We start from the raw sequence: 109011 nt of genomic DNA, 5'->3' as shown, positions 1-109011 counted from the left end.
ATCGGCCGCGGCGTCTTCGTCGCACCGCGCGAGAACGGGCCGAGGGCGCCGTCGTGGCGTTTCGGGGAAAGCTTCACGCTCGCCGAGGTCTTCGAGATGCGCCTCGCCGTGGAGGGCCTCGCCGCCCTGCTCGCGGCGCCGCGCATGCCCCAGCCGGCACGCGAGGCACTGGCTGCCTCTGCCCAGGCCATGGGCAATGCCGCCCGGCGGGGCGATGTCGTCGGCGCCGCGGAGGCGGACACCGTCTTCCACGACCTCGTCGTCGCCCATTGCGGCAACCGCCTCCTGCAGGAGGTGCACGGCCGCACGCACGCGCTGACCACCGAGAGCCAGCGCGTGCCCATGGTCGCGCGCGACAGCCTGTTCGACACGACCGACGAGCATTTCGCGATCCTCGCCGCCTTCGTCGAGCGGAACGGCGAGCGCGCCCGCGCCGCGATGGAGGCGCACATCCGCGCCGCCGCCGGGCGCGCGGGGATCCACCTCGGCGCCGGCCCTGCGGTGCCGATGCTTCAGGCGGTGCCGTAGCAGCGCCGGTCGTGGTCGAGCACGGCCGCGAGCAGCACCTGCGCTCCCGCCCGGCATTCCTCATAGGACGTCGCCTCGGCCTCGTTGTGGCTGAGCCCGCCGGCGCAGGGCACGAAGACCATCGTCGTCGGTGCGATGCGCGCCACATAGGCCGCGTCGTGGCCGGCGCCGGAGACGATCTCCCGCCAGGAGAGCCCGAGCCCGTCCGCGGCCCGGCGCACGGCATCGACGAGGGCCGGGTCGAAGGCGACGGCAGGCGAATTCCACACCTGCCGCAGGGCGTGCTCCAGACCGCTCGCGCGGCCCGCCTCCTCCACCGTCGCGAAGAGCGCCTTCTCCATGACATCGAGCGCCGCATCGTCGGGATGACGGAAATCGACGGTCAGGAAGACATGGCCGGGAATGACGTTGCGCGAATTGGGGCCGACCTCCACGAGGCCCACCGTGCCGACGCCGGGCGGATGCGCCCGCGCGATGGCCTCGACCGCGCCGATGATGCGGGCCGCGCCGACGAGCGCGTCGCGCCGCAGGGACATCGGCGTCGAGCCCGTATGCGCCTCCCGTCCCGTCAGCGCGATCTCGTACCAGCGCATACCCTGCACGCCGGTGACCACGCCGATCGCCTTCTCCTCCGCCTCGAGGATCGGCCCCTGCTCGATGTGCAGTTCGAACATGGCGCCGAAGGCCGTGGACCCCACCTTGGCCGGCCCGCGATAGCCGATCTCATCCAGTGCCTCGCCGAAGGTCACGCCCTGCCTGTCGGTGCGGCTGTCGGCATAGGCGCGATCGAAGACGCCGGCATGGACGCCCGAGCCGAGCATGGCGGGCGAGAAGCGCGAGCCCTCCTCGTTGGTCCAGTTGACGAGCATGAGGGGCGCGTTCGTCTCGTAGCCGGCCTCGTCCAGCGTGCGCAGCAATTCGAGCCCGGCGAGGACGCCGAGGATGCCGTCGAACTTGCCGCCGGTCGGCTGCGTGTCGAGGTGGCTGCCGACGGCGATCGGCGGCACATCCAGCCTGCCCGGCCGCACGGCGAACATGTTGCCGACCTCGTCGACCGTGACCGTGCAGCCGAGGTCCTCGCAGGCGCTCTTCAGCCAGTCCCGTACCTGCCGGTCGTGGTCCGTCAGCGCCAGCCGGTTGATGCCGCCTTTCGGCGTGCCGCCGATGGCCGCCGTCTCCATGATCGACCGCCACAGGCGGTCGGGATCGATCGTCAGGTTGTGCATCTGCTCCTCATTGCCGGTTCGACTTTCCGGCAACGGGAGCAAAAGCCGTACCGCTTTCCCTAAGCCTTTCCGATGCAATTGAACCGGAAAGGCGTCCATCTTTTCAAATAGAGCATTTTCTTCGCGCCGAACCGGCATCCACTTCGGCGGAAAATGCTCTAGAGAGGCTTCAGATTGGCCTCGATCGCCGCCCGCTGCGGCTCGAGGAAGGGCGGTAGCGTGAGCTTCTCGCCGAGGCTGTCGAGCGGCTCGTCGACCGCGAAGCCGGGGCCGTCGGTCGCGATCTCGAAGAGGATGCCGTTCGGCTCGCGGAAGTAGAGCGAGCGGAAGTAGTAGCGTTCCACCTCGCCGCTGTTGGGCAGTCGGACGGAGCCGAGCCGCGCCGCCCAGGCCGTGAGGCCCTCCCTGTCCGGCGTGCGGAAGGCGACATGGTGAACGCCGCCCGCCCCCTGCATCGCCGGCCCGAGGCCGGACTCGACGAGGACGTGCAATTCGGCCGCCGGGCCGCCCTCGCCCATGGCGAAGACATGCAGCGTGGTGCCGCCGTCGACGGGATGAACGCGCTCCGGCCGCATGCCGAGCACCTCGGTGAGAACGAACTGCGTCGGCGCGAGATCGGGCACCGAAAGCGTGATCGGCCCGAGGCCGCGGATCTGGTGGTGCGCCGGCACTGGGCTGTCCTGCCACGGATGGCCCTCGCCAGAACCGCCGTCGTCGACGAGGTGGAGGCGCTGGCCCTCCGGGTCCTCGAAGACGAGCGCGGCGCGCCCCGCCCGCTCGCCGATCTCGCCGACCGTGCAGCCTGCCTCGGCAAGATGCTCGCGCCACCAGGCGAGGCTCTCCTCGCCCGCGACCCTGAGGCCGGTGTTGACGATGGCATGGGTGCCGCGCCGCTCGCGCGCCACCGGCCAGTCGAAGAAGGTCACGTCCGAGCCGGGCGAGGCGGCGCCGTCGCCGTAGAAGAGGTGGTAGGCGGAGGTATCGTCCTGGTTCACCGTCTTCTTGACGAGGCGCATGCCGAGCACGCCGGTGTAGAAGCGGTGGTTCTCGCTCGCCCGCGCCGTGATCGCCGTCAGGTGGTGAATGCCCGTCAGCATGTCGTCCATGGCCATTCTCCTCGCCGAAGCCTCAACGACATATCGGCCGGGAGGCGGGCATTGCAATGTCAGCGCCGGGAATTGCCCGCCGCAAGGAGATGATCGAGCGACAGGCGGCCCGGTCCGAAGGCCATGAGGGCAAGCGCCATGGCCGCCCAGGTGACGTGCACCGGCCAGCCGTCGGGCACGGTGAGCTGGATGATGAACGTCATGACGAGGAGGCCGAGGGCCGCCAGCCGTGTGCCCAAACCGAGGACGAGAAGGATGGGCAGGACGATCTCGGCGGTGCCGGCCGCAAACGCCGTGACGTGCGGGAAGGGATAGGCGTAGGGCCCGCCCGGCAGATGCAGCTGGAACTCCGAGGAGAAGAGCAGCACGGCGACCTCGTTGAGCGTGCCGAAGCCATCCCACTTGTTGATGCCGGAGCGCCAGAAGGGCACGGCAAGCGCGAGGCGCAGCAGCGCCTGCGCCACGGAAGGCGGCGCCAGTGCCGCGATCGCGGCCTCCACGCGTCGCATCGCCGTGGCGAGCAGGCGCCCGCCGTCGGCAGCGAGGTTCCAGCGCTCGGATATGCTCATCGTCCGTCTCCCGCAATGATGGAGGTGAAGGCGCCCGCCGCGAGAAGGCCGGCGAGATTGGCGGCGAGGTCGAAGCCGGGCGCCTCGGCGAGGGCCTCGCTCGCCGCGGTCGCGAACGGCGCCCCGGCGAGAAGGCGGGCGGCGAAGACGGCGCCGCCCGCGGGCAGGTGGCGGACCGCCACCGTGAGGCCGGGCCGCGTGACGAGCGCATCCTCAGGCGTGCCGGCGTCGATCGTCTGCGCCTGCCCCTCCTGCCGGTGGGCGGCGAAGATCGTGACGGCCGCGAAGGGCGAGCGCACGACCCGCGCGGCGGGATGGGCCACGAAGACGATATCCGCCAGCCGTTCGGCCGGGACGGCGGCAAGAGCCTGCGCCTCGAGCGGCGCGGCGTCCGCCGCGTGATAGGCGTCGAGCCACGCCCGCTCGAGGCGCGCGACATCCGCGAGCCACGGCGCCGGGGCGGCATGGTCCCAGGCGGCGATGAAATCGGGGAAGTCACGGCCGTATTCGAACAGCAGCGGCGAGGACGGCGGCCTTGCCCGCACATAGGCGCGGGCCACGGCGCGGAAGAAATCCTCCCCGGTGATGCGCCGCACGGCCGGAAACACGGCCCCGAGCGCCTCGATGAGGCTCACCGTGACATTGTTGCGATAGACGTTGTAGCGCTTGTCCGCCCGCTTGCCGCCGGGCCCCGAAACGAAGGCCGGCGTCGGCTGCAGGGGATCGAGCAGGCCGGGAGAGAACCGGGCCGCATAGGTGAGGCCGCCGCCGGCTTCCCCTCTCGCGTGTTCAGGCCGCTGCATGGGCGCCTCCGGCGGCATCGCGGCCGGCGTGCCGGTTGAGGATGACCTGGGCCGCGGCCGCCTCGCGCCTGAGCACCGGCCAGTCGGGAATGTTGCTGTCCCATTCGATCAGGGTCGGCACCGGGCCCCACCGGGCGATCACAGTGGCGAACAGGGTCCACACCGCATCGGCAACGGGCCTGTCGTGGCTGTCGATGATGAGCGGCTCGCCCTCGTCGTCCGCCTGTTCGGTATGGCCGGCGAGGTGGATCTCCCCGACGGCCGCGAGCGGGAAATCGGCGAGGTAATCGAGGGCCGAGAAACGATGGTTCGTGGCCGAGACGAAGACGTTGTTGACGTCGAGCAGCAGGCCGCAGCCCGTGCGCGCGACGAGCGCGCCGAGGAAATCCGTCTCGCTCATCGTCGATTCGCGGAAGAGGAGGTAGGTCGCCGGGTTCTCGATGAGGATCGGCCGGCCGATGGCCTCCTGCACCTCCTCCACGTGCGCGGCGACGCGCGCCAGCGTCTCGGGGGTATAGGGCAGCGGCAGGAGATCGTTGAAGAAGGCGGTCTCGTGCGTCGACCAGGCGAGATGCTCGGAGACGAGCGCCGGCTCGTAGCGCGCGACGAGCTCCCTGAAGCGGGCGAGATGCGCCTTGTCGAGCGGCTGCGGCCCGCCGATCGACATGCACACCCCGTGCAGCGACACGGGATGCTCGCGGCGGATGCGGGTGAGCGCATCATGCGGCGGCCCGCCGGCACCCATGTAGTTCTCGGCGTGGACCTCGAAGAAGCCGCGCCGCCCGTCGTCGGCTATGATGGCGGCGAGGTGCTCGTGCTTGAAGCTCGTGCCGGCGAGGCCGGCGACGGCGTGGTCTGGAAAGCGGGGGGCGCCGGCGCCCCCGGCCTTGTCGGCAGCTTTGCTGGCAGTGGCGAAATCGCGCATCGGCGCCCTCCCTGTCCGGTGGTGTCGCCGATCAGGCCGGCACGTCGCGCGTCAGCGGCGTCGGCGAGCCCGTGCGCCCGCCGGGAAGCTCGACCTTGGCGCAGGTGCCGCCCATCACGAATTTCCAGGCATTGCCCTGGAAGTCGACGGTCGAGGTGCCCTGGCAGGTGGTGCCGGGCCCGGCGGCACAATCATTCTGGCCCCTGAGCGCCACGCCGTAGCATTTCTCCTTGCCGGCGGCGACGGCGGCCTTGGCCTCGGCTTCCGTCAGCGGTGCGGAATAGGCGAAGGAGGACAGGGCCGTGGCGACGGCGCCGGCGAGGATCGCGGTGCTGACGGTGGTCTTGGTGGACATGGTGTCGTCTCCCGTTCAATGACTGCGCAAGCTGTCCCTGCGCGCACAAACCCATTCGGGCGGGAGCGCCGGGGTGTTACATCCTCCCGGCTACACGAAGTCGTGAACCGTCAGCGCGATTGACCTCGATGAAACTTTGCCGCTCCCCGTAACAGCGGGCCGCCGGCGGACGAAGGGGAGGAAGAGGCGCTTGGACGAAACCGGCGACAGCGAACTCGCCCGGCTCATGCGGGCCGCGCTCGCGGGCGACGAGAAGGCCTACCGCGCCTTCCTGGGGCGGGCCGGTGATCTGGTGCGCCGCTTCGCCCGCCGCAGGATCGTCGACGGCGCCATCGACCCGGAGGACATCGTGCAGGAGACGCTGCTCGCCATCCATCTCAAGCGCCATACCTGGCGGGCCGACATGCCGATCGAGCCCTGGATCGCCGCGATCGCGCGGCACAAGCTGGTCGATGCCTTCCGGCGCCGTGGCCGGCACGTGGACGTCGATATCGACGCCATGGCCGAGACCTTCGCGGCACCGGTGGCCGAGACGTTGGCGCAGCGCGAGGTCGACCGGGCGCTCGATACGCTGTCACCGGGACAGCGCACGGTCGTCGCCGCCGTGTCGCTCGACGGCCGCTCCATCCGCGAGACGGCCGAACAGCTCGGCATGAGCGAGGGGGCGGTGAGGGTGGCGCTGCATCGGGGCCTCGCGGCCATCGCGAAACATTTCGGCAGGCGGCACGGACGTGACTGACATGGATACCGAGGATCTCATCAAGGCGCTTGCCGCGGACACGCGCCGCCCGCGCCTCTCACTGCCGGCCACCTGGTGGGCCGCCGCCGGTCTCGCCGCCCTCGTCGCCGCCGTCGTCTTCATGCTGACGCTCGGGCCGCGGCCCGATTTCGCGGCGGCGGCCGAGACCCCGCGCTTCCTCCTGAAGTTCGTCGTCGCCGCCGCCCTCGCCGCCGCCGCCTTCGGCGCGGTGCGCTCGCTGTCGCGGCCCGGCGCCGACTGGCGACCGGCAGCGGCCTGCCTCGCCGCCGTCGCGGCGCTCCTCGTGACGGCTGTCGTTGCAGAGCTCGCCGTCCTGCCGCGGGCCCTATGGGCGACGCGGCTCGTCGGCACCAACAGCCTCGTCTGCCTCACTTACATCCCGCTCATCGGCCTCGGCCCGCTCGCCGTCTTCCTCGCGGCCCTGCATCACGGCGCACCGACGCGGCCGCGGCTCGCCGGCGCCATGGCGGGTCTGCTCGCCGGCGGCCTCGCCGCCGTCTTCTATGCGGCACACTGCCCCGACGATTCCCCGCTCTTCGTGGCGACCTGGTACACGATGGCCATTGCCGGGCTCGCGGCGCTCGGCGCCCTCGCCGCCCGGCGCCTGGCGCGCTGGTGAGCAGGAGGCGTGGCCGTCAGGCGCGGATGCCCGCCAGGATGAGGTCGACGACGTGGGCGCGGCGCTCGGCGATCTGCTTCTTCGACATCAGGTCGCGGTCGAGGATCACCGACAAGGTGAAGATGTTGGAGAAATAGAAGAAGGACACGCCGGCAATCGAGATCCACAGCTGCGCCGGGTCGATGCCGCTGCGGAAGACGCCGGCCGCCACGCCCTTGTCGAGGATGTCCTGGAGCATGCCGATGAGCGGCGAGTGCATCGTCTTGATGCGCGTCGAGCCCTTGAGATGGCGCGCCTGGTGCAGGTTCTCGCTGTTGAGCAGGTTGATGAAGGTGCGCTCGCCGATGAAGGAATCAAAGGTGAAGGCGACGAGCGCCCGCATCGCCTTCTCCGGCGCGAGCTGCTCGAGATGCAGGCGCAGCTCGGCCGTGCGCACGCGCTCGTAGGCCGCCTCGAGCACGGCGAGCCACAGCCCGCGCTTCGAGCCGAAATAGTGATAGATCATGCGCCGGTTGGCGCCCGAGCGCTTGGCGATGGCGTCGATGCTCGCACCGGCGAAGCCGCGCGAGGAGAATTCCACTGTTGCCGCCGACAGGATGTTGCCGCGCGTGCGCTCGGGATCGCGCGTGCGCACCTCGCGCTTGACCGCGGCGCCCTCGGGCGCCGCTGCGGTCTCGGCGGCCGACGCCGGGCCGGCCTTCGTCTTCGTCATGCCCTCGTTACGCTCCACTGCCCCTGAAGTCTATTCCGATCCGATCGGGTCGGAACAGGCCTCTCAACTCGTGATAGTGGGCGCATGTCGCTGGCGCGGCCTTCGGTTCTACGCCGAGCCGCCGGCCGCTTCGGCCGGAAAAAGCTCTCGCGCGACGAAAGACGTTCCGCCCTCTTCAGACCGTGGACCGGTGGCGGGCGATACAGGTCGCCAGCACCTCGTCCATCGGCCTTGCCCACCAGTCCTCGGAAAAGATCTCGACTTCCGCATAACCCGCGTAGCCCACCGCTTCAACTGCGGCGCGGATGGGTTTGAGGTCGATGACGCCATCGCCCATCATGCCGCGGTCGAGAAGTAAGTCACGCGTCGGCACCAGCCAGTCGCAGACGTGATAGGCGAGCATGCGCTCGCGCCCGGCCCGCGCGATGCCGGCGAAGAGGTCCGGATCCCACCACAGGTGATAGACGTCGCAGGCGACACCGAGGAAACCGCTGCGGCCGGGGTCGAGCCGGTCGCAGATGTCGAGCGCCTGGCCGAGCGTGTTCACGCAGGCGCGGTCGGCGGCGTACATCGGGTGCAGCGGCTCGATGGCGAGCGGCATGCCGACGGAGCGGGCATAGTCCAGCAGTTCGCCGATGCCGTCCTCCACCATGGCGCGCGCCGCGCCGAGGTCCTTCGACGGGGCCGAGCCCGGCCGCGAATATTGCGGCAGGCCGCCGACGACCAGGACGAGGCAGGGCGCGCCAAGGGCTTTCGCCTCGTCGACGGCGCGGCGGTTGTCGTCGCGCATATCCTTGAGATGCGCCGCATCGCTCGGAAACATGCCGCCGCGGCAATAGCCGGAGAGTTCGAGCCCGGCCGCCTTGACGGCAGCGACCGCCCGGTCGAGCCCGAGCGCCGCGACCTGGTCGCGCCACGGCGAGATGGCGCGGATCTCCGCCCGCGCGCAGGCGTCGATGATGGCGAGAAGATCACCCTGCTTGCGCACGGTCGCCGTGTTGATCGACAGGAAGCGGTGGTCCCGCGAAAAGTCGCGCATGGCGGAGGCCGCCGCCGCGGCGGGAGAGGCAGTGCGGTTCATGCGCTCATCCTTCCACGCCGTGCGTCGCGAGCACGTGGCGCATGCGCCTGACCGCGAGGGCCGGCTCGCGCAGCAGGCCCGCCGCATCGGCGAGCCGGAAGAGCTCGGCGAGATGCAGCGTCGAGCGCGCGCTCTCCTGGCCACCGACCATGGTGAAATGGTCCTGCCAGCCGTTGAGATAGGCCATGAACACGACGCCCGTCTTGTAGAAGCGCGTCGGCGCCCGGAAGATGTGGCGTGACAGCGGCACCGTCGGCGACAGGATGTCGTGGAAGGTCGCTTCGTCCCCCTCGGCGAGGCTGACGAGCGCGGCCGAGGCTGCCGGCGCGATGGCATCGAAGATGCCGAGCAGCGCGTCGGAATAGCCCTTGTCGTCACCCGCGATCAGCTCGGCATAGTTGAAGTCGTCGCCCGTATACATGCGCACGCCCGGCGCAAGGCGCCGGCGCATGTCGATCTCGCGGTCCTTGTCGAGCAGCGAGATCTTCACGCCGTCGACCTTGGCCGCATGGGCGTTGATGATGGACACCGCCGTGTCCATCGCCGCTGCGAGATCGCGCGTGCCCCAGTAGCCGGCGAGCGCGGGATCGAACATGTCGCCGAGCCAGTGGATGATGACGGGCTCGCGCGCCCCCGTCAGCAGCCGGTCGTAGACGCGCACGTAGTCGTCGGGCCCCGCCGCCACGCGGGCGAGCGCCCGCGAGCACATGAGGATGATGCGCCCGCCGACCTTCTCGATGGCCTCGAACTGCGTCTCGTAGGCCGCGATCACCTCGTCGACGCTCTTTACCGCGGCAAGGTCGAGATGGTCCGTGCCGGCGCCGGAGAAGACGAGCGCCCCGCCGCGGGCCTTCGCCGCCGCGACCGAGCGCGTGATGAGATCGAGCGAGGCCGGCCAGTCGAGGCCCATGCCGCGCTGGGCCGTGTCCATGGCCTCGGCGACGCCGAGGCCGAGGTTCCACAGGTGCTCCCGGTAGGCGATGGTGCGGTCCCAGTCGATGGCGCAGTCGAGCCACGGGTCCGCCTCGCGCAGGGGATCGGCGACGATATGCGCCGCCGAGAAGGCGACGCGGTTCATGGGGCCGGCCGCGCGCTCGGGGAAGTCGCGCGGCGCGCGCGGCCGGAAGGTCTCGAGCGACCGGTCGGCGCGCGGCAGGCGGATGGTGAGGCTCTGGTCGACGACGTTCATGGCCTGTTTCCCTGCCCTCACTCGGCTGCCTGAGCCCGCGCCGCCTTCAGCGGCAGCGGCGGCACGTCGACCCAGCGGCGCTCGCGCCAGCTCTCGAGCGCGCATTCGACGAGCTGCACGCCCTTGGCGCCCTCGTGCAGCGTGTACTTGTAGGGCGCGCCCTCGACGACGTGGCGGACGAACATCTCCCACTGGGTCTTGAAGCCGTTGTCGTAGATCGCCGTATCGGGCACGGGCTGCCAGTCGGCATAGAAGTCGTGCGTCTGCTTCTGGTCCGGGTTCCACACCGGCCGGGGCGTGCCCTGGCGGGCCTGCATGACGCAATCGGTGAGGCCGGCCACCGCCGAGCCGTGCGTGCCGTCGACCTGGAAGGTGACGAGGTCGTCGCGGTAGACCCGCACGCACCAGGACATGTTGATGTGGGCGATGACGCCGCCCTCGAGCTCGAAGGTGGCATAGGCGGAATCGTCGGCGGTCGCCGGATAGGACTTGCCGCGCTCGTCGACGCGCGCCGGAATGTGCGTCGCGCCGAGGCAGGAGACGGCCTTCACCTCGCCGAAGAGGTTGTCGAGCACGTAGCGCCAGTGGCAGACCATGTCGAGGATCATGCCGCCGCCGTCCTCGTTGCGGTAGTTCCAGGACGGGCGCTGCGGCGCCTGGCCCCAGTCGCCCTCGAAGACCCAGTAGCCGAACTCGCCGCGCACCGAGAGCATCCGGCCGAAGAAGCCGGAATCGCGCAGAAACTTCAGCTTCTGCAGGCCGGGCAGGAAGAGCTTGTCCTGCACCACGCCGTGCTTGACGCCCTTGGCGTCGGCGAGCTCGCAGATCCTGAGCGCCTTGGCGAAATCGGTGGCGATCGGCTTCTCGCAATAGATGTGCTTGCCGGTGGCGATCGCCTTCTCCAGCAGTTCCGGCCGCATCTGCGTCGTCGCCGCGTCGAAGAAAATGGTGTCGTCGGGATTGGCGATGGCGGCGTCGAGGTCCGTCGTCCAGCGGGCGATGCCGTGGGTCTTGGCGAGCGCCTCGACCTTCTCGGCATTGCGGCCGACGAGGATGGGGTCGAGCTGCACGCGCGAGCCGTCCGACAGCGGCACGCCGCCCTGCGCCCGGATGGCGGCGACCGAGCGGATGAGATGCTGGTTGAGCCCCATGCGGCCGGTGATGCCGTGCATGACGATGCCGAGAGTACGCTGGCTCATGATGTCTGCCCTTCGAGGATGGATTGGGAAGTGAGGCGCGCGAGGCTGCCCCAGATGGGTTCGGCGCCGCCGGCGAGGCCGGGAACGCGGAAGAGGGAACGGGTGGCAAGCGCGCCGCTTCCGGTCGCAAGCCGCAGGCGGCCGTCACGCTCCTCGTAGAGGTCGGGATGGGCGGCGGCGAAGGCCTCCGCCTCTTCCGCCGGCGCCGGCCCGAAGCCGTCGACATAGTGATGGCCGTTGCGCTCGACATGGCCGAGGCCGAGGAGCGCGACGAGCGCCGTGTCCTGCTGCACGCCGAGGCCGGCCTGGCAGGTGAGGTCCTCGCCGCTGAGGAAATGGTGGCCGGGGCGCCCTGCGGCCTCGTTCAGCGCCCGGGCCCGCACGGCGTTGAGGAGCGACTTGTAGAGGCCCTTGCAGGCCTTGGACGAGACACCCCGATAGCCGCGCGCCACCGCCTCAGGGAAGGCATCATAGGTGCCGTCCGCCTCGTCGATGATGAAGGCCATATCCGCGGCGACGTCGCCGAGGTCGTTGGCGAGGGTCGTGGCACGGTCGAGCGGCTGCTCGACATACATTAGCCGCTCGCGCAGGGGAGCAAGGGCGGCATCGGACGAGAGCGCACCGACGAGCGCCGCGAGGCCGGGAAGGTCGTATTGCTCGTTGGCGTCGAGCGTCACGCCCGTGATGGTGCCCGCCCGCGCCACGATGCCAGCGATCTCGGCAAGGCGCATGCGGTCCTGCGAAACGTCGCCGCCGAGCTTGAGCTTGAGATAGCGCAGCGATGAGCGCGCGATCTCGCCGGGCAGCGCCGCAAGATCGTCGCCGAGGCCGACCGTCCAGCGCAGGGCGACCTCCGCCCGCGGCGCGAGGCCGGCGAGGAAGTCGTCGATCCGCCCGGCCTCGACATCCGGCGTCAGCTGCGTGTCGAGCCCGGGCAGGTTGCGCCTGAGGCCCGTCGCGGCGTCGACGCCGAGCGCCTTGAACAGGGCATCGAGGATCGCCTTGTCGATGACGGCCGGGCCGTAGCCGCGCACCAGCGCCGGCGCCGCGTCCTGCGCCGTCTCGCCGACCGTGCGGGCATGGTGCCCGAAGGCCGTGTCGAAGCCGCGGGCATCGAGATAGACCGCCGCGGCCCGCGTGAGCCCGGCGCGCAGGTCGTCGATGGTGTCGGCCGGGCTCTTCGCCGGGTTCTTGTCGAACCACTTCGGCATCATCATCTCGGCCGCGGCACCCGTCGCGATGCCGTGGCCCTCGACCTCGACGAGCACCCGCACGAAGGCCTGCGGCGCCGCCGTCACGCTCACCGCGCCGAAGCGGAAGGCGTGCGTGAACGGCATGAGCCGCTCGAAACAGGCGATGTCGAGGAGGCGAAGCCGCGGGGCCATGGCGTCAGTCCAGCGCGCCGCGGGCATAGAAGTGCCCGCGGATTTCCTTGGTGATCTCGGCGAAGGACCGCTCGCCCATCATCTCCAGCGAGCGCGGCCGCGGCAGGTCGACCTGGTAGATCGCCTCGACCGTGCCGGGACGCGACGACATCACCACCACCCGGTCGGCCAGGAACACCGCCTCCGGGATCGAGTGGGTGATGAAGATGATGGTCTTGTTGGTCTCGCCGTGGATGCGCTGCAGCTCGAGGTTCATGTGCTCGCGCGTCATGGCGTCGAGCGCCCCGAAGGGTTCGTCCATCAGGAGCAGCGCCGGGTCGTGCACTAGGGCCCGGCAGATGGCGGCGCGCTGCTGCATGCCGCCCGAGAGCTGCCAGGGATACTTGTCCTCGAAGCCCTTGAGGCCCGCCGTCTCGAGCAGCTGGTGCGCCCGGGCGAGATGCGTGGCGCGGTCGAGGCCGCGCACCTCGACGGGCATCATGACGTTGCGCAGGAGCGTGCGCCAGGCGAGCAGCACCGGGCTCTGGAAGACGATGCCGACATTGTCCGGCGGCTCGCGCACCGCCTCCCCGTCGATGCGCACCTCGCCCTCGGTCGGCGCGATGAGGCCGGCGAGGAGCTTCAGGAGCGTGGACTTGCCGCAGCCCGAGGGGCCGACGACGGCGATGAACTCGCCCTCGTCGACATCGAGGTCGACCGGGGACAGGGACGGCACGTCCCCGGCCCGCGTGCGGTAGGTCTTGCTCAGGCCGCGGATCTCGATGAGACGGCGCGTCCTGGCCGGCTCGTCCCGGCTGACCACGGTGAAGCGGTGCGCGGCGGCAGGCATCGCGGCACCCCTCACTGGCTCGTCGCCGGCAGGAAGTCGTTCGTGTAGAACGCCTTCGCATCCCCGGCCGACGCCGCCTCGACGCCGCCGTACTGCACCAGGAGATCGACCGTGTCGGCCATGATCTTGTCGCTCACGCGCCACGGCCGCTGCCCCTTGGTCTCGTCCGTGTGATAGAGCGGGATCGTCAGCTCGAAGCCTTCCTGCAGGGTCTCCTTCTTGCCCGCCTTGGGCAGGGCCTCGAGCACGGCCTCGGCCGCCTCGGCAGGGTGCTTCTCGGCATATTCGATCGACTTCGTCGCGGCCGCCATGAAGCGGCGCACGAGGTCGGGGTTCTCGCCGAGCATGTCCTTGTGCACGAAGATGCCGGACGAGACCATGTTGATCCCGTAGTCGGCAAACATCACCGGGAAGACGTCCTTGCCGGTGGCGTCCTTGATCTTCATGCTCTGGTCCATGGCATAGCCGAGGAGCACGTCGGCGCGCCCGTTGATGACGGCGTTGAGCTTCGTCTGGGCGTCGCCGGAGACGACCTGGAAATCGCCCTCCTTGAGGCCCGTACGCTTGAGGAACAGGGGCCAGATCTGCGACATGGAATCGCCGGGCGTCATGGCGACGGTCTTGCCCTTGATGTCGTCGGGCGTGCGGATGTTCTTCTCGGAGAAGCCCATGACGGACATGGGGCTCTTCTGCAGGGCGATGCCCGTGGCGACGACCGGCGCGCCCTTCACGGCGGCGCGGATCATGGTCGGCACGTCGGCATAGCCGAAGGGCACCGTCTTGGCCGCCACCGCCTGCACGGTCAGCGCCGAGCCCCTGCCCTCCTGGATGTCGAGGTCGATGCCCTCCTCCGCGAAGAAGCCTTTCTTCTTGCCGAGATAGAAGGGCGCGTGCTCGCCGTAGACATACCAGTTGAGCAGCAGCACCGCCTTGTCGGCGGCCTCGGCCTGCGCGCCTGCGAGAAACGCCGCGATACCCGCCAGGGACAAGATCTTCACAAACCGGGCCTTCAACATGATGTCCTCCCCATGAGCTCTGTCAGAGCGTTGCTTTGGTGCTCCCGTCTTGGCGCGGGATGAGGATCAGGCTGTCGCGATGACGTCGGCGCGCTGGCTCGCGTGCCAGGGCACGGCGAGGCGCTCGACGAGGTCGATGGTCCAGAACAGGACGACGCCGATGAGGGCGAGGATGGTGAGCGCCGCGAACATCGTCGGCAGCTCGAAATTGCCGATGGAGCGCTGCAGCACGAAGCCGATGCCGGAATTGGCGCCGACGAACTCGCCGACGACGGCCCCGACCACGGCGAGCGTCACCGACACCTTGAGGCCGGAGAAGATCGACGGCAGCGCGTGCGGCAGGCTGACGATCATGAAGGTCTGCAGCCAGGAGGCCTTCACCGAGCGGGCGAGGTCGCGCATGTCGGGCTCGACCGACTTGAAGCCCTGCACGCCGGCGACGACGACGGGGAAGACGCCGAGTAGGAAGGCGGAGATGACCTTCGGCGCCATGCCGAAGCCGAACCAGACGACGAGCAGCGGCGCCACCGCCACCTTCGGGATCGACTGCGAGAAGACGAGCAGCGGATAGAGATAGGCCTCCACCGTGCGCGAGCCGGCGATGAGCATGGCGAGCGGGATGCCGACGGCGACCGACAGGGCAAAGCCGCCGATGGTGGCGATCGTCGTCGGCACGGATTCGGCGAGCAGCATGTCGCGCTCGTGGACGAGGACGAGGATGACGTCCCACGGCTTGGGCACGAGATAGGGCGGGATGGCGAAGAGCCTGACCGCCAGCTCCCACAGCACGACGATGACGACGATGAGACCGACCGGCCGCACCCAGGCCGAATCAAGCCATTGCACAAGGGTGCGTCCGCTCCCACGAGAACCCGCGGCACGGGCCATGGCGCCTTCCTCCCCAGACGAAGCGCGAGAATCGCGCACGGCGTGTGATCACGCTCTTAAGTAACTCATCAGGTAGTTACTATTGGACGAGAGCGGCGGACTGTCAAGCACCGCCCGGGCAAGGGGCGTGACGCTGCGGCGCGCGCCCGGCGTGGTCTATGGCCGGTCCGGCGCAAGGGATGAGACCGCCAGCGGCAATGGGATCGCCGATCCAGGCACGACGGACGATCGTCAGATCGCCTGGCGGAAAAGCTCCCATACCCGCCGGACGACAGGCGGCTGCGCCCCGCGCCGCGCGATCATCGAGAGCGAGAAGGCCGGCACGGCCGCGTCCGCGATCGCAGCATAGCGGACCCCGTCAAAAGCGACCCGCCGGATCGATTCCGGCAAGAGCGCTGCGCCGAGGCCCGCCGAGACGAGCGACAGCATCGTCAGCGCCCGTGTCGCTTCCTGCACGACCTGCACTTCGATCCCGGCATTGGTGAAGCTGTCCATGATGCAGGCGTGCAGCACCGGGCCCTGGGCCGGCGGAAAGAGGATCAGCCCGCAGGCGGCGATCTGTTCCAGACTGACAGGTCCCGTTCCTCCATCGTCGGGCAGGGCCGCCACGCTCGTCTCGGCGGGCAATTCGAGGACGGCCAGGCGCTCGCCCGTTCCGAGGGGAGGATGGGCAAAGCCGATGTCGATCGCGCCTGCGGCAAGGGCATCGAGTTGCTCGTTGGTCGACATTTCGACCAGCCTCGGCTTCACGCCCGGAAGCGCCTGCCGCAGCCGGCCGAGGCGCCTCGGCAGGTGGTGATAGAGGGCTGCCGAGACGAAGCCGATCCTGACCTCGCCGGCGGCGCCGTGCTCGGCGGCCCTTGCGAGAGCGAAGGCTGCATCGGCATGCTGGAGGGAGGCGCGGGCCTCATCGAGAATGGCGATTCCGGCCCGCGTGAGGGTCAGCCGCCTGTTCGCCCGATCGAAAAGACGGACGCCGAGCTCCCTTTCCAGCCTGGCGATCGACTGGCTGAGCGGCGGCTGCGCCATGCCGAGGCGCGCTGCCGCTTGTCCCATGTGCAGTTCCTCGGCGACGGCCAGGAAGTGGCGAAGATGGCGAAGCTCCATATCGCCACGATATCAAAACCCATCAGATGCATCATCGATCGAGGCGCTTCGGCCCGTCATCTTCCCCGGATCACAGTCGAGGGAAGACGCGATGACCCGATTAGCTACGCTCATCCTGGCAGGTGCACTCATGGGACCGGTCGCGACAGCTGCCTCCCAGCCCCCGGTCGAAAGGACCGACCAGTACGTTGATCTGCCGTCCGGCGAGCGCCTTTTCGTCCGGGAAGTGCGCAGCCCCGGCGGGCCCGCCGAGATCGCTTCGGCCGTCCTTCTCATCCATGGGGCGCGGGTGCCCGGCGTGGCGTCCTTCGATCTTCCGGTGCCCGGAGGCTCCCTGGCAGCCGACCTCGCCGAAGCAGGCCACGCCGTCTACATCCTCGACCTGCGCGGCTACGGTGGATCGAGCAGGCCGGCGGCGATGGAGCGGCCGCGAGCCGAAGCTGAGCCCTTGATGCGGACCGAGGATGCGGTGACGGACATCGCCGCCGCGATCGACGCCATCATCGGCTGGAGCGGAGACCCGCAGGTCGGCATCATCGGCTGGGCGACCGGAGGGCATTGGGCCGGCGCCTATGCGGCGAGATATCCGCAAAAGGTCGAGCGGCTCGTCCTCTACAACACGCTCTATGGTGGCTCGCGCGAACACAAGTCGCTCGGCCACGGCTCGCCGCTCGAGGATCCCGCGAGGCCGGGGCACTTCAATGCGGCAGCCTACGGCGCCTATCGCCTCAATACCGGGGCAAGCCTGTTGCCGGCATGGGACAACAGCATTCCGGTGCCCGATAAGGCCTCCTGGCGGGACGAACGCGTCAAGCAGGCCTATGTCGAGGCCGCGCTGGCATCCGACCCGACGTCGCAGAGCCGCGAGCCGCCAAGCTTCCGCTCTCCGAGCGGGGCCATGGCCGACAGCTTCGAACTGGCGACCGGCAAGCGGCAGTGGTCCGCATCCGCGCTCAGCATGCCCGTGCTCGTGCTGCGCTCGGAGGCCGACTTCTGGAGCCGGCCGGAGGATGCGCTGGCGATCGCCGGCGAAGCGCCGCAAGCGGAACGCGTCACGATCCCCAACGCGACGCATTTCGTGCATCTCGACAGGAGCGAAAGTGGCCGCGCCGCCTTCCTCAGCGCCGTGACACGCTTCCTCGCACCATCTGCGGCTTCGCAGCAGGACTGATCGAGGCAAGCCCGGGGCGTCGGCCCGTCGCGGCCTCGCGCCCGACGCTCTGCAACGGCCGTCCCCTGACAGGGCCGGCGCGGTGCGAAACGGCGTCAGACGAGCCCGGCAGCGCGCGGGTCGCGGGTGGCGAGGCGCTTGAGGAGATAGTCGATCTCGGCCACGGCCGCCTCGGAAAGGCGGCCCGCCGGCTTGCGCTGCGCATCGGAGGCGAGGATGCCGCGGCGCATCATGACATATTTGCGCACGGCGAGGCCGACGCCCGGCTGCTGCTCGTAGCGGAGCAGCGGCAGATGCGCGTCGAAGACGTCGTGGGCCGCATCGCGCTCGCCGCGCGCCTGCAACCGGACGACGTCGATCAGCATCTCGGGGAAGGCATAGCCGGTGTTGGCGCCGTCGGCGCCGCGCTCCACCTCGAAATCGAGGAAGAGGCCGCCGTTGCCGCACAGGATCGCAATCGGCCGCATGGACCCGTCCTGCTGGAAGCGGCGCAGCGCGGAGATCTTCTCGAGGCCCGGCCAGTCCTCGTGCTTCAGCATCACGCAGGAGGGATTGTCCGTGACGATGCGGCGGATGACGCCGGGCGTCATGACGACCGAGAGCGTCAGCGGATAATCCTGGATGACGAAGGGGATGTCGGCGCCGATCGCCTCCACCGCCTGGGCGTAATAGGTGACGATCTGGTCGTCGGTGCGCAGCGACGAGGGCGGCGCGATCATCACGCCGGCGGCACCAAGGTCCATGGCCGAGCGCGCCATGGCGCGCATGGCGGCGAAGCCTGGCGCCGAGACGCCGACGATGACGGGAAGATCGCCGACGCGCGCGATGCAGCGCTTGACGAGGGCGACCGATTCCTCGGCCTTCAGCTTGGGCGCCTCGCCCATGATGCCGAGCACGGTGAGGCCGTCGGCGCCGATCTCGCGATAGAAGTCGAACAGCCGGTCGACGCTCGTCCAGTCGATCTCGCCCGACGGGGAAAAGGGCGTCGGCGCGATGGGGAACACGCCGCGGGCTTCGTTGGTGAGGGGCATCGTCGTCTCCATGGCCAGCGTTCGGGCAGCTTCCAGGATAGCGCCCTTCCTGCCCACTCATCGCCGTTGGCCGTTCGAAATAAAATCTCTATTGTTGTTTCTTCAAACGATAGATTTCCTGTTCGATGGACACGCGCTTCCTCGAGAGTTTCGTCGCCGTGGCGGACCACGGCTCCATGGCCGAGGCCGCACGGCGCCTCGCCATCACGCCCGCCGCCGTGGCCCAGCGCATCAGGGCGCTCGAGGCCGAGCTCGGCACCTCCCTCCTTGCCCGCGCCGGGCGCACGATGCAGCCGACGGAAGCCGGTGCCGCCGTCATCGAGCGGGCGCGCCTCCTCCTCAACGACGAGCGCGAACTCAAGGCGCTCGCCCTCGCCGACACGCCGGCGGGCGAATTGCGCATCGGCGCCATCGCCACCGGCGTCACCGGCCTTCTGCCGGGCGTGCTGGCGCGCCTCGCGGCCAACCATCCGCAGGTCGAGATCTATGTGCAGCCGGGCAACTCGATCGAGCTCTACGATCGGGTAATCGGCGGCGAGCTCGATGCGGCGCTCATCGTCGAGCCGCCCTTCGCGCCGCCCAAGACCCACGCCTTCGCCCTGCTGCGGGAGGAGCCAATCGTCCTCGTCGCGCCGCACGGGCGGGCGGGAGAGGACCCGCTGCGGCTCCTCGCGCGCGAGCCCTTCATCCGCTACGACCGCAACCACTGGGGCGGTCGGCTGGTCGATGGCGCGCTGCGCCGGCTCGGCATCCGCCCGCGCGAGCGCTTCGAGCTCGACGCGCTCGATGCCATCGCGGTGCTGGTCGATCGCGGGCTCGGCGTCGCTCTGCTGCCCGACTGGCCGCCGCCCTGGCCCGAGGGGCTCGCCATCGCCAAGCTGCCGGTGCCGCGTCTCGCCGTCACCCGGCGCATCGGGCTGATCTGGCCGCGCAACTCGCGGCGCCGGCGGCTGATCGAGGCGCTCATCGGCGAGGCGCGCGGGCGCTAGCGGGATAACGGCCGGCCGAGCGGGCGCAGCGGCGGCGCCGGCGGCAGCAGGCCGCGAATGTCGCTGAAGGGAAAGCGCGGCGAGAAGGAGAAGGCCTCCGCATAGGCGCAGCCGTCATAGCCGCACTGCAGCGCCCGAAAGCGGTTCCAGCCCGTCACCGCCTCGACGAAGCGCTGCGGCCGCTGCGAGGCATGCGCCGCGATGGCCGCGCATTTGGCGGCGAAATGGGCCGAGATGTCGACATAGATCGTCGGCGCGGCATCGACCCCGAGGAGGGTGTCGGCGAAGAGCACCGGCACGCGGAAGCGCGCGGCGTCGCTCACCAGATGGCTGAGCGCCCGATGGTCCGGGTGATAATCGTTCGGCGCGTGTGTCACGATGAGGTCGGGCGCCGTCTCCTCGATCAGGGCGGCGATGCGGCCGGGCACCGCCCGGTCGTCGGCGAGGGCGCCGTCCGGCGCGTCGAGGAAGACCGGCGTGACGCCGAGGACGGCCGCGCCGGCCAGCGCCTCGGCCCGGCGGGTGCGGCGCAGAGCCTCCTTCTCCCCCTCCCCTCCGGCGGCGCCGTCCGTCGCGATCGCCCAGCCGATGTCGTGGCCGCCGGCACGGTAGGTGGCGAGGAGGCCGAAGAAGAAGATCTCGACGTCGTCCGGATGGGCGCCGAAGCCGATGATGCGCATCGTTTTCCCTCGCGCCTCAGGCGGCGGCGCTCGTCGCCAGCGTCTCGATGAGGATCGCCGCCGTCCAGGTGAAGTTGCCGCCGCCGAGGCCCTCGCCGGTCAGCGGATCGTAATATTCGGCGAAGCCGTTTTCGACGAGCGCCAGGCTGTCGGCCCGCACGGCAGCCGCATCCGCGGCGAAGCCGCAGCGGTCGAGCCCGTCGGCGAGGAGATAGTTGATGATCAGCCAGCACGGCCCGCGCCAGTAGCGCTTGGGCTCGAAGCGCGGATCGGTGGGATCATGCGTCGGCACACCGTGGCGCACGCGCGTGCGCAGGGTGCGGATGCGATCGCGCATCGCGGCGCGCTTCTCCGCATCGCCCAGCCCGGCGAGGAGGGGCAGGAGGCCGCCCACCGACGGGCTCGCGATGAGCTGTCCGGCGACGCGGTCGAACGGCAGGTACTGGCCGAGATCGCGGCTCCAGAGGCCGTCGAAGGCCGCGCGCGCCCGCGCCGCGCGCGCCCGCGCCTCCTCCGCCAGCGCCTTGTCGCCGAAGCGCTCGGCGAGGTGGGCGATGTCCTCGTCGGAGCGGACGAGGATGGCGTTGATGGCCGGATCCACGACCTGGAAGGGCGAGGCATCGTGCAGCAGGCGGTTGTCCCAGCCGAGGTCGCGGAAGCGCTGCACCAGCCAGAGATAGCGGTCGTACTCGGCCTTGTGCGGCCGTTCGGCGGCGTCGACATGCTGGGTGTCGCGGCGAACGTAGGGCTCCACCCCCGCCGTCGGCACCCGCGCCAGGGCCTCGTCCCAGTCGATGCTGTTGTCGCGCCCCGATTCCCAGGGATGCAGGATGGCGACGAGGCCGGAGCCGGCGGGATCGCGCATGGCATGGAACCAGCGGTGCCAGGCGGCGATCTTCGGCAGGAGGGCTCGCGCCTTCTCCTCCGCGAAGGCCTGGTCGGCCGCCGTCTCGACGAGGCGGCGCAGCACGAGGCCGGCGACCGGCGGCTGGGTGATGCCGGAGGTCGGCGTCGGCCGGCCGGTGCGCCAGACGTCGGGGCCGGGAAAATAGCTGTCGTCGGGCGTGTGGAAGACGATGTGCGGCACCATGCCGTCCGGCCACTGGTGGGCGAAGAGCGTCTCGATCTCGAGGAAGGCGCGGCGCTCGTCGCTGTGGCGCTGGCCGAGGGCGGTCAGGCAGGAATCCCAGTTCCACTGGAAGGGATAGAGCCCCTTGGTCGGCACGGTATAGGCGCCGCGGTCATTGTCGCGCACGATCGCGGCGGCGCGCGTCCGCAGGGCCTCGAGGGAATGGGTCGTCATCTCATGCTCCGGTGACGGGTTCAGGCTGTGTGATCTCGGCCAGGCTCGCGCCGCTGTCGGCGTCGAACCAGCGCGCCCGGCCGGGACGCGGCGCGAGCACCAGGGTTTCGCCGGGACGAACGGCAAGGTCGTTGTCGAGCACGGCGCGGAAGAGGTGGCCGGCGAGGTCCATGGTCACGAGCTGGTGCGGACCGAGCGGCTCCACCACCTTGACGCGGCCGGCAAAGCCCTCGCCGGCCGGCGCGAGGTCTTCCGGCCGGATGCCGAAGGCGAGCGCTCCGCCGCTGGCCGGCGCATCGCGGAAGAGATGGCCGGCGACGCGCGCGCCCTCTCCTTCCCGGCTGGCGGGCAGGAAGTTCATGGGCGGGTTGCCGATGAAGCCGCCGACGAAGCGCGTCGCGGGGTGGTGATAGACCTCGGGCGCCGGCGCCGCCTGGACGATGCGGCCCTCGTGCATGACGGCGATGCGGTCGGCGAGGCTCATCGCCTCCACCTGGTCGTGCGTGACGTAGATGGTCGTGGTGCGGCTCTCCTGCAGCACGCCCTTGAGCTCGGCGCGCATCTCGAGCCTGAGGAGGGCGTCGAGGTTGGAGAGCGGCTCGTCCATCAGGAGGACGGCGGGTTCCACCGCGAGCGCGCGGGCGACGGCGACGCGCTGGCGCTGGCCGCCGGAGAGCTGGCCGGAATAGCGCTTCAGCAATTCCTCGATGTGCAGCATGCCGGCGACGCGGCGCACCTTCCGCTCGATCTCGGCCGCCGGCATCTTCTGCATGGCGAGGCCGAAGCCGATGTTGTCGAACACCGTCATGTGCGGAAAGACGGCGTAGTTCTGGAACACCATGGCGATGCCGCGCCGGCGCGGCGGCAGGTCGTCCACCCGCCGGCCGCCGATGCTCACCGTGCCCTCGCTCGCCGTCTCGAGCCCCGCGATGATGCGCAGGAGCGTCGTCTTGCCCGAACCGGAGGCGCCGAGAAGGACGACGAATTCCCCGTCCGCCACCGTGAGGTCCACGGCGTGCAGGGCCTGGTGGCTGCCGAAGCGCTTGGCGACCTGCCTGATGTCGATATCGGCCATCCGGTGACCCTTTGCTCATCGCCTAGCGGTTGGCGATGCCCCAGAGGGAGAAGAGATATTTGCGCACGGCGAAGAGGAAGAGGAGCGCCGGCACGATGAGGACGGCCCCGCCGGCGAACTTGAGCGGCAGGGGCGAGACATCGAGGCTCTGCAGCAGGAAGGCCGTCAGCGTCTTGTTCTCGATGGTGAGCACCGCCGCGGCGAAGACCTCGTTCCACGAGATGACGAAGGCGAAGATGCCCGCCGCCGCGATGCCCGGCAGCGCCAGCGGCAGCACCACCTTGCGGAAGGCGGAGAGCCGCGAGCAGCCGAGCGTCCAAGCCGCCTCCTCGAGCTCCTCGGGAATGCTCATGAAGAGCGAGGCCATGATCAGCACGGCAAAGGGCATGGCAAGCGTCGTGTGGACGAGCGCCAGGCCGATGATGGTGTCGTCGAGGCCGACGCGGATGAAGAGCACCGTCAGCGGCAGGGCGAGCAGCGGCAGTGGGAAGGCGCGCGTCATCAGCACCGCGAGGCGGAAGAGGTTCGCCCCGGGGAAGCGGAAGCGCGCCAGCGCGTAGCCGGCCGGCGCGCCGAGGCCGATGGACAGCACCATCGTCAGCCCGGCGACGAGGAAGGAGTTGAGCAGCGCCCGCGGCACGCCGGCGTAATTGGCGAAGAAGGCGAGGCTCGCGAGGTCGAACTCCGGCACCAGCGACTTCGGCCAGGCCGTCACCGCCGCGACGGAGCCGAGCGCGTTGACGACGAGGAGGTAGATCGGCACCAACACCCAGGCGACGAGCACGATGACAGCGCTCGCCATGACGAGCCGGCCGCTGCTGCGCGGCTCGGCCCGCGCCGGGGCTTCGGCTTCGGTGGTCGCGAAATCGGTCATGCCGCGGCCTCCCGCGTGCGGTCGCGCAGCGCCCACAGGAAGAAGACCGTGAAGGCGAGCGAGATGGCGAGGATGACGATGGCATAGGCCGAGGCCACCTTGTGGTCCTGCAGGTCGAACTGCCAGGAATAGGTCTCGCCCATCAGCACCGGCAGGTTGTTGCCAGCGAGGACGGCGACGACGGCGAAGACCTCGAAGGCGAGGATGGTGCGCAGGATCAGCGCCGTCTGCAGGCTGGGCCTCAGCAGCGGCAGCATGATGAGGAAGAAGCGCTTCAGCGGCCCCGCGCCGAAGACCTCGGCCGCCTCGTCGTATTCCTTCGGGATGAGGCCGAGGCCGGCGACGACGATGACGAGCACGATGGCCGTGGCGCGCCACACCTCCGCGACGACGACCGCGACGAACAGGCCCGCCGTGTTGCGGTAGTCGAGCAGGTTCTGCGGGCCCGGGATGACGCCGAGGCCGTAGAGGATGCTGTTGAGGAAGCCGTTCTGCTCGAGCAGCGCGAACCAGATGAGCCCGGCCGCGAGGTCCGAGATGCCGAGCGGGATGGTGAAGACATAGAGGACCACGTCGCGCCCGCGCCTGAGGCGCGTGACGAGGCTCGCCATGACGAGCGCAAGCGTGATCTGGATCGGCACGACGACGAGGGCGAGGCCCAGCGTGTTGCTGAGCGCGGGCATGAACTTCCAGTCGTCGGCCATCGTCCTGAAATGCGCGAGGGTGAAGCCCTCGTCGCTCGTGAAGGCCTCGAGGACGACCTGCACGAAGGGCACGAAGAAGAAGGCCGCGAGGAACAGGCTCGCCGGCAGGATGAGCAGGTAGGGCAGCACCTTCTGGCTGCTCAGCAGTCTTTGCATCGCACGCCTCCGCAGGGACGGCCGGCGCGGAACGCCACTGGCGTCCGCGCCCGTCCACGCCGTACCGGTCATTCCACCGGGCAGGGCCCTTCGCTCGCCTTGTCCGGCGCCCAGCACGGGGCCTTGCTCTCACTCATGATGTCCTTGAGCGTCGCCCCCTGTTCATCGAGCACCTGGCGCACGTCCTGGCCGCGCAGCACGACGCGCTGGAACGTGTCGATGAACACCTTGTTGAACTTGCCGTCGAGGCCGCCGAGACCGATGGGCAGCAGGCTCGGCTTGGCGTCCGGCGCCGCGGACTGGGCGGCGACCGCGGCTCCCGACATCTTCACCGCGGCAGGCATGTCGTCCGGCAGCGTGACCTCGACGACGGGGAAGAAGCTCGTCGCCCGGAGGGTCGCGATCTGCGTCTCGGGCTTCAGCATGTAGGCGGCGAGCGCCTTGGCCTCCTCGACATTCGGTGAGGTCTTCGGGATGGCGATGCCGGCGACGACCGGCATGAAGCCGCGCCCGGCGGGGCCGGCCGGCGCCGGGAAGGTGACGAACTGATCCGGCTTCTGGTTGAGCGCGTCCTGCAGGCGCGCCGTATGCTCCCAGGCGACCCAGACCTCGCCGGTGAGCAGCGGCTCCTGCATGAAGCCGTAGTTGGTCGAGGCGGGGTTGACCTCCTCCCACAGCGTCTTGAAGGCGTTCCACATCGCCTCCGCCTCGGGCGAGCGGAACTTCGTCACGACCGAGCCGGTGTAGGAGGGATAGAGATAGCCCTGGAAGAAGCGGTGCAGCAGGCCCTTGGGGCCGGCCGGCAGGCCGATCTTGGGCGATCCCGTCGCCTCGCGCATCGCCTTGCCCCAGGCGATGAGCTCGTCATAGGTGAGCTTCTGGACGTCGGCACCGGCCGGCAGGTACTGCAGGGCCTCCTTGTTGGCGGCCATGACGTAGCTCGCCTGCATCCAGGGCAGGTATTTCTGCTCGGCCGTGCCGTAGGTGCCGAGCGAGACGAGGGCGGGATTGATCTTGGCGTCCCCCGCCGCCGAGAGCACGCCCTTCAGGTCGACGAGGTCGGACGACAGCGACGCGAGCTCGCCGTGCAAGCCGCCGAGCAGCGCGATGGTGCCCTTGCCGGCCTTCAGCTCCGCCTGGATGCGGGTGAAGAAGGGGCCCGCGTCGTTGCCATAATAGTCGACCGGCTTGCCGAAGCCGCCGAGCACCTCGGTGCGCATCTTCTGCGTCTCTTCGACGGGCTTGGCCTGGGTCGACCAGAACAGGAGTCCCTGCGCCTCGGCCCGCCCGGTGACGCCCAATGCGAGCGTCAGCGCGGCGAGCGCGATCATCGTTCCCTGTTTCCTGCGCATCATGTCACGTCCTCCCCTTCGGTTCGGCGGAGCGCCTTGTTGTCGCTCTTCACGCTCCCACCGCTGCGGCACCGGCCGCGTTCATGTGGCCCCGGCCGGCGCGGGCCCGTGGCTCGCGCGCGGCACGAAGCGTGGCTCGACAAGATGTCCGGCGATGCCGGTCTCGCCCTTCTCGAGACGCTCGACCACCATGGCGGCGATCATCGCCGCACCCTCGGCGATGTTCTGGCTGAAGGTCGTCAGCGGCGGGTCGGCGTAGGCCGCCACCGGCGTGTCGTCGAAGCCGACCACAGTGAGCGCCTGCGGAACGGAGATGCCCTCGCGCCGCGCCTCGTCGAGAACGGCGAGCGCGAGCTGGTCCTTGAGGCCGACGATGGCAGTGGGCCGCGGATCGCGGTTGATGAGCTGTGCCGCCGCCCGCGCCATCGCGGCCGCGTCGCCGAGCGGCACCGTCAGCACGTCCGGCTGCGGCAGGCCCGCTTCGGCGAGCGCCCTCTCGAAGCCGCGCCGGCGCAGGAAGGCATAGGTGAAGTCCTTCGTCGGCGCGAGCATGGCGAAGCGGCGGTGGCCGAGGGCGATGAGCCTGCGGCCGAGGTCGTGGAAGGCGCCCTCGCCGTCGGTGTCGAGCCAGGAATAGGCGTCGGTGCCGGCAAGCGTGCGCCCGTGCGCGACGAAGGGCACGCCGCGCTCGATGAGGAAGGCGACGCGCGGGTCCTGGCAGGTCAGGCGATAGAGCACGACCGCGTCGGCCCGCCGGCTCTCGACGACGCGTTGCAGCACGGCAAGGTCGTCCTGCCCTGCGGGCACGGTCGCGAGAAAGAGATCCCGCCCCCTCTGCGTGAGGCCGCCGGCGAGACCTGCGAGAAAGTCGGCGAGATAGGGATCGACGAGCTCGTGCGGATGGATCGGCAGCAGCATGCCGACGAAGTTGCTGCGGCCGGAGACGAGCATGCGGCCCACCTGGTTCGGCACGTAGCCGAAGGCGTCTGCCGCCTCGCGCACGCGCCGCCGCGTCTCCTCGCTCACGTCCGAATAGCCGGCGAGCGCCCGCGACACCGTCGTGATCGACAGGTCGAGGTGGACCGCAAGTTCCTTGAGGCGCAGCCGCTTCGTCCCCGTCTTGTGCGTGCGTGTGTGCATCGGCCTTCCAAAACGTTTTGGAAAGGTGCCGCCAACGTCCTGACGAGTCAAGCGGCTGCGCGCTCAGCCGGGGATCGCGGCCACGTCCCAATCGGCCGCGGCGGGACCATCGAGATGGACGACTTCCACCCTCCCCTCCTCCAGGATGATGGTGGAGGCACGGAAGGAGACGCCCCAGGTGCCGTCATCATAATCGACAGCGGGCACGAAGAGCCGGCGGATGCCGGACTGGACGATGCCGCGGGCGCAGTCGAGGCAGGGATAGAGATTGCAGAACAGGCTGGCACCGGCGAGCGCGATGCCGCGGCGTGCGGCCTCGTAGATGGCGTTGCGCTCGGCGTGCTCCATGAAGACGAAGCGCGCCTCGCCGTCGCAGCGCTCGTCGAGCGCGGCAACGCCCGTCGGAAAGGTGTTGAAGCCCGTGATCGTCGTGCCATCGGCCGCGACGAGGACGGCGCCGACCTTGCGGCGCCGGTTGGGGCTATGCTCCGCCGCCGCCCGCGCGGCATCCATCAGCGCGTCGATATCCATGCTCCCTCCGCGCCTCAAGTCCTCGGCAGGGCGGTGCCTGCAGGAGCCGCGGCGACGAGCGGGTGGTCGCGGTCGCTCACGTGGCGGCTGTCGGCGCCGCCCGGCGCGCCCCAGCCGGTGACCTGCGGTCCGAAGAACTCGGCATTGGCCGCGGCGAAGGCGGCTTCCGCCGCCGGCAGCTCGTCATCGGCATAGATCGCCTGCACGGGGCAGACCGACAGGCAGATGCCGCAGTCGATGCATTCCTCCGGGTGGATGTACATCATGCGGCCGCCTTCATAGATGCATTCGACCGGGCAGACCTGCTGGCAGGCGCCGTCCTTCACGTCGATGCAGGCCGAGGCGATAATATGGGCCATGGCGCACCTCCCCGGCGCGGATCAGGCTCCGCGCCACTGTGGCGGTCTCTTCTCCTGGAAGGCGCGCACGCCTTCCTCCTGGTCGGACGACATGAGCGCCTCGACGAGCGCCGGCAGGCGCAGCATCTGGGCATCGCGCGGGCTCATGCCGGCCCCGGCCCGCACCATCTGCTTGATGGCCCGCACCGACAGCGGCGCGCAGGCGAGGATGTCGGCAAGCCAGCGGTCGACGGCCGCGTCGAGCTCGGCCGACGGCACGACCTCGTTGACGAGGCCGAAGCGCAGCGCCTCCTCGGCGCCGATGCGCCGGCCGGTGAGCAGCATGCCCATGGCCCATACATGCGGAATGCGCCGCGTCAGCAGGGCAATGCCGCCGTCGAGGGCCAAGCGGCCGACGCGCGGTTCCGGCAAGCCGAAGGTGGCGTTGCTCGCGGCGACGACGATGTCGCAGCCGAGCACCATCTCCATGCCGCCGCCGAGGGCATGGCCGTTGACGCGGGCGATCACCGGCACGTCGAGCGTCTCGCGCAGGGCGATGCCGCCGAAGCCGCCGGGCCGTGGCGCCGCCCAGTATTCGAGCCCGCTCGCACCCGAGCCGCCCTTCATGTCGGCCCCCGTCGAGAAGGCCCGTTCGCCGCCGCCCGTCAGCACCACGGCGCGGATGTCGCGGTCCGCCTCGATCGCCCGCCAGATCTCCTCGAGGCGCTTCTCCGTCGGCGCGTCGACGGCGTTGAGCCGCTCCGGCCGGTCGATGGTGACGCGCGCGACATGGTCGGTGACCGTGAAGAGCACGCTCATGCCAGCACCCCCGCGGCCTTGAGCGCGGCGATGCGCTCGCCCGCGAAGCCCGCCTCGGCGAGCACCTCGTCGCCGTGCGCGCCGAGATCCGGCGGATCGTAGCGGTGCTGGAAGGCGGAGGGATGCATGGTCAGCGGCGTGCCGACGAGCCCGAGCGCGTCGTCCTGCTTCAGCGACACGACCGTGCCGTTGGCCTTCGTCTGGTCGTGCGCGAGGGCCTCGGACAGGTTCAACACCGGTGCGCACAGGAGGTCCTGCTCGTCTAGCCGGGCGAGCCAGTGCTCCGTCGTATTGGTGGCGAAGCGCTCGCGGAACAGGGCCTGCAGCTCCGCCTTGTGCGCCACCTGGCCCTGGAAGGTGGCGTAGCGCTGGTCCTGCGACAGGTCCTGCAGACCGAGCGCCGTTGAGATGTCGCGCAGGGGATTAGTCTTGAAGGCGCCGACGAGGACGATGGCCCCGTCCCTCGTCCGGAAGACGCCGGTCAGCGGATAGGCGCCCCAGCTGAAGTCCTTGCCGCGCTGCAGCCACATCGCCGCTTCCTGCATCTGCATGGCGAGCATCGATTCGAACAGCGACACCGAGACCTGCTGACCGCGGCCCGTGCGCTCGCGATGCAGGAGCGCGAGCAGGATCGCCTGGACGAGGTGCATGCCCGCCGAATAGTCGCACAGCGAGGTGGCGTAGATGGTCAGCGGCTCATCGTCGTTGCACTTGCGCAGCATGACGCCCGACAGGGCCTGGGCAAGGATGTCCTGGCCGCCCTTGTAGGCGAGCGGGCCGGACATGCCGAAGCCGGTGCCGAAGGCGCAGATGATACGCGGGTTGATCTCGGCGAGGCGCTCGTAGCCGAAGCCCATGCGCTCCATGACGCCGGCGCGGAAGTTGTTGACGACGACGTCGGCCGTGCGGACGAGGTCGTAGATCACCTCCCTGCCCTCCTCGCGCCTCAGGTCGAGCGCGACGGAGCGCTTGTTGCGGTTGAGGCTGCGGAAGACCGGGTTGTTCGGCCCGTCCGGATCGTCCGGCACGGAGGCGCGCGACAGGTCGCCGACGCCCGGCCGCTCGATCTTGATGACGTCGGCGCCGTAGTCCGCGAGCACCTGGGTGGCGCTCGGTCCCAGCATGACCTGGGAGAAGTCGATGACCCGGATGCCCGTCAGCGGCTGCACGTTGTCCTGATGCATGATCCCCTTCCCGCCTATTCCGCCGCCACGGCGACGAGCGCGTTCTGCGCCGGCCGGTCGCCGGGGTCCGCCCCCTGCGCCCTGAGCCTTGCCTGCAGCGCGGCGACATCCACCCTATCGATGGTCACGCCCGCGTCGAGGGCCAGCGCCGCGGCGACGCCGGCCGCCTCGCCCATCGCCATGCAGGGCGGGATCTCGCGCGAGATGCGCTGGGCGGACGAGGTGGCGGAATAGTGCCGGCCGGCCACGATGAGCTGCGAGACGTCGCGCGGCAGCAGCGAACGATAGGGATAGTAGTAGTCGCGGCCGCGGGCCACCGTATCGGCGAAGTGGCGGCGCTGCGTCACGTCCTCCTTGGTCATCACGTAGACGCCCTCGAGCAGGCGTGTCTGGCGCACGCCGATCTGCGGCGCGACGTCAATGACGAAGGCGTTCTCGAAGCCCGGCATCTTCGCGCGCACGAAGGTGAGCAGCGCCGTGATGCGGTCCCGCCCCACGAAGTCGGCGCGCGTCAGGTCCTCGACCTTGAGCCCGTCGAAGCCGGCCATGTGCGGGCAGTTGCACCAGACGATGCCCGGCAGCGGCGTCTTCAGCCACCACTTGTCCCATGAGCCGCCCATGATCTTCTTGGCCTCGCGGTCGAGGGCCGCGAAGGCTTCCGGTTCCTCGTACTCGAAGCGCTCGGCGGCCTCCGTATCGACCCCGCCGAGGCGGAAGACCGTGGTGACGATGAAGGAGCCCTCGCTGAAGGGCGCGCCGGCGGAGGCCGCGACATCGAGATCCCCCGTCGCATCGACGACGATGGAGCCCATGACGGCCTGCCGGCCGCTCTTCGTGTCGCAGATGACCCCGGCGATGCGGCCGCCCTCGACGATCGCCCGCGAGAACCAGCTGTGCAGGCGCAAAGTGATGCCCGCCTCGCGCACCATGTCGTTGGCGGCGCGCTTGTAGCCGTCCGGGTCGAAGGCGGCCGCATAGCAGATCGGCTGCGGCTTGACGTGGGAATGGAAGTCGAAGACGCCCCAGCGAGACCACTTGCGCCACAGCGTCTCGTCCGAGAGGCGCTCGCCCTCCGGCGGCACGACGCACAGGCCGAGCCGCTCCATGCGGTCGATCATCTCGCCGCACAGGCCGCGCACGCTGATCTCCGGCCCGTTGCACATGTCGTCGAGGACGAGGACCATGCCGCCCGAGGCGAGGCCGCCGAGATAGGCATAGCGTTCCAGCAGGATGACCGAGAGGCCGTTGCGGGCGCCGGCGACGGCTGCTGAGATGCCGGCCGGACCGCCGCCGACGACGACGAGATCGGCCCGCGCGGCGACCGGCACGCGGCCCTCGCGCTCGTTGATGAAGTCAGGGGTCGTGGACATGGGATCACAGCTCCGGAAAGGGCTTGCGGACGGGGCGGCGCCTCAGCCGGCGCGCCCGGCGTTCCACTTGAGGAAGCGATGCTCGGCCCAGGAGATCAGCCCGAAGAAGGTCGCCGAGAAGACGGAGCCGACGACGATCGTGGCGTAGAGCAGCGGCGAGTCGAAGTTGTAGGTGGCCTGGATGATGAGGGCGCCGATGCCGCTCGTCGCGCCGATCCATTCGCCGACGATGGCCCCGATGACGGCCGTGGAAGCGGCGATCTTGAGCGCCGAGAACAGGTAGGGCAGCGCGTTCAGCAGGCGCAGCTTGAAGAACACCTCCCGCGGCAAGGCGGAGAGGATGCGCATCAATTCGAGCTGCTGCGGGCTGACGTCGCGCAGGCCGCGCGTCATGTTGACGAGGGTGGGAAAGAAGCAGATGAGCGCCGCGATGGCGATCTTCGGCTCCATGCCGTTGCCGAGCAGCAGCACGAGGATTGGCGCCTTGGCGACGACCGGCACCGTGTTGATCATTACGGCGACGGGGAAGAACGCCTCCTCCAGCGTGCGCTTGTAGACGAAGGCGGTGGCGATGAGGATGGCCGCCGCATTGCCGAGGAGGAAGCCCAGCAGCGCCTCGATCGCCGTCGGCACCAGGTTCTGCATCAGCAGGCCGAACTTGGCATAGAGGACCGTGGCGACGGCGCTCGGTGCCGGAGCGATGAAGGGGCGGATGCCGAAGGCCCGGACCGCCCCCTCCCACAGGAGGAGAAGGCAGGCGACCGCGATGAGCGGCAGCAGCCTTTTGCGCCACTTGAGGTAGCGCTGCATGCCGTCGAAGCGGGCCTGGGCTTCGGCATCGTCGGTGAAGGCACTGGCGATCGGCAGGGCGTGGACGGCTTGCGAGGACATCAGCAGGTCTCCAGCACACGCCGCAGATGGGCGACGAGCTCGATGAAGGCGGACGTTTCGCGCATCGGGATGCGCCGCGGGCTCGGCAGGTCGACCGGCACGCGCTCCTGCACCCGGCCCGGACGGGCGGCGAGCAGCAGCACCTCCTCGCCGAGGAAGGCGGCCTCGTAGAGCGAATGGGTGACGAAGAGAATGGTCGTGCCCGTCTCCGCCCAGACCTGCAGCAGCTCCTCGTTGAGCCGGTCACGCGTGATCTCGTCGAGGGCGCCGAAGGGCTCGTCCATGAGCAGCAGCTTCGGGTCGTTGACGAGGGCGCGGGCGATCGACACGCGCTGGCGCATGCCGCCCGAGAGTTCGTGCGGATAGGCCTTCTCCCAGCCGGCGAGCCCGACGAGTTCCAGCAGCTCACGCGGCGAGCGCTTGCCCGGCCGTGCCCGGCCCCGCCCACCTCGAGCGGCAGCTCGACATTCTCGATGACGGTGCGCCACGGCAGCAGGGCAGCATCCTGGAAGACGAAGCCGATGTCGCGCCGTTCCCGCGCTGCCGAGGGCGGCCCGCCGAGCACCTCGGCCCGGCCGCTCGTCGGCGCGATCAGGTCCGCGATGACGCGCAGCAGGGTCGACTTGCCGCAGCCCGAGGGTCCAAGCAGGGTGAGGAAGCCGCCCTGCCGCACCTCGAGGTCGATGTTCTCGAGCGCCGCGACCGTGCCGCGCTCGGTCGTGAAGCGCACGCCGACGCCGGACAAAGCGATGGCGGTGGAAGTTGTCGCGGCCGGCCGGGACGGCGGCCGCTGCAGGGCGGCGACGGACATGGCATCCTCCTGCCGGTCAGCCGATCTTCGGCCGGTTGTCACGTGTCGCCTCGAGCACCGCCGGCGTCATCACCTTATCGAGCGACGGCGCACCGGCGGAGAATTCCTTCAGCGCGTCATAGAGCGTGATCTGCTCCTGCCAGATGCCGGGGTCGAAGGTGGCCCAGCCGGCCTGCCTGGTCTTCTCGTTGAAGATGTACTTGAGCAGCATCTTCGAGGCGGTGAGCTCGTCCTCCCGCACAGCGGCCGGATATTCCGCGAGGAAGAGGTCGACGGCCTTCTCGGGATTGTCGAAGGCATATTGCCAGCCCTTGCCGGCGGCCCGCAGGAAGGCGGCGAGCAGCGGTGCCTTGGTCTGCAGCGTCTCTTCGGTCGCGTAATAGGGCATGGCGTAGAGCCGGACGCCGCTGTCCCACAGGCGCATGGTGATCATCTCGGGGCCGAGCACCTTGAGCGCCGTCGTGTTGGTCTCCCAGCCCGTGACGCAGTCGACCTGGCCGGTGAGCAGCGGCGACATGTCGGAGCCGATGACGACGACCTCGACATCGCTCTCGGCGATGCCATTGGTCTTGAGCAGGGCGCGCAGCAGGGGCTTGCCGGTCGCCTGGATGCCGACCTTCTTGCCGACCATGTCCTGCGGCTTGCGCACCGGGCTCTTCGGCAGGGAGAAGAAGCTGTAGGGATGTTCCTGGGCGCCGACGGCGAAGCACTTGACCGGGATGCCCTGCGAGGCGGCGAGGAGGAGCGAGGGGCTCGACGAGACCTGCCCAATCTCGTAGCGGCCGGAAGCCACGATGGCGATGCCGTCGATGTTCGGCCCGCCCGGCTGGATGACGAAGTTGATCTTCTCTTCCTCGAAATAGCCGAGGCGCTTGGCAACGATCTCGCCGAGCTGGTTGTTGTTCGCGAGCCAGCCGAGCTGCATGTTGACGGTTTCAGTCCCAGCCGCGGCGTGGCCACGGGTGCTGTTCAGGGCGGGACAGGCAAGGCCTGCCGCAAGCGCGGCACCGGCCTTCAGCACACGCCGGCGCGAAGCGAGCATCGTCATGGAAAGCAGACTCCCGAGAGTGGGCGGGCGGCCCGTTGATTCCCCTGCCGTGGCGGATCTTCTCTCGTCGCTCGACGGGTCCGCTCATCGGCATCTGCGACTTTAGGAGAGGTCTGGTGCACACCGGAAGAATAGATTTTAGTGCGAGGTGATGCCTTTTCGGCATCGCCTGCGGAAAGATCGACCAGAGGAACGAGCCATGCATGCGGTGGTGCTGCGCTATCTCGATCAGGTGGCCCGTTTCGGCTCCATCCGGCGCGCGGCGGAGGCGCTCAATGTCGCCTCCTCGGCGGTGAACCGGCAGATCCTGAAGCTGGAGGCGGAGCTCGGCGTCGCGCTGTTCGAGCGGCGCGGCAACGGCGTGCGGCTGACGCCGGCGGGCGACTACCTGCTGCGTCACGCGCGCAACACCCTGGCGGAGTGGCAGCGCACCTGCACGGACATTGCCGCTCTTGAAGGCGACATCCGTGGGGAAGTCCGCATCGTTGCCATTCCCTCGCTGCTGGTGAAGGCCATCCCGCACGCCATCGAGACGGTGGCGAAGCGTCATCCGCGCATCTCCTTCCGCGTCATCGATGCGGATCCCGCCGAACATACCGAGGAGATGCGGGCCGGACGGCCGGATATCGCCGTGCTCTTCATCGACCGGCGCATGCGCAACTACGAGGTGCTGACGCGGCTGCGCACGACGCTCGGCGCCATCATGCGTCCCGATCATCCCCTCGCCCGGGAGAGGACCGTTACGCTCACCCAGTGTGCGGCCTATCCCGTCGTCATGCTGAACGATCCGTGGCTGCTGGACGCGGCGTCCGAGACGGAATTCGTGCACAGCGGCGCCCAGTTCAATGCCCGCGTCATGTCCAATTCGCTGCTCGTGATGAAGGACGCGATGAAATCGGGGCTCGGCATCGGCTTTTTCACGCCGACGGGCTTCGTCGACGAGATCAGGCACGGCGAACTCGTGCACGTGCCGCTGGCGGAGCCAGGCCTTGCAGGAAGCGAGATCGGCCTGTTCGTCCACCGCGCCCGCGCGACGGCGCCACACGTGAGCATCTCGGCCAAGGCGATCGAGAGGGAGCTGGCCGGGATCACCGACGAAATCGCGGCGTTGTAGCGTCTCCCCCTCCCCTGCCGGCTGCCCGGCGACGGTTTGCGGCCGTAATCGGAACGCCTCCGCCCTGCCGGCTGTTCAATGGTGCGAACCCGCGAGCGACCGCACCATGAGCAGAACCGGAACCATCCGCATCGGCATTTCGGGCTGGACCTACGCGCCCTGGCGCGGGGTCTTCTACCCGCCGGGCCTGCCGCACAAGCGCGAGCTTGCCTACGCGGCGGAACGGTTCCGCTCCATCGAGATCAACGGCACCTTCTATGGCCTGCAGCGTCCGGAGAGCTTCGGGCGTTGGCGGGAGGAGACGCCGGACGACTTCGTCTTCGCCATCAAGGGGTCGCGCTACATCACCCACATGCTGCGGTTGAAGAACGTGGAGACGGCGCTCGCGAACTTCATGGCCTCGGGCGTGTTGCGGCTCGGGCCGAAGCTGGGGCCGATCCTCTGGCAGTTGCCGCCCCGCATGTCCTTCGATCCGGACGTCCTCGCGCCCTTCCTCGCCCTTCTGCCGGAGGACACGAAAGCCGCCGGGAAGCTTGCCCGCCGTCACGATGCACGGCTCGATGGGCGCGACTGGCTCGAGAGCGATGTCGACATGCCCTTGCGCCATGCCCTGGAGATCCGACACGACAGCTTCCGCACACAGGTGTTCGTCGATCTCCTGCGCCGGCACGGCGTCGCCCTCGTCTGTGCCGACAGCGTCGACTGGCCGCTCGTCATGGATCTGACCAGCGATTTCGTCTACTGCCGCCTGCACGGTTCCCAGGAGCTCTACGTCAGCGGCTATGACGATGCCGCACTCGAACGATGGGCGACATGGATCCGGTCCTGGGTCCGGGGCAACGATCCCCAGGGGGTGGAGCGCATCGCGGATCGCACCAAGCACCGGGCGGGAGGCCGCGACGTCTATGTCTATTTCGACAATGACGCCAAGGTTCGCGCGCCGGTGGATGCCGAGAGCCTCATCCGTCGCACGGGTTCGTCGAGTTGAGAATAGGTCCGGGGCGCTGCAATGGAGTGGGATTGTGGTTGTGACGTGCTCCAGAGACCGATGATCGGCCGAGAACCTCATGTCCCTGGTCCAGGTCGGGCGAAATGGCCGCGTACTGGATATCGGTTCATCTCTTCCGGATCGGTGCAGTCGGATCTTCCGAGGGGAATGGGCGGATGGAAGCGGGGGAACGAGAGCGTGCCGGGACGGTGGGGAGGGAGAGTGCCGATGGCCCTCCCGGCAGCCTCTTCATTCACTGTGGCGGCATCGCTTGTCGGTTGTTCTGCAGCGAGTTTGGCACGCCTCAGCGCCAGCAACATCGGACCGACCGAGAAGGTCCGGATCCTGGCGCGGGCGGTCAGCGCATGCAGGTAGGCCCGCGGACTGTGGATCTGGTCATGACGTTCCAGGACGGCAGCGATCACGGCGGCGGCCGTTCTGGGCCCGAGCAGTTGGCAACTCTCGTGCCAGGCATTCCGGCCGATACCAAGAAAGGTGCGGACGAGATCAGCGGCTTTCAGCAATTCGCTCCAGCTGGTGATCGGTGTGGAGCAATAGTCGGTGATTGTCGGGCAGGCGGAAAGAACATCCTCGAGGCGCACGTCGTCGTGACGACCGGTGGGCTGATGAAGGGCTGGAGGCGTTTCCGGAACCGTCGCGGCAATGGATCGGTCTTCAGATTCTGAATCCTCTGAAGATAGAGTCTGTAGGTGGCGCTCAGATTGGGATTCATCGGCGCTCATTTTTTGGGAAATGATGTTGTCTTCCAATGTCTTATGCACATCGTTGCAGAGGTGTTGCAGGGCGTTGGCAGTCGCTTCGAGAACGGCTTTCGTCGTTGTCGGGGGCAGCTGGCTGGAGAGACTGGCGAGTCGATCGGCCAGATCGGGCCAGGGGCCGGGCAGTGTTTCCTGCTCGGCGAACTGGATGAGCTTGCGCGCGTCGCGGCGTAGCAGCGTGATGCGTTCGCGCAGCAGTCGGACGGCCTTGCGGTGGGCTCTGACGTCGTCGGCGATGCGCTCGAACTCGCCGGCGCGGCTGACGAGCGGCGACAGGTCGAATCCGTAGGCGGTCTCGATGACGCCTCCCGGGCCCTTGCGGGCGTAACGCTTGCCGTTGGGACTGTCGCGGCGAATGACGAGCCCGGCCTCGACAAGGGCGGCGAGGTGCCGTCGCAGCGTCGCAGGCGCCATGCCATGGGCGCGCAACGACAGTTCGCGGTTCGAGGGAAAGACCACGAGCTCGTTGCCGGCCGCCAGCAGCGTTTCAGGATGGAAAGACAGAAGGGCGTTGAGGACGGCGAGCGAGCGGTCGCTCACGCCGAGCCTTGCCTTGCCTTCCGTGATGTCGCGGAAGACCTGCCATTTCTGGACCCGGCCTTCGCTTGCAGCCGCCCGGGCGGCGTTCTGCCTGGCCAATTGGCCAAGCGTCATCGGCCGCCGCCCGAAAGGCGTCGTGAAATAGGCGTCGCTCATCATTCCTGCTCCTCGCAGGCAAAAGATTTTTGCTCGCCGAAACGACGCCGACTCTTGACTGCGATTCGCGGAAGTGCGATTCTCACGGTCGCTACACACATGAGGAAGGGCTTCCGGAGCGGAGACGTTTCGGGGGCCTTTTCTTTTGCGGTGCTTGCTCCTTGAGTTGCTAAGGTTCGTGGCGATGGACGGGCCTCAGCGCCGCCCCTTCTCCTGCGCTGCGTAACGGTCGAACAGCGCCGGAATCTGATCGAGCACGAAGGCGGCAAAGCCCTCGTCGAGCGGCCGGGCGAAGGTGAGCTTGAGCGCGCGGCCCTTGTGCTCCGCGTCCGCGATCTTGGCCCCGTCGGTGGTGACGACAGCCTGCATCGGCGAGCGGCTTGCCCTCCCCTCCTCCGTCTGCGCCGTGGCACAGGCAAGGACCTGCAGGAAGCGGCTGTCCGAATCAGCCTGGCCGAAGGTCGCGCTCTTGATGAGGCGACGGGTGCGGGCGAGCGCGCCGGGCTCGGTCAGGCGGGCGGCGAGGGCCTGCCAACGCGGTCGCCCGATCTTCGGCGCGCGACCGATGGCGGTCACGATGTCCTCGGGGATCTCGCTTGCGACGGCGATGAGCTTGGAGACCTCGGCCCGGTCGACCGTGAGCGCCTCCTGGATCACGGAGCGCTCGTGCCCTGCCCGCTCGAGGCGCAGCGCAAAGACGGCGCGCTCGATGAAGGACAGGTCCTGCCGCGCCGAATTCTCGATGCCCTGGGCGATGACGAGATCGGTGTCGGACAGCGCCCGGATGACCGCCCGCACGTTGAGGCCGAGCTCGCGCGCGGCCCGGATGCGGCGGTGGCCGAAAGCCGTCTGGTAGCGGCCTTCCTGCGTGGGATGCCGGCGCAGCAGCACCGGCACCTCCTGCCCGTTGGCCCGCATGGAGGCCTTGAGCTGATCGAACTCGGGCCCGCCGTCGTCGTTGAAACGGTCGCTGTAGGGCGAGGGCTCGATGAGCGCGGGATCGACCTCGACGACGTTGGCGCCGGCGGCGATCGTCTCGCGCAGCACTTCGTTCTCGCGCTCGATGCCGGAGAAGGATTCCTTCATCGAGCGGATGGAGCCCGCGGCGACGCGCGGGAGCGGCGCAGCCTGGTTGTCAGCTGACAACGCCTGCGCCTGCGGCGCGCCGAAAAGAGCCTTCAGGGTATCGGATCGTTTCGTCATCGGCCCCACACTGCATTGATGAGCTGAACGATTTCGGCGTTGACGGCATCGACGGATTCGAGCGCCCGGTCATAGGCGGCCCGGCCGACGGAGCCGCGCTCGAGCTCGTAGAGCGACTGTTTGGTGAGCCCGGCGTTGGCGATGGCGGTGGATTTCCAGGCCGTAGCCTTGAGCACATCCTCGCCGAAGAGGCTGCGCAGCAGCGCAACGATCTGCGTCTCGGGGACGTCGTTGGGATCGTGCCGCGTCACGACGTAGCGGATGAAGTCGTGATCGAGCCGGCCGCCATATTCCTCGACGACCGACATGAGATCTGAGGTCATGAGCAGGAACTGGTTCATCGAGGCGACGTCGACCATCTGCGGATGGACGGTCACGACCATCGAAGTCGCCGCATTGAGCGCGCCGAGCGTGAGATAGCCGAGCTGCGGCGGGCAATCGATGACGACGATGTCGTAATCGTCCTCGACCTCGCTGATCGCGGTCGCGACGCGGCGGAAGAAGAGATTCTGGCCGCGGGCGCTCGGGTCGCGCATGGCGCGCGGCGTGTGGTGTTCGAACTCCATGAGCTCGAGATTGCCCGGCACGATGGAGACGCCGTCGAAATAGGTCGGGTGGATGATTTCCCGCATCGGCCGACGGTGCTCGTCATAGCGGATGGCGCCATAGAGCGTCTGGTTCTCGGCGATGTCGAACTCCGGCTGGTAGCCGAACATCGCCGACAGCGACGCCTGCGGGTCGAGATCGATGGCGAGAACGCGAAAACCGCGCAGGGCCAGATATTGCGAGAGGTAGAGCGAGGTGGTCGTCTTGGCCGACCCGCCCTTGAAATTGGCAACGGCGATGATCTGCAGCTTGTCGCCGGGCCGGCGCGTCGGCAGGAAATTGAGCGCCTCGCGCGGCCGCGAGGCGGCGAGATAGCGCCGGAGTTCATTGACCTGGCCGAGGCTGTAGGACCGGCGTCCACCGGTGAGGATCGTGGGCATGGGCCCGAGGCCATCGAGCGAGAGCTGGCGCAGATAGCCGTCGGATACGCCGATGATGCGCGCGACTTCCCCCGAGGTGAAGGAGCGCAGCGTCTTCTGGGCCATGGGCGGGAAGAGTGTCGCGCCGAGGCTGCGCAGCTGGGCCGAGAGAACGCCCGCGTGACGCGCTATCCTGGCCGAGGCCGACTCGATTCTGGTCTGGTTTTCGACGATCGTTTGCATATCCCACCGCTCTCAGACGGAATTATGGCGTTTAACGCTCACATGCCGTCTGGCGCAGGAGACACGATTCTGCCCCGGGCGGCAAGAAGATTAGGGTTAACGAAATCTTAACGGCCGCATTCGTCATCTCGACGACGTTCGCGGTGCAATCGGTGATCTTTTCGGATATTCGCGCCGCAGAAAGTAATCGGCCTCGGATTGCGAGGCTCACGCGCCGAGTGGGATGCTGGAGGGCCGGCACAGCGTGTTGTCAGCTGACAACGGCAGCGGTTGCTCTTCGCGCGGACCGTTGGCGAAGACGGCTCGGCGGGGACTGTTAGGCTCCCGTTAGAAGCGGTGCAGGCACGATGCCCTGGCATCGGCTGCCGGCGTTGGCGGCCGCGGCCGGTCGCGAGCTCGGTCGGATTGGGCGCCGGAGCTTCGGTGGGGGGCGTGGCTCCTGATGGCCTTGATGTGAAAGACTGAGAGCGATCTGTGCGAAGCGAGGCCGTCTCGCACGGCTGCGCACGTCGCGCCTCCTTGCTGAAGGGTGTTCGGCCGTTCTTGCGGAATGTGCTGTCGATGCCGATCCGACGTTGTCAGCTGACAACGGATCGGGTTGTGGAGGTTGCGGGAGGTGGCGGGCCCTGCTTCCGGCCGGGAGTAGCGTTGGGAGTCCCGCTCCCTAGAAGGGCGTCGATCGGCGGCCGGCCGTCATGCCGTGGTGCCGAAGGATGCGTGGCGGGTCCGGTGGTTGCCGATGCCGACCTGCCTTGCGGGTGGTTGATCGGGTTTCGCCCGGCGCGCGGCGCTGCCGCGGTCCGTGCAGATCTCTGGCTCCTTGCGGGGATCTCGGCCTGATCCGCCGCTGTCCGCGTCAAAGGCCGAGTGCCTTCGTCAAATTGACGCGGAAGCGGTCGCGCCCGGGTTGCGCGGGTCCGTCCTGCATCATGCCGTTGCGCTCGCCGCTCTCGTCCGGCGGGGGCGGCCGATTGTTGCCGCGCGAACAAGGCCCGTGCGCAGGGACTGGGCGGAAAGGGCGGCGGTGCGATCGGCGTCGAGCCCGGCGGCGCGGGCCGTCTGCTTGACGAGCCGGGCCACATGCTTGTCCGTGAGGCGCGCCTCCGCGACCGTGTGCCCGTCGCGGCCGATGCGGCGGAAAAGGGGGCCTTGGCTGAGCCGGGCGAAGCGGATCCAGCGCTCCACGGCCGCAACAGGGCAACTGTTCTCGCCGGATCCGCGGCCGACCGCGATCTCGCGCCGGCCGCCGGTCTCGTTCAGCCTGAGGATGAGGCCGTCGGGAAGGATCTCGACCAAGCCGTCGCCTTCGAGGGGGCTGCGGCTGCCGAGGTCGAGCCCTACAATCTGCGAGCGACGCAGCCCGGCAGCGAAGCCGAGGAGCAGGATGGCCCGGTCACGCAATCCGCGCAGGTCGTGCGGCAAAGTTCCGAGCATGGCGAGGATGTCGGCGGCATCGACGGCTTCCCGGCGGCGCGGCAGGCGGGCCGGCCTGCTGCGGATGCCGGCGAGTGCGCCGGCGATCTGTGGGGCGTCGCGGTCGAGCGGGTGGCCGCGTTGCGCCGCATTCCAGGCCAGGCCGCAGAGGCGGCGCTCGATGGTCGTGCGGGAGAGGGCGCGGCCGCCGGCCTCACCCATGGCGCAGGCTTCGAGATAGAGCGCGATGGTTTGCGCGGCGGGCGGCAGCGCGGCATGGCCGCTACGGCGGCACCAGGCAGAAAAGTGCTTCCAGTCCTTCGCGTAGGCGAGCCGCGTGTTGGCGGCGGGAGGCCGGCCGGCCGGCGTGTCGCTCCCATAGGGGAGGGGCGTTCCGTCCGCCTCGTCGTGCGGTGCATCGGGTGCCCTCGCGTGCGCGTGGGCCGGCTGGTTTTCGAGGGCCGGATGGGAGGTATTTTTTACCTTCGGGATGTTATTGCGAGGCATGATCCGGCCTGGTCGCCAGTACGTCCGATAATATTACATTACCGGACATAGGCGGCTTTCGACAAGCGCGGCGCTTTTCGGTGCTTCTGGTAGGAAAAAGCGCCGCGCTGGGTTAGCCTCCACCCATGGAAAACCCGCGATTCGCCTCCCGGACGATCGGGCCGCCCCCCCTTGGGTGCGTGGCCGCGGCGACGCGGAGGACGAGGCCGGGGCGGCCTTCCGTGCCGGCGCCGCCCTGGCGTTGCTCAACACGGTGGCCGGCGTGGAGCATGGGCTCGGCATCCTGTGGCGCCAGCGCTGTGCGCTGCGCGCGGCCGTCGCCCATATTGGCCTCATCGGCCGCCACGAGGACGAGGCGGCCCTGCGGGATAGCTGGTATTTGCGCCGGGCGGGCGATGATCCCGGCCCCGGCGGTCGCATCCTCGGCCTCTGGCGGCGTCTCGCTGTGCCGGGAGCCCTGCGCCCGCAGGCCTGGCCGGGTGCGCTGCGTGAGGCGGGCCATGCCGCCGAGGAGGGGGCGCTCGAGCGGGTTCTCGCCGCGGTGGCCGACGAGGCTTCGAACAGACGCGGCTTTGCCGTTGCCGTCGCGGTCGGGGCCGCTGCCACCGTCCTGCAGGCAAGGCCTGAACTCGACTGCGCGGCGCTCTGGCTGGCGGATGTCGTGCTTGCCCGGCAACTGGGCTGGCCCGCGGCCGTGCCGCTCATCGCGCCGCAGGTCCGCCGCGCCGACTTGCGCCTCGCGGCCAGGCCCGATGGTGCGGAAGCCTGGCTGCGGGTGTGCTGCCTCGCTTATCAGCGCGCCGCGCTCGAGGCGCTCGATCTCTATGGCGATCTCGCAAGGCGTGCCGAAAGGCTGGTGACAGCTGCGCCGCGGCTGCGCTCGAAGGCCGCGGCAGGGGCGGTCGCGCTGTTGCTGCGCGAGGACGCGACCGCGGCGGCCGACGTGGGACAAGGGGCGAGCGACCGGGCGGGACGGCGCCTGTTCGAGCGGCTCGTTGCCCTTGGGGCTGTGCGGGAACTCACCGGGCGGCCGAGCTTCCGCCTCTACGGGCTGTAGCCATGGCGACGCGCCGCAAGAACGAGGATGCGCTCGACCGGGAGCTTGCCGATCTGCCGGCCGAACTGCGCTGGCGGGAGTGGATGGGGCGGGTCGAGGCCGTGCTCTTCGCCGCTGCCGAGCCGGTGCCGCGTGAGGCGCTCGCCCGCATCGTCGGCCGCAACTGCGATGTCGATCTCGTCATCGACGACATCCGCGCCGAGCTCGCCGGTCGTCCCTACGAGGTGGTCTCCGTCGCCGGCGGCTGGCAGATGCGGACGCGCCGTGCCTATGGCGCGGCGGTGCGCGCCGTGCGCGGGCAGGGCGAGCGGGGCGAGCAGCTGTCGTCGTCGGAGATGCTGGCCCTTGTCGCCATCGCCTATTTCCAGCCGATCACGCGCAGCGAGCTGTCCACTTTCTTCGGGCGGGAGGTGGGCCGCGACCTCGTCGCGCGCCTGCGCGCTGCCGGCCTGGTCGCCGCCGGGCCGCGCAGTCCCCAGCCGGGGGCGCCCTACACCTATGTGACGACGCCGACCTTCCTCGCCCGCTTCGGCTTCACCAGCCTGCGCGAGTTGCCCGACATCGAGCAGCTCGAGGAGGCCGGGCTCCTCGACAAGGAGAAGCTCCTCGCCGACGGGTGGACCAGGCCGGGCGGGGAGGGGGATGAGGACGCCGAGGACGATATCGACGAAGAGCCTCTCCACGATGCGTGACGAAAGGGGGTCGGTTCAGCTCTCGTTGGAAGACCAGGCGCCGAGGAGGCGTGGCAGGTCGCCGAAGCGGGCGACGAAGCTGAAGATGAGCGCGGCTGCCGCGACGAAGAACACCGTCACCGCCGCCATGGTGGGGGTGTAGCCGTAGCGCAGGGCGTTGAAGATCTTGATCGGCAGCGTCTCCACGGTGAAGCCCGCGACCATGTAGGCGATGATGTATTCGTTGAGCGAGAGCACGAAGGCGAAGGCGTAGCCGGAGACGAGATAGGGCGTGACGAGCGGCAGCACGATCGTCCTGAGCACCGTGCGATCGTCGGCGCCCATCGTGGCGGCAGCTTCCGTCAGGCTGCGGTCGATGGAGGAAAAACCGAGGGTGATGGTGACGAGCGGCAGCGTAACGAGAAAGATCGCGTGGCTGATCACCACCGTCCAGGGTGCGCCGTAGAAGCCGGCGGTCGCCCAGAAGCTCAGGAAGCCCAGCGCCGTGATCACCGGCGGCAGGATGAAGGGCGCCGTACCCAGCGCCTGGAACAGGCGCGCCCAGGGCGCATGCCAGCGCCACAGGAACCAGGCGAGCGGGAAGGCGATGGCGACGGCGAGCGCCGCCGAGCCGGCCGCGATGGCGAGGCTGGTGAGGAGCGCGCCGCGCCAGCCGGCGTCGGTGAAGACTTCGCCGAACCAGGCGAGCGAGAAGCCGACCGGCGGGAAGGTGAGCGTCCTCTGCGCATTGAAGGAGACGCCCGCGACGACGACGATCGGGGCCGCCAGCACCAGGGCGACAAGGGCCATGAACAGGCGCGTGAAGAGGCGGCTCATTGGGCGGCCTCCTTGCGTCCGACGAGCAGCGAGAGCCCGACAAGCGCGAGGCTCACAAGGACGAGGAACACGGCCATCGCCGCCGCGAAGGGCAGGTTGGACTGGTAGATCGCCTGGTCGGTGATGAGCACGGACAGCGTCCAGTTGCTCGGCCGCCCGAGGAGCTGCGGCAGGAGATAGGAGCCGAGCGCGAAGACGAACACCATGATCATGGTGGCGAGGATGGTGTTGCGCAGGGCCGGCACGACGACCGTGACGAAGGCGCGGGGAGGGGAGGCGCCCAGGGTGCGCGCCGCCTCCATCAGCGTGGGGTCGAGCCGGGCGAGCGCCGGATAGAGCACGAGCACCGTATAGGGAAAGGCGTGATAGCTGAGGCCGGTGAGCAGCGCCCCGAAGCTCGGCGACAGCGACATGGGCTCGCTCATGAGGCCGAGCGCGACGAGGATATTGGTGACGCCGGCCGTGCGCGAGAACAGCGTCGACCAGGCGAAGCCCACGATGACCTCGGACAGCGAGACGATGGAGAGCAGCGCGACGAGCCACACCACCTGCCAGCGCCGCGACAGCCGCGCGAGGAGAAAGGTGAAGGGAAAGGCGATGGTGACGGCAACGAGGGCGACGAGCGCCGCCAGCACCAGCGAGAAGCCGAGCACCTGGCCGAAGAAGGCGGACAGGAACCGCGCGTAATTGTTGAAGACGAAGTCCGGCTCGTAGAAGGCGCCCTGCACGCGGCGGAAGAAGCTGATCGCCACCATGATGCCGAAGGGCACCACGAAGAAGACGGTGAGCATCAGCGCCGGAAAGACGAGCGGCGCGTAGTCCCGCAGCCGTTGGGGCCGTGCCGCCGTCATGCGCCGAGCACCACGCAGGCGTCGGCCGGAAGCGCGAGGCCCACCGGGGCGCCGGGCTGGAGGTCCGGCCGCTCGCGCGGGCTCGCCACGGCGACGATCCTCTGGCCGTCCGCCTCGACATAGATCTCGATGCTGGCGCCGAGGTCGCGCACGAAATCGACCCGGCCGGTGATCGCTGCCTCGTGTGGCGGCACGAGGCGCACGTCCTCCGGCCGCACGGAGATCGTCGCCTCCTCCGCCGGCAGGGCGATGCCGGCCAGGGTGCCGCCCGGGACGCGCACGGTGCCGTCCGCGCCCCGCCGCGCCCTGATGAGATTGGTGATGCCGATGAAGTCGGCGACGAAGGTGTCCGCCGGGCGGCGGTAGATGTCGACGGGTGGCGCGCTCTGGCGGATGCGTCCCTCGTTCATCACGACGACGAGGTCGGCCATGGTCATGGCCTCGCGCTGGTCGTGGGTGACGACGACGGTGGTGATGCCGAGGCGCTGCTGCAGCTGCCGCAGCTCCACCTGCATGGCTTCGCGCAGCTTGGCGTCGAGCGCCGACAGGGGCTCGTCGAGCAGGAAGAGCCGCGGCTGGAGCGCCAGCGCCCGGGCGATGGCGACGCGCTGGCGCTGGCCGCCGGAGAGCTTCGACACCGGCCGTTCGCCGAAGCCGGGCAGGCGCACGAGCGCGAGCAGCTCCTCGACGCGACGCGCCTGCTCCGCCTTCGCCACGCCGCGGATGCGCAGGGGATAGGCGATGTTCTCGCCGACGGAGAGGTGGGGAAACAGCGCCAGCGACTGGAAGACCATGCCGAAGTCGCGCTGGTGGGCGGGCGCCCGCGTCACGTCCGCGCCGCCGACGAGGATGCGCCCCTCGCTCGGCTCCTCCAGCCCCGCGATCATGCGCAGGAGCGTGGTCTTGCCGCAGCCCGAGGGGCCGAGCAGGCAGACGAAGCTGCCGTCGGGCACGGAGAGGTTCACCCGGTCGACGGCGGCGACGGAGCCGAAGCGCTTCGTGATGTTGTCGAGGACGAGGCCGGTCATGGGAATCCCTTTGCGGCAGTCGGCAATGGGCAGTCGGTAGCGCAAAGACCTGACGACTGCCTACCGCCGATTGCCTCCCCTCAGCCGACGATCATCTCCGTCCATTTCTGGTTCAGCCAGTCGGCCCGCGACAGGTAGAGGTCGTAGCGCGGCACGATCGGCGGAATGTCGGAGGAAACGGCCGCGAATTCAGCATCGGTCAGGTCGAGCAGGTCGCGGCGCACCGTGGGCGAGGTGCCGACCTTGCGCGACATCAGCGCCTGGATCTCCGGCTGGCACATGTAGTTGATGAAGACATGCGCCTCGTCGAGCGCCTTGGAGGCGCGCGAGACCGCCCAGGAGCCGGAATCGAGGATGCCGCCCTCCTTCGGGAAGGTGGAGCGCACCGGGTGCCCGTCGGCGGCGGCAAGGCCGGTGACGTCGTGATAGTACTGGCCCATCGGGATCTCGCCCGATTTCAGCGCCTGCTCGAACTGCGCCTCGTCGCGATACCACAGCTTCACGTTGGGCTTGACCTCGGCCAGCTTCTCGAAGGCCTTGAGCTGGCCGGCCTCGTCGTCGAGCGCCTTGGTGCCGCCGAAGAAGGTGGCGGCCGTCACCTCGAGGAGGAAGGAGTTGGAGACGAGGGCGAGCAGGCCGAGCTTGTCCTTGTTGGCCGGGTCCCACAGGGCTGCCCACGAGGTCGGCGCCTCGGGAAAGGCCTTCGTGTTGGTGACGAGCGTGATGTACCAGGAGACGGCGCCGATGCCGGCGACGCGCCCGTCCGGGTACTTGTTGACGAAGCGCTCGACGAGATTGGCCGTGTTCTTCATCTGGCCGAGGTCGAGCGGCGCCCACAGGTCGCCGGCCTCGCCCTTGAGCAGGGCGGTCTGCGACATCATCGAGACGTCGGCGGGGGCGACGCCCGCACGCGCGGCCTGCGACAGCTGCACCAGCCAGGCCTCGCCCGTCGGCTCGGCGATGCTCTCGACCGCGATGCCCGTCGCCTTGGTGAACTCCGGGAAGATGTGCTTGTCGAACGAATCCTTGAAGAAGCCGCCGTAGACGCCGACCTTCAGCGTCTTCTCGGCGGCGCGCAGGATGGTCGGCATGCCGAGCGCGGCAAGGCCGGCGGCCCCGCCGGCAAGGATCCTGCGGCGGTTTACGCCCTGTGTCGGTCTCATCATGACAATCCCCTCGATGTCCCGGCGTTGAATCGCCGTTTGACGTATCTTGCCGCCGTTTGCCGCCGGCGGCACGCGGTTTTCACTCCTTCCTGCCGCCGATGGACGGGCTGAAGACCATCAGGCTGAGGATCTCGAACAGCATCTGCGCGCCGGCATGGGCGGTATTGGCCGTCGCATCGTATTGCGGCGCGACCTCCACCACGTCGCCGGCGACGATGTCGAGTCCCTTGAGGCCGCGCAGGAGTTGCTGCGCCTCGCGCGTCGACAGCCCGCCGACCTCGGGCGTGCCGGTGCCCGGCGCGAAGGCCGGATCGAGGCTGTCGATGTCGAAGGAGAGATAGGTCGGGCCGTCGCCGACGACCTCGCGCGCCCGGGCGATGACCGCCGCGGGCCCCATCGCGGCGAATTCCTCGGCGTGGATCACCGTCATGCCGGAATCGGTGGAGAACTCCCACAGATATTCGGCCGCTCCGCGGATGCCGATCTGGATGGTGCGCTTCGGGTCGAGCACGCCGTCGAGCACGGCGTTGCGGAAGGGGCCGCCGTGGTGGAACTTGGTGCCGTCGAAGGCGCCGCCCGTGTCGCAATGGGCATCGATGTGGATGAGGCCGACCGGCGCCTCGCGGCCGACCGCGCGCAGGATGGGATGGGTGATCGAATGGTCGCCGCCCACCGCGAGCGTCGCGACGCCCTGTTCGAGGAAGCGGCGGAAATGGGCCTCGATGTCGGCATGGCAGCCCTCGAGATCGTAGCGGCTGCGGAAGGGCACGTCGCCGACATCCGCGGCGGTGAGCTCGCCGACGGGCATGCAGTCGAGCACATGGTTGTAGGGGCCGATGCGCTCGATGGTGCGCAGCGCCCGCGGGCCGAAGCGCGAGCCGGAGCGGTTGGTGACGCCGAGGTCCATGGGCACGCCGACGAGCGCCACCTGAAGGTCGCCGAAGGTCGTCTCCTCGGGGCCGACCGGGCGGTATGGCGCCGACAGGAAGGTCGGCACGCCGCCATAGGGCAGGGCGCGCGTGCCCTTGGCGCTGAAGATGCGCTCGGCCACCTTGCGGAAGCGCGGATCGAAGACGGAGCCACCATGTCCGGCACCGTATTTCTCCCGCAACCGCTGAAGATCTTTCTCATCAATCGTCATGGAAGGCGTCCGATCACCGTGTTGGTATTGCATTCACTCTGCGTGCCGCAAGTTACGGATCGCGCATTTTCTAATTACAATGCCGCAAATGAGCCATGGTATCGTTCATGAATGCTTGTTTTTTGGCATTTTCATAAATATATATCAATTTATATGCACTCGGCACATGCGAGCCTCTTGATCCGATAATGCTGCAGTCTCGCCCGGCTGCTGGCAAGCGAGATTATTAGAGGCTAATCTGTGAGGAATTTTCACAGTCCGGACGATGGCGCCGTGTCCAAACGCCTGCCGCCCCTCAATCCCCTGCGCGCCTTCGAGGTGACGGCGCGTCACCTGTCCGTCTCGCGCGCGGCGGCCGAGCTGCACGTGACGCACGGGGCGGTGAGCCATCAGATCAGGGCGCTGGAGACGGCGCTCAAGGTGCAGCTGTTCGAGCGGCGGGGCGGACGGCTCGCGCTGTCGCCGCACGGGGCAGCGCTGCTCCCGGTCGTTGCCGGCGCCTTCGATTCCATCGCCGAGGCGGTCGCCCTGCTCACACGGCCGACGACGGAGGGCGAGCTGGTGGTGAGCTGCGTGCAGGCGGTGGCGTCATTCTGGCTGGTGCCGCGGCTCGGCAGCTTCACGGAGCGTCATCCGGGTGTGCGCCTCAAGCTCATCGCGTCCAACGACCCGCGCGAGATCTATTCTGACCGGGTGGACCTCGCCCTCGTCTATGGCGACGGCCATTGGCCGGACCGCGTCGTCGAGCCCTGGACGGACATCTCGCTCTTTCCCGTCTGCAGTCCGACGCTCGCCAACAGCCGGCCGCTCCGCGAGGTGGCGGATCTCGCCAGCCACGTTCTCCTGCACGGCGACGACGGGCGCGAATGGAACAGCTGGCTCGCCGCCGCTGGGGCGCCGACGCTGGCCTACGGCCGCCGGCATCTCATGTCGAACGCCCATCTTGCCCTCGAGGCCGCGATCAACGGGTTGGGGGTGGCGCTCGGCGACACCGTGACGGTGAGCCGGCTCCTGGCAGACGGGCGGCTGATCGTGCCCTTCGACCTTGCCGTGCCCGCGCCCGATGCCTTCTTCATCGTCACCCGCAGCGAGTTGCGCAACACGCCGATGGTGCGCGCCTTCATCGACTGGCTCTTCGCCGAGCGTGCCCGGGACGAGGCGCGGCCGGAGCGAGCGCCGCGCCGGGCGCGAACCCGCCGGCGCGTGTTGCAACGCGCTTCCTGACAGGCTAACCCGCGGCGACACGCGCGCCGCTATTCCCGCCCGAGACACATCCGATGCTGGTCAATCCCCTTCTCGCCGCCACGGCGAGCCCGCCCATCCCCGAAGCGCAGGCCTGGCGCGCCGCCTATGACGGCGCCTTCGGCCCCTTCGTCGACCTGTCGCAGGCCGTGCCGGGCCGCCCGCCCCATGCCGACATGCTCGAGAAGCTGGCCGAGGCGGCCGCCAGTGCGGAAGCCGCCCGCTACGGCGCCATCACGGGCGACAGGTCCCTGCGCGAAACATATGCGCAGCATGTGTCCGGGCTCTACGGCGGACGGGTGAGGCCGGAGGAGATCGCCGTCACCGCCGGCTGCAACCAGGCGTTCTTCGTCACCATGCTCGCACTCGCGCGGGCCGGGGAGGCCGTGCTCCTGCCGACGCCGTGGTACTTCAACCACCAGATGACGCTGGCGATGCTGGGCATCGAGGCGCGGCCGCTGCCCTGTGACCCGGAGGCCGGCTTCGTGCCGGATCCGGAAGCTGCGGAAGCGCTCGTCGACGAGCGCGTGCGCGCCATCGTCCTCGTCACGCCCAACAACCCGACCGGCGCCGTCTACCCGCCTGACGTCATCGCCCGCTTTGCGGAGCTTTGCCGGCGGCGTAACCTGTGGCTCGTCATCGACGAGACCTACCGCGACTTCCTGCCGCCGGAGGCGGGCCGGCCGCATGAGCTGCTGGCGGGGGAGACGTGGCGCGACAACGTCATCCAGCTCTACAGCTTCTCGAAGGCCTACGGCATTCCCGGGCACCGACTCGGCGCCCTCGTCGCCGGTGCGCCCGTCATCACCGAGATCACCAAGGTGCTCGACTGCCTGCAGATCTGCGCCCCGCGCACCGGCCAGGCGGCGCTCGCCTGGGCGATCCCGGCGCTGGCCGCGTGGCGCTCCGCCAATGCCGAGGACATCAACCGCCGGCTTGCCGCCTTTCGTGCCGCGCTTGCCGAGGTGCCGGAGTGGGGCATCTCCTCGATCGGCGCCTATTTCGCCTATCTGCGCCATCCCTTCCCCGGCCGGCGGGGGCGGGACGTGGCCGAGCGGCTCGCCGCCGAGCGCGGCGTGCTCGCGCTGCCGGGCAGCTATTTCGGCGAGACGGCCGACGCCCATGTGCGCGTCGCCTTCGCCAATGTGGAGGCGGAGGAGATCGCCCGCCTGCCGGAGCGGCTGGCGGCCTTCCGGCTTTGAATTCCCGCGGCCCGTCTCCTGGCGTGACACCGACCTGGCCGTTATGCCCGCGCCTGTCGCGGGCATCCATGCCTTTGAAAGACGCGCAACGTCGGAGGCGTGGATGGCCGGGACGAGCCCGGCCATGACGCGGGAGAGCACCGGATCAGTTGCGGAGACGTCGCCCGCGCGTTCGTGTTCCCGGCGCCGACGAGGTGCCGTGGAGCGCCCGCGCTGCGGTGAGACGCAACGGGTCCTCGCCGTCATGCCCGCGCTCGTCGCGGGCATCCATGCCTTGCAGCCTGAGGCAACGTCAGAGGCGTGGGTGGCCGGGGCGAGCCCGGCCATGATGCAGGAAAGGGAGCGTTTGTTTCCCGGCTAATCGACTACTTTGCCCCGATACCGGCGAGATAGGCGCGGACGGCGTCGAGGCCGTCGCTGCCGCCGTGCCAGGACTGGCGGCCGGAGGCTTCGAGCTCGGGGTCCACCGTCCAGCCCGGTTCGATGCCCGTCATGTCCGGCAGGAGATGGGCGATGCCCTTGTGGCAGTCGATGCAGGTGCGCTCGCCGGTGACGAGATAGCGGCTGTGGATCTCCGCCGCGCGCCGCGTCTGTTTCGTGAAGTCCATGGCGATGGACGAGTGGCAGTTGCGGCATTCGAGCGAGTCGTTCGCCTTGAGGCGCGCCCATTCGTGCTTGGCAAGCTCGAGCCGGGCGTCGAGAAACTTCTGGCGCGTGTTGATGGTGCCGAAGATCTTGCCCCACACTTCCTTCGAAGCCTGCATCTTGCGGGCGATCTTGTCCGTCCAGTTGTGCGGCACGTGGCAGTCGGGGCAGCTCGCGCGCACGCCCGAGCGGTTCGAGAAGTGCACCGTCTGGGTGAGCTCCTGATAGACGTTGTCGTGCATCTCGTGACAGGAGACGCAGAACTTCTCCGTGTTGGTGACCTCGAGCGCGGTGTTGAAGCCGCCCCAGAAAATGACGCCGCAGATGAAGCCGCCGAGCGTCAGGAAGCCCAGGCTGAGATAGGCGCTCGGCCGCGAGATGACGTGCCAGAAGCGCAGGCAGACCTGCCACAGCCGTCCGAAGAGGTTTCTCAGCCCCTGCATGGCAGCCCCTTATTGCTGTCCGCCGAGCTTGCTGGCGTCCTGGAAGAGATTGGGCACGAGCGGCGACGCATCGGTCTGCGACACGTGGCACTGGGTGCAGAAGTAACGCCGCGGCGTGACGTCGGACAGCACCTGCCCATCCCGGTCCATGAAATGCGTGACGCTGATCATGGGCGCGCCGGAGCCCTCGGTGAACTCGCGCTTATGGCAGGACAGGCAGCGGTTGGTGTTCAGCGTCAGCTGGTAGCCCTCGATGGAATGGGGGATCACCGGCGGCTGCTCGGGATAGTTGCGCATGCGCTTGACGTCGTCGACGATCGGGCGCGCAAGCGGCGGAGCCTTCACCTCGCTCATCGGCTCGGCCTCGCCGGTCAGGCGCGGCACCACCTGCGGCGCATCGCTCGCCGCCGACAGGGCGCCGGCGAAGAGCACGAGACAGGCCGCGGCGAGCCCGGCGCGGATGGCGCCGGCCGGCGGGTTCAGACGGGGACGACCTTGACCGCGCATTTCTTGAAGTCCGTCTGTTTGGAGATGGGATCGGTGGCGTCGAGCGTCGTCTTGTTGATGAGCTGGCTCGCGTCGAACCAGGGCACGAAGACGACGCCGGGCGGCATGCGGTTGCGCCCGCGCGTCTCGACACGGGTGCGGATCTCGCCGCGACGCGAGATCAGCCGGATCTCGGCGCCGTGGTTGAGCCCCCGCTGGCGCGCATCGTCGGGATGCATGAAGCAGCGCGCGCCGGGGAAGGCCTTGTAGAGCTCGGGCACCCGCATGGTCATGGAGCCGGAGTGCCAGTGCTCCAGGACGCGGCCGGTGACGAGCCACAGGTCGAATTCCGCGTCCGGCACTTCGGCGGGCGGCTCGTAGGGCGCGGCGACGATCTTCGCGCGCCCGTCCGGATTGCCATAGAACTGAACGCCCTTGCCCGTCTCGACATAGGGGTCGTAGCCCTCGCGGTAGCGCCACAGGGTTTCCTTGCCGTCGACCACCGGCCAGCGCAGGCCGCGCTCCTTATGATAGGTGTCGAAGGGCGCGAGGTCATGCCCGTGGCCGCGTCCGAACTCCGCATATTCCTCGAAGAGGCCCTTCTGCACGTAGAAGCCGAAGTGCCTGGCCTCCACGTTCTCGTAGTTCGGATCGAGCTCGGCGAGGGCGAAGCGGTCGACGTTGCCGTTGCGGAACAGCACGTCGAACAGCGTCATGCCCTTGTAGTTCGGGTTCTGATCGAGGATCTCCGCCGGCCACACCTCGTCGGTCGTGAAGCGCCTGGAGAATTCCATCAGCTGCCAGAGGTCGGAGCGCGCCTCGCCGGGCGCATTGACGAGCTGGTGCCAGAAATGCGTGCGCCGCTCGGCGTTGCCATAGGCCCCCTCCTTCTCGACCCACATGGCCGCGGGCAGGATGAGATCGGCGGCGAGCGCCGTCACCGTCGGATAGGCGTCGGAGACGACGATGAAGTTCTCGGGGTTGCGATAGCCGGGATAGGTCTCGTTCGAGCTGTTCGGCGCCGCCTGCAGGTTGTTGTTGACCTGGATCCAGTAGAAGTTGAGCTTGCCGTCGTGCAGCATCCGGTCCTGCTGCACCGCGTGGTAGCCGGGCTTCTCCGGGATGATGCCGTGCGGGACGCGCCAGATCTCCTCGGCCTTCTTGCGGTGCTCTGGGTTGACCACCGTCATGTCGGCCGGCAGGCGGTGCGCGAAGGTGCCGACCTCGCGGGCCGTGCCGCAGGCGGAGGGCTGGCCGGTCAGCGAGAAGGGGCTGTTGCCCGGCTCGGAGATCTTGCCCGTCAGCAGGTGCAGGTTATAGACGAGCTGGTTCGCCCACACGCCGCGCACATGCTGGTTGAAGCCCATGGTCCACAGCGAGACGACCTTGCGGGCGGGGTCGGCATAGAGCTCGGCGAGCTCCTGGAGGAAGCCCGGCTCGACGCCGGAGAGCTCGGACACCTTCTCGAGCGTGTAGTCGGCGACGAAGCGCTTGAAGGTCTCGAAGTCGCTCGGCTCCATGGCCGTGACGTCCTTCGCCTTGCGCGCCTTGACCTCGCGCGGGTCGTCGTCGCGCAGGCCGTAGCCGATGTCGGTGGCGGCCTTGAAGAAGGTGGTGTGCTTGCCGACGAAATCCTCGTTCACCCGCCCGGTCGTGATGATGTGGTTGGCGATGTAGTTGAGGATGGCGAGGTCGGTGCCCGGCTTGAAGACGATGGGGATGTCGGCGAGGTCGGCGCTGCGGTTGGTGAAGGTGGAGAGGACGGCCACCTTCACATGCGGATGGCCGAGCCGCCGGTCGGCGATGCGCGTCCACAGGATCGGGTGCATCTCCGCCATATTCGAGCCCCACAGCACGAAGGCGTCCGTGGCCTCGATGTCGTCGTAGCAGCCCATCGGCTCGTCCATGCCGAAGGTGCGCATGAAGGCATAGGCCGCCGAGGCCATGCAGTGGCGGGCGTTGGGGTCGAGGTTGTTGGAGCGCAGGCCGGCGCGCATCAGCTTGGTCGCCGCATAGCCCTCCCAGATCGTCCACTGGCCGGAGCCGAACATGCCGACCGCTTCCGGCCCCTTCGCCTTCAGGACCTCCTTGGCCTTGGTGGCCATGACGTCGAAGGCCTCGTCCCAGGTCACGGGCGTGAAGTCGCCATCCTTGGCGTAGACGCCGCCCTTCTTGCGCAGCAGCGGCTGGGTCAGCCGGTCGGCGCCGTACATGATCTTGGAGAGGAAGTAGCCCTTGATGCAGTTGAGGCCGCGGTTGACCTCGGCCTTGACGTCGCCGTGGGTGGCGATGACCTTGCCTTCCTTGACGCCCACCATGACGCCGCAGCCCGTGCCGCAGAAGCGGCAGGGCGCCTTCGACCACTGGATCTCCAGTGTCTCGACGCCGCCCATGACCGGCTGGGCGGCGGCCGTGTGGATGCCGGCTGCCATGGCCGCGACGCTGGCGGCCTGCGCCTTCAACATGTCTCGCCGCGAGAGCGTCATGGCGATTCTCCGAGGTCTGCGAGGGTTGTGACCTGCTCGAACACCAGATTGGCGGACAGGACGCCGTCGAAGGTGGCGATCGTCGCCAGGCGCCCGCCGAGGGTGGCGCTGTCCGGCCCTTCCATCACCACGACGATCCTGCCGTCGGCGACGTGGTGGATCTCCGTGTCGGGAAGGGTGCCGACGCGCTTCACCACCTCGGCGCAGCGGTCCGGCAGGGTGCGCACCACGGCGCTCGAGATATGGACGGTGGTGTCGGGCTCACGCGCGGCGGGCTCAGGCACGGCGGGCTCAGGCATGGGCCGCCTCCGCCGGAACGCGGGTGGCGATGGCCGCGGCCGGGCAGGCGGCGATGCAGGCGCCACAGCCGGTGCAGCGGTCGCTCGCGATCTCCGGCAGGGCAGGGCCGCCGAGGCGCGGCCGGAAGCGGATCGCCGCTTCCGGACAGGCGTCGCCGCAGCTCTGGCAGACGATGCCGCGCGCCGCGAAACATTGCGCCCCGATGGCCGCCACATGGCCGAAGGCCGGGGCGGCGAGGTCGAACACCGGCTCGGGGCAGGCTTCGGCGCAAGCGCCGCAGAAGGTGCATTCGCTGGAGAAGGCGATCGCGGGGCGGCCGTCGGCGTCCGGCGTGATGATGTGTTGCGGGCAGGCCGTGGCGCAGGCGCCGCAGGCCGTGCAGGCGGCGGTGATCGAGGCCTCGCGCGACCAGGGCGGCCGGACGGCTTCGGGCCGGGGGGCGATCCGCCCCCTGAGAAAGCTGCGTCTGTCGAGCCTCGGTGCCTCGCTCACGACGGCCTCCTCAATGCGGAGGGCCCGGCGGGCCGAAGACGATCTGCCACATCCAGACGAGGAAGCCATAGCCGCCGACGATGCCGACCGCCAGGACAGGCCAGATCAGGATGGCGAGGATGATGAAGGCGGTGAACTCTTCCCGCCGCGAGGGGGCCTGTGCTGTTGTCGTAATGGCCGGTTCCTGCCGATCAGCCATGACGATCGTCTCCTCCGGCACAACTGCACGGCCTTGAACAAGGCCGAGGCATTTTTTCTTTTTTACAATGTAACGATGACAACATTGCTGCATGTGCCTGTCAAGGCGGGCCCCGGCGGGAATGATTTCCAGTCCGAAACCAAGGATGCCGCAAGAGCCGGCCTCCGCCTTTGATCCATGTCATGGCCGGCGACGCGGTCAACTGGCCGGCCGCGATTCCTTGCCCGTGTCCTCCTTTCTCCTGCTGATGTCCGTTGGTGGCGGCCGGCGCCTACCGCATCAGCTGCCGGTAGATGGCCGGCAGAGCCGCCGGCAGGCGCGCGATCTGGCCGACGATGGCATAACCGCCCCGGCCGAAGATGACCGGGAAATAGGACTGCGCCTCGCGGTCCACGGTCACGCCGAAGACGGCGACGCCGCCCCGCCGCGCCTCGCGCACGGCCCGGCGCGTGTCTTCCAGGCCGAAACGGCCTTCATAGTGGTCGACGTCGTTCGGCTTGCCGTCGGTCAGCACGATGAGGAGGCGCTTGCGATTCGGGCGCCTGGCGAGCTGCGCGCTCGCGTGCCGCAGCGCGGCGCCGATGCGCGTGTAGTAGCCGGGCCTCAGGGCCGCGATGCGGCGCTCCACGGCCGGGCCCATGGGCTCGTCGAAGCCCTTGACGGTCTCGACCCGCACCCAGGAGCGCCGCCGCGAGGTGAAGGTGAGGATCTCGGCATTGTCGCCGCAGGCGGCGAGGCCGTGGGCGAGCGTCAGCAGCGCTTCCTTCTCGACGTCGAGGACGCGGTGGCCGTCGACCCAGGCATCGGTCGACAGCGACACGTCGACGAGCAGCGTCACGGCGAGATCGTGGCCGAGCGGCCGGTTCATGAGGTGCAGCCGGTCCGAGCCCTCGCCGCCGGCGCGGATCTCGCTGATCGAGCGCACGAGCGCGTCGATGTCGACGTCCTCGCCGTCGAGCTGGGCGCGCAGCGTCTCGCGCCGGGGCCTCAGCGCCTCGAACTGGCGGCGTACGCGCCGGATGCGCCGGCGGGCGGCTTCGTCCGGCGCCCACCGCTCACCCTCCTCGCGCGCGGTGCCCGCCAGCACCCGGCAATGACCAGGAAGATAGGCGCGGCGCGTGTAGTCCCATTCCGGATAGGTGTGGAGGCCGGCCAGGGCCGCCGTGTCCACCGCCTCGGGCGGCAGGTCGAGGTCGAACTTGAAGCGCGCGGCCGGCCGGCCCGGCTGGCGCCGCGAGACCGTCAGCTCTTCCACGTCGTCGGCGGCCTTCTCGGCCTCCTCGTCCTCGTCGCCGTCCGACGGGCGCGAGACGTTCACCATCTCGGCGATGGCGAGCATCTTCTCGAAGCGGTTGAGCACGAAGGGATCGCGCCGCTGCGCTGCATCCGCCTCTCGCCGACGGGCGAGGCGCTTGCGCAGGTCGACCACCGGCGCGAGCAGGCCATTGCGGGCCGGCTCGTCGGCGCTCGGCGTCGCCTCGGCCGGCCGCACGCCGGCATCGACCCAGAGCGGAACGGGCAGGAAAGGCTGATAGTTTGCCGGCGCATGGACGCCGCCCTCGGCCAGGCTGCGCGCCGCCTCGTCGAGCGCTTCCGGCGCCTCGCCGGTCAACAGGGCGTGGACGAGATGCTCGACCTCCCGCTCCACCGCCGGCAGGGGCCGGCCGGGCCGCACGGCAAGAAGCGCCTCGCAGAGGTCGCGATAAGTCGTCACGAGGCCGGGCTGGGCGGAAAGCACGCGGCCGACCGTAGCGCGCGCCCGCAGGAGGACGGCGAGATCGCGGCGCAGGGGATCGGCCTCGGTCACCGGCGCGAGCGGCATGTGCACGCCATAGGCCGCCAGCCAGAAATAGAGCGCGCGGTTGAGGCGCGCTTCCGGCAGCAGGTCGATGCGCGCGGGCAGGAAGAGCGAGCCCGTATCGCGCCGCGGCTGCTCGAGCCGTTCATCCGCCATGCCGACGCGCTGGCGCAGCGTCAGGCGGTGATGGAAAGTGCGGCCGGCGCTGGCGGCGAGCTGCACGCCCGCCTCGCCGCCGAGGCCGCGGAAGAAGACCGCGAGCGCGCCGCGCACCTCCTCGAGGCCGACGCCCGCCTCCGGGTGGGGCCGATAGCTCGCCGCGTCACCGACGAGGCGGTGCCAGGCACGGCCGACGGTCTCTTCGAGCTCGAGGAAGTCCAGCATGGTGGTCAGCCCAGTGTCGCGCGGGCGATTTCGACGAGCGCGGTGCGCACGTCGGGCTCGTCGGTGAGCGGCTCGATCATCGTGGCGGTCACGGCCTCCTCGGCCGGCATGCCGGCGGCGATCAGCGTCGCGCAATAGACGAGGAGGCGTGTCGAGATGCCCTCCTCGAGGTCCTGGCCCTTGAGGGCGCGCAGCCGGCCGGCGAGGCTGACGAGGGGCCGCACCTTGCCTTCCGCAAGGCCGCTCTCGGCTGCGATGACAGCCGTTTCGCGCTCCGGCGGCAGGAAGTCGAAGCTGATGGCGACGAAGCGCTGGCGCGTGCTCGGCTTCAGCGCCTTCAGGAGGTTCTGGTAGCCGGGATTGTAGGAGACGACGAGCATGAAGCCGTTGGGCGCGGCGAGCTCCTCGCCCGTGCGCTCCAGCGGCAGGATGCGCCGGTCGTCGGAGAGGGGATGCAGCACCACGGTGACGTCCTTGCGCGCCTCCACCACCTCGTCGAGGTAGCAGATGCCGCCCTCGCGCACGGCCCGGGTGAGGGGGCCGTCCACCCACACCGTCTCGCCCGCCTTGAGGAGATAGCGGCCGGTGAGGTCCGCCGCCGCAAGGTCGTCATGGCAGGAGACGGTGAAGAGCGGCAGGCCGAGCTCGGCGGCCATGTGGGCGACGAAACGCGTCTTGCCGCAGCCGGTCGGTCCCTTGAGCAGCACCGGCAGGCGGTTGCGGTGGGCGTGGGCGAAGAGCGTGCATTCGTTGCCCGCCGGCACGTAGTAGGGAATGGCCGGGGCGGGCGTGGTGTCCAGTGCGCGGAGCATGGGAGGGCCCTTTGTTCGGGAAAAGAAGGAACGGGGCGGCTCTGCCGCCCCGTCCGGTCATTCGGCCGGCTGCAGCGCGCCGCTCGAGGGCGCGGTGCGCTCGCGGCCGGGCACCAGCACGGCCCAGACGAACATCAGGGCGGCGACGACGACCACCACGCCGGAGCCGAGGCGGATCCAGTAGAACAGCGCCAGCTGGTCCTGCACGTCCATGTAGCCTTCGCCGAGCACCCGCTGCAGGTGCACCTGGATGACGCCGGCGAAGGTGAGGGCGAAGGTCATCACCATCATCGCCGTGCTCATCAGCCAGCAGCTCGCCATGGACAGCCACTGGTTGTAGGGGGCGCGGCCGGTCAGCTGCGGCCAGGCATAGGCCATGACGGCGAGGTTGAGCATCACATAGGCGCCGTAGAAGGCGAGGTGCCCGTGCGCCGCCGTCACCTGCGTGCCGTGGGTGTAGTAGTTGACCGAGGAGAGCGTGTGCAGGAAGCCCCACACGCCCGCGCCGAGGAAGGCCATGATCGAGCAGCCGACGGACCATAGCAGCGCGGCTCGGTTGGGGTGCCGGCGCCCGGCCTTCCAGGTCATGGTCACGGTGAAGGCGACCATGGTGAAGAAGGGCGCGACCTCCAGCGTCGAGAACAGCGAGCCGATCCACTGCCAGTAGCCGGGCGCGCCGATCCAGTAATAGTGGTGGCCGGTGCCCAGGATGCCGGAGAAGAGGGCGAGGCCGACGATGACGTAGAGCCACTTCTCCACCACCTCGCGGTCGATGCCGTTGAGCTTGATCATGAGGAAGGCCAGCACCGAGGCCATGATCAGCTCCCACACGCCCTCGACCCACAGGTGGATGACGTACCACCAGTACATCTTGTCGAGCGCGAGGTTCGCCGGGTTGTAGAAGGCGAAGAGGAAGAACAGCGCCATGCCCCACAGGCCGAAGAGCAGGATGTTCGTCACCACCGTCTTGCGGCCCTTCAGCGCCGTCATGGTGACGTTGAAGAGGAAGATGAGGGCGACGACGACGATGCCGACCTTGATGGCGAAGGGCTGCTCGAGGAACTCGCGCCCCTCGTGGATGCGGAAGAGATAGCCGACGACGGCGATGCCGGCGGCGACGAAGAAGAGCCAGAACTGCAGCTTGGCGAGGCCGGTGCTGTAGAGCTCGGTCTCCGTCTCTTCCGGCAGGAGGTAATAGGTCGCGCCCATGAAGCCCATCAGCAGCCACACCACGAGCGCGTTGGTGTGGATCATGCGCACGATGTTGAAGGGCAGCAGCTCGGACAGCGTGTTGGGCAGCACGTAGATGGTGCCGGCGACGACGCCGAAGCTGACCTGGGCGAGAAAGAGCACGAGGGCGCCGTAGAAATAGATGAGCGCCACCTTCTGGGATTCGTATCGCATTGTCGGCACTCCTCAGCCGGCCTTGTTGGGCGGCCAGTTCTGCGTCTTGATCCGGCCCGTCCATTCGAGGAAGTCGGCAAGGTCGTTGAGTTCCTGATCGCTCAGGTTGAACTGCGGCATCTGGCGCCGGCCCTCGATGCCCGTGGGCTGCGACTGCATCCACGACTTCAGCATCTCGCGCGCCGTGTCGGGATCCTCCGTGCCGCCCCAGCGGTCCCAGACGTTGCCGAGCTCGGGGGCGAAATAGGCGCCCTCGCCGAGCAGGGTGTGGCAGTTGATGCAGGAGTGCTTCTCCCACACGTGCTTGCCGCGGGCCACCGCATCCGTCAGCCCCGCCTTGTCGGTCGAGACATTGACCATGAAGTAGTGGCTGTGGGCGGTCAGGCCGACAAAGATGACGAAGAAGAACAGCGAGCCGCCGTAGAAGACGTTCCTCGCCGCCGATTTGGTGAGGCTGTCAGCCATCACGCGTCCTCTCTCGCTAGATCGGGAGATCAGGGCGCGCGGCGTGGCCTGTAGCGTGCGCCGCGCATGATCGCCTGGAAACTAGCTCGCGGGACGGCAGGCTCTTTGTGCTGGCACAAGCACTCAGGCAGCAAGGAGAAGGGGGACGAGGCCGGCGAGGAAGGCAAGGCCGGTCACGCCCCAGAGCCAGGCCGTGACGAGGCCGCACCAGAGCGGCGGCGCGTGCCGCAGCTCGAGGAAGTCGAGCACGATGAGCCGGCCCTTGGCGAGAGCGAGGGCGAGCACGACGAGGCCCGCGAGCCAGGGCGCGGCGGTGGCTGGCAGGCCCACTGCCATCGTTGCGAGCGTCAGGACGACGAGGATGAGCCAGGTGCGGACGGGTGAGGGGCGCATGGCGATCATCCGGCGAGATAGACGAGCGGGTAGAGAACCACCCAGACGAGGTCGACCATGTGCCAGAAGGTGGTGCCGGTGCGCAGGTCCGCATCGGTCACCGTGATGGCCGCGAGAATGACCATGCCGAGCACCACGTGCAGCAGATGGAAGCCGGTGACGAGGAAGTAGAGCGTGAAGAAGCTGTCGGTTTCGATGCCGATGCCGGCCGCGAATTTCGCCTGATATTCGACCAGCTTCACGACGACGAAGAGGCCGCCGAGGAGGATCGCGCCGGCGACATGAAGGCGGGCGGTGCGCCCGCGGCCCGCATCGGCCGCGGCGACGGCCATGGCGGCCAGGAAGCCGCTCGTGACGAGGACGAGCGTGTTGATGCCGCCGAGGAGGGGATCGAGGCGGGCGCGGCCGGCGGCGAAGAGGTCCGGCTCGAGCGCGCCCGCGATGCCGAAGGCGACGATGAGGGCGCCGAAGACGGCAAGCTCGCTCGCGATCAGAACCCACATCATGGGATGGCCCGGCAGGCCCGCCAGAGGGCCCCAGCCCGCTTCCGGCAAGGCTGTCGCGGCGTGCTCCTCGACGTGCAGCTGCGTCATCGCTCCGGTTCCTCCATCCGGATGGTTGGTAGACGCTCGCTGCGCGCCGGCTCGTTGCGCTGGGACAAAAACCGACCGTGCGTCCCGGGGCATGATGGCTGCCGTCGCATCAAGGAAACGGGGTGAACATCGCATGAGCGAGGCGCAGATCGGCCTGACGGTGGCCGCTCCCCTCATCGTCATCTTCGCCCTCGCGCTCCATCGCATGGGCGCCCTGCGCGGCGGCGCGACGCTCGCGGCCGTGGCGGCCTCGGTCGCCATCGCCGTGGTGCTCTTCGTGACGCAATGATGCGGCACGCATCCGGGAACGACGCCATGACCATCGAGGCGAGCGACTATGTGGACGAGGTGATGCGCCGCTGGCCGGCGACCATCCGGGCCTTTCTCGAACACCGCATGCACTGCGTCGGCTGCCCGATCGGCTGCTTCCACACGGTCGAGGAGGCCTGCCGCGAGCATGGCGTCGAGCTGCCGGTCTTCCTCGCCGCGCTGCATGCGCTCGCGGTCGACCCGCGCAGGGAGAGCTGCGGCTGCGGCTGCGCGTCCTGAAAGATCAGGAAGAGGCGCCGGGGCTGCTTTCGGCGAGGATGAAGAGCTGGTGCGGCTCGCGCACCACGATGCGCTGGCGCCCGCCCTCGACGAGGCCGCGCTCCTCCCAGGCGCTGAGGATGCGGCTCACCGTGTGCAGGGTCGTGCCGGTCATCTCGGCCACGTCCTGCCGGGTGATGGGGAAGGCGATCTCCACGCCCTTGTCGAGCTTGCGGCCGGCCTGCTGCACGAGGCGCAGCAGGGCATGGGCGACGCGCTGCTCCACCTGGCGCGTCGACATCTCGACGACGCGGGTGTGCGCCTCCTGCAGCCGTCCGCCGATGGCGTGCATGGCGCGGCTCGCCAGCGCCGGCCAGCGGGCGATGAGCTCCGGCCAGACGGCCGAAGGCCAGACGAGCACGACGCTGTCGATGACGGCCGTCGCGGTCGCCGGATAGGCCTTGCAGCCGATGGCGCAGGCGACGCCGAAGATCTCGCCCGGCACCACGAAGCGCACGACCACCTGCTGCCCGTCCGGCGTCAGCTTCATGACGCGCAGGTGGCCGTGGACGAGGACGAAGAAGGAATGCGCCGCCTCGCCCTGGGCGAAGACGGGGCGCCCCTTGGCGACGCGGATCGCCTTCGCGTCGCGCAGCATGTCCTCGTGCTCGGCCCGCGAGAGACCGGCAAAGAGCGGCACGTCCGCAATGACCGATGGGTCGACGCTCGTCATGGCATGCTCCATTCCGGGGCCGCTGCGGAGGAGGGCGCGGCTCCGTCATCCTCAGGCTAAAGCGCGCGGGACAGGCAGAGTCTTTGTCATGGATCAAATCGGGTCCGGCGGCCCGGCGGATATCATCGCTGCAACTCGCGGCAGCACCCGGCAGCGTCACGGCCGCCGATCTGCCCCCGCGCCCCTTCCTCCTGACGAACGAGCGAGCGATGAACGCCATCCCGCGCCTGCGCCGCTACACCGGCCCGGCCCTTCTGTCCTACGGTTTCCGGCCCTTCTTTCTCCTCGGGGCGATCTATGCCGGCCTCGCCATCCTCGCCTGGGTGCCGATGTTCCACGGCCAGCTGGAGCTCGCGACCGCCTTCTCCCCACGCGACTGGCACGTGCACGAGATGCTCTTCGGCTATGTCGCGGCCATCGTCACCGGCTTCCTGCTCACGGCCGTGCCGAACTGGACGGGGCGCCTGCCCATCCAGGGAAAGCCCCTCGCGGTGCTCGTCGCCGCCTGGATCGCCGGGCGCATCGCCGTGACCGGATCGGCGCTGTGGGGCGCGTGGCCGGCCGCGATCGTCGACTGCAGCTTCCTCCTCCTCGTCGCGCTCGCCACGGCGCGCGAGATCATCGCCGGCAGCAACTGGCGCAACCTGAAGGTCCTCATCGCGGTCGGCCTCCTGTTCGCCGGCAATGTCGTCTTCCATGTGGAGGCAGGCCTCTTCGGCATCGCGCAGTATGGCGCGCGCATGGGCACGGCGGTGTCGATCGCGCTCATCATGCTCATCGGCGGGCGCATCGTGCCGAGCTTCACGCGCAACTGGCTGGCGCGGGAAAATCCGGGCCGCCTGCCGGTCGCCTTCAACCGCTACGATGTCGTCTCGATGATCGTCGCAGTCCTGGCGCTCGCGCTGTGGGTGGCCGTGCCGGAAGGCCCCGCGACGGGCGCGCTCCTCATCCTTGCCGGTCTCCTGCAGGCCGTGCGGCTGGCGCGCTGGGCCGGGGAGCGGACGGCGCGCGACAGGCTCGTCCTCATCCTGCACGTCGCCTATCTGTTCGTGCCGCTCGGCTTCTTCCTCGTCGGCATCGCGGCGCTGACCGGCACCCCCGCCGAGGCCGGCATCCATGCCTGGACAGGCGGGGCGGTCGGCGCCATGACGCTCGCGGTGATGACGCGCGCCAGCCTCGGCCATACCGGCCGGGCGCTCGTCGCATCCGCCGCGACGCAGGGCATCTATTTCTTCGTGGTCCTTGCCACCCTGGCACGTATCGGCGCGGCTTATTTGCCGGCTTTCTATACGCCGCTCATCCATACGGCGGGGCTTTCATGGGCGCTCGCCTTCCTCGGCTTCGGGCTCGTCTACTGGCCCGTGCTGACGCGGCCGCGCCTCGGCGGCTGAGGGCTACGCTTCGATGCGGCGCAGCGCGGCTGCGCCCGCCGCGGCCGAGGCGGCGATCTCGTCGAAGAGCAGCGCCATCTCCGCGAAGACCGAGCGGTCGCTCTCACCCTCGGTGATCTGGTCGAGCTCCGACAGGAGATGGAGGATGGCGCCGATGCGGTCCTTGCAGTCGCGCGCCTCGGCGAGCCGCCGGCGGGCGAGGCGCCGCACCTCGAGGCGGGCGAAGCGATCGATGGCGCCGTTCAGCGTTTCGCGGCAGGTGCAGTCGATGTCGAGCCGGGTGAGGATGGCCGAGAGCCGGCTCAGCAGGACCTCGGTCTCGTCGCGGCGCTTCGCCTCGGCCATCGTTCCGTCTCCTCGGCCCTATGCCCCCACGCGCCGTACGCCCGACTCAGCATGCACGAAGCCATTGGCGAAGACCGCGCCGGGATAGACCTCGGCGAGTGCGGCCTCGGCCTCGCCCGCTTCGCGGCGGCCGTCGATGACGTCGCGGAACAGCCGGGCGACGGCGACCATGTCGCAGCACTGGGGCGACAGGCGCAGCGCGCCGACGCCGGCCGAGCGCAGCAGGTCGATGTCGCCGACGAGGTTCATGACCGTGTGCGACAGCGTCTGCACGCCGTTGACGGTGAGGAAGGGCTCGTTGTCGAGCGTCTCGACGGCGAGGCCGTCCGGGTCCTTCTCGCAGACGAAGCGGCAGTTGTCCTTCGTCAGCTTGTGGAGGCGGGCGTGATAGCAGCGCGCCGAGATGGCGAGCGGCACGCGCCCGAAGGCGAAGACCTCTACCGCCACGTCCGGCACCCCGGCCGCGATGGCGGCGACGGAGGCCGCCGGCAGCTCCGGCGGCAGGCACATGCGCCACGCCCCGCGTGAAGCGAAGAAGGCGGCGGTCGCCTCGTTGTAGATGTTCACGAACGGCCCGATGGCGTGGGGCCGGCCGGCGAGATGGCGCAGGGCGGAGACGTCGTTGGCCTCGACCGTGAGGTCCTCGCTCTTCGCCAGCTCCTCCATCTGCCGCCGCTCGCGCTCGAGGGCGACGAGCGCCAGCGAGCCGAAGATCACCGCCTTGCCGGCCATGGCGAGCCGCTCGGCCACGGCCGGCAGGTGGCGTGCGAAAAAGGGCATGCGCTTCGAGCAGACCACTTCGCCGATGACGACGGTCTCGACCGGCGCCTCGTCGGCGATGCGGAAGTAGAAGTCGCGCCAGTCGTCCGCCTGCCAGTTGAAGAGCACGGGGCCGAGCGTCAGTTCCATGAAGTCCTCGCTGCAAAAGCTCGGCGCCGATCCAGCGCCATATGATCTGGCGCCACCTGATCTAGCGCCATGTCTTGCGATAGGCGCCGACGGTCGTCGTCTGGCCCTCGGTCATGGCCGTGAGGCCGGCCCCGGTGATCGGCCGGCCGCCCTCGAGGGCGGCGAGCGCGGCGCGGAAGGAGGCGACGACGCTCGCGATATAGGCGCGGCCGCGCTGGCGGCCCTCGATCTTGAGCGCCGTGACGCCGGCCTTCTTCAGGCCCGGCAGCATTTCCGCCGCATCGAGGCTCACCGGCTCCTCGAAGATGTAGCCGGCGCCGATCCCGGTGCGGAAACGGCCCTTGCACAGGGTGGGGTAGGCGGCTGGCTCGCCCTTGGCGAACTTGTTGATGGTGAAGTCGCCGAGGCGCGAGACGAGCGTATTGCCGTCGTCCCGGTAACTCACGTGGCTCGCCGGCGAGCAGACGCCGTGCATGTTGGGCGACTGGCCCGTGGCGTGCGAAGAGAGCGAGCAGCGCCCCTCGGCCATCACGCACAGGCCGCCGAAGACGAAGACTTCCGTCTCGCAGGTCGTGGCGCGGGTGATGGCGGCGATCTCGGGCACGCTGAGCACGCGTGGCAGCACCACGCGCTTCACGCCGAAGGCCTCGACATAGAAGGCGATGGCATCCGGGTTCGCCGCCGCGGCCTGCACCGAGACGTGCAGGCGCTGCGCCGGGTGACACTCCGCGGCATAGGCGATGAGACCGACATCGGCGAGGATCAGCGCATCGGCCCCCGCCGCCACGGCGTCGTCGACCGCGCCGTGCCAGAGGCCGAGCTGGCCGGCACGGGGAAAGGTGTTGATGGCGACGAGCACCTTGGCGCCCCGCGCATGGGCATAGGCGACGCCCTCGGCCATCTCGGCGCGGGAGAAGTTGAGGCCGGGGAAGTTGCGGGCGTTGGTCTCGTCGCGAAAGCCGCAATAGACGGCGTCCGCGCCGGCATCGACGGCGGCGCGCAGGGCGGCCGGCGTTCCCGCCGGGCAGATCAGTTCCATGGCATGGCTCCGGGGTCGGTGAGGGGGCGCGGCAGCAGGCTGCGCAGCAGCCGCTCGGCGGGCGCGGCGAGGGGGCCGAGGCTGCCGCAGCCCTCGCGCACCAGATCGATCTGCGCATCGTCAACCGCGTTGCGCAGGGCGACGACCGCTTCCATGTCGCCTTCGACGACGAGGTCGCGCGAGAAGAACAGCGCATCGCCGTCATAGCCGCCGTCGACGAGCCCGATGAGCGCCGCGATCGAGCCGCGGATGGTGACGTCGAGACGGGCCGGCAGCGTCCGCACCGCCGTGATGCGTGGGCGGCGGGGCAACGGCTCGAGCAGGAAGGCGAGCGGCAGGTCCATCGGCGCGAGGCCGAAGCGCTTGCCCGCGTGCGGGCCGAGCCGCTCGAAGATGCCGGGATGATTGGCAAGGACCGCCCTGAGCGTCGCCGCGAGGATGGGCTGCAGCGGCAGGAGCGGCAAGGGCCGCAGCGCGAGCTGCACGACGAGCGGCACCCGGCCGGGCGTGTCGGCGGCGGCTTCCTCGTGCCCGGCGGCACGCCGGGCAGGTTGTTCCGATGGCATGTCGGTCTCCTCCAGCCGCCCTATACACCCGGGCGCCGCGCTCCTTCTTGCGCCAGGACAAAGACGGCGGGGCGCCGGGACTGTGCTGTCCGCGGATCCGCAACGCTTGCCCGAAGGACAGCCCTTGACGCTGCGCCGACAGCCCCCCTTCCGCGACCTGCGCGCCTTCCTCGCCCATCTCGATGCGCGCGGCGAGCTCCTGCGCATCGCCGAGCCGGTCTCCATCTGCCACGACATGACCGAGGTCCACCGCCGCGTGCTCGAGGCCGGCGGGCCGGCCCTCCTCTTCGAGCGGCCGGTGCGGGCCGACGGCGCGGTGTCGGACATCCCCGTGCTCGTCAATCTCTTCGGCACCGTCGGGCGCGTCGCCCTCGGCTTCGGGCGGCGCAGCGACGGCTCGGCGGGCGACGGCCTTGCCGGCCTCGGCGAGATGCTGGCGGAGCTGCGCGAGCCGCGCCCGCCGCGCGGCCTCGGCGAGGCCATGGGCAAGCTGCCGTTCGCCCGCGCCGTGATGGCCATGCGCCCGCGCCGCGTCGCGAGCGCCCCCGTCCAGGAGCGGGTGCTGACCGGCGCCGAGGTCGACCTCGGCCTCCTGCCGGTGCAGACCCACTGGCCGGGCGAGCCGGCGCCGCTCGTCACCTGGCCGCTCGTCATCACGCGTCCGCCGGAGGATGCCGGCGACGACACGGCCAATGTCGGCGTCTACCGCATGCAGGTCATCGGCCGCGACCGCGCCATCATGCGCTGGCTGGCCCATCGCGGCGGGGCCAAGCACCACCACCTGTGGCGCGCCCGCGGGCGGGACATGCCCGTCGCCGTGGTCATCGGGGCCGATCCCGCCTTCATCCTGTCGGCCGTCTTGCCCCTGCCGGAAACGGTGTCGGAGGTGGGCTTTGCCGGCCTCATCGCCGGCGAGCGGCCACGGCTCACGCCTTGCGTCAGCGTCCCGCTCATGGTGCCGGCCGAGGCCGAGATCGTGATCGAGGGCTTCGTCTCGGCCGAGGAGACGGCGCCCGAGGGGCCTTACGGCGACCACACCGGCTATTACAATTCGGTCGAGGACTTCCCGGTGCTTGATGTCACCGCCGTCACCATGCGGCGCGCGCCGATCTATCTGTCCACCTATACCGGCCGGCCGCCGGACGAGCCCTCGCGCATCGGCGAGGCGCTCAACGAGATCTTCCTGCCGCTGGTGCGGCGGCAGTTCCCCGAGATCGTCGATCTGTGGCTGCCGCCCGAGGCCTGTTCCTACCGCATCGCGGTCGCGTCGATCGCCAAGCGCTATCCCGGCCAGGCGCGCCGGCTCATGCTGGGGCTGTGGTCCATGCTGCCGCAGTTCACCTATACCAAGATGCTCATCGTCGTGGACGAGGACATCGACGTGCGCGACTGGGCGGCGGTGATGTGGGCGGTCTCGACCCGCTCCGACCCCTCGCGCGATCTCGTGCAGCTCGCGGACACGCCCATCGACTATCTCGACTTCGCCTCGCCGAAGCCGGGCCTCGGCGGCAAGCTCGGCATCGACGCCACCGGCAAGATCGGGCCGGAGACGGCGCGCGAATGGGGCCGCGTCATCCGGCAGGACCCGACGGTCGCGGCGCGCGTCGACGCGCTCTGGCGGCGTCTCGGCATCGAGGAGGGAAGCGCATGAACGGGCGCACGCGCATCGTCGTCGGCATCTCGGGCGCTTCGGGCGCGGCGCTCGGCCTGCGCGCCGTGGAGCTGCTGGCCGGGCTCGGCGGCATCGAGGTGCACAGCGTCGTCACCCGCTCCGGCGAGCGCACGCTCGCCCACGAGGTCGGGCCCCACGCCCTCGGGCGCATCGAGCGCCTGTCGATCCGCCATCCGTGCGAGGACATCGGGGCGTCGATCGCCAGTGGCTCGTTCCGCACCGCCGGCATGGTGGTGGCGCCCTGCTCCATCCGCACCCTGGGCGCGCTCGCGGGGTGTCTCCTCGACAACCTCCTCGTGCGTGCCGCCGACGTGCACTTGAAGGAGCGGCGCCGGCTCGTGCTCCTGGTGCGCGAGAGCCCGCTGCACATCGGCCATATCCGGGCCATGGCAGCGGTGAGCGAGGCCGGCGCCATCGTCGCCCCGCCGGTGCCCGCCTTCTACATGAAGCCGCAGACGGTCTCCGACATCGTCGACGCGACGGCGCGGCGGGCCGTCTCGCTCCTCGGCCTGCCGGGCGGCGGGCCGGAATGGACGGGCGAGAACCCGCCGCCGACGGCGGTCTGAGCCTCCCGCCGGGCTCTTTGTGCCAGCACAAACATCCGGATTGCGGGCCCCGGGGAAGTTGCGAATACGCAAATTCCGGCGGGGTCCGCATGCGAGGCTTGCCTCATCGAACAAGGCAACACGCAACGGAGAAAACCATGTTCACCCGGCGCAATATCCTGGCATGTGTGGCGATGTCGGCCATCGCCGTCGCGGTGCCGGCCATGGCGGACGACCTGTCCAACATGCCGCGCCAGAAGGTGGAGCTGGTCGCGCCGCCCTTCGTCCACCCGCACGAGCAGGTGGCCAAGGACGGGCCCAAGGTCGTCCAGTTCACGATGAAGGTCGAGGAGAAGGAACTCGTCATCGACAACGAGGGCACCAAGCTGCAGGCGATGACCTTCAACGGCTCGGTGCCGGGCCCGATGATGGTGGTGCACGAGGGTGACTACGTCGAGCTGACGCTGATCAACCCCGAAACCAACACCATGCCGCACAACATCGACTTCCATTCCGCGACCGGTGCGCTCGGCGGCGGCGGGCTGACCCTCATCCATCCCGGCGAGCAGGTGGTGCTGCGCTGGAAGGCGACCCGCTCCGGCGTCTTCGTCTACCACTGCGCGCCCGAGGGCATGGTGCCCTGGCACGTGGTATCGGGCATGAGCGGCACGGTGATGGTGCTGCCGCGCGACGGCCTCAAGGACGAGAAGGGCAATTCGCTGACCTATGACCGGGTCTATTACGTCGGCGAGAACGACTTCTACGTGCCGCGGGACGAGAACGGCAAGTTCAAGACCTACGAGACCGTCGGCGACTCCTATGCCGATACTGTCGAGGTGATGCGCAAGCTGACCCCCACTCACGTCGTCTTCAACGGTGCCGTCGGCGCCCTGACCGGCGAGAAGGCGCTCAATGCCAAGGTGGGCGAGAAGGTGCTCATCGTGCACTCGCAGGCCAACCGCGACACCCGCCCCCACCTCATCGGCGGGCATGGCGACTACGTCTGGGAGACCGGCAAGTTCGCCAACCCGCCCGAGAAGGACCTCGAGACCTGGTTCATCCGCGGCGGCTCGGCGGGGGCTGCGCTCTACAAGTTCCTGCAGCCCGGCGTCTACGCCTACGTGAACCACAACCTCATCGAGGCCTTCGAACTCGGTGCGACCGCGCACTTCAAGGTCGACGGCACCTGGGACGACGACCTCATGAAGCAGGTGCGTCCGCCGGAGCCGATCGGCGCGGGCGAGAAGCTCGGCGCCGTCGAGGGGGCCCCCGCCCCCGCGGTCCACTGATCCCCTGCGGGCCGTCCCCGGCCGGGGACGGCCCGCCCTTTCCGGGATGTCCGTCATGCGCTGCGCTCTTCGCTCCCTTCTTCTCGGCACCGCTCTTGCCCTCGTCGGCCTCGCTGTCCGGGCCGATGCCGCGGGAATCGAGCCGGCCACGCCCGATGTCGTGCGCATCGCGCCCGGGCGTTTCGACTACCGCGTGCCCGGCGAGTTCATGCGCGGCAAGCGGCCGGTCAACGGCCCCCGTATCGAGATGCCCGTCGAGCAGCCCGTGATGATCATGAAGCGGCAGGTGAGCGCCGCCGAATACGGGCGCTGCGTCGCGGACGGCGCGTGCCGCCCGGCCCCTGGCGGGGCGGCCGGGCGCGGCGAGGTGCCGGTCGTCGGCGTCACCTGGCACGACGCCAGCGACTATGCCGCCTGGCTGTCGGAGAAGACCGGCCGCAACTGGCGCCTGCCGAGCGACGAGGAATGGTCCTTTGCCGCCGGCTCGCGCCTCGTCGACGATGCCGTGAGCGAGGATCCGGGCGGCGATGTCGCCAATCGCTGGCTCGCTCGCTACGACGAGGAATCGCGCCGCGAGATCGTGGCCGAGGCTGAGCCCCAACCCTTCGGCAGCTTCGGCGAGAACGAGCACGGCGTGCTCGACATCGGCGGCAATGTCTGGGACTGGACGAGCACCTGCTTTGCCCGCTACCGGCTCGACGAGGAGGGTGCGCTCGCCGGCAAGCCCACCGTCAACTGCGGCGTGCGGACGGTGGCCGGCGCCCATCGCGGCTATGTGTCGGACTTCATCGGCGACGCCAAGGCGGGGGGCTGCTCCGTCGGCCGCCCGCCGGCCAATCTCGGCATTCGCCTGGTGCTCGACGAGCAGAGCGCCTGGCGGCGGGTGGCGACCCGCCTGCGCCGCCTCGTCGACAAGGAGGACGCGAGCCGCGCGCTGGTCCTCGCGTCGGACCGGTGGTGAAGGGGTTCAGCCCGTCGCATCCGCCAGCATGGCGAGCTCGTGGGGCCGGCGCACGACGACGCGCCGGCGCCCGCTGTCGACGAGGCCGCGGCTCTCCCAGGCGCTCAGGGTGCGGCTCACGGTGTGCAGCGTCGTCCCCGTCATCTCGGCGAGGTCCTGGCGCGAGAGGGGAAAGGCGATCTCGATGCCGCGCGCGGTGCGCCGACCGGCTTCCCGGGCAAGGCGCAGGATGGTATGGGCGATGCGGCGCTCGACGTTCTGCGTCGACATCTCGCGCAGGCGCTGCTGCATCTCGCGATAGCGCGCCGCGATGACGGAAACGGCGTTGACCGCGACCTCCGGGTGGCGGGCCATGATCTCGCGGATGGCGGCGCGGGAGATGCCGATGACCTCGCTGTCCGCCACGGCGGTCGCCGTGCTTGGATGAAGGTCGTCGCCGGCGAGGACGGCGAGGCCGGCGAGTTCGGCGGGGCCGACATAGCGGATGATGACCTGCTGGCCGTCGGCGGTCGTCTGCGTCACCCTGAGGCGGCCTTCCGCGACGACATAGAAGGTCTCGGCCGGATCGCCCTGGTGGAAGACGGGATCCTGGATCGCGAGCCGGCGGCGGCTGGCGCTGCGGCGCAATTCGCGCAGCGAATCCGGAGACAGGCCGCGGAACAGGTCGGTCCGGCACAGGATGTCTTGTTCCGCAGTACCGTGCATGTCCTCAAGCGCCTCGCGCCGCCTCGACGCGGGCGGCGGCCGGGCGCATCCAGCCACCACCGCGCGGGCAGCGCTTTGATCCGCCGCAAAGATTCGCCGCGCTTGACATCTATCCTGCCGGTGGCGCAGGTGCCGCGCGGCCTTCCGCCGCGCCGCCGCGACCGGGCTGCAGAACGAGGCAGGCTGAGCATGCTGATGATCGACAAGGGCGACTTTGCCCGCCACCATACGCCGGCGAGCCTGGCCGACCGCATCGCAGCCGGCATCGTCCGCCTCATGGAAGGGGCGGCCTCGCTCTTCTTCGGCCGCCGCTACGGCGGCGGGGCGGTCGTGCTCGAGACGGTCGCCGCCGTTCCCGCCATGGTGACGGCGACGCTCCTTCACCTCAAATGCCTGCGGCGCATGATCGACGACCGCGGCTGGGTGCGGGCCTTCATGGACGAGGCGGAGAGCCAGCGTGCCCACCTCATGGCCTTCGTCGCCCTGCAGCAGCCCGGGCCCGGCGAGCGGCTGTTCATCGCGGTGGCCCAGGCCCTCTTCTACAACGCCTTCTTCCTGCTGCACCTCGTTTCGCCGCGCACCGGCCACCGCCTGACCGGCTATCTCGCCGAGGCGGCGGTGCGCGACTATTCGCGGCGGATCGTGCGCCTCGAGACCGGCCAGGAGGAGAACGTGCCGGCCCCCGCCTTCGCCGTCAGCTACTGGAACCTGCCGCGCGACGCTCGCCTGTCCGACATGCTCGTGGCCATGCGCGAGGACGAGGCGATCCACCGCGATATCAACCACGCCTTCGCCGATGCGCTCGCCGCCGGGCGGCCGCTGCCGGAGCGCGAGGGCTGGCAGGTCTGACGGCGCCTTCCGGTTTGATACGGCGCAAAGTGCGCGCTGCATCAAGTCCTTAGAGTGACATTCGTGGATGGAGATCGCGAGACCGCGGCTCCCCGCCGCGCCCGCAGGGGCGGGCGACATGATTGAGGACGATATGATGAACCGCTGCACGACCCGCACTCTTCTGACCTTCGGCGCCCTGATGCTGGCGCTGCCGGCCGTGGCGGCCGAGCACGAGGTGAAGATGCTCAACAAGGGTTCGGACAATCAGGCGATGGTGTTCGAGCCGGCCTTCCTGAAGATCGCGCCGGGCGACACCGTGAAGTTCGTGCCGACCGACAAGAGCCACAACGCCGAGACCATCCCGGGCATGATCCCCGAGGGTGCCGAGGCCTTCAAGGGCAAGCTTTCGCAGGAGATCGTCGTCACCTTCGACAAGCCCGGCCTCTATGGCTACAAGTGCCTGCCGCATGTCGGCATGGGCATGGTCGGGCTGATCCAGGTCGGTGACGAGGCGCCGAACCTCGATGCCGCCAAGGCGGTCAAGCTGCCGGGCCTCGGCGGCAAGCGCATGACCGTGCTGTTCGACAAGCTCAACACCTCCACGGCTGCCAAGTAACGCGCCAAGCAAGGCGCCAACTGAGGCGGCTCGGGCAAGCCGGGCGGCCAATGGGTCGTCCTGCTGGTAGTCCGGCGGGCCGTCTGCCGTGGACGCGGCGGGCGGCCGTCGGTGGTGGCGCCGGCGGAGGGCGCCCCGGCCCGGCCGGCTTATGCGAGCACGGACTCGTAGCCGGCCGGGCTGAAACCCACGACGATCCTGCCGTCGATGTCCAGTACCGGCCGCTTGATCATGGACGGATTGGCCAGCATCAGGCCGACGGCCTTCGCCTCGTCGAGCCCGTCCCTGTCGGCCTCGGGCAGCTTGCGGAAGGTGGTGCCGGCGCGGTTGAGGAGCTTCTCCCAGCCGGCTTGCCGGATCCAGTCCGTGAGCCGGTCGCGATCGATGCCGGCACTCTTGTAGTCGTGGAAGGCGTAGGCGACGCCCTTGGCCTCGAGCCAGGCGCGCGCCTTCTTCATCGTGTCGCAGTTCCTGATGCCGTAGATCGTGATTTCGCGCGCCATTCCAGCCTCTCCCGAGAGTTCGCGCGGCAGCTATAGCATCGATCGCCCGGCTGGTGAGGGCGGCGGACGGCGCGGCTCACGGCTGCCGGATGTCCTGCGAGAAGGAGGGCGTCAGTCCCGCCGCGAGGGCCCGGGGGCTGATGCGAGCCTCCGCGCGCAGTTCCGCCATCGGCCGGCTGCTGTCGAGGGCGCCCATGTCATAGGCATATTCGGGCAGGTAGCCGTTGACGACGAGCCGCCAGTCGGAGGGCAGCACGTCGCCCAGCGCGCGCGCCATGCGCACCACGGTCGTCGTGCAGTTGGTGGTGAGGGAGTTGTAGAAGGTCGGCCGTGCGGCGAGCGCGTTGGCGTCTGCAACATATTGCAGCAGGAGCGCCCGGATCATCTCCTGCGGGATATCGAGGCGGTAGCGTTGCACGTCCTCGCCGCGGATGTTGGTGCGCACGCCGATGACGTCCCGCTCCTCGGCGGCGACGAGCACGAGGGTGTTGCTCTTGAAGAGGTCGGCGATGGGCGAGAACGCGCCGCCCCTGCGCCGGCGCACCTCGACCGACCAGGCAAGGTACCGGCCGTCGGCGAAGCCGAAGCTCAGGATCATGTGCGCCATGCTCGGCCCGGCCCAGTAGGACATGAACAGGTCGAGCGTGCGCAGCTGGTCGAGGTCGTAGCGCCGCGTCTCCCAGGCGGCGGTGAAGTCGTCTTCGCCGCGCCAGTCGAAATTGCGCACGCCCGTCAGGGTCAGCACCGAGCCGTCGACGGTTCCCGTGACCTGGCGGGCGACATCCGGCGACCAGTCCGCCTCGGCCGGCGGCACGATGCTCGCCCACCAGACGAAGACGCCGGCGACGGCAAGGGCGAAGAGGCTCGCGGCGGCGGCGCGCCGTCGCACGAGGGCGACGATCGTCGCAAGGCCGAGGAGGCCGAAAGCGCCGGCGGCGAGGAGCCGCGCCTCCTCGGGCAGAGGCAGGCGGTACCACAGGGCGAGCGCCGCCCAGACGGAGATCAGGAGGACGGCCGCGCCGATGGCGACGCGTGCGAGAATTCCGGTGAGGCGAACCAAGAGCCGCTCCCGCATGGTGAAGGCCTGGCCTTAGTAGCCGCCCGCGGGCGCGGTTCAAAGCCTGCTGATCGCGCGTGTCGCCCGCCCGCAGGTGCACGATGGGCCAGCATGCCGGCCGGCACGGCCACGACGGTGGTCCCGTCCCGGTGCACAAGACCGCCCAGCCGGGCCGGGCAAATCAAGCCGGTGCGCATCGACCGAGGCGGTCGCCGCGCGGCTCCAGCAAAGTGGCATTCATCTTGCTTCAGTTCCCGGGCCTTCAGGCTTGGCCCGACGGGAACAAACCCCACGCGTATGCGTTTCGATGGGCCGCATCGACCGATGCGGTTCGGACCCCCGGGCCTCAAGAAGAAGGAGAACAGACGTGGGCCATCGTCCGTTTCGCGTTCCCGTCAAGCTGCGTGCCGGTGAAACCGGAATCTTTGTCGCCTATAGTGCCTGGGAAGCCCTCGAGTTCCTCGAGCGCGACTGGCCGGGCGAGCGCGACAACGCCTATCTGCGCGCCTGCGCCGCCTGCCGGGACGCCGTCGACGGCTTCCGCGCGCCGGAAGGCGCCCGCCGTGCCGTGGAGAATGCCGCGCGGGCTGCCGGCCTGCTCGCGGAGATGGCTGAGCCATAGTCGTGGGAGCTTGCGCCGCGGCCTCCCGGCGGGGCCGCGGCATTCCGCCTGGTGCGGAACAAACCGTCTGCGATGCGGTTCGGCCCGCATCCGCCGTTCGGCGGCCGATGGAAGGAGCAGACCCATGAAGAACAAGACGCTGGACGATCTTTTCTACGAAGGCCTGAGGGACATCTACTATGCCGAGCGCCAGCTTCTGAAGGCCTTGCCGAAGCTCGCCCGCGGGGCCAGCGCCGAGGAACTCAAGGCGGCGTTCCAGCAGCATCGCGAACAGACCGAGGGCCATGTGACGCGCCTGCAGCAGGTGTTCGAGATCTGCGGCAAGGCGGCGCGCGGCAAGACCTGTCCGGCGATCGACGGCATCATCGAGGAAGGCGAGGAGGTGCTGTCCGAATACAAGGACACGCCCGCTCTCGACGCCGGCCTGATCGCCGCGGCCCAGGCCGCCGAGCATTACGAGATCACGCGTTACGGCACGCTCCGGCGCTGGGCCCAGGAACTCGGCATGAAGGATGCGGCGAAGCTCCTCGACGAGACGCTGAAGGAAGAAGCGCAGACCGACGAGATGCTCACGAAGCTCGCCGAGAAGGACGCGAACAGCAGGGCCCAGCGGGCTGCCTGACGGCGTCGGCTCCACACCGGCCCGACGAAGGGCGGCTTCGGCCGCCCTTTTTCGCGGCTTCTCACCTGCGCCGGCCGGAACCGGCGGGGTGCCCCGCGGGTTGGAGCAGCGGGGCTCAGTGAGCGGGCCACGAAAGGAGATCGTCATGCCGGCGAAATCGAAAGCCCAGCAGAAGGCCGCGGGCGCGGCGCTCGCCGCCAAGCGCGGCGAGAAGAAGAAGAGCGAGCTCAAGGGCGCCTCGAAGAGCATGGTCAAGTCCATGTCGGAGCGCGAGCTGCACGACATGGCGTCCACCTCCCGCAAGGGCAAGCCCGAGCACGCATCGAAGTCCTGACGGCCGGGAACGGGCGAACGGGAAGGGAGCGCGACATGGGAGAGCGACTTGGAGCAGGCGCTCGCTGACATCGTGGCCGACATCCTGCCGCGCACGGCGGTGCCTTATCACGTCATGCTCGCGCGGATCTGCGGGGCGCTGCTGTGCGTCACCGTCATCGGCATCGAGCGCGAGGTGCGCGGCCGGCCGGCGGGCCTGCGCACGCATCTTCTCGTCGGCCTCGCGGCGGCGGTCTTCGGACTCCTCGCCGGCGAGGTCGTTCGTGCGCCGATCTATGACATCGACCAGGTGAGATCAGACCCCCTGCGCGTGGTGGAGGCCGTGACGGCCGGCGTCGCCTTCCTCGCCGCCGGGCTGATCGTCTTCGCCAAGGGCGAGGTGCATGGGCTGACGACCGGCGCGGGCGTATGGCTCGCAGCGGCCATCGGCCTGTCGGTCGGCCTCGGCTTCTGGATCATCGCCATCTTCGCGACCCTCGTCGGCACTGTCGTGCTGCATCTCCTCTACCAGGTCGAGCGGCACCTCGGGTGGAAGTGACCGGCCATACCGGCCCGGCACCAGGGTGCCGGACCGTTGCAGCGTCGGGCTCTCAGTGCGGAACGGCGGCCGCGACCCTGCGCTCGCGCCCGAGCATCGCGATCACAGGCGCCCCGAGCATCATGACGATGCCGCCCGCCACCATGGTGCTGACGAGGCCGAGACCGTCGACGGTCAGGCCCCCGACGGTGGCACCGAGGGCGATCGCAACCTGGATCAGCGACACGAGCAGGGCGGCGCCGGTCTCCAGCGCCTCGGAGGCGGCGCGGAACATGAAGGTCTGGGTCGCAATGGGCAATGCGCCGAAGGCCAGCCCCAGACGACGATGATGGCGATGGCGGCGATGGGGATCGCCCCGAAGGCGGCGAGCGCCAGCGCCGAGGCGCCGAGGACGAGGGCAGTGGCGGCGACGGCCGTGCGCGCGTCCTTCCCGGCCACCCAGCTGCCGACGATATTGCCGAAGAAGCCGGCGGTGCCATAGGCGAGCAGCAGGCCCGTCACCATGCCCGAGCCGAGGCCCGTGATCTGAACGAGATAGGGCGCGATGTAGGTGTAGGCGAAGAACTGGCCGCCGAACATGACGAAGGCGGCCAGGAGCCCGATGCGCGCCTTCGGCACGTGAAGCAGGGCAGGCAGGTCGCGCCAGCGGATGGCACGCTGGGGTGGCAGCGACGGCAGCAGCAGCGCCTGCGCGACGAGCACCGCGACCCCGATGCCCGCTGCGGCGGCGAAGGCCGCGCGCCAGCCGAAGAGATCGCCGATGAAGGTCCCCGCCGGCACGCCCGCGACGGTGCCAAGCGAGATGCCGGCGAAGATGATGGCGGTGCCGCGCGTGCCCGTGGGCTCGGGCACGACCCGCGGGCCGATGGCGACGCCGATGCACCAGAAGCCGCCGACACCGATGCCGAGCAGCAGCCTGCCAAGAAGAATGAGGGGGTAGGAGGTGGACAGCGCGACGATCAGGTTGGAAAGGACGAGCAGGCCGACGAGGACCATGAGGACGATGCGCCGGTCGAGCCGCCCGGCACCCACCGTTACCGAGGGGGCGGCAATGGCGCCGAGCACGCCCGCCATGGTGACCATGAGGCCGGCCTGGCCCTCGGTGATGCCGATGTCGGCGGCCATGGCCGGCAACAGGCCGACGGGCAGGAACTCGGCGGTTACGAGCGCGAAGGCCGCGGTGCCGACCGAGCCGGCGGCGAGCCAGTGGCGGGCGGTTGGGCCCGCGGCCTGCGCAGGGGCTGAATCGAGGCAAGCGGTTCCCGTTGGGGCAGTGGACATGAATCCAGCTCCGGAATGAAAGTGGGATCTGATAAACGGCGTGGAGCGCCGGCGGCTGAGTGACGGAACCTCGGTGCTGCGGCGACTTGCGCTTTGCGGCGCAGGCGCCCCATGATATTACTGGAGCGATTGCTCCATAATGGGGACACAGTTAGGCAGCAGGACAGGGTCCGTCAAGAATTTATAGAACGATGGTTCCAGAAAATGACATGACGGCGGAGAAGCGCCCGCGCGGGCGTCCGCGCTGCTTCGACCGGGAGGCGGCGCTGGATGCGGCCATGGTCCTGTTCTGGGACCGGGGCTATGAGGCGACCTCCATGGACGACCTCGCCGGCGCGATGCGTCTCAGCCCCTCCAGCCTCTACGCCTGTTTCGGCAACAAGGAGAAGCTGTACGAGGCCGCGCTCGACCGCTATCTGGAGGGGCCTGGCAGCTATGCCGCGCGCATCCTCGCCGAGGACATCCCGGTGCGCACGGCCTTCGAGCGGCTGTTCGAGGCTGCGGCGCGCGAATTGACCCGCGAAGGCCAGCCGGCCGGCTGCATGGTCGCGACGGCGGCGACGCACTGTTCTCCCGCGGCGACGTCCGTTCGCATGGCCCTCGCCGAGATGCGAGCCAGCCACGTCGACCAGTTCGAGGCGCGGATCCGCAAGGGCATCGCGGCCGGCGAGCTGCCGGCCGACACCGATGCGGCGGCGCTCGCCCGTTTCCTTGAGACGGTGCTGCAGGGCCTGACGGTTCAGGCGCGCGACGGCGTCCCGCGCGCGGAGCTGCAGATGGTCGGCCGCCTGGCGATGCGCAGCTGGCCGGCCTGAGCGGATCTTTTCGCCGCGCGGGTGGTCCCGTCCCAGGCTATTCGGACCGCCCACATGGTCAATCACGCCGGTTGTCAGACCATCAAGCAGCGGTCATTCGTTACGCGCGGGGATCGTAGATCGGCCATGTGTCATGCATCTCCGGCGATCTCGCTCCGAAAAATACAATTTCTCTCCTTCGATATCGATCTTGCCGCTCATATGAGCTCTCCTGAACAGGCAATATTCTTCCCGTGATTGTGGCGCGGGAGGTGCTTTATTGGGAGATATATTATGAGTATAGCCGTCAATCTCACCTTGCGCAGCCCCGGAGGCGGCGCTGTCCTGACGGGCAACTGGTCCAGCGCGACTCGGGCCGCTGCCCAGTTGGGCAGCGGTTCCGTGCGCGGTGGGCAGGCCATGGGCCGACCGGCGCAGTTTTCCATCAACGGGGACTTCACGCCCCGGTCGGGCGCGCAGGCCCGGATATCGGTTGCCGGCGACTTCAAGCCCAGCTCCGGCGGTCTGTTCGGGTGGTTCAAGGGCCTGGCCAAGGGCGTTCTCGGCCTGGCCGGCAACATCCTCGGCAAGCTGCCGCTCGTCGGCATTCCCTTCGGTGTCCTCAACGGCCTCGCCAGGGGCAGCCTGGAGCAGGCGGTGCGGTCGATCCCGATCATCGGCAATGTCTATGACGCGGCGAAGGGGCTGTTCTCCGGCCAGTTGGGGACGGCGCTGAGATCCCTGTCGGGTCTGGTGCCCTTCGTCGGCCCGGCCCTGCAGCTCGTCGACGGGCTGCGCCACGGCAGCATCATGGACCTGATCGACGGCGCCGCCGGCCTCGCCCTCGATTTCGCCACCATGGGCCAGGGCCATTTCCTCAAGGGCCGGGCCACGGCGAATTTCGCCCGCGTCTGATCGCGGGCATCGGCAGAGCCGAGCGGGGCGGCGTGATGCAGGCCGCCCCGCTTTACGTCGCCATCGCTTCGGCGAGAACGGCGTAGATGCGCGGATCGGCGGACTGGGCGACGTTGAAGCGCAGGAAGGCCGCCGCGCTTCGCGAGGCGCTGAAGGCATCGCCGGGCGCCAGCACCACGCCCCGGCCGAGCGCATGACGCGCCACCGCGGCGGCATCGCGCCCCCCGGGCAGGCGGCACCACAGGAACATGCCGGCGCGCGGCTCCACCCACGGCGCGATGCCGAGCTCGCCGAGCCGCGCCAGCGTGCGCTGGCGGGCGCGGGCAAGGCGCCTCCGCACGCCCTCCATATGCCGGCGATAGCCCCCGTCGGCGAGAATGGCGAAGGCGATGTGGCTGGCAAGATGCGCGCCGCCGAAGCTCGTCGCCGTCTTCAGATCCGTCAGCGGCTCGATCCAGTCCGGCCGCATCGCGATGAAGCCGCAGCGCGCCGAGGCCGAGAGCGTCTTGGCGAAGCTGCCGACCTCGATGACGCGTTCGAGCCCGTCGAGCGCGGCGAGCCGCGGGGCCGGCTCCTCCTCGAAATCCGCGAAGATGTCGTCCTCGACGATGGTGAGGTCGTGCGCCTCGGCGAGGCGCAGCAGGCGATGCGCGACGGCCGGCGAGCCGACGGCGCCCGTCGGGTTGTGCAGGCCGGCATTGGTGACGTAGAGCCGGGGCCGCTCGGCCGCGAGGATGGCGGCGAAGCGTTCCACGTCCGGTCCTGCCGGCGTCATCGGCACGCCGACGACCTTCGCCCTGTGGGCGCGCAGGAGTGCGAGGAAGTTGAAGTAGCAGGGATCGTCGACCAGCACCGTGTCGCCGGGGCTGAGGAGGAAGCGGCAGAGAAGATCGAGCGCGTGGGTGCCCGATTCGGTGAGGATGATCTGGTCGGGCGAAACGGTGATGCCGCGCTCCGCCATGCGCCGGGCGATGAGCTGGCGGAGCGCGGGCAGGCCGAGCGGCGTGCCGTAGTCGGCGAGGGCCGCATCCGCGCCCGAGCGGGCGAGCGTGCGCAGCGCGCGCCGCAGCGCCTCCTGCGGCATCCAATCGGCCGGCAGCCAGCCGCAGCCCGGCTTCAGCACGCCCTCGTCCGTCTCGAGGGCCTGCCGCGACACCCAGAGCGGATCGACGGCGCGCTCCAGCCGGGGGGCGAGCGCGCTCAGGGTCAGCGGTTCCGACGGGCCGCAGACGTAGAAGCCGGAGCCGCGGCGCGCCCGGATGGCGCCGGCGGCGACGAGACGCTCGTAGGCTTCGACCACCGTCGACGGCGACACCTGCATCGCGGCGGCGAGCTTGCGGATGGAGGGCAGCCGCGCGCCGGGCGCCAGCGAGCGCTCCGCGATGCGGGCGCGGATGGCGGCCGCGACCTGCGCGACGCGGCTGCCGGCCTCCCGGGGCAACGGGGCGTTCATCGCAACTGTATTGCTCCATGGACCAGAACAGTAATCGCAGATTGTACTGAACTGTCTCTGGCGCCGCCAGCACCACGGCGCGATACCACGGCATCGGGAGCGGATGGCGATGGACAGGTCTGTGAGCGGCTGGATCAACGGTTTCCTCGGCGTGCTGATCTTCAGCGGGTCGCTGCCGGCGACGCGCGTGGCGGTGGCGGGGTTCGACCCCGTCTTCCTCACGCTGGCGCGGGCGGTGATCGCCGGCCTGTGCGGCGGCGCGCTCCTCGTCCTCTTCCGGCAGACGATGCCGCGGCGCGAGGACCTGCGCCCGCTCGCCGTCGTGGCCCTCGGCGTGGTCGTCGGCTTCCCGCTCCTGACGGCGCTGGCGCTCCGTCACGTCACCGCCGCCCATTCCATCGTCTTCGTCGGGCTCCTGCCGCTCATGACGGCGATCTTCGCCACGCTGCGCGGCGGCGAGCGGCCGCGCCCCGTCTTCTGGCTGTTCTCCTGCCTCGGCAGCGCGCTCGTCGCCGGCTTTGCCGCCTCCCGCGGCTTCTCCGCCTCGCTGACCGGCGACCTCCTGATGCTCGGCGCCATCGTCGCCTGCGGCCTCGGCTATGCGGAGGGGGCGGTGCTGTCGCGCCGCCTCGGCGGCTGGCAGGTCATCTCCTGGGCGCTCGTGCTTGCCCTGCCGGTGATGCTGCTGCTCGCCCTCCTCACCATGCCCGCCTCCTTCGCCGGCACCTCGCAGGAGGCCTGGCTGGGTCTTGCCTATGTGTCGTTGTTCAGCATGCTCATCGGCTTCGTCTTCTGGTATCGCGGCCTTGCCCAGGGCGGCATCGCGGCCGTCGGCCAGCTGCAGCTGCTGCAGCCCTTCTTCGGCCTCACCATCGCCGCGGCGCTGCTTGGCGAGAGCGTCGATGCGGCGATGATGGCCGTCACCGCCGGCGTCGTCCTGTGCGTCGCCGGGGCGAAGCGCTTCGCGTGACGGAGGGAATCGGCCGGATTCGGCGCCAACCGGCTGCCCCGGCGGGTCTGCGGCGGTCCATTCCCAATTATGCGCATCCTTTCGGCGCAAAAGCCGGTTGATTTTGACGCGAGAGGCGGTGCACAGTCCAAGGACAAGGCTCAAAATAAAAAAGCCCAGAGGACAGAACGGCATCGTGACCGCCGATATCATTCTATCGACGAGGGATCTGACGATTGAATTCAAGGGGTTCGTAGCGGTCGACGGGGTCAGTCTGGACATCCGCCGGGGCACGATCCATGCGCTCATCGGTCCCAACGGGGCCGGCAAGACGACCTGTTTCAATCTTCTGACCAAATTCCTCACCCCGACGAAGGGTACGATCACCTTCAAGGGGAACGACATCACCGCGCTCAGGCCGGCGACCGTCGCCCGGCTCGGGCTTGTGCGCTCCTTCCAGATCTCCGCCGTCTTCCCGCATCTGACGGCGCTCGAGAACGTGCGCGTCGCCCTGCAGCGCAAGCGCGGCGGCTCGTTCGACTTCTGGCGTTCGGAGCGGGTGCTGCGCGCGCTGAACGACGAGGCGCTCAATTTGCTCGACGCGGTCGGGCTCGCCGATTTCGCGGCGATGCCGGCGGTCGAATTGTCCTACGGGCGCAAGCGCGCCCTGGAGATCGCGACGACGCTGGCGCTCGATCCCGAGATGCTCCTGCTCGACGAGCCGATGGCGGGCATGGGGCACGAGGACGTCGAGCGCATCGCCGCGCTGATCCGGCGCGTCTCGGCCAACCGCACGATCCTGATGGTCGAGCACAACCTGTCGGTCGTCGCCTCGCTGTCGGACCACATCACGGTGCTTGCCCGCGGCAAGGTTCTGGCGGAGGGCAACTACGCCACCGTCTCCAGCAATCCCGCCGTGATCGAGGCCTATATCGGAGCCGGTCATGCCTGAGGCGGCACGCGACATCGCGACGAAGGCGGCGACGGCGCCGCTCCTTTCCGTGCGCGGCCTCAACGCCTGGTACGGCGAGGGCCACGTGCTGCACGGCATCGATTTCGACGTGGCGCCGGGCGAGGTGGTGACGCTGCTCGGGCGCAACGGCGCGGGCAAGACGACGACGCTGAAGTCGATCATCGGCATCATGAGGAAGCGCACCGGCTCCGTCGTCTTCGACGGGGTCGAGACCGTGCGCATGCCGTCGCGCACCATCGCGCGGCTCGGCATCGGCTATTGCCCGGAGGAACGGGGCATCTTCTCCTCGCTGTCGGTGGAGGAGAACCTGCTCCTGCCGCCGCAGGTGCGGCCCGGTGGCCTCTCCGTGGAGCAGATCTTCGAATTGTTCCCCAATCTGAGGGAGCGGCTCGCGAGCCAGGGCACCAAGCTGTCGGGGGGCGAACAGCAGATGCTCGCCATCGGCCGCATCCTGCGCACGGGGGCGCGGCTCCTTTTGCTCGACGAGCCGACGGAAGGCCTTGCGCCCGTCATCGTCGACGATATCGGGCGCACCATCGCGCGGCTCAAGAACGAGGGCTTCACCATCGTCCTCGTCGAGCAGAACTTCCGGTTCGCCTCCCGCGTGGCGGACCGGCACTACGTCGTCGAGCAGGGGCGGGTGGTCGACATGATCCCCAACGCGGAACTCGACGCCAATATCGACAAGCTGCACGCCTATCTCGGCGTCTAGCGCCTGCGGCCTGGCCGCAGTGGGGAAGAGACGAGGAGGAACAAGTCCATGAAGACAGGACGCATGTTGCTGGCCACGGCGCTCGTCGCCCTGTTCGCCGGCGGGGCTCAGGCACAGGTCTCGGTGAAGCTCGGCGTGCTCAACGACCGCTCCGGCCTCTATGCCGACCTCTCGGGCGAGGGCTCGGTCATCGCCGCGCGCATGGCGGCGGAGGATTTCAAGGCCAAGGAGAAGGGCATCAACGTCGAGATCATCTCGGCCGACCACCAGAACAAGCCGGACATCGGCTCCAATATCGCACGCCAGTGGTACGACCAGGATGGCGTCGACGTGATCCTCGACGTGCCGACCTCGTCGGTTGCGCTCGCCATCAACCAGATCACGCGCGAGAAGAACAAGATCTTCATCAACTCCGGTGCGGCGGCGTCCGATCTCACCGGCAAGCAATGCTCGCCCAACACCATCCACTGGACCTACGACACCTGGGCCCTCGCCAACGGCACCGGCAGCGCCATGGTCAAGACGGGCGGCGACACCTGGTTCTTCCTGACGGCGGATTATGCCTTCGGCCACGCGCTCGAGCGCGACACCATCGCCGTCGTCGAGAAGTCGGGCGGCAAGGTGCTCGGCACCGTGCGCCATCCCTTCCCCGGCAGCGACTTCTCCTCCTTCCTGCTGCAGGCCCAGTCCTCCGGCGCCAAGGTGATCGGCCTCGCCAATGCCGGCGGCGACACGATCAACTCGATCAAGCAGGCGGCGGAATTCGGCATCACCCAGGCGGGGCAGAACCTTGCCGGGCTGCTCGTGTTCATCACCGACGTCAACGCCCTCGGCCTGCAGACGGCGCAGGGCCTGGTGCTGACCGAATCCTTCTACTGGGACCTCAACGACGAGACCCGCGCCTTCGCCAAGCGCTTCGCCGAGAAGAGCGGCGGCAAGATGCCGACCATGGTCCAGGCCGGCGTCTATGCGGGCACGCTGCACTATCTCAAGGCCGTCGAGGCGCTGAAGGACAAGGACAGCGCCAAGGTGATGGCGAAGATGAAGGAGACGCCGACCGAGGATCCGCTCTTCGGCAAGGGCGAGGTGCGGGCCGACGGCCGCAAGATCCACGACATGTATCTCTTCGAGGTGAAGAAGCCCGAGGAGTCGAAGGGTCCGTGGGATTTCTACAAGCTCGTCGCCACCATCCCCGCGGCCGAGGCCTTCCGCCCGCTCGACCAGGGCGAATGCCCCCTGGTCAAGGGCTGACGTGAAGGGCCGGGGCGGCGGCGCCGCCCCGGCATCCCCCGCCGCGCGTATACGGGCCGGTCGAGAGATGTTCGAACTTCTGGGAATTCCGCCTCAGGCGCTTTTCGGCCAGCTGCTGCTCGGCCTCATCAACGGCTCGTTCTACGCGATCCTGAGTCTCGGGCTCGCGATCATCTTCGGGCTGCTCAACATCATCAACTTCACCCACGGGGCCCAGTACATGATGGGCGCCTTCGTGGCCTGGATGCTGCTCAACTATGCCGGCATCGGCTACTGGTGGGCGCTTCTCCTGGCGCCGGTGATCGTCGGCGCCACGGGCATCGTCATCGACCGGCTGTTCCTCGCGCGCCTGCGCGATCTCGACCATCTCTACGGCCTGCTGCTCACCTTCGGCCTCGCCCTCATCATCCAGGGGCTGTTCCGCAACCAGTACGGCGTCTCGGGCCTGCCCTACAGCATTCCGCCGGAGCTCGCGGGAGGCCGCAACCTCGGCTTCATGTTCCTGCCCAACTACCGCGGCTGGGTGGTGATCGCCTCGCTCGCGGTGTGCCTCGCCACCTGGTTCGTCATCGAGAAGACGCGGCTCGGCGCCTATCTGCGCGCTGCGACGGAGAACCCGACGCTGGTGCAGGCCTTCGGCATCAACGTGCCGCGGCTCATCACGCTGACCTACGGCTTCGGCGTCGGCCTCGCTGCGCTCGCCGGCGTGCTGGCGGCGCCCATCTATTCGGTCAATCCCAACATGGGGGCCGACCTCATCATCGTCGTCTTCGCTGTCGTCGTCATCGGCGGCATGGGCTCGATCCTCGGCTCCATCGTCACCGGTTTCGGCCTCGGCCTCATCGAGGGGCTGACCAAGGTGTTCTATCCGGAGGCCGCCGCCACCGTGATCTTCGTCGTCATGGTCGTGGTGCTGCTCGTCAAGCCGGCCGGACTGTTCGGGAGGACCGCGTGATGGCGAGCGTCAGCGAGAGAATGGCGACGGCGCCGACCACGCGGGCGGCGGTGGAGGCCGCCAATCTGCATCGGGCGATCTTCATCGCCATCGCCGTCTTCCTGGCCGGGGCGCCGTTCCTGCTCTATCCCGTCTTCCTCATGAAGGTGCTGTGCTTCGCGCTCTTCGCCTGCGCCTTCAACCTGCTGCTCGGTTACGGTGGCCTGTTGTCCTTCGGCCACGCGGCCTATCTCGGCACGGCGAGCTACATCTGCGCGCATACGGCCAAGGTCTGGGGCATGCCGCCCGAGCTCGCCATCCTCTTCGGCACGGCGGCGGCGGCGGCGCTGGGCTTCGTCTTCGGCTCGCTCGCCATCCGCCGGCAAGGCATCTATTTCGCCATGATCACGCTGGCGCTCGCCCAGATGGTCTTCTTCTTCTCGCTGCAGGCCCCGTTCACGGGTGGCGAGGACGGCATCCAGGCCGTGCCGCGCGGGCGCCTGTTCGGCCTCATCGACCTGTCGCGCGACACGACGCTCTATTATCTCGTCGCGGTGATCTTCCTCGCCGGCGTGCTCTTCATCTATCGCGTCATCCACTCGCCCTTCGGCCAGGTGCTGAAGGCCATTCGCGACAACGAGCCGCGCGCCATCTCGCTCGGCTATGCCACCAACCGCTACAAGCTCGTCGTCTTCACGCTGTCGGCGACGCTGGCGGGGCTCGCTGGTGCGACGAAGGCCATCGTCTTCCAGCTTGCATCGCTGACGGACGTGCACTGGACCATGTCGGGCGAGGTGGTGCTGATGACCCTCGTCGGCGGCATGGGCACGGTCTTCGGTCCCATGGTCGGGGCAGCGGTCATCGTGACCATGCAGAACTATCTCGCCCATCTCGGCGCCTGGGTCACGGTCATCCAGGGCATCATCTTCGTCATCTGCGTGATGCTGTTCCGCGAGGGCATCATCGGCGTCATCGCCAAGAAGCTGAAGCGGCCGCTGTAGGGCCGCCCACCGGCGTCGTGCTTCAGGTGCCGGCTGCCTCGTGTGCGACGGCCGCCTCATAGGCGGCCTGCAGCCGCGCCAGCACGGACGGGCCTTTGGCCGGCGCGCCGAGATGCAGGCTGCGCAGCTCGTCCATGAAGGCCTCCCACAACGGCGGGCCGCCCTCCTCGAGCAGCTTGGCCCGAATGGACAGTTCAGGTGAGGCCGGCGTGTGGCGGCTGCCCCAGGCGCCCATCTGCGCAAGCAGCGGCACGAGCTGGATCGCCGGTTCGGTCAGGGAATAGACCGCCTTCTGCCGGTGGGCCGGGTCGTCGCTCTTGGTCAGGAGCCCCGCTGCGACGAGCCGCTTCAGGCGGTCGGCGAGGATGTTCGAGGCGATTCCTTCCTCGGATCCGGTGAGCAGCTCGCGGAAGTGCCGGCGATTGCCGAACATGAGATCGCGGATGACGATGAGGCTCCAGCGATCGCCGAGCATCTCCAGCGTCAGGTTGATGGGGCAGCCGGACCGGCAGGCGTTGCTCAACGCGGGACCTCACTATCTGCTTGCAAACTACAATCAGATGGGCGAGAAGAAAACCGATTGCAAATCGCAATCAGTCTCTGGCGGGCACGGTGGCCGATCGGGATGATCCGGCTCGAGCTGCGCCGTCTGCCGCACGAGAACGAGGAGGCCGGTCGTGACCCTGACGCTCTTTGCCCATCCCTTCTCCTCCTATTGCCAGAAGGCGCTGGTGGCGCTGTACGAGAAGGATGTGCCCTTCGCCCTGCGCATGCTGGACGGGCCGGAGGCGATGGCGGAACTGGCGGCCGTTTGGCCGCTGCGGCGCTTTCCCGTGCTGGTCGACGATGGCTGTCCGGTCATGGAAGCCAGCATCATCATCGAATATCTCGATCTCCATCATCCAGGCTCGCTCCGGCTGGTGCCGGAGGACCCGCGGGCAGCGCTCGAGGTGCGGCTGATGGACCGCTTCTTCGACAACTACATTTCTACGCCCCAGCAGAAGATCGTCTTCGACGCTCTCCGGACCGAGGCGGAGAAGGACGGCCGGGGCGTCGCCGAGGCGCGCGAGATGCTGGACCGTGCCTACCGCTGGCTCGATGGGGTGATGGCCGGGCGGGTCTGGGCGGCGGGTGAGGCGTTCACCCTCGCCGACTGCGGGGCGGCGCCGTTCCTGTTCTATGCCCATTGGACGCATCCCATCCCGGCGGCCTGCGCCCATGTCCACGCCTATCGCAGCCGGCTGCTGGCGCGCCCGTCCTTTGCGCGGGCGGTGGACGAAGCCCGGCCCTACCGGTCGCTCTTCCCCTTGCCGGTCCCGCAGGCGGATTGAGGATCCGCGTCCGGCAAAGAAAAGCCCGGCCGGAGACACCTCCGGCCGGGCTTTTACTTGCGGTGTCGCCTGGCTGCTACCAGCAACCCCAGGCGTTGCAGCGATAGTAGTAACCGCGCGGGGCGGTCGCGGCCCCCAGAACGGCGCCACCGACGAGGGCGGCAGCCGTGCCGACGGCCACCTGCGAGGCTGCCTGGTCAGCCTGGCGGCGATTGCTGTTGTAGGCCGCGTTGACGCAGCGGTCATAAGCGCGCGTGCCCGGCCGCAGACCGGCTTCACGACAGGTGAACTCCGCGTCGACCGCCGATTCCTGGGCCGTCTGGCAGGCGGCCAAGGTCAGCGCGAGCGCCCCCGCAACGAACAGAATACGCATAGGTTTCCTCGCATAAAAACGACTCGCCCACTTAATGGAGCGGTTAACAAAAAGTCAACGACCCTGTACAGACGGTCTATATTTCACAAAACTATGGTTAATGCAGAAAAACAGTCGGGTAGCCGCCGCAGTCGGAAATCAATCGATTGACTGAATTGATCGGCAGCCGTATCCTGGCCTCATGTCAACGACGCACGAACCACCGCGGCGGGGTGACGCCGCCCGTGAGAGGCTGCTGAACGCGGCCATCGACGTCTTCGGCCTGTTCGGCTTCGACGGCGCCAGCACACGCAAGCTCGCCGACGCAGCCGGGGTCAACCTTCAGGCCATTCCCTACTATTTCGGCAGCAAGGAAGGGCTCTATCTCGCGACCGCCGAGTATCTGGCCGGGCTCATCCAGGCCCATGTCGCTCCCCTGCGCGAGCGGTTGCGCGAACGGCTTTCACAGGCAGAAGGGCAAGCGGCGCCGATCGGCCGGGAGGAGGCGCAGGCCCTGCTGGCCGAGATGCTCGAGGCGATGGCGGCGCTCTTCGTCAGCCCGCGCTCGGAGCGCTGGGCGCGCTTCCTGATCCGCGAGCAGATGGCGCCGACAGAGGCGTTCCAGCGCATCTACGGCGGTGTCATGGAGCCGACGCTCGGCGTGGCCCGCCGGCTGGTCGGCATTCTCGTCGCGGCGGATCCCGATACAGACGGCGTGCGCCTCAGGACCCTGGCCCTGCTCGGCGGCGTGATGGTGTTTCGCGTCGCCCATGCGGCGGTGCTGCGCCAGCTCGCGTGGGATGCGATCGGTCCGGAGGAGGCGGAGCATGTGCGGCGCCTCGCCCGCACGCTCGTGGCGGATCTCAGGCCGGGAGGCGCGCCATGAGCGGCAGCAGAGGCCGCAAGGCGGCCATCCTCCTCGCTCTTGCCCTTGCCGTGGCTGCCGCCGGCTGGTGGTTCGACCTGCCGGGCCGGTTCGGCTGGCGGGAGGACCGCAACGAGGCCTTGACGCTCTACGGCAATGTCGACATCCGGCAGGCGCGCCTCGGCTTCCGCGTCGGTGGCCGCATCGCCGAGGCGCTGGTCGACGAGGGCGACCGGGTCGCGGCAGGGCAGCTGCTCGCCCGCCTCGACGCCGGGCCGGCCGAGGACGCCGTTCGCGCAGCCGAGGCGCAGGTTGCGAGCCTCGAGGCGGTGCTCGAGAAGCTCGTGGCCGGGCCGCGTCCGGCCGAGATCGAGCAGGCCCGTGCAGCCCATGTCGAACGGCAGGCCGATCTCGAGAATGCCGAGCTCGCCTTCGAGCGGCAGAACCAGCTCAGGCCGAGCGGCGCCGCCTCGCAGGCCAATCTCGACCAGGCGACGGCGGCCCGTGACATGGCCCGGGCGCGCGTCGAATCGGCTCGTGCCGCCCTGCGCCTCCTCGAGGACGGCACGCGCCCGGAGGACATCGCCGCCGCCCGGGCCAATCTCGACGCCGCGCGGGCGAGCCTCGCGGCGGCGCGGACCGGCCTCGCCGATACCGAGCTCCGCGCGCCGTCGGCGGGCGTCATCCTCTCGCGCGTCGAGGAACCGGGCGCCATCGTGGCGAGCGGCGACGTCGTCTACGTGCTGTCGCTCGAAGCGCCCGTCTTCGTGCGCGCCTATGTCGGCGAGCCGGACCTCGGCCGCATCCGGCCCGGCATGACGGTGGAGGTGACGAACGACACGGAGCCGGGACGTGCGCACCGGGGCACGGTCGGCTTCGTCTCGCCGGTGGCCGAGTTCACGCCGAAATCGGTGGAGACCCCGGCGTTGCGGACCGATCTCGTCTATCGCCTGCGCATCGTCGTCGACGCGCCGGACGGCAGCCTCAGGCAGGGCATGCCTGTCACGGTCAGGGTGCCCCGGCCGGCGGCGGAGGCGGGAGGCGGATGAGATGGCCGAGCCCGTCGTCCGCATCGAGAACGTGACCCTGGACTTCGGCCAGGGAGCACCGGCACTGCGGAATGTCTCCGGCCTTGTCGAGGGCGGCATCACCGGCCTCGTCGGGCCGGACGGCGCGGGCAAGACGACGCTGATCCGCCTCATGACCGGCCTGCTCCTGCCGGACGAGGGGCGGCTCTCGGTGCTCGGCTTCGACACGCGCAGCGAAGCGGCGGCCGTGCAGGCGGCCATCGGCTACATGCCGCAGCGCTTCGGGCTCTACGAGGACCTGTCGGTCGCGGAGAACCTCGATCTTTATGCGGACCTTCGTGGGCTCCCTCCGGCCGAGCGCGCGGAGGTCTTCGAGCGGCTCCTGTCCTTCACGGATCTCAAGCGGTTCACCGGGCGCCTCGCCGGCCGCCTGTCGGGCGGCATGAAGCAGAAGCTCGGCCTCGCCTGCGCGCTGCTCACGAAGCCGCGGCTGCTGCTGCTCGACGAGCCGAGCGTCGGCGTCGATCCGGTCTCCCGGCGCGACCTGTGGGCGATGGTCAAGGAGCTCGCCGGCGAAGGCATCGGCGTCCTGTGGTCGACCGCCTATCTCGACGAGGCGGAGGCCTGCGACCGCGTGCTGCTCCTCAATGCCGGCGAATTGCTCTTCTCCGGCCCGCCGGGGGATCTCACCCAGCAGGTGGATGGCCGTGTCTTCAGGCTGACCGGCGTCGGGCAGGGCAGGCGCGCGGTGCTTGCCGAGGTGCTCGGCGGTCGCGGCATCGTCGACGGCGTCATCCAGGGCGAGGCCATCCGCCTCGTGGTCGCAGGGGGCGCCGAGGAGAAGGACGCGGCCATCACTGAGGCCAGGAGCCGGGCCGGGGAGGGCGCCGAGGTGCGGCCGACGCCGCCACGCTTCGAGGATGCCTTCATCGACATGCTCGGCGGCGGCCCCGGCGGGCGCTCGCAACTGGCCGAGGCGAGCCCGATGCGGGCCGCTGGCGGCGACGAGGCCGTCATCGAGGCGCGCGGGCTCACCAAGCGCTTCGGCGACTTCACGGCGGCCGACGACATCAGCTTCTCCATCCCGCGCGGGCAGATCTTCGGCCTGCTCGGCCCGAACGGGGCCGGCAAGTCGACCACCTTCAAGATGCTCTGCGGCCTCCTCAAGCCGACGAGCGGCGAGGGCCGGGTCGCCGGTTTCGATCTTCGGCGCAAGTCGGCCGAGGCGCGCAACCAGCTCGGCTACATGGCGCAGAAATTCTCGCTCTACGGCGACCTCAGCGTCGACCAGAACCTCGCCTTCTTCGCCGGCGCCTACGGGCTCGGCGGCGCCCGCCGTCACGAGCGCACGGCGCTGATGAAGGAGGTCTTCGCCCTGTCCCCCCATGCCGGCATGTCGGCGAAGGACCTGCCGCTCGGCCTCAAGCAGCGCCTCGCGCTCGCCTGCGCCGTCATGCACGATCCCGCCGCGCTCTTCCTCGACGAGCCGACCTCCGGCGTCGATCCGGTCACGCGCCGGGAGTTCTGGACGCATATCAACGGCCTCGTCGAGAAGGGCGTGACGGTCCTCGTCACCACCCATTTCATGGACGAGGCGGAGTATTGCGACCGCATCGCGCTCATCTATCGCGGACGGGCCATCGCCCTCGGCTCGCCTGACGAATTGCGGGCGAGCGTCGCAAGCCCCGAGCGGCCCGACCCCACGATGGAGGACGCCTTCATCGCCCTCATCGAGCGATCACGCCTGGCAGAGGCGGCATGACGAGCGCGCCCAATAGCACGGACCGCACCGGCCGCCTCAGGCGGCTCTGGGCCCTCGTGCGCAAGGAGGCGCTGCAGATCGTGCGCGATCCGAGCAGCATCCTCATCGCCTTCGTGCTGCCGTTCATCCTCGTCTTCCTCTTCGGCTACGGCGTGTCGCTCGACACGACGCGCACCCGCATCGGCCTCGTCGTCGAGGAGACGACGCCGTCGGCGCAGGACCTCGCGGCGAGTTTTCGGGCCTCGCGCTATTTCGACGTCATCGACGGGCACGACCGGCGTGAATTCGAGGAGGCGCTGGTGCTCGGCCGGGTGCGCGGCATCGTCGTCATCCCGTCGACCTTCGCCGCCGATCTCGCCGGCCGTCGCCCCGCCGCCATCCAGGTGCTCGTCGACGGCGCCGAGCCCAATACTGCAAACTTCGTCCAGAACTACGCGCGCGGCGTCGTCGCCACCTGGGCGGCCGTGCGGGCGAGCGAGTCGGCATCGGCACCGGTCGGCGTCGCGGTCGAGCAGCGCTTCTGGTTCAACCCGGAGCTCGCCAGCCGCTTCTTCCTGGTGCCGGGCGCCATCGCCATCGTCATGACGCTGGTCGGCACCCTGCTGACCTCGCTCGTCATCGCGCGCGAATGGGAGCGCGGCACCATGGAGGCGCTGATGGCGACGCCGGTGAGCGCGGCGGAGCTGCTGATCGGCAAGATCCTGCCCTATTTCGTTCTGGCGCTCGGCGCGATGACGCTGTGCGTCGGCCTCGCCGTCTTCCTCTTCGGCGTGCCGTTCCGCGGCTCGCTCGTCGCGCTCTATGCGCTCTCGGCCGCCTTCCTCATGCCGGCTCTGGGGCAGGGGCTCCTCATCTCGGCGGCCACCAAGAACCAGTTCCTCGCCTCGCAGCTGGCGCTCATGTCCGGCTTCCTGCCGGCGTTCCTCCTGTCGGGCTTCCTCTTCGAGATCAATTCCATGCCGGGCCCGATCCAGTGGCTGACCCTGATCGTGCCGGCGCGCTACCTCATCCCGAGCCTGCAGACCGTGTTCCTCGCCGGCGACATCTGGTCGATGTTCCTGCCCGCCATTGCCGTCATGGCGGGGATGGGTTTCGTCCTCTTCGTGCTCGCCGCGCGCAACACCGCCAAGCGGATCGCCTGACATGTGGTGGACGCGCCTCAAGGCCCTTATCGTCAAGGAGCTGCTTGCGCTGCTGCGCGACCCGAAGGCGCGGCTCATCCTCGTCGGCCCGCCGCTCGTGCAGCTCCTCGTCTTCTCCTATGCGGCGACGCTCGACGTCACCAACATCGGACTCGTCGTGCTCGACAGAGATGCCGGCGCGGCGAGCCGGGAGCTGGTACAGCGGCTCGAAGGCGCACCTGACTTCCGCCGCGTCGTGCCGGTGGCGAGCGAGGCGGCGCTCGCCGCGGCCATCGACCGGCAGGAGGCGATCGCCGCCGTCTCCATCGGGCCGACCTTCTCGCGCGACATTGCGGCCGGCGTGCCGGCGAAGGTGCAGGTCATCCTCGACGGGCGCCGGTCCAACGCGTCGCAGATCGTTGCCGGCTACATCTCCCGCATCGTCCAGGGTCTTGGCGCGGAGATCGCCGTCAGCGGACGGGCGCCGCCGCCGGTCGATGTGGTGGCGCGCAACTGGTTCAACCCCAATCTCATCTATCAGTGGTTCATGGTGCCGAACCTCGTCGCCAGCATCGCGCTGCTCATCGGGCTCATCGTCACGGCGCTGTCGATCGCGCGCGAGCGCGAGCTCGGTACCTTCGACCAGCTGATGGTCTCGCCGCTGCGCACCCATGAGATCCTGATCGGCAAGGTCATCCCGCCGATGCTCGTCGGCTCGGTGCATCTGACGCTGTACGTGCTGGCGGCCGTGCTCGTCTTCGGCATTCCGCTGCGCGGCTCGCTCGGCCTGCTCTATGGCAGCGCCTTGTTCTATCTCCTATCCGTCGCCGGCCTCGGCCTCTTCATCTCGGCGCTGGCGGCCACCCAGCAGCAGGCCATCCTCGGGGCCTTCCTCCTGCTCGTGCCGGCCACGCTCCTGTCCGGCTTCGCGACGCCCATCGAGAACATGCCCGAGTGGCTGCAGCCGGTCACGATCGTCAATCCGCTGCGCTACTTCCTCATCATCGTCAGGGGCGTGTTCCTGAAGGACCTGCCGGTGGCGGAGATCGCGGCCCAGACCCTGCCGCTCGCGCTGATCGCCGCCGCGACGCTGACCGCCGCGGCCTGGCTCTTCCGCCGCCGCCTCGAGTAGGGGACAATGAGGACGGCACGGGAACAATCCGCTGCAGTTCCCGTTCGCGGCGCAGGATGGTCGACAATTCCAGGAGGAGGCGATGGCCCTGACGCTCACGAGCCCCGCTTTCGCCGATGGCGAGAAAATCCCCCGCACCTTCGCGCGCGACGGCGAGAACCTGATGCCCCCCTTGCGCTGGACGGGCGTGCCGGAAGGCACGCGCAGCCTCGTTCTCGTGATCGAGGATCCTGACGCGCCGCGCGGCACCTTCCGCCATCTCGGCATCTACGACATTCCCTTCGACCAGAGCGGGCTGTCGCAGGGGGCAGATCCGGGCGCGGGCGAGAGCTTCCGCTTCGCCCGCAACGACTTCGGCAACAAGGCCTATGACGGCCCGCAGCCGCCGCCCGGCCATGGGGTGCATCACTACTACTTCCGCCTCGCGGCGATCTCCGAGCCGCGCCTCGGCATCCGCGACGAGGTCGGCGTGGCGGAAGTCTGGGAAAAGGCGACAAGGCACCTGATCGAGGAGGTGACCCTGGTCGGCACCTACGAGCGCTGAGGGACGGCGCTCCCGCGTCAATTCGGGCGCAAGAAGCGGAGTGCCCGCCGCTCCGGCGCCTGCGACGTTGCAGCCCTTCCGGCCGCCCGGCGGTCATTTCGAAGGGTTTGCACATGGATATGCTCAAGGACAAGGTCGCCATCGTCACGGGCGCGAGCTCCGGCATCGGGCGCGCCACCGCCCTCCTCTTCGCGCGCGAAGGGGCCAGGGTCGTCGTGACCGCCCGCCGCAGGGAGGCCCTCGACGCCCTCGTGGAGGAGATCGCCGCGGCCGGCGGCGCAGCCTGCGCGGTTGATGGCGACGTGCGCGAGGAGGCGCTGCACGAGGCAGCCGTCGCGGCGGCGGTCGAGCGCTTCGGCGGCCTCGACATCGCCTTCAACAACGCCGGCGTCGTCGGAGACATGGCACCGCTCGATCAGCTTTCTCCCGATGCGTGGCGGACGATCCTCGACATCAACCTGACGGGGGCGTTCCTCGGTGCGCGCCGGCAGGTGCCGGCGATGCTGGCGCGGGGCGGGGGATCGCTCATCTTCACCTCCACCTTCGTCGGCCACACGGTCGGCATGCCGGGCATGTCCGCCTATGCGGCCAGCAAGGCGGGCATGATCGGGCTCATGAAGGTCATCGCGGCCGAATTCGGGCCCAAGGGCGTGCGCGCCAACGCCATCCTGCCGGGCGGCACCGACACCCCGGCAGCCATCACCAACGCGCCCGACGCGACGCCCGAGCTGCTCGCCTTCATCGAAGGCCTGCACGCTCTGAAGCGGATGGCGCAGCCGGAGGAGATCGCCCGCTGCGTGCTGCACCTCGCCTCGGATGCGGCGAGCTTCATGACCGGCGCGGCGGTGCTGGTCGACGGCGGGGTTTCGATCAGCCGTACCTGATGGGTCGCCACGGCCCGGTGGAGGGTGGAGCCGATACGCCCTCCCGTCATGCCCGCGCCTGTCGCGGGCATCCCGCGTCCTGGCATCCTGTCGTTCAGTTCGTCGTCAGCACGCGGACCGGGCCGGAACGACTGAGCACTTCGACGACGACCTGGGCGCGGGAGCGGCGCAGGGCGATGTCGACGACGCTGCCGGCGAGCGACAGCCGCCGTAGGGTCACGTGGTCGAGGAAATCCGGCAGCACCGGATGGTCGAAGGTGATCTTCATGCCGTCCGGATCGAAACCGAGGCCGAGGCAGGACTGGAGCAGCGACAGCGGCGTGGCCGCTGCCCAGGCCTGCGGGGCGCAGGCGACGGGATAGAAGGTCGGACCCTGGGTGCGCTGGCGCGCAAAGCCGCAGAAGAGCTCCGGCAGGCGGCGCATGTCGATGTAGGTCGACGCCTCGAACAGGCCCTGGAACAGGCGCGCGGCCTCGCCGCGATAGCCGTAGCGGGCGAAGCCGGCGGCGATCAGGGCGTTGTCGTGCGGCCAGACCGAGCCGTTGTGATAGCTCATCGGATTGTAGCGCGCTTCCGTATCCGCAATGGTCCGCACGCCCCAGCCGCAATAGGAGGAGCTCCCCATCAGCGTCCGCATCACGGCCACCGCGCGCTCCGGCTCGGCGAGCCCGGTGAAGAGCACGTGCCCGGCGTTCGAGGAGCGGACGCGGCACGGGCGCTTGGCCCCGTCGAGGGCGATGACGTAGGTGCCGAGCGCCGCATCGAAGAAGGCCTCGTCGAAGCGTCGCCGCAGCGCATCGGCCCTGGCGCCGTAGATCTCGGCCTGGGCCGGCCGGCCCATGCGGCGCAGCATCGCCGCCGTCGCCCGCCAGGCGCCGTAGACATAGGCCTGCACCTCCGCGAGGGCGATCGGGCCCTCCGCGATGCGCCCGTCGTCGTGGAAGACGGAATCGTGACTGTCCTTCCAGCCCTGATTGACGAGGCCCTCGTCGCTGCGCCGGCCGTATTCGACGAAGCCATCGCCGTCCCTGTCGCCATGGGTGTCGATCCAGCCGAGGGCCGCCTCGATGTGCGGCCACAGGCGCTCGATCGTGGCGAGGTCGCCGGTGCGCTTCAGATAGGCGCCGGCGAGCATGACGAAGAGCGGCGTCGAGTCGATGCTGCCATAGTAGCGGCGGAACGGCACCTCGCCGAGCTCGGCCATCTCGCCGTGGCGCACTTCGTGCAGGATCTTGCCCGGCTCGGCATCGGCGAGCGGATCGGAGGTCGTGGCCTGGTTGGCGGCGAGATAGCCGAGGACGCCCTTGGCAATGGTCGGATCGAGCCACAGCGTGCAGAGCGCGGTGATGAGCGCATCGCGGCCGAAGACCGTGCTGAACCACGGAATGCCCGCGTAGGGATAGGGGCCCTCGGGCGTGTCGGTGATGAGCATGTAGAGGTCGGAGACGCTGCGGCGCACCGCCTCGTTGAAGATGTCGTTCGACGTCGCGATGGAAGCCGCCCGGGCGGCGGACTGGCGCAGCGCGCGCCGGGCGTCGCGCAGGGCGCTGTAGAAGGCCCGCCGCGGCGGATGGTTGGCACCCTCGAAGCCGCAGTTGATCTCGAGGAACAGCGAGACGCTCTCGCGCGGCGGCAGTTCGAGCACGAAGATCGCCGAGCTGCCGGAGAGCCGTGCCGGGGCGGGATCGAAGGCAAGCGTGGTGGCCCGTCTTTGCCCATCGAGCCCGGTGTAGGACAGCACCACCCGGCTGTCGCCGACTTCGGGCGGGTGATGCGCGCCGCGCCGCTCGCGGTGCGAACCGCGCACCTCGAAAAGATCGGCGAAATCCGCGGCAAAGGCGATCTCGACCGAAAGGCGTCGTGGCTCGGTGTCGAAATTGCGCAGCACGAGCCGCTCGAAGCAGCCGGCATTCCACAGGAAGCGGGACCGGCGCAGATGGATGAGGTCGTGGCCGAGCACGAGCCGGCCCTTCTCGTCGAACAGGTCCGGATTGGTGAGGTCGCAGGTCAGGGTGGCGTTGTCGTCGCGCAGGGTCGAGCTGAGCAGCATCGGCCGTGCGCCGTCGATGGTGAGGTAGAGATGCGAGAGATGGCGGGTGTCGCGGTGGAAGATGCCCTCCGGGCTGCCCGGCCCGGAGAGCGCATCGCCGTTGTGGTCGAACACGGCGAAGGTGTCGCCGTGCTTCAAGGTGCGCGGCCGCCGTTCCTGCAGCGAGGCGGAGGCCGGAATGAAGAATTGCGCGATCTGCGCTGCCCCGGGCCCTGCGGGAGCCGGTGCATGCGGAACAGCTTCGGCGCCGATCGTCTGCATGTCGCAAATCCCGTTCTCGTCAGCCGATGGACCGGCGGCCGCCACCGTCAGGCGACGACCTGCAGGCTCGTCTCGCCGCCCGCCACGTAGAGGAGCGGCGAACGCGCCTTGACCCCCGGCAGCGTGCGGTAGATCTCGACGTAATCCTCGGCCATGCGCTCGACCGTGAAGCGGCGCTCGAAGGCGGCCCGCACGGCCGAGCGATGGATGAGGCCGAGCCGGCCGACGGCCGCGACCGCCTCGTCGACATTGTCGACGATGAAGCCGGACACGCCGTGCTCGATGACCTCCGGCACCGAGCCGCGGCGCATGGCGATGACCGGGGTGCCGCACGCCATGGCCTCGATCATAACGAGCCCGAAGGGCTCCGGCCAGTCGATCGGGAAGAGGAGAGCGGCAGCATTGCCGAGGAACTCGGCCTTCTCGGCGTCGCCGATCTCGCCGATGTAGGAGACGTTCGGTGCCGCCGCGACCATGGGGGCGATCTGCTCGTTCCAATAGGCCTCGTCGACCTTGTCCACCTTGGCGGCGATCTTCAGCGGCAGGCCCGTGCGCGTCGCGATCTCGATGGCGAGGTCCGGCCGCTTCTCCGGCGAGATGCGCCCGAGGAAGGCGAGATAGCCGCCTTCGGGACGGCCGTTGAACGGCAGGAGATCGCGCGGCAGGCCGTGATGCACCGTGCCGACCCAGTTGACCGGCGGCATCGGACGGCGCTGGTCGTCCGAAATCGAGACCAGCGGGATGTCGGGAAAGGCGGCGTAGAAGGGCTTCAGGTCCGGCAGGTCCAGCCGGCCGTGCAGCGTCGTCACCGTACGGTCGGCGAAGTCGCGGATCAGCGGGAAATGCAGGATGTCGATATGGAAGTGCAGCACGTCGAAGGTGTCGGCGAGCGCGCGTACGCGATCCAGCATCGCCACGTGATAGGGAACATGGTCGCGCACGGCCGGGTTGAGCCGCAAGGCGATGTCCGAGCATCTGACGAGCTCGGCCTTGGTGCGGGTATCGCCGCTGGCGAACAGCGTCACCTCGTGTCCCTGGCGGACGAGCTCCTCCGTAAGATGGGAAACGATCCGCTCCGTGCCACCGTAGAGACGCGGCGGGCAGCTTTCGGCGAGCGGGGCGATCTGGGCGATCTTCATTGGCAGGACCTTCATCGGCAAAACCTCCTCATGCGAGCGAAGCATCGACAATGAACCGCGCAGCTTCGACGCCTGCGCAGTGGCCGTCCTTAAGGCACGGCGGTCTGGACGCTGAAGGCCTCGATAACGGTCCGGGTCCCGAACAGCGCCGGAAGTCGAACGTTCCCGGCACGGCCGGCCGAAGGGGCCCGGACGTGCCGCAGACAGGCAGCAACCTTTCCTCCCGCCTTGTGGCAAATCGTGGGCAATGAACGCGGGGCGGACGTGATCTGGGGCCGCTAGAAATAGCGCTCGGCGACGCGCAGGTTGTCGCCCGGGAAGACGGGCACGGGCCGGGACATGTCGTGGGCCCGCTCCTCGCTCTCGCCGCGCCGGCGGATGTAGATGTGCCGCTGGTCGGCCCGGTAGGTGAAGCCGCCGGCAAGCGCCACGGCCTCGAAGGCGGAGAGACCCGGGCGGAACTTGTACTCGCCGCTGTTGCGCACCTCGCCGAGAACGAAGATCGGCCGGTAGGACAGGATCTCGACGACGATCTTGGGGTTGCGCAGGAGCCCGCTGCGGAAGCGCTTCGTCAGCGTGTCCTGCAGGTCGGCGAGGGTCTGGTCCTCTGCCGGCACCGCGCCGATGAGGGGCAGCGTGACGGCGCCGCCGCCGTCGATCTCGAACTCGCCGGAAAGAGCCTCCTCGCCGAACACCGTCACGCGGATGCGGTCGCCGATGCCGAGACGGTAGCGGTAGCTCGACGGTGTCGGCTGGTCGGGCCGGGGCGGCGGCATGGCTGTTGTGCCGGCCGTGGTTTCGGGGACGGCCGCCGCCCGCTTGCCGTTGTTCGCGACGGGGGCCGCACAGGCGGCGAGGAGGGGCACGACAAGGACGAGCGCGCAGGACACGCGGGCAAGGCGGGCGGGCGGTGCGGGGCTCGGGAGCAGAACCATCAACGGCCTCTGGAGGGTATCAGGAACGGAATGGTGCGGATTGCCGGGGCACAGCCGGCGCCGAGAAGGACGGCATAGGTCGTGGCGACGGCCGGGTTCTGCAGGCTGAAGTCGACGAGCCCGTGCGCCGCGAGCGCGACGGAGGCGGCGAAGGCCGAGGCGGCTGCGGGCTGCGGCCGGGGGCCCCTGCGGGCGATCAACAGGCAGGCAAGGGCGGTTGCCGCAAAGGCTGCGACGACGAGCACGGCCATCGGCAGCCCTGCCCCGAGGGCGAGCTCGAGATAGATCTGATGCGCCCGGTCCCAGACGCCCCAGTCCGTCATCTCGGCGCTGCGATAGGCGGGGAAGACGAGATGGAAGGTGCCGAGGCCCGTGCCCGTCAGGGGATGGTCGGCGATCGCCCTCAGCGTCGCGCCGTAGACGGCGGAGCGGTTGCCGCCGTCCAGCCCCTCCCGCAACAGCCGTTCGTAGGCCATGGGCGCGATGCCGCCTTCGGCGAGGAGGATGAGGAAGAGCACGCATAACGTCAGCGCGAGGAGAAGGAAGAGGGCGAGCAGGCGCCGCCGCAGCATGGCGAGGCCGAGCGCGACGAAGCCCAGGAGCAGGGCAGCGGTGCCGGCGCGTGAGCCGGTCAGCAGCACGCACAGGATGAGGAACCCGGCGGCCGCCGCGGCGAGCCCGGCGCGGCCGGCCAGCGCTTTGACGAAGCGCGCCGCACGCCGCCCTCGGGCCAGCGTCGGAGTGGCCTCGGCCTGCGCGCGCGCCACGGCGCGTGACATCAGCACGAGGCCGCCGAGGCCGAGATAGGCCGCCGCGGTGTTGCGGTTGACGAAGGGGCCGGTCAGGTAGCCGAGATAGGCGTGCTTCTCCACCCACAGGATGCGTTCGAACTCCGCCGCCCATGCGACGAAGCCGTAGAGCCCGACTGCGAGTGCCGTCGCGGCGACGATGCGTGCGATGCGGTCGGGCCCGTGCGGCCGCGCGGCGATGGCGAGGCCGGCGAGAAAGGCGCCGGCATGGGTGAGGAGCTGCAGGACGCTGCCGAGCGTGGCGGTGGGCGAGCGGGACAGCCGTGCCGGGCCCATCGGCCCGGATGGCTCGGCCACCTGCGCCGCTCCCGATACCGGCAGAAGGGCCTGTACCACGCCCCAGAGGCACAGCAGGGCGAACGCCAGCACCAGGAAGCGCGCCGCCGGTGCCATGCCCGGCCGCACGGGGCCGCTGCCGGCAAGGCACAGGAGGCAGAGGCCGGTGAGAAGGGCGAGGACCGCGAGCGCCGTGGCGCCCTCGGAGCCGAACATGGCCGGTGCCGCCACGAGAAGAAGCGCGAGCGCCGCCAGGCTCGCCCGCTCGCTCCACCGTCCGGTCCCGTGGCCTTCGGCGGCGCCGGCCCACCGGGACGGCGCCAGTCGCCGTTCACCGTTCGCGAATTGCAAGATGAAATCTCTAGCGAATATTTGGAATGAACGCGATTCGGATATTATGAATGTACAATTCCTGAATTCTAAATCAGTAATATAGAGCTACGATTTGCAATCGATAAGCATTCATGCTCAGAGGCCTGCGGCGCGTTGGAGCGGCGCGGCGGGGCCGGGTTCCTTGCTGTGCGTCTTCCTGGCCGCCTCGTCGCTGGCGGCTGCGCTGCCGGTGGCGGGGCATCTGGCCTTTCCGGCGCTCGGCCCTGTCATGTCTCTCGTCCTGGCGCTCTGTCTCCTGCAGGCGGGCCCGGCGATGGCGCCGCCGCTTCTCCTCTTCGTCTTCACGTTCCAGAACAGCTTCGTCGCCATCCTGCTGCCACTGCTTCCCGACGCGGAGGCGTTCGACACGGTGCGCGGCTACAACTTCCTGACCGCTGCGCTGCTGTGGGCGGGCTTCGCCGCCTTTCATCTCAAAGACCGTACGGACGATCCACAGACCGTGAGGCGTCTGATGGCGCTCTCCTTCGTCATGATCGCTGCCGTCGCCGCCTATTGCGCCCTTGGCGCGGCCGCCGATCCGCGCGGCGCCGTCGTCTACCTGCGCAACATCGCCCTTCCGGTGATGCTGTTCCAGATCGGCCTCGTCGCCGGTGCCCGCCTTGCGGTGCCCGTCGCGCGTTTCCTGCCGGCGCTCATGCTGATGGTGCTCGCCTTCGGCTATGCCGAACTCCTCGCCTATGACGCGCTGGCGGCGCTGGTCAACGCCGACGGCTATCTCGCCCTGCGCTTCCGGCGCATGGTCGACAGCGGCTTCTGGCTGAAGGCCGTCGAGGCGAGCGGCCGCGTGCTGCGCGACGAGCGCGACATGCTGCTGGTCAACCTGTTCAACGTGCCGTGGTTCGCCGACCTCGGTCTCGTGCTGCGCCGCCTCAACGGTCCGAATTTCCACCCGATCAGCTTCTCCTATCTCCTCGGCGTGCTGTCCCTGGTCCTTCTCGCCGCCGGCCGACCCCTTTACCTCGTCGCGGCGGTGCCTCTGCTCGTCGTCATCGGGTCGAAAGGCACCGTCGCCTTCCTGCTGATGTCGCTGGCCGGCTTCTGGCTGCTGCGCCACCTGCCGCGGCTCGCGGTGCCGACGTTCCTGCTGCTGCTCATGATCTATGCCGCGGCGGCCTTCGTCGTCGGGCTGGAACAGCGCGACTACCACGTGCTCGGTCTCGTCGCCGGCTTCGAGAGCTTCACGGCCAATCCGCTCGGCCACGGCCTCGGCAGCGGCGGCAACCTCGCCGCCGACCCGGCGGTGCTCGACTGGCGACGGGCGCAGTCGCTTGGGATGGCCGGGCAGGCGGTCGAGAGCGCGCTCGGCGTGCTGCTGCACCAGATGGGGATCGGCGGCCTTGGCCTCCTGGCGGGCTATATCCTCATAGCCCGCTCCGCCTTGCGGCTCCATCGGGCGGGGGGCGAGCCGGTCCTGGCCGCCGTCGGCCTTGCCGTGCCGGCGATGCTGGTCAACGGCGCCTTCCAGGAGGAGGCGCTGTTCGCGCCCCTCGCCATGGGGGCCTTGCTGCTCATCGCAGGCCTCGCGATCGGCCGCGAGACGCCTCCGTGACGGGCAGTGCAAGGCCGGCGCGCGCCGTTCTCGCCGGGGCGGGCGGGGCCCTGGCGCTCAAGGCCGCCGGGGCCTGCGCGGCCTTCGTCATGTTCGCCGTCACGGCCCGCACATTGGATGCCGAGGCCTTCGGCCGCCTGGGCATCTGGTTCAACGCCATGTCCTTTCTGGCCGTCGTCGCGCTGTGCGGCCAGGAAACCCTGATCCTCAAGGTCTGGGCGACCGGCACCGGCGCGTGCCGCCACAGTCTCATGCGGTTCGCTCTCAGCAACACGATCGCGGCGGCGCTCGGGCTGTTCGCGGTGGCGCTGACGATTGCCCTTGCCATCGGTCATGCCCCGCGACCCAGCCTTGCCGCCGCTGGCGGCGCCTTTCTCCTGGCGCAGGCGGTGCTGCATCTCACCTCCCACGCGAGCCGCGTGGCCCTCGGCCTCCGGGCGGCGGAGGGGCACCGGGAGGTCGCATGGCGCCTGGCGGTCGCCACGGCCGCCGTCGTCTGCCTCGCGGGCGGACGGCCCCTCCTGCCGGAAGCCTTCCTCGCCCTCGCGGCCCTTTGCATGATCGGGAGCACGGCCTGGCAATGGCGTCGGCTCGCGTTCCGCCTGCGGGACCGCGCCGGCCTGGCCCCTGCCGACCGCCGCGGCTGGCGGCGGCAGATGGGCGGCATGTGGCTTGCAGCCATCCTCGATGCCGGCAACCAGTATCTCGACGTGGTGCTGATCGGGCTGCTGCTCGACCCGTCGGCGGCCGCCGGCTATTTCGCCGCCGCCCGCATCGCCGCCGTCTTCCCGATCCTTGCCGGCGGGCTCGCCAATTATGCCGCGGCCGAGATCGCCGTGCTGTTCCCGGCCGGCCAGCGGCAGCGGCTGCAGAGCCTGCTCGCCCGGCTCCAGTCGCTCGCGGCAGTCGGGGCTGTCGCCGGCCTCGTGATCGTCGCTGTATGGGGCGCACCGCTGCTCGCGATTTTCGGCGACGGCTATCGGGATTTCGCGCCGGTCCTCCACGTCCTCGCGCTGGGAGCGGCCGTTTCGCTTCTTGCCGGGCCCGCGCCGCACCTGTTGCTGCTGTGCGGGCTCGAGCGCGCCTATCCTCTGGCGGGCATCGCGGCCCTCGTCCTGCGGATGGTGCTCGTCCTCGTCCTCAGCAGCACCTTCGGCGCCGTCGGCGCGGCGGCGGCGGCGGCCTTCGCGGCATCCGTCCAGGCCGTCGTCCTTAACCGCCTGTGCCGACGCCGGCTGGGCATCGACCCGTCGGTCGTCGCGCTCCTGCGGCGTGCAAACTGGTGAGCGACATGGCTGACGGCTCCCTTCGACTGCTGTTCATCCAGCCTCAGGCCGAAGGTGCCGGCGCCCAGGAACTGGCACGCCTGCTCGGCGAGAAGCTCGCGGACCGGGGCTTCGAGGTGCATCACTGCTTTCTCTATCGGCGCACGGGCTTCTACGACGGCCTGGCGCGGGTGCATTACTGCACCGCCGGCCGGCCGCGCGATGCCGTCGCGCTCTTCCGGCTTCTCCTCGATCTCCTGCGCCATCTGCGCAGGGTGCGGCCGCATGCGGTGGTCGCCTTCCAGCACTGGGGCAACGTGATCGCCGCGCCCATCGCGCGGGTGGCCGGCGTCCGTTGCGTCCTCGCCAACCGCACCTCCGCCACCCTCGCCATGCGGCCCGCGTTGGCCGCGCTCGACACGATGCTGGGCATGTCCGGCTTCTATACACGCGTCATCGTCAATTCCGGCGAGGTCGCGCGCGAATACGACAGCTACCCCGCCGCCTATCGCCGCCGCGTCGTGCGCATCGACCACGGCTTTCAACCGCGTACCGGCCGCCTGCCGCCGGGCGAGGCGCGCCGGGCCTTGCGGGCCCGGCTCGGCCTCGGCGCGGAAGCGCCGGTCATCGGCTGCGTGGCGCGGCTGCACGCGCTCAAGAACCTCCCGGCGGCGGTGCGGCTGCTGCCGTGCGACGCCAGGCGGCACCTCGTCCTCGTCGGCCAGGGGCCGGAGCGGGAGGCGCTCGTCGCGCTTGCGCGCGAACTCGGCTGCGAGGAGCGTCTGCACCTCCTCGGCGAGCAGCCCGCCGAGGCGGTCGGCGACATCCTCGCCGGGCTCGATCTCTTCGTCTTTCCCTCGCTGGCCGAGACTTTCGGGCTCGCGGTCGTCGAGGCGGCGGCAGCCGGTGTTCCGGTCCTTGCCCATGACCTGCCGGTGCTGCGGGAGGTGCTGCAGGTCGACGGCGAGCCCTGCGCCCGGTTTGCCGATGCACGGGACGAGGCGGCCTTCGGCGCGGCTGCGACGGCGCTGCTCTGCGATGCCGAAGCACTGGCGCGGCTGGGCGAGGCCGGCCGGGGCCTCGAAAGGCGCTACAGCGCCGACGCGATGGCCCGTGCCTACGAGCGGCTCCTCAGCGACTGCGGCGCCGGCTGACAGTGTCGTCAGAAATTGCGTCACAACCTGACAGTGCATGCATTGAACGATGCATCTATAGGACGCAGAATTCATATATGCCTGCTGTCCACAGGCTGTCCGCATCGGACGCCTGCCGGAGGAGCCGGGTTCCTCCCTCAATTGCTTGAAGCGATGTTGCACCAGCCCCGCACGGACCGCCGTCGTCCCGTCGTCGCGATGCGCGTCGACGCAGCCCTGCCGAAGCGGCGCACGATGGCCATGGATCGGCTGTTCCTCGCCATCCTGTGCGCGCTCGTCGACTTCTGGGCGCTGTACATCGCCGCGACGGCGGTCTACCGGGGCTATCACGCATGGTGGCTGGGAACGCCCTATCCGCCGGACGTGGCGCTGGTCTTCTGCGCTGCCGTGGCGGGCACGACCGCCCTCCTGATCTTCGAGCGCCGCGGCTACGAGATGCCCGGCCTGACGGGTGCCGGTCACGCGCGGATGCGGCGCCGCACCTGGCTCGGCGTGATGGTGGCCGCCATTGTCATCGCCTTCGCCACCAAGCTCGGCGGCGATCTCTCGCGGGCCGCGGCCTGCATCATCGCCCTGATCGGCCTCGGCGTCCTGTCCTTGACCGGCCGGCTGTTCGGCGCGGTCGCCCGTTTCGCCCAGGCGTCGGGCTATCTCGCCCGCAGCCGTGTCATGCTCGTCGGCGAGCAGGGGCGCATGACGGGATTCGCCGACGCGTTCAATGCGGACGCCCTCGGCCTCGAGGTGGTCGGCCACGTCGATGCGGCGCTGTTCGACGCCGGGCCGGCCTGCCGCGCGAGCGTGCTCGACTTCGCGCGGCGGCAGGCGGTGGAAGAGGTCTTCGTCGCCCTGCCGTGGACCGACGACGAGCGCATCGCCCGCATCCTGCGTGGCCTGGCCGAGCTGCCGGTCGCCGTGCATCTCTGCCCCGACCGGATCATCGGCCGGCTTCCCGAAGCCAAGTTGCGTCTTCTCGACGGTGCCGCCTTCCTGCAGCTGGCGCGCCCGCCGCTCGACAGCAGCGAAGTCGCGGTCAAGCGCTGCTTCGACGTGGCGGTGGCGGCCACGGTGCTCGTCATCCTGGCGCCCCTGCTCCTCATCATCGCCGTGGTCGTGCGCCTCGACAGCCCCGGCCCCGCGCTGTTCCGGCAACGCCGGCACGGGTTCAACCGGTCGAGCTTCGTCATCTACAAGTTCCGCACGATGACGAGGATGGACGACGGCCCCGTCATCCGCCAGGCCCGCCGTCACGACCCGCGCGTGACGCGTATCGGACGCTTCCTGCGCCGCACGAGCCTCGACGAACTGCCCCAGCTCTACAACGTCCTGCGCGGAGACATGTCGCTCGTCGGCCCGCGTCCCCACGCGCTCGCCCACGACGATTACTACGACGCCCTGATCCGCTCCTATGCCCGGCGGCACAATGTCAGGCCCGGCATCACCGGCTGGGCCCAGGTCAACGGCTGCCGCGGCGAGACGGATACGATCGAGAAGATGCGGAAGAGAATAGATCTCGATCTGTTCTATGCAGACAACTGGTCGTTCGGATTTGACCTGAAGATATTGCGCATGACCTTCGCGCAGATATGGCGTCACGACGCTTATTGAACTTCCGTTATGCTATCGAGAGGTCGGGATGCGACTGCCCAGCAGCCTCAGGGCGCGTCCACCGGTCGTTGCCTTCAGCGATGCTGAAGCGCTTTACGAGGCCTTTGCCGCCTGCCGCCTGCCGCGCCTGACCGTCGGCGGCCTGCCGGGGGAGCGCCTCACCCGCCGGCAATGGGCCGAACTGTTCGGGGCGATATGCCGCTGCCGTCCGCGCGGCGAGGCACCACCGCCGTTCTTCTCGTCGATCAACGGCCAGACGATCTCGCGCTATCATCGCGAGGCGGCGGTGCGCGCGCTGTTCCGCCGCTGCGGCGGGCTTGCGGTGGACGGCATGTCGGCCGTCTTCGCCTCGCGGCTCTTGAGCCGCGCCCCCTTTCCGGAACGTGTCGCGACGACGGACCTGTTCCATGACGTCGCCCGCCATGCGCAGGACGAGGGCCTGAGCTTTTTCCTTCTCGGCGGCACGGTCGAGACCTGCGCTGCCGCGGCGCGCAATGTCGCGGCCCTTTATCCCCGGCTGACCATCGTCGGCACCCATCACGGCTTTTTCGCCGAGGACGAGGAAGAGGCGGTGGCGCAGCGCATCGACGCGCTGGCGCCGGATATCGTCTGGGTATCGATGGGCGTTCCCCGCGAGCAGCTGTTCTGCGTCCGCAATCGCGACCGCTTGCGTCGGGTGGGGCTGCTCAAGACGAGCGGCGGCCTCTTCGACTTCCTCGCC

113 protein-coding genes and 1 pseudogene (2 of these 114 cut by a window edge) are annotated in these 109011 nt (G+C 69.4%); 45 read left to right on the top strand and 69 right to left on the bottom strand.

Going from position 1 to position 109011, the window contains the following annotated elements; translation table 11 throughout:
- A protein-coding gene (locus AL346_RS21580; protein ID WP_019403492.1) for a FadR/GntR family transcriptional regulator crosses the window boundary here: on the top strand, positions 1 to 528 show its 3' portion. 165 nt of this gene lie to the left of the window's left edge; only the last 528 of its 693 coding nucleotides appear in the window; its start codon lies off the left edge, out of view; its stop codon occupies positions 526 to 528.
- On the opposite strand, the gene AL346_RS21575 is transcribed toward AL346_RS21580, so the two are convergent.
- The 6 genes from AL346_RS21575 to AL346_RS21550 all read right to left on the bottom strand — a co-directional run bounded on the left by AL346_RS21575 (position 513) and on the right by AL346_RS21550 (position 5512).
- A complete protein-coding gene (locus AL346_RS21575; RefSeq protein ID WP_019403491.1) occupies positions 513 to 1754 on the bottom strand; it encodes a Zn-dependent hydrolase in 1242 nt (413 codons plus the stop codon). The two genes, AL346_RS21580 and AL346_RS21575, sit on opposite strands and share 16 nt — an antisense overlap.
- A 158-nt stretch (positions 1755 to 1912) precedes the next feature.
- Positions 1913 to 2860: a ring-cleaving dioxygenase gene (locus AL346_RS21570; protein WP_019403490.1), complete on the bottom strand. Its 948-nt coding sequence runs from the start codon at positions 2858 to 2860 to the stop codon at positions 1913 to 1915.
- Between the two features lie 59 nt (positions 2861 to 2919).
- Positions 2920 to 3429, bottom strand: coding sequence for a DoxX family protein (locus tag AL346_RS21565; RefSeq protein WP_019403489.1), 510 nt, complete (start codon positions 3427 to 3429; stop codon positions 2920 to 2922).
- Positions 3426 to 4232 (bottom strand): DNA-binding domain-containing protein, encoded by an 807-nt coding sequence (locus tag AL346_RS21560; RefSeq protein WP_040405113.1) that lies wholly within the window; start codon positions 4230 to 4232, stop codon positions 3426 to 3428. Before AL346_RS21560 ends, AL346_RS21565 begins: the two co-directional genes overlap by 4 nt.
- Positions 4219 to 5157, bottom strand: coding sequence for a DUF692 domain-containing protein (locus AL346_RS21555; protein ID WP_019403487.1), 939 nt, complete (start codon positions 5155 to 5157; stop codon positions 4219 to 4221). Before AL346_RS21555 ends, AL346_RS21560 begins: the two co-directional genes overlap by 14 nt.
- 31 nt (positions 5158 to 5188) lie before the next feature.
- A complete protein-coding gene (locus AL346_RS21550; RefSeq protein WP_019403486.1) occupies positions 5189 to 5512 on the bottom strand; it encodes a DUF2282 domain-containing protein in 324 nt (107 codons plus the stop codon).
- Between the two features lie 190 nt (positions 5513 to 5702).
- Here AL346_RS21550 and AL346_RS21545 point away from each other — a divergent pair, with 190 nt between their 5' ends.
- Both AL346_RS21545 and AL346_RS21540 read left to right on the top strand, forming a co-directional pair.
- Positions 5703 to 6251 carry a sigma-70 family RNA polymerase sigma factor gene (locus tag AL346_RS21545; protein WP_019403485.1) on the top strand — a complete coding sequence of 183 codons (549 nt, stop codon included), beginning with the start codon at positions 5703 to 5705 and terminating at the stop codon, positions 6249 to 6251.
- A gap of 1 nt (position 6252) precedes the next feature.
- On the top strand, positions 6253 to 6891 hold the full coding sequence (locus tag AL346_RS21540) for an NrsF family protein (protein ID WP_019403484.1): 639 nt from the start codon (positions 6253 to 6255) through the stop codon (positions 6889 to 6891).
- A gap of 16 nt (positions 6892 to 6907) precedes the next feature.
- On the opposite strand, the gene AL346_RS21535 is transcribed toward AL346_RS21540, so the two are convergent.
- The 9 genes from AL346_RS21535 to AL346_RS21495 all read right to left on the bottom strand — a co-directional run bounded on the left by AL346_RS21535 (position 6908) and on the right by AL346_RS21495 (position 16246).
- The gene (locus tag AL346_RS21535) at positions 6908 to 7603 is read right to left on the bottom strand and encodes a TetR/AcrR family transcriptional regulator (RefSeq protein WP_019403483.1); all 696 of its coding nucleotides are present in this window, start codon (positions 7601 to 7603) and stop codon (positions 6908 to 6910) included.
- 175 nt (positions 7604 to 7778) lie between these two features.
- Complete coding sequence (locus AL346_RS21530) at positions 7779 to 8642, bottom strand: sugar phosphate isomerase/epimerase (protein WP_026015356.1); 864 nt, start codon at positions 8640 to 8642, stop codon at positions 7779 to 7781.
- A gap of 46 nt (positions 8643 to 8688) precedes the next feature.
- Positions 8689 to 9873, bottom strand: coding sequence for a dihydrodipicolinate synthase family protein (locus AL346_RS21525; protein ID WP_019403481.1), 1185 nt, complete (start codon positions 9871 to 9873; stop codon positions 8689 to 8691).
- A gap of 17 nt (positions 9874 to 9890) precedes the next feature.
- On the bottom strand, positions 9891 to 11072 hold the full coding sequence (locus AL346_RS21520) for a Gfo/Idh/MocA family protein (RefSeq protein WP_019403480.1): 1182 nt from the start codon (positions 11070 to 11072) through the stop codon (positions 9891 to 9893).
- Positions 11069 to 12457: an enolase gene (locus AL346_RS21515; protein ID WP_040405111.1), complete on the bottom strand. Its 1389-nt coding sequence runs from the start codon at positions 12455 to 12457 to the stop codon at positions 11069 to 11071. Before AL346_RS21515 ends, AL346_RS21520 begins: the two co-directional genes overlap by 4 nt.
- A 4-nt stretch (positions 12458 to 12461) precedes the next feature.
- Entirely contained in the window at positions 12462 to 13286 is an 825-nt protein-coding gene (locus AL346_RS21510; RefSeq protein WP_019403478.1) for an ABC transporter ATP-binding protein, read from the bottom strand.
- Positions 13287 to 13297: 11 nt separating this feature from the next.
- Positions 13298 to 14302: an ABC transporter substrate-binding protein gene (locus AL346_RS21505; RefSeq protein WP_019403477.1), complete on the bottom strand. Its 1005-nt coding sequence runs from the start codon at positions 14300 to 14302 to the stop codon at positions 13298 to 13300.
- Positions 14303 to 14368: 66 nt separating this feature from the next.
- On the bottom strand, positions 14369 to 15190 hold the full coding sequence (locus AL346_RS21500) for an ABC transporter permease (RefSeq protein ID WP_050996688.1): 822 nt from the start codon (positions 15188 to 15190) through the stop codon (positions 14369 to 14371).
- Positions 15191 to 15421: 231 nt separating this feature from the next.
- Entirely contained in the window at positions 15422 to 16246 is an 825-nt protein-coding gene (locus AL346_RS21495; RefSeq protein ID WP_245258930.1) for a LysR family transcriptional regulator, read from the bottom strand.
- A 142-nt stretch (positions 16247 to 16388) separates the two neighbouring features.
- Here AL346_RS21495 and AL346_RS21490 point away from each other — a divergent pair, with 142 nt between their 5' ends.
- Complete coding sequence (locus AL346_RS21490) at positions 16389 to 17468, top strand: alpha/beta fold hydrolase (RefSeq protein WP_026015355.1); 1080 nt, start codon at positions 16389 to 16391, stop codon at positions 17466 to 17468.
- A 95-nt stretch (positions 17469 to 17563) separates the two neighbouring features.
- On the opposite strand, the gene AL346_RS21485 is transcribed toward AL346_RS21490, so the two are convergent.
- On the bottom strand, positions 17564 to 18499 hold the full coding sequence (locus AL346_RS21485; RefSeq protein ID WP_026015354.1) for a dihydrodipicolinate synthase family protein: 936 nt from the start codon (positions 18497 to 18499) through the stop codon (positions 17564 to 17566).
- Between the two features lie 125 nt (positions 18500 to 18624).
- Here AL346_RS21485 and AL346_RS21480 point away from each other — a divergent pair, with 125 nt between their 5' ends.
- Positions 18625 to 19488: a LysR family transcriptional regulator gene (locus AL346_RS21480; RefSeq protein WP_019403472.1), complete on the top strand. Its 864-nt coding sequence runs from the start codon at positions 18625 to 18627 to the stop codon at positions 19486 to 19488.
- Here the strand turns inward: AL346_RS21480 and AL346_RS21475 are convergent.
- From AL346_RS21475 to AL346_RS21405, 15 genes and pseudogenes are all read right to left on the bottom strand, one after another.
- A complete protein-coding gene (locus AL346_RS21475; protein WP_019403471.1) occupies positions 19485 to 20168 on the bottom strand; it encodes a PIG-L deacetylase family protein in 684 nt (227 codons plus the stop codon). The two genes, AL346_RS21480 and AL346_RS21475, sit on opposite strands and share 4 nt — an antisense overlap.
- A gap of 16 nt (positions 20169 to 20184) precedes the next feature.
- Positions 20185 to 21471, bottom strand: a complete 1287-nt coding sequence (locus AL346_RS21470; RefSeq protein WP_019403470.1) for a trehalase family glycosidase — start codon at positions 21469 to 21471, stop codon at positions 20185 to 20187.
- 1 nt (position 21472) lies between these two features.
- On the bottom strand, positions 21473 to 22546 hold the full coding sequence (locus AL346_RS21465; protein WP_019403469.1) for an ABC transporter ATP-binding protein: 1074 nt from the start codon (positions 22544 to 22546) through the stop codon (positions 21473 to 21475).
- Positions 22547 to 22568: 22 nt separating this feature from the next.
- Positions 22569 to 23420, bottom strand: coding sequence for a carbohydrate ABC transporter permease (locus AL346_RS21460; RefSeq protein WP_019403468.1), 852 nt, complete (start codon positions 23418 to 23420; stop codon positions 22569 to 22571).
- Entirely contained in the window at positions 23417 to 24280 is an 864-nt protein-coding gene (locus AL346_RS21455; protein ID WP_019403467.1) for a carbohydrate ABC transporter permease, read from the bottom strand. The genes AL346_RS21460 and AL346_RS21455 overlap by 4 nt, the downstream gene beginning before the upstream one ends.
- A 68-nt stretch (positions 24281 to 24348) precedes the next feature.
- Entirely contained in the window at positions 24349 to 25635 is a 1287-nt protein-coding gene (locus tag AL346_RS21450; protein ID WP_245258911.1) for an ABC transporter substrate-binding protein, read from the bottom strand.
- 78 nt (positions 25636 to 25713) lie between these two features.
- Positions 25714 to 26772: a LacI family DNA-binding transcriptional regulator gene (locus tag AL346_RS21445; protein ID WP_019402825.1), complete on the bottom strand. Its 1059-nt coding sequence runs from the start codon at positions 26770 to 26772 to the stop codon at positions 25714 to 25716.
- Between the two features lie 63 nt (positions 26773 to 26835).
- Positions 26836 to 27303, bottom strand: coding sequence for a deaminase (locus tag AL346_RS21440; protein WP_019402826.1), 468 nt, complete (start codon positions 27301 to 27303; stop codon positions 26836 to 26838).
- A gap of 14 nt (positions 27304 to 27317) precedes the next feature.
- Entirely contained in the window at positions 27318 to 27662 is a 345-nt protein-coding gene (gene fdxA, locus AL346_RS21435) for a ferredoxin (protein ID WP_019402827.1), read from the bottom strand.
- 21 nt (positions 27663 to 27683) lie between these two features.
- Positions 27684 to 28460, bottom strand: coding sequence for an enoyl-CoA hydratase-related protein (locus AL346_RS21430; RefSeq protein ID WP_019402828.1), 777 nt, complete (start codon positions 28458 to 28460; stop codon positions 27684 to 27686).
- Positions 28457 to 29644: a CaiB/BaiF CoA-transferase family protein gene (locus AL346_RS21425; protein WP_019402829.1), complete on the bottom strand. Its 1188-nt coding sequence runs from the start codon at positions 29642 to 29644 to the stop codon at positions 28457 to 28459. The genes AL346_RS21430 and AL346_RS21425 overlap by 4 nt, the downstream gene beginning before the upstream one ends.
- Before the next feature lie 14 nt (positions 29645 to 29658).
- Positions 29659 to 31014: an FAD-dependent oxidoreductase gene (locus AL346_RS21420; RefSeq protein WP_019402830.1), complete on the bottom strand. Its 1356-nt coding sequence runs from the start codon at positions 31012 to 31014 to the stop codon at positions 29659 to 29661.
- 42 nt (positions 31015 to 31056) lie between these two features.
- Positions 31057 to 31905 carry an ABC transporter permease gene (locus AL346_RS21415; protein WP_019402831.1) on the bottom strand — a complete coding sequence of 283 codons (849 nt, stop codon included), beginning with the start codon at positions 31903 to 31905 and terminating at the stop codon, positions 31057 to 31059.
- A pseudogene (locus AL346_RS21410) lies at positions 31905 to 32716 on the bottom strand (ABC transporter ATP-binding protein). The gene AL346_RS21415 and the pseudogene AL346_RS21410 overlap by 1 nt, the downstream one beginning before the upstream one ends.
- Positions 32717 to 32732: 16 nt before the next feature.
- Positions 32733 to 33764: an ABC transporter substrate-binding protein gene (locus tag AL346_RS21405; protein ID WP_019402833.1), complete on the bottom strand. Its 1032-nt coding sequence runs from the start codon at positions 33762 to 33764 to the stop codon at positions 32733 to 32735.
- Between the two features lie 199 nt (positions 33765 to 33963).
- Here AL346_RS21405 and AL346_RS21400 point away from each other — a divergent pair, with 199 nt between their 5' ends.
- Complete coding sequence (locus AL346_RS21400) at positions 33964 to 34878, top strand: LysR family transcriptional regulator (protein ID WP_019402834.1); 915 nt, start codon at positions 33964 to 33966, stop codon at positions 34876 to 34878.
- A 106-nt stretch (positions 34879 to 34984) separates the two neighbouring features.
- Positions 34985 to 35866 (top strand): DUF72 domain-containing protein, encoded by an 882-nt coding sequence (locus AL346_RS21395; RefSeq protein WP_019402835.1) that lies wholly within the window; start codon positions 34985 to 34987, stop codon positions 35864 to 35866.
- Positions 35867 to 35943: 77 nt separating this feature from the next.
- Here AL346_RS21395 and repC read toward each other — a convergent pair whose 3' ends face one another.
- The 4 genes from repC to AL346_RS21375 all read right to left on the bottom strand — a co-directional run bounded on the left by repC (position 35944) and on the right by AL346_RS21375 (position 41672).
- Positions 35944 to 37344 (bottom strand): plasmid replication protein RepC, encoded by a 1401-nt coding sequence (gene repC / locus AL346_RS21390; protein ID WP_019402836.1) that lies wholly within the window; start codon positions 37342 to 37344, stop codon positions 35944 to 35946.
- Between the two features lie 192 nt (positions 37345 to 37536).
- Positions 37537 to 38544 carry a plasmid partitioning protein RepB gene (repB, locus tag AL346_RS21385; protein WP_019402837.1) on the bottom strand — a complete coding sequence of 336 codons (1008 nt, stop codon included), beginning with the start codon at positions 38542 to 38544 and terminating at the stop codon, positions 37537 to 37539.
- Positions 38541 to 39752, bottom strand: coding sequence for a plasmid partitioning protein RepA (gene repA / locus AL346_RS21380; protein WP_019402838.1), 1212 nt, complete (start codon positions 39750 to 39752; stop codon positions 38541 to 38543). The genes repB and repA overlap by 4 nt, the downstream gene beginning before the upstream one ends.
- 927 nt (positions 39753 to 40679) lie before the next feature.
- The gene (locus AL346_RS21375; protein WP_019402839.1) at positions 40680 to 41672 is read right to left on the bottom strand and encodes a hypothetical protein; all 993 of its coding nucleotides are present in this window, start codon (positions 41670 to 41672) and stop codon (positions 40680 to 40682) included.
- 175 nt (positions 41673 to 41847) lie between these two features.
- Here AL346_RS21375 and AL346_RS21370 point away from each other — a divergent pair, with 175 nt between their 5' ends.
- Positions 41848 to 42729, top strand: a complete 882-nt coding sequence (locus AL346_RS21370) for a DUF1403 family protein (protein WP_019402840.1) — start codon at positions 41848 to 41850, stop codon at positions 42727 to 42729.
- Positions 42730 to 42731: 2 nt separating this feature from the next.
- Positions 42732 to 43421, top strand: a complete 690-nt coding sequence (locus AL346_RS21365; protein ID WP_019402841.1) for an SMC-Scp complex subunit ScpB — start codon at positions 42732 to 42734, stop codon at positions 43419 to 43421.
- Between the two features lie 15 nt (positions 43422 to 43436).
- Here AL346_RS21365 and AL346_RS21360 read toward each other — a convergent pair whose 3' ends face one another.
- The 5 genes from AL346_RS21360 to speB form a co-directional block, all read right to left on the bottom strand.
- Positions 43437 to 44237, bottom strand: coding sequence for an ABC transporter permease (locus AL346_RS21360; protein ID WP_019402842.1), 801 nt, complete (start codon positions 44235 to 44237; stop codon positions 43437 to 43439).
- Positions 44234 to 45088, bottom strand: a complete 855-nt coding sequence (locus AL346_RS21355) for an ABC transporter permease (protein WP_019402843.1) — start codon at positions 45086 to 45088, stop codon at positions 44234 to 44236. The genes AL346_RS21360 and AL346_RS21355 overlap by 4 nt, the downstream gene beginning before the upstream one ends.
- Positions 45085 to 46116: an ABC transporter ATP-binding protein gene (locus AL346_RS21350; protein WP_019402844.1), complete on the bottom strand. Its 1032-nt coding sequence runs from the start codon at positions 46114 to 46116 to the stop codon at positions 45085 to 45087. The genes AL346_RS21355 and AL346_RS21350 overlap by 4 nt, the downstream gene beginning before the upstream one ends.
- 80 nt (positions 46117 to 46196) lie before the next feature.
- Positions 46197 to 47282 carry a PotD/PotF family extracellular solute-binding protein gene (locus AL346_RS21345; RefSeq protein ID WP_019402845.1) on the bottom strand — a complete coding sequence of 362 codons (1086 nt, stop codon included), beginning with the start codon at positions 47280 to 47282 and terminating at the stop codon, positions 46197 to 46199.
- 79 nt (positions 47283 to 47361) lie between these two features.
- Positions 47362 to 48423, bottom strand: a complete 1062-nt coding sequence (gene speB / locus AL346_RS21340) for an agmatinase (protein WP_026015250.1) — start codon at positions 48421 to 48423, stop codon at positions 47362 to 47364.
- A gap of 273 nt (positions 48424 to 48696) precedes the next feature.
- Between speB and gcvA the strand changes: the two genes are divergently transcribed.
- Both gcvA and AL346_RS21330 read left to right on the top strand, forming a co-directional pair.
- A complete protein-coding gene (gene gcvA, locus AL346_RS21335) occupies positions 48697 to 49647 on the top strand; it encodes a transcriptional regulator GcvA (protein WP_019402847.1) in 951 nt (316 codons plus the stop codon).
- A 53-nt stretch (positions 49648 to 49700) separates the two neighbouring features.
- Positions 49701 to 50867, top strand: a complete 1167-nt coding sequence (locus tag AL346_RS21330) for an aminotransferase (protein WP_019402848.1) — start codon at positions 49701 to 49703, stop codon at positions 50865 to 50867.
- Positions 50868 to 51232: 365 nt separating this feature from the next.
- Here the strand turns inward: AL346_RS21330 and AL346_RS21325 are convergent, their stop codons facing one another.
- From AL346_RS21325 to AL346_RS21270, 12 genes are all read right to left on the bottom strand, one after another.
- On the bottom strand, positions 51233 to 51955 hold the full coding sequence (locus tag AL346_RS21325; protein WP_019402850.1) for a cytochrome c3 family protein: 723 nt from the start codon (positions 51953 to 51955) through the stop codon (positions 51233 to 51235).
- Between the two features lie 9 nt (positions 51956 to 51964).
- Positions 51965 to 52462 (bottom strand): nitrate reductase cytochrome c-type subunit, encoded by a 498-nt coding sequence (locus AL346_RS21320; protein WP_019402851.1) that lies wholly within the window; start codon positions 52460 to 52462, stop codon positions 51965 to 51967.
- A complete protein-coding gene (napA, locus tag AL346_RS21315) occupies positions 52435 to 54927 on the bottom strand; it encodes a periplasmic nitrate reductase subunit alpha (protein WP_019402852.1) in 2493 nt (830 codons plus the stop codon). The genes AL346_RS21320 and napA overlap by 28 nt, the downstream gene beginning before the upstream one ends.
- The gene (locus tag AL346_RS21310; RefSeq protein ID WP_019402853.1) at positions 54924 to 55226 is read right to left on the bottom strand and encodes a chaperone NapD; all 303 of its coding nucleotides are present in this window, start codon (positions 55224 to 55226) and stop codon (positions 54924 to 54926) included. Before AL346_RS21310 ends, napA begins: the two co-directional genes overlap by 4 nt.
- On the bottom strand, positions 55219 to 55719 hold the full coding sequence (gene napF, locus AL346_RS21305) for a ferredoxin-type protein NapF (protein ID WP_019402854.1): 501 nt from the start codon (positions 55717 to 55719) through the stop codon (positions 55219 to 55221). Before napF ends, AL346_RS21310 begins: the two co-directional genes overlap by 8 nt.
- A gap of 10 nt (positions 55720 to 55729) precedes the next feature.
- Positions 55730 to 55918 carry a periplasmic nitrate reductase, NapE protein gene (gene napE / locus AL346_RS21300; protein WP_026015252.1) on the bottom strand — a complete coding sequence of 63 codons (189 nt, stop codon included), beginning with the start codon at positions 55916 to 55918 and terminating at the stop codon, positions 55730 to 55732.
- Between the two features lie 271 nt (positions 55919 to 56189).
- Entirely contained in the window at positions 56190 to 58100 is a 1911-nt protein-coding gene (locus tag AL346_RS21295) for a nitric oxide reductase activation protein NorD (protein ID WP_019402856.1), read from the bottom strand.
- Positions 58101 to 58105: 5 nt separating this feature from the next.
- A complete protein-coding gene (locus AL346_RS21290; protein WP_019402857.1) occupies positions 58106 to 58912 on the bottom strand; it encodes a CbbQ/NirQ/NorQ/GpvN family protein in 807 nt (268 codons plus the stop codon).
- 57 nt (positions 58913 to 58969) lie between these two features.
- On the bottom strand, positions 58970 to 60316 hold the full coding sequence (locus tag AL346_RS21285; RefSeq protein WP_019402858.1) for a cbb3-type cytochrome c oxidase subunit I: 1347 nt from the start codon (positions 60314 to 60316) through the stop codon (positions 58970 to 58972).
- Positions 60317 to 60328: 12 nt separating this feature from the next.
- Positions 60329 to 60781: a cytochrome c gene (locus AL346_RS21280; protein ID WP_019402859.1), complete on the bottom strand. Its 453-nt coding sequence runs from the start codon at positions 60779 to 60781 to the stop codon at positions 60329 to 60331.
- A 123-nt stretch (positions 60782 to 60904) separates the two neighbouring features.
- Positions 60905 to 61174, bottom strand: a complete 270-nt coding sequence (locus tag AL346_RS21275) for a cytochrome C oxidase subunit IV family protein (protein WP_019402860.1) — start codon at positions 61172 to 61174, stop codon at positions 60905 to 60907.
- A gap of 5 nt (positions 61175 to 61179) precedes the next feature.
- Positions 61180 to 61767: a cytochrome c oxidase subunit 3 gene (locus AL346_RS21270; protein WP_019402861.1), complete on the bottom strand. Its 588-nt coding sequence runs from the start codon at positions 61765 to 61767 to the stop codon at positions 61180 to 61182.
- Between the two features lie 133 nt (positions 61768 to 61900).
- On the opposite strand from AL346_RS21270, the gene AL346_RS25460 reads away from it, so the two are divergent.
- Both AL346_RS25460 and AL346_RS21265 read left to right on the top strand, forming a co-directional pair.
- Positions 61901 to 62056: a hypothetical protein gene (locus AL346_RS25460; RefSeq protein WP_019402862.1), complete on the top strand. Its 156-nt coding sequence runs from the start codon at positions 61901 to 61903 to the stop codon at positions 62054 to 62056.
- Positions 62057 to 62082: 26 nt separating this feature from the next.
- Positions 62083 to 62316, top strand: a complete 234-nt coding sequence (locus AL346_RS21265) for a DUF1858 domain-containing protein (RefSeq protein ID WP_019402863.1) — start codon at positions 62083 to 62085, stop codon at positions 62314 to 62316.
- Positions 62317 to 62320: 4 nt separating this feature from the next.
- Here the strand turns inward: AL346_RS21265 and AL346_RS21260 are convergent, their stop codons facing one another.
- Entirely contained in the window at positions 62321 to 63028 is a 708-nt protein-coding gene (locus tag AL346_RS21260; protein ID WP_026015253.1) for a Crp/Fnr family transcriptional regulator, read from the bottom strand.
- A gap of 209 nt (positions 63029 to 63237) precedes the next feature.
- On the opposite strand from AL346_RS21260, the gene AL346_RS21255 reads away from it, so the two are divergent.
- Positions 63238 to 64419: an NnrS family protein gene (locus AL346_RS21255; protein WP_019402865.1), complete on the top strand. Its 1182-nt coding sequence runs from the start codon at positions 63238 to 63240 to the stop codon at positions 64417 to 64419.
- A 3-nt stretch (positions 64420 to 64422) separates the two neighbouring features.
- Here the strand turns inward: AL346_RS21255 and AL346_RS21250 are convergent, their stop codons facing one another.
- From AL346_RS21250 to AL346_RS21235, 4 genes are all read right to left on the bottom strand, one after another.
- Entirely contained in the window at positions 64423 to 64764 is a 342-nt protein-coding gene (locus tag AL346_RS21250) for a hypothetical protein (protein ID WP_019402866.1), read from the bottom strand.
- Between the two features lie 18 nt (positions 64765 to 64782).
- Positions 64783 to 65673, bottom strand: a complete 891-nt coding sequence (locus AL346_RS21245) for a U32 family peptidase (protein ID WP_019402867.1) — start codon at positions 65671 to 65673, stop codon at positions 64783 to 64785.
- 61 nt (positions 65674 to 65734) lie between these two features.
- Positions 65735 to 66712: a peptidase U32 family protein gene (locus AL346_RS21240; protein WP_019402868.1), complete on the bottom strand. Its 978-nt coding sequence runs from the start codon at positions 66710 to 66712 to the stop codon at positions 65735 to 65737.
- Positions 66703 to 67278 (bottom strand): SCP2 domain-containing protein, encoded by a 576-nt coding sequence (locus AL346_RS21235; RefSeq protein WP_019402869.1) that lies wholly within the window; start codon positions 67276 to 67278, stop codon positions 66703 to 66705. The genes AL346_RS21240 and AL346_RS21235 overlap by 10 nt, the downstream gene beginning before the upstream one ends.
- 124 nt (positions 67279 to 67402) lie before the next feature.
- Here AL346_RS21235 and AL346_RS21230 point away from each other — a divergent pair, with 124 nt between their 5' ends.
- From AL346_RS21230 to AL346_RS21215, 4 genes are all read left to right on the top strand, one after another.
- Complete coding sequence (locus AL346_RS21230) at positions 67403 to 68929, top strand: UbiD family decarboxylase (protein WP_019402870.1); 1527 nt, start codon at positions 67403 to 67405, stop codon at positions 68927 to 68929.
- Positions 68926 to 69516, top strand: coding sequence for a UbiX family flavin prenyltransferase (locus tag AL346_RS21225; RefSeq protein WP_019402871.1), 591 nt, complete (start codon positions 68926 to 68928; stop codon positions 69514 to 69516). Before AL346_RS21230 ends, AL346_RS21225 begins: the two co-directional genes overlap by 4 nt.
- A 137-nt stretch (positions 69517 to 69653) precedes the next feature.
- A complete protein-coding gene (nirK, locus tag AL346_RS21220) occupies positions 69654 to 70784 on the top strand; it encodes a copper-containing nitrite reductase (protein ID WP_019402872.1) in 1131 nt (376 codons plus the stop codon).
- Positions 70785 to 70830: 46 nt separating this feature from the next.
- Entirely contained in the window at positions 70831 to 71745 is a 915-nt protein-coding gene (locus AL346_RS21215) for an SUMF1/EgtB/PvdO family nonheme iron enzyme (protein WP_019401482.1), read from the top strand.
- Positions 71746 to 71751: 6 nt separating this feature from the next.
- On the opposite strand, the gene AL346_RS21210 is transcribed toward AL346_RS21215, so the two are convergent.
- On the bottom strand, positions 71752 to 72450 hold the full coding sequence (locus AL346_RS21210; protein WP_019401483.1) for a Crp/Fnr family transcriptional regulator: 699 nt from the start codon (positions 72448 to 72450) through the stop codon (positions 71752 to 71754).
- Between the two features lie 189 nt (positions 72451 to 72639).
- Here AL346_RS21210 and AL346_RS21205 point away from each other — a divergent pair, with 189 nt between their 5' ends.
- Entirely contained in the window at positions 72640 to 73299 is a 660-nt protein-coding gene (locus tag AL346_RS21205; RefSeq protein ID WP_019401484.1) for an alternative oxidase, read from the top strand.
- 118 nt (positions 73300 to 73417) lie between these two features.
- Complete coding sequence (locus AL346_RS21200; RefSeq protein ID WP_019401823.1) at positions 73418 to 73897, top strand: pseudoazurin; 480 nt, start codon at positions 73418 to 73420, stop codon at positions 73895 to 73897.
- Between the two features lie 149 nt (positions 73898 to 74046).
- On the opposite strand, the gene AL346_RS21195 is transcribed toward AL346_RS21200, so the two are convergent.
- Positions 74047 to 74400 (bottom strand): ArsC family reductase, encoded by a 354-nt coding sequence (locus AL346_RS21195; RefSeq protein ID WP_019401822.1) that lies wholly within the window; start codon positions 74398 to 74400, stop codon positions 74047 to 74049.
- 76 nt (positions 74401 to 74476) lie between these two features.
- Positions 74477 to 75460 carry a DUF4105 domain-containing protein gene (locus AL346_RS21190; protein ID WP_019401821.1) on the bottom strand — a complete coding sequence of 328 codons (984 nt, stop codon included), beginning with the start codon at positions 75458 to 75460 and terminating at the stop codon, positions 74477 to 74479.
- A 364-nt stretch (positions 75461 to 75824) separates the two neighbouring features.
- On the opposite strand from AL346_RS21190, the gene AL346_RS21185 reads away from it, so the two are divergent.
- From AL346_RS21185 to AL346_RS21170, 4 genes are all read left to right on the top strand, one after another.
- Positions 75825 to 76079, top strand: a complete 255-nt coding sequence (locus AL346_RS21185) for a DUF982 domain-containing protein (protein WP_019401820.1) — start codon at positions 75825 to 75827, stop codon at positions 76077 to 76079.
- A gap of 124 nt (positions 76080 to 76203) precedes the next feature.
- A complete protein-coding gene (locus AL346_RS21180) occupies positions 76204 to 76701 on the top strand; it encodes a ferritin-like domain-containing protein (RefSeq protein ID WP_019401819.1) in 498 nt (165 codons plus the stop codon).
- Positions 76702 to 76846: 145 nt separating this feature from the next.
- The gene (locus tag AL346_RS21175; protein WP_019401818.1) at positions 76847 to 77035 is read left to right on the top strand and encodes a DUF3008 family protein; all 189 of its coding nucleotides are present in this window, start codon (positions 76847 to 76849) and stop codon (positions 77033 to 77035) included.
- 114 nt (positions 77036 to 77149) lie between these two features.
- Positions 77150 to 77572 (top strand): MgtC/SapB family protein, encoded by a 423-nt coding sequence (locus tag AL346_RS21170; RefSeq protein WP_050996549.1) that lies wholly within the window; start codon positions 77150 to 77152, stop codon positions 77570 to 77572.
- A gap of 52 nt (positions 77573 to 77624) precedes the next feature.
- Here AL346_RS21170 and AL346_RS25715 read toward each other — a convergent pair whose 3' ends face one another.
- Both AL346_RS25715 and AL346_RS21165 read right to left on the bottom strand, forming a co-directional pair.
- Positions 77625 to 77846: a hypothetical protein gene (locus AL346_RS25715; RefSeq protein ID WP_245303250.1), complete on the bottom strand. Its 222-nt coding sequence runs from the start codon at positions 77844 to 77846 to the stop codon at positions 77625 to 77627.
- Positions 77789 to 78853 carry an MFS transporter gene (locus AL346_RS21165; RefSeq protein ID WP_245303249.1) on the bottom strand — a complete coding sequence of 355 codons (1065 nt, stop codon included), beginning with the start codon at positions 78851 to 78853 and terminating at the stop codon, positions 77789 to 77791. The genes AL346_RS25715 and AL346_RS21165 overlap by 58 nt, the downstream gene beginning before the upstream one ends.
- A gap of 209 nt (positions 78854 to 79062) precedes the next feature.
- Here AL346_RS21165 and AL346_RS21160 point away from each other — a divergent pair, with 209 nt between their 5' ends.
- Entirely contained in the window at positions 79063 to 79668 is a 606-nt protein-coding gene (locus tag AL346_RS21160; RefSeq protein WP_019404712.1) for a TetR/AcrR family transcriptional regulator, read from the top strand.
- 273 nt (positions 79669 to 79941) lie between these two features.
- On the top strand, positions 79942 to 80562 hold the full coding sequence (locus tag AL346_RS21155; RefSeq protein WP_156332913.1) for a hypothetical protein: 621 nt from the start codon (positions 79942 to 79944) through the stop codon (positions 80560 to 80562).
- A gap of 52 nt (positions 80563 to 80614) precedes the next feature.
- Here the strand turns inward: AL346_RS21155 and AL346_RS21150 are convergent, their stop codons facing one another.
- On the bottom strand, positions 80615 to 82015 hold the full coding sequence (locus tag AL346_RS21150) for a PLP-dependent aminotransferase family protein (RefSeq protein WP_026015583.1): 1401 nt from the start codon (positions 82013 to 82015) through the stop codon (positions 80615 to 80617).
- Positions 82016 to 82124: 109 nt separating this feature from the next.
- Here AL346_RS21150 and AL346_RS21145 point away from each other — a divergent pair, with 109 nt between their 5' ends.
- From AL346_RS21145 to AL346_RS21120, 6 genes are all read left to right on the top strand, one after another.
- Complete coding sequence (locus AL346_RS21145; RefSeq protein ID WP_026015582.1) at positions 82125 to 82985, top strand: DMT family transporter; 861 nt, start codon at positions 82125 to 82127, stop codon at positions 82983 to 82985.
- Between the two features lie 175 nt (positions 82986 to 83160).
- Complete coding sequence (locus tag AL346_RS21140; protein ID WP_019404708.1) at positions 83161 to 83916, top strand: ABC transporter ATP-binding protein; 756 nt, start codon at positions 83161 to 83163, stop codon at positions 83914 to 83916.
- The gene (locus tag AL346_RS21135; protein ID WP_019404707.1) at positions 83909 to 84649 is read left to right on the top strand and encodes an ABC transporter ATP-binding protein; all 741 of its coding nucleotides are present in this window, start codon (positions 83909 to 83911) and stop codon (positions 84647 to 84649) included. Before AL346_RS21140 ends, AL346_RS21135 begins: the two co-directional genes overlap by 8 nt.
- A 48-nt stretch (positions 84650 to 84697) precedes the next feature.
- Entirely contained in the window at positions 84698 to 85900 is a 1203-nt protein-coding gene (locus tag AL346_RS21130) for an ABC transporter substrate-binding protein (protein ID WP_019404706.1), read from the top strand.
- A 67-nt stretch (positions 85901 to 85967) separates the two neighbouring features.
- Positions 85968 to 86855, top strand: a complete 888-nt coding sequence (locus AL346_RS21125) for a branched-chain amino acid ABC transporter permease (protein ID WP_019404705.1) — start codon at positions 85968 to 85970, stop codon at positions 86853 to 86855.
- Entirely contained in the window at positions 86855 to 87835 is a 981-nt protein-coding gene (locus AL346_RS21120; protein ID WP_019404704.1) for a branched-chain amino acid ABC transporter permease, read from the top strand. Before AL346_RS21125 ends, AL346_RS21120 begins: the two co-directional genes overlap by 1 nt.
- A 22-nt stretch (positions 87836 to 87857) precedes the next feature.
- On the opposite strand, the gene AL346_RS21115 is transcribed toward AL346_RS21120, so the two are convergent.
- A complete protein-coding gene (locus AL346_RS21115; RefSeq protein ID WP_019404703.1) occupies positions 87858 to 88358 on the bottom strand; it encodes a helix-turn-helix domain-containing protein in 501 nt (166 codons plus the stop codon).
- A gap of 154 nt (positions 88359 to 88512) precedes the next feature.
- On the opposite strand from AL346_RS21115, the gene AL346_RS21110 reads away from it, so the two are divergent.
- Complete coding sequence (locus tag AL346_RS21110) at positions 88513 to 89166, top strand: glutathione S-transferase family protein (RefSeq protein ID WP_019404702.1); 654 nt, start codon at positions 88513 to 88515, stop codon at positions 89164 to 89166.
- A gap of 76 nt (positions 89167 to 89242) precedes the next feature.
- Here AL346_RS21110 and AL346_RS21105 read toward each other — a convergent pair whose 3' ends face one another.
- Positions 89243 to 89539, bottom strand: coding sequence for a hypothetical protein (locus AL346_RS21105; protein WP_019404701.1), 297 nt, complete (start codon positions 89537 to 89539; stop codon positions 89243 to 89245).
- Positions 89540 to 89720: 181 nt separating this feature from the next.
- On the opposite strand from AL346_RS21105, the gene AL346_RS21100 reads away from it, so the two are divergent.
- From AL346_RS21100 to AL346_RS21070, 7 genes are all read left to right on the top strand, one after another.
- The gene (locus tag AL346_RS21100) at positions 89721 to 90404 is read left to right on the top strand and encodes a CerR family C-terminal domain-containing protein (RefSeq protein WP_019404700.1); all 684 of its coding nucleotides are present in this window, start codon (positions 89721 to 89723) and stop codon (positions 90402 to 90404) included.
- Complete coding sequence (hlyD, locus tag AL346_RS21095; protein ID WP_019404699.1) at positions 90401 to 91432, top strand: secretion protein HlyD; 1032 nt, start codon at positions 90401 to 90403, stop codon at positions 91430 to 91432. The genes AL346_RS21100 and hlyD overlap by 4 nt, the downstream gene beginning before the upstream one ends.
- A 1-nt stretch (position 91433) precedes the next feature.
- Positions 91434 to 93173: an ATP-binding cassette domain-containing protein gene (locus AL346_RS21090; RefSeq protein WP_019404698.1), complete on the top strand. Its 1740-nt coding sequence runs from the start codon at positions 91434 to 91436 to the stop codon at positions 93171 to 93173.
- Positions 93170 to 94315 carry an ABC transporter permease gene (locus tag AL346_RS21085; protein WP_019404697.1) on the top strand — a complete coding sequence of 382 codons (1146 nt, stop codon included), beginning with the start codon at positions 93170 to 93172 and terminating at the stop codon, positions 94313 to 94315. Before AL346_RS21090 ends, AL346_RS21085 begins: the two co-directional genes overlap by 4 nt.
- Position 94316: 1 nt before the next feature.
- Positions 94317 to 95426 (top strand): ABC transporter permease, encoded by a 1110-nt coding sequence (locus AL346_RS21080; protein ID WP_019404696.1) that lies wholly within the window; start codon positions 94317 to 94319, stop codon positions 95424 to 95426.
- Between the two features lie 82 nt (positions 95427 to 95508).
- A complete protein-coding gene (locus AL346_RS21075) occupies positions 95509 to 95970 on the top strand; it encodes a YbhB/YbcL family Raf kinase inhibitor-like protein (RefSeq protein ID WP_019404695.1) in 462 nt (153 codons plus the stop codon).
- 113 nt (positions 95971 to 96083) lie between these two features.
- On the top strand, positions 96084 to 96854 hold the full coding sequence (locus AL346_RS21070; RefSeq protein ID WP_053194121.1) for an SDR family oxidoreductase: 771 nt from the start codon (positions 96084 to 96086) through the stop codon (positions 96852 to 96854).
- Between the two features lie 94 nt (positions 96855 to 96948).
- On the opposite strand, the gene AL346_RS21065 is transcribed toward AL346_RS21070, so the two are convergent.
- The 4 genes from AL346_RS21065 to AL346_RS21050 form a co-directional block, all read right to left on the bottom strand.
- Positions 96949 to 99165, bottom strand: coding sequence for an amylo-alpha-1,6-glucosidase (locus AL346_RS21065; protein ID WP_053194119.1), 2217 nt, complete (start codon positions 99163 to 99165; stop codon positions 96949 to 96951).
- A 47-nt stretch (positions 99166 to 99212) separates the two neighbouring features.
- Positions 99213 to 100304 (bottom strand): glycosyltransferase family 4 protein, encoded by a 1092-nt coding sequence (locus AL346_RS21060; protein ID WP_026015580.1) that lies wholly within the window; start codon positions 100302 to 100304, stop codon positions 99213 to 99215.
- Between the two features lie 278 nt (positions 100305 to 100582).
- On the bottom strand, positions 100583 to 101239 hold the full coding sequence (locus AL346_RS21055; RefSeq protein ID WP_019404691.1) for a polysaccharide biosynthesis/export family protein: 657 nt from the start codon (positions 101237 to 101239) through the stop codon (positions 100583 to 100585).
- A complete protein-coding gene (locus AL346_RS21050; RefSeq protein ID WP_156332912.1) occupies positions 101239 to 102675 on the bottom strand; it encodes an O-antigen ligase in 1437 nt (478 codons plus the stop codon). The genes AL346_RS21055 and AL346_RS21050 overlap by 1 nt, the downstream gene beginning before the upstream one ends.
- Before the next feature lie 163 nt (positions 102676 to 102838).
- Here AL346_RS21050 and AL346_RS21045 point away from each other — a divergent pair, with 163 nt between their 5' ends.
- From AL346_RS21045 to AL346_RS21025, 5 genes are all read left to right on the top strand, one after another.
- Positions 102839 to 104266, top strand: a complete 1428-nt coding sequence (locus AL346_RS21045; protein ID WP_019404689.1) for a hypothetical protein — start codon at positions 102839 to 102841, stop codon at positions 104264 to 104266.
- A complete protein-coding gene (locus AL346_RS21040) occupies positions 104263 to 105552 on the top strand; it encodes a lipopolysaccharide biosynthesis protein (protein WP_019404688.1) in 1290 nt (429 codons plus the stop codon). Before AL346_RS21045 ends, AL346_RS21040 begins: the two co-directional genes overlap by 4 nt.
- 5 nt (positions 105553 to 105557) lie before the next feature.
- Positions 105558 to 106685, top strand: a complete 1128-nt coding sequence (locus AL346_RS21035) for a glycosyltransferase family 4 protein (protein WP_019404687.1) — start codon at positions 105558 to 105560, stop codon at positions 106683 to 106685.
- 198 nt (positions 106686 to 106883) lie between these two features.
- Complete coding sequence (locus AL346_RS25710) at positions 106884 to 108290, top strand: undecaprenyl-phosphate glucose phosphotransferase (RefSeq protein WP_245303248.1); 1407 nt, start codon at positions 106884 to 106886, stop codon at positions 108288 to 108290.
- 28 nt (positions 108291 to 108318) lie between these two features.
- Positions 108319 to 109011, top strand: partial view of a WecB/TagA/CpsF family glycosyltransferase gene (locus tag AL346_RS21025; protein ID WP_019404685.1) — the 5' portion only. Its footprint extends 186 nt past the window's final position; only the first 693 of its 879 coding nucleotides appear in the window; the start codon lies at positions 108319 to 108321; the stop codon falls past the right edge of the window.

This window comes from Chelatococcus sp. CO-6 (assembly GCF_001271345.1).
Classification (GTDB): domain Bacteria; phylum Pseudomonadota; class Alphaproteobacteria; order Rhizobiales; family Beijerinckiaceae; genus Chelatococcus_A; species Chelatococcus_A caeni.
The sequence above is the reverse complement of the archived record's forward strand: the minus strand, read 5'-3'. Positions and strand labels throughout refer to the sequence as shown.

What these genes read in the sequence shown, in the direction of transcription:
- AL346_RS21075 (WP_019404695.1), top strand. Translation starts at nt 95,509, where the DNA reads ATGGCCCTGACGCTCACGAGCCCCGCTTTCGCCGATGGCGAGAAAATC.
- speB (WP_026015250.1), bottom strand. Translation starts at nt 48,423, where the DNA reads ATGACGATTGATGAGAAAGATCTTCAGCGGTTGCGGGAGAAATACGGT.
- AL346_RS21415 (WP_019402831.1), bottom strand. Translation starts at nt 31,905, where the DNA reads ATGTCCTCGCAAGCCGTCCACGCCCTGCCGATCGCCAGTGCCTTCACC.
- AL346_RS21205 (WP_019401484.1), top strand. Translation starts at nt 72,640, where the DNA reads ATGCTGATGATCGACAAGGGCGACTTTGCCCGCCACCATACGCCGGCG.
- AL346_RS21235 (WP_019402869.1), bottom strand. Translation starts at nt 67,278, where the DNA reads ATGCCATCGGAACAACCTGCCCGGCGTGCCGCCGGGCACGAGGAAGCC.
- AL346_RS21425 (WP_019402829.1), bottom strand. Translation starts at nt 29,644, where the DNA reads ATGCATCAGGACAACGTGCAGCCGCTGACGGGCATCCGGGTCATCGAC.
- repB (WP_019402837.1), bottom strand. Translation starts at nt 38,544, where the DNA reads ATGACGAAACGATCCGATACCCTGAAGGCTCTTTTCGGCGCGCCGCAG.
- AL346_RS21200 (WP_019401823.1), top strand. Translation starts at nt 73,418, where the DNA reads ATGATTGAGGACGATATGATGAACCGCTGCACGACCCGCACTCTTCTG.
- AL346_RS21520 (WP_019403480.1), bottom strand. Translation starts at nt 11,072, where the DNA reads ATGAGCCAGCGTACTCTCGGCATCGTCATGCACGGCATCACCGGCCGC.
- AL346_RS21440 (WP_019402826.1), bottom strand. Translation starts at nt 27,303, where the DNA reads ATGGATATCGACGCGCTGATGGATGCCGCGCGGGCGGCGGCGGAGCAT.
- AL346_RS21355 (WP_019402843.1), bottom strand. Translation starts at nt 45,088, where the DNA reads ATGACGGCGGCACGGCCCCAACGGCTGCGGGACTACGCGCCGCTCGTC.
- AL346_RS21145 (WP_026015582.1), top strand. Translation starts at nt 82,125, where the DNA reads ATGGACAGGTCTGTGAGCGGCTGGATCAACGGTTTCCTCGGCGTGCTG.
- AL346_RS21170 (WP_050996549.1), top strand. Translation starts at nt 77,150, where the DNA reads ATGCTCGCGCGGATCTGCGGGGCGCTGCTGTGCGTCACCGTCATCGGC.
- AL346_RS21260 (WP_026015253.1), bottom strand. Translation starts at nt 63,028, where the DNA reads ATGACGAGCGTCGACCCATCGGTCATTGCGGACGTGCCGCTCTTTGCC.
- AL346_RS21430 (WP_019402828.1), bottom strand. Translation starts at nt 28,460, where the DNA reads ATGAGCGTGCTCTTCACGGTCACCGACCATGTCGCGCGCGTCACCATC.
- AL346_RS21065 (WP_053194119.1), bottom strand. Translation starts at nt 99,165, where the DNA reads ATGCAGACGATCGGCGCCGAAGCTGTTCCGCATGCACCGGCTCCCGCA.
- AL346_RS21090 (WP_019404698.1), top strand. Translation starts at nt 91,434, where the DNA reads ATGGCCGAGCCCGTCGTCCGCATCGAGAACGTGACCCTGGACTTCGGC.
- AL346_RS21450 (WP_245258911.1), bottom strand. Translation starts at nt 25,635, where the DNA reads ATGATGCGCAGGAAACAGGGAACGATGATCGCGCTCGCCGCGCTGACG.
- AL346_RS21445 (WP_019402825.1), bottom strand. Translation starts at nt 26,772, where the DNA reads ATGCACACACGCACGCACAAGACGGGGACGAAGCGGCTGCGCCTCAAG.
- AL346_RS21125 (WP_019404705.1), top strand. Translation starts at nt 85,968, where the DNA reads ATGTTCGAACTTCTGGGAATTCCGCCTCAGGCGCTTTTCGGCCAGCTG.
- AL346_RS21175 (WP_019401818.1), top strand. Translation starts at nt 76,847, where the DNA reads ATGCCGGCGAAATCGAAAGCCCAGCAGAAGGCCGCGGGCGCGGCGCTC.
- AL346_RS21240 (WP_019402868.1), bottom strand. Translation starts at nt 66,712, where the DNA reads ATGGAACTGATCTGCCCGGCGGGAACGCCGGCCGCCCTGCGCGCCGCC.
- AL346_RS21515 (WP_040405111.1), bottom strand. Translation starts at nt 12,457, where the DNA reads ATGGCCCCGCGGCTTCGCCTCCTCGACATCGCCTGTTTCGAGCGGCTC.
- AL346_RS21550 (WP_019403486.1), bottom strand. Translation starts at nt 5,512, where the DNA reads ATGTCCACCAAGACCACCGTCAGCACCGCGATCCTCGCCGGCGCCGTC.
- AL346_RS21420 (WP_019402830.1), bottom strand. Translation starts at nt 31,014, where the DNA reads ATGTCCACGACCCCTGACTTCATCAACGAGCGCGAGGGCCGCGTGCCG.
- napA (WP_019402852.1), bottom strand. Translation starts at nt 54,927, where the DNA reads ATGACGCTCTCGCGGCGAGACATGTTGAAGGCGCAGGCCGCCAGCGTC.
- AL346_RS21310 (WP_019402853.1), bottom strand. Translation starts at nt 55,226, where the DNA reads ATGCCTGAGCCCGCCGTGCCTGAGCCCGCCGCGCGTGAGCCCGACACC.
- AL346_RS21375 (WP_019402839.1), bottom strand. Translation starts at nt 41,672, where the DNA reads ATGCCTCGCAATAACATCCCGAAGGTAAAAAATACCTCCCATCCGGCC.
- AL346_RS21405 (WP_019402833.1), bottom strand. Translation starts at nt 33,764, where the DNA reads ATGACGATGCTCGCTTCGCGCCGGCGTGTGCTGAAGGCCGGTGCCGCG.
- AL346_RS21280 (WP_019402859.1), bottom strand. Translation starts at nt 60,781, where the DNA reads ATGGCTGACAGCCTCACCAAATCGGCGGCGAGGAACGTCTTCTACGGC.
- AL346_RS21060 (WP_026015580.1), bottom strand. Translation starts at nt 100,304, where the DNA reads ATGAAGATCGCCCAGATCGCCCCGCTCGCCGAAAGCTGCCCGCCGCGT.
- AL346_RS21275 (WP_019402860.1), bottom strand. Translation starts at nt 61,174, where the DNA reads ATGCGCCCCTCACCCGTCCGCACCTGGCTCATCCTCGTCGTCCTGACG.
- AL346_RS21490 (WP_026015355.1), top strand. Translation starts at nt 16,389, where the DNA reads ATGACCCGATTAGCTACGCTCATCCTGGCAGGTGCACTCATGGGACCG.
- AL346_RS21285 (WP_019402858.1), bottom strand. Translation starts at nt 60,316, where the DNA reads ATGCGATACGAATCCCAGAAGGTGGCGCTCATCTATTTCTACGGCGCC.
- AL346_RS25460 (WP_019402862.1), top strand. Translation starts at nt 61,901, where the DNA reads ATGAGCGAGGCGCAGATCGGCCTGACGGTGGCCGCTCCCCTCATCGTC.
- AL346_RS21455 (WP_019403467.1), bottom strand. Translation starts at nt 24,280, where the DNA reads ATGCAAAGACTGCTGAGCAGCCAGAAGGTGCTGCCCTACCTGCTCATC.
- AL346_RS21570 (WP_019403490.1), bottom strand. Translation starts at nt 2,860, where the DNA reads ATGGACGACATGCTGACGGGCATTCACCACCTGACGGCGATCACGGCG.
- AL346_RS21360 (WP_019402842.1), bottom strand. Translation starts at nt 44,237, where the DNA reads ATGAGCCGCCTCTTCACGCGCCTGTTCATGGCCCTTGTCGCCCTGGTG.
- AL346_RS21035 (WP_019404687.1), top strand. Translation starts at nt 105,558, where the DNA reads ATGGCTGACGGCTCCCTTCGACTGCTGTTCATCCAGCCTCAGGCCGAA.
- AL346_RS21395 (WP_019402835.1), top strand. Translation starts at nt 34,985, where the DNA reads ATGAGCAGAACCGGAACCATCCGCATCGGCATTTCGGGCTGGACCTAC.
- repA (WP_019402838.1), bottom strand. Translation starts at nt 39,752, where the DNA reads ATGCAAACGATCGTCGAAAACCAGACCAGAATCGAGTCGGCCTCGGCC.
- AL346_RS21180 (WP_019401819.1), top strand. Translation starts at nt 76,204, where the DNA reads ATGAAGAACAAGACGCTGGACGATCTTTTCTACGAAGGCCTGAGGGAC.
- AL346_RS21535 (WP_019403483.1), bottom strand. Translation starts at nt 7,603, where the DNA reads ATGACGAAGACGAAGGCCGGCCCGGCGTCGGCCGCCGAGACCGCAGCG.
- AL346_RS21480 (WP_019403472.1), top strand. Translation starts at nt 18,625, where the DNA reads ATGGACACGCGCTTCCTCGAGAGTTTCGTCGCCGTGGCGGACCACGGC.
- AL346_RS21540 (WP_019403484.1), top strand. Translation starts at nt 6,253, where the DNA reads ATGGATACCGAGGATCTCATCAAGGCGCTTGCCGCGGACACGCGCCGC.
- AL346_RS21330 (WP_019402848.1), top strand. Translation starts at nt 49,701, where the DNA reads ATGCTGGTCAATCCCCTTCTCGCCGCCACGGCGAGCCCGCCCATCCCC.
- AL346_RS21495 (WP_245258930.1), bottom strand. Translation starts at nt 16,246, where the DNA reads ATGGGACAAGCGGCAGCGCGCCTCGGCATGGCGCAGCCGCCGCTCAGC.
- fdxA (WP_019402827.1), bottom strand. Translation starts at nt 27,662, where the DNA reads ATGGCCCATATTATCGCCTCGGCCTGCATCGACGTGAAGGACGGCGCC.
- AL346_RS21525 (WP_019403481.1), bottom strand. Translation starts at nt 9,873, where the DNA reads ATGAACGTCGTCGACCAGAGCCTCACCATCCGCCTGCCGCGCGCCGAC.
- AL346_RS21400 (WP_019402834.1), top strand. Translation starts at nt 33,964, where the DNA reads ATGCATGCGGTGGTGCTGCGCTATCTCGATCAGGTGGCCCGTTTCGGC.
- AL346_RS21215 (WP_019401482.1), top strand. Translation starts at nt 70,831, where the DNA reads ATGTCCGTCATGCGCTGCGCTCTTCGCTCCCTTCTTCTCGGCACCGCT.
- AL346_RS25710 (WP_245303248.1), top strand. Translation starts at nt 106,884, where the DNA reads ATGCGCGTCGACGCAGCCCTGCCGAAGCGGCGCACGATGGCCATGGAT.
- AL346_RS21135 (WP_019404707.1), top strand. Translation starts at nt 83,909, where the DNA reads ATGCCTGAGGCGGCACGCGACATCGCGACGAAGGCGGCGACGGCGCCG.
- AL346_RS21500 (WP_050996688.1), bottom strand. Translation starts at nt 15,190, where the DNA reads ATGGCCCGTGCCGCGGGTTCTCGTGGGAGCGGACGCACCCTTGTGCAA.
- AL346_RS21270 (WP_019402861.1), bottom strand. Translation starts at nt 61,767, where the DNA reads ATGACGCAGCTGCACGTCGAGGAGCACGCCGCGACAGCCTTGCCGGAA.
- AL346_RS21290 (WP_019402857.1), bottom strand. Translation starts at nt 58,912, where the DNA reads ATGCTCCGCGCACTGGACACCACGCCCGCCCCGGCCATTCCCTACTAC.
- AL346_RS21070 (WP_053194121.1), top strand. Translation starts at nt 96,084, where the DNA reads ATGGATATGCTCAAGGACAAGGTCGCCATCGTCACGGGCGCGAGCTCC.
- AL346_RS21165 (WP_245303249.1), bottom strand. Translation starts at nt 78,853, where the DNA reads ATGTCCACTGCCCCAACGGGAACCGCTTGCCTCGATTCAGCCCCTGCG.
- AL346_RS21565 (WP_019403489.1), bottom strand. Translation starts at nt 3,429, where the DNA reads ATGAGCATATCCGAGCGCTGGAACCTCGCTGCCGACGGCGGGCGCCTG.
- AL346_RS21560 (WP_040405113.1), bottom strand. Translation starts at nt 4,232, where the DNA reads ATGCAGCGGCCTGAACACGCGAGAGGGGAAGCCGGCGGCGGCCTCACC.
- AL346_RS21470 (WP_019403470.1), bottom strand. Translation starts at nt 21,471, where the DNA reads ATGACGACCCATTCCCTCGAGGCCCTGCGGACGCGCGCCGCCGCGATC.
- hlyD (WP_019404699.1), top strand. Translation starts at nt 90,401, where the DNA reads ATGAGCGGCAGCAGAGGCCGCAAGGCGGCCATCCTCCTCGCTCTTGCC.
- AL346_RS21080 (WP_019404696.1), top strand. Translation starts at nt 94,317, where the DNA reads ATGTGGTGGACGCGCCTCAAGGCCCTTATCGTCAAGGAGCTGCTTGCG.
- AL346_RS21265 (WP_019402863.1), top strand. Translation starts at nt 62,083, where the DNA reads ATGACCATCGAGGCGAGCGACTATGTGGACGAGGTGATGCGCCGCTGG.
- AL346_RS21575 (WP_019403491.1), bottom strand. Translation starts at nt 1,754, where the DNA reads ATGCACAACCTGACGATCGATCCCGACCGCCTGTGGCGGTCGATCATG.
- AL346_RS21100 (WP_019404700.1), top strand. Translation starts at nt 89,721, where the DNA reads ATGTCAACGACGCACGAACCACCGCGGCGGGGTGACGCCGCCCGTGAG.
- AL346_RS21510 (WP_019403478.1), bottom strand. Translation starts at nt 13,286, where the DNA reads ATGCCTGCCGCCGCGCACCGCTTCACCGTGGTCAGCCGGGACGAGCCG.
- AL346_RS21120 (WP_019404704.1), top strand. Translation starts at nt 86,855, where the DNA reads ATGGCGAGCGTCAGCGAGAGAATGGCGACGGCGCCGACCACGCGGGCG.
- AL346_RS21345 (WP_019402845.1), bottom strand. Translation starts at nt 47,282, where the DNA reads ATGATGAGACCGACACAGGGCGTAAACCGCCGCAGGATCCTTGCCGGC.
- AL346_RS21475 (WP_019403471.1), bottom strand. Translation starts at nt 20,168, where the DNA reads ATGCGCATCATCGGCTTCGGCGCCCATCCGGACGACGTCGAGATCTTC.
- AL346_RS21210 (WP_019401483.1), bottom strand. Translation starts at nt 72,450, where the DNA reads ATGCACGGTACTGCGGAACAAGACATCCTGTGCCGGACCGACCTGTTC.
- AL346_RS21055 (WP_019404691.1), bottom strand. Translation starts at nt 101,239, where the DNA reads ATGGTTCTGCTCCCGAGCCCCGCACCGCCCGCCCGCCTTGCCCGCGTG.
- AL346_RS21195 (WP_019401822.1), bottom strand. Translation starts at nt 74,400, where the DNA reads ATGGCGCGCGAAATCACGATCTACGGCATCAGGAACTGCGACACGATG.
- AL346_RS21085 (WP_019404697.1), top strand. Translation starts at nt 93,170, where the DNA reads ATGACGAGCGCGCCCAATAGCACGGACCGCACCGGCCGCCTCAGGCGG.
- AL346_RS21350 (WP_019402844.1), bottom strand. Translation starts at nt 46,116, where the DNA reads ATGACCGGCCTCGTCCTCGACAACATCACGAAGCGCTTCGGCTCCGTC.
- napE (WP_026015252.1), bottom strand. Translation starts at nt 55,918, where the DNA reads ATGGCTGATCGGCAGGAACCGGCCATTACGACAACAGCACAGGCCCCC.
- AL346_RS21465 (WP_019403469.1), bottom strand. Translation starts at nt 22,546, where the DNA reads ATGGCCGATATCGACATCAGGCAGGTCGCCAAGCGCTTCGGCAGCCAC.
- AL346_RS21155 (WP_156332913.1), top strand. Translation starts at nt 79,942, where the DNA reads ATGAGTATAGCCGTCAATCTCACCTTGCGCAGCCCCGGAGGCGGCGCT.
- AL346_RS21255 (WP_019402865.1), top strand. Translation starts at nt 63,238, where the DNA reads ATGAACGCCATCCCGCGCCTGCGCCGCTACACCGGCCCGGCCCTTCTG.
- AL346_RS21555 (WP_019403487.1), bottom strand. Translation starts at nt 5,157, where the DNA reads ATGCGCGATTTCGCCACTGCCAGCAAAGCTGCCGACAAGGCCGGGGGC.
- AL346_RS21150 (WP_026015583.1), bottom strand. Translation starts at nt 82,015, where the DNA reads ATGAACGCCCCGTTGCCCCGGGAGGCCGGCAGCCGCGTCGCGCAGGTC.
- AL346_RS21250 (WP_019402866.1), bottom strand. Translation starts at nt 64,764, where the DNA reads ATGGCCGAGGCGAAGCGCCGCGACGAGACCGAGGTCCTGCTGAGCCGG.
- nirK (WP_019402872.1), top strand. Translation starts at nt 69,654, where the DNA reads ATGTTCACCCGGCGCAATATCCTGGCATGTGTGGCGATGTCGGCCATC.
- AL346_RS25715 (WP_245303250.1), bottom strand. Translation starts at nt 77,846, where the DNA reads ATGTTCCGCGCCGCCTCCGAGGCGCTGGAGACCGGCGCCGCCCTGCTC.
- AL346_RS21105 (WP_019404701.1), bottom strand. Translation starts at nt 89,539, where the DNA reads ATGCGTATTCTGTTCGTTGCGGGGGCGCTCGCGCTGACCTTGGCCGCC.
- AL346_RS21225 (WP_019402871.1), top strand. Translation starts at nt 68,926, where the DNA reads ATGAACGGGCGCACGCGCATCGTCGTCGGCATCTCGGGCGCTTCGGGC.
- AL346_RS21295 (WP_019402856.1), bottom strand. Translation starts at nt 58,100, where the DNA reads ATGCTGGACTTCCTCGAGCTCGAAGAGACCGTCGGCCGTGCCTGGCAC.
- AL346_RS21505 (WP_019403477.1), bottom strand. Translation starts at nt 14,302, where the DNA reads ATGTTGAAGGCCCGGTTTGTGAAGATCTTGTCCCTGGCGGGTATCGCG.
- AL346_RS21325 (WP_019402850.1), bottom strand. Translation starts at nt 51,955, where the DNA reads ATGCAGGGGCTGAGAAACCTCTTCGGACGGCTGTGGCAGGTCTGCCTG.
- AL346_RS21130 (WP_019404706.1), top strand. Translation starts at nt 84,698, where the DNA reads ATGAAGACAGGACGCATGTTGCTGGCCACGGCGCTCGTCGCCCTGTTC.
- AL346_RS21245 (WP_019402867.1), bottom strand. Translation starts at nt 65,673, where the DNA reads ATGGAACTGACGCTCGGCCCCGTGCTCTTCAACTGGCAGGCGGACGAC.
- AL346_RS21485 (WP_026015354.1), bottom strand. Translation starts at nt 18,499, where the DNA reads ATGCCCCTCACCAACGAAGCCCGCGGCGTGTTCCCCATCGCGCCGACG.
- AL346_RS21460 (WP_019403468.1), bottom strand. Translation starts at nt 23,420, where the DNA reads ATGACCGATTTCGCGACCACCGAAGCCGAAGCCCCGGCGCGGGCCGAG.
- AL346_RS21530 (WP_026015356.1), bottom strand. Translation starts at nt 8,642, where the DNA reads ATGCGCGACTTTTCGCGGGACCACCGCTTCCTGTCGATCAACACGGCG.
- AL346_RS21365 (WP_019402841.1), top strand. Translation starts at nt 42,732, where the DNA reads ATGGCGACGCGCCGCAAGAACGAGGATGCGCTCGACCGGGAGCTTGCC.
- AL346_RS21320 (WP_019402851.1), bottom strand. Translation starts at nt 52,462, where the DNA reads ATGCGCGGTCAAGGTCGTCCCCGTCTGAACCCGCCGGCCGGCGCCATC.
- AL346_RS21160 (WP_019404712.1), top strand. Translation starts at nt 79,063, where the DNA reads ATGACGGCGGAGAAGCGCCCGCGCGGGCGTCCGCGCTGCTTCGACCGG.
- repC (WP_019402836.1), bottom strand. Translation starts at nt 37,344, where the DNA reads ATGATGAGCGACGCCTATTTCACGACGCCTTTCGGGCGGCGGCCGATG.